The 115,343-nt window shown below is 55.9% G+C and carries 96 protein-coding genes and 1 pseudogene (2 of these 97 only partly in view); 55 read left to right on the top strand and 42 right to left on the bottom strand.

The features are described 5' to 3' along the window. Both ACIQYF_RS08235 and ACIQYF_RS08230 read left to right on the top strand, forming a co-directional pair. Positions 1-789: the 3' portion of an iron-containing alcohol dehydrogenase gene (locus ACIQYF_RS08235; RefSeq protein ID WP_402859301.1), read on the top strand. 366 nt of this gene lie to the left of the window's left edge; only the last 789 of its 1,155 coding nucleotides appear in the window; its start codon lies beyond the left edge, outside the window; its stop codon occupies positions 787-789. A 145-nt stretch (positions 790-934) separates the two neighbouring features. Beyond that, the gene (locus tag ACIQYF_RS08230) at positions 935-2,497 is read left to right on the top strand and encodes an amidase family protein (RefSeq protein ID WP_402859298.1); all 1,563 of its coding nucleotides are present in this window, start codon (positions 935-937) and stop codon (positions 2,495-2,497) included. Positions 2,498-2,589: 92 nt separating this feature from the next. Here the strand turns inward: ACIQYF_RS08230 and poxB are convergent, their stop codons facing one another. Next, a complete protein-coding gene (poxB, locus tag ACIQYF_RS08225) occupies positions 2,590-4,311 on the bottom strand; it encodes a ubiquinone-dependent pyruvate dehydrogenase (RefSeq protein WP_402859295.1) in 1,722 nt (573 codons plus the stop codon). Between the two features lie 596 nt (positions 4,312-4,907). Between poxB and ACIQYF_RS08220 the strand changes: the two genes are divergently transcribed. Together ACIQYF_RS08220 and ACIQYF_RS08215 are read left to right on the top strand one after the other, a co-directional pair. Next, entirely contained in the window at positions 4,908-6,287 is a 1,380-nt protein-coding gene (locus tag ACIQYF_RS08220) for a glutamine synthetase family protein (RefSeq protein ID WP_402859292.1), read from the top strand. A gap of 265 nt (positions 6,288-6,552) precedes the next feature. After that, positions 6,553-7,197 carry a class I SAM-dependent methyltransferase gene (locus ACIQYF_RS08215; RefSeq protein ID WP_402859289.1) on the top strand — a complete coding sequence of 215 codons (645 nt, stop codon included), beginning with the start codon at positions 6,553-6,555 and terminating at the stop codon, positions 7,195-7,197. On the opposite strand, the gene ampC is transcribed toward ACIQYF_RS08215, so the two are convergent. Next, positions 7,194-8,354, bottom strand: coding sequence for a class C beta-lactamase (ampC, locus tag ACIQYF_RS08210; RefSeq protein WP_402859286.1), 1,161 nt, complete (start codon positions 8,352-8,354; stop codon positions 7,194-7,196). The genes ACIQYF_RS08215 and ampC overlap by 4 nt on opposite strands. 281 nt (positions 8,355-8,635) lie before the next feature. Here ampC and rnd point away from each other — a divergent pair, with 281 nt between their 5' ends. The 3 genes from rnd (at position 8,636) to ACIQYF_RS08195 (ending at position 11,117) form a co-directional block, all read left to right on the top strand. Then, positions 8,636-9,769 (top strand): ribonuclease D, encoded by a 1,134-nt coding sequence (rnd, locus tag ACIQYF_RS08205; RefSeq protein ID WP_402859283.1) that lies wholly within the window; start codon positions 8,636-8,638, stop codon positions 9,767-9,769. After that, positions 9,766-10,059, top strand: coding sequence for a YcgL domain-containing protein (locus ACIQYF_RS08200; RefSeq protein WP_402859280.1), 294 nt, complete (start codon positions 9,766-9,768; stop codon positions 10,057-10,059). The genes rnd and ACIQYF_RS08200 overlap by 4 nt, the downstream gene beginning before the upstream one ends. Positions 10,060-10,184: 125 nt before the next feature. Further along, positions 10,185-11,117, top strand: a complete 933-nt coding sequence (locus tag ACIQYF_RS08195) for a D-2-hydroxyacid dehydrogenase (protein WP_402859277.1) — start codon at positions 10,185-10,187, stop codon at positions 11,115-11,117. 118 nt (positions 11,118-11,235) lie between these two features. Here ACIQYF_RS08195 and ACIQYF_RS08190 read toward each other — a convergent pair whose 3' ends face one another. After that, positions 11,236-11,829 (bottom strand): nitroreductase family protein, encoded by a 594-nt coding sequence (locus ACIQYF_RS08190; protein ID WP_402859274.1) that lies wholly within the window; start codon positions 11,827-11,829, stop codon positions 11,236-11,238. Positions 11,830-11,985: 156 nt separating this feature from the next. On the opposite strand from ACIQYF_RS08190, the gene ACIQYF_RS08185 reads away from it, so the two are divergent. The 9 genes and pseudogenes from ACIQYF_RS08185 (at position 11,986) to ACIQYF_RS08145 (ending at position 23,084) form a co-directional block, all read left to right on the top strand. Beyond that, a complete protein-coding gene (locus ACIQYF_RS08185; RefSeq protein WP_402859271.1) occupies positions 11,986-12,435 on the top strand; it encodes a YcgN family cysteine cluster protein in 450 nt (149 codons plus the stop codon). Positions 12,436-12,462: 27 nt separating this feature from the next. Beyond that, a complete protein-coding gene (locus tag ACIQYF_RS08180) occupies positions 12,463-13,695 on the top strand; it encodes a hypothetical protein (RefSeq protein WP_402859268.1) in 1,233 nt (410 codons plus the stop codon). 529 nt (positions 13,696-14,224) lie between these two features. Beyond that, a pseudogene (locus tag ACIQYF_RS08175) lies at positions 14,225-14,473 on the top strand (RHS repeat-associated core domain-containing protein); the annotation flags it as partial. A 662-nt stretch (positions 14,474-15,135) separates the two neighbouring features. Further along, a complete protein-coding gene (gene kdpF / locus ACIQYF_RS08170; protein WP_003446770.1) occupies positions 15,136-15,225 on the top strand; it encodes a K(+)-transporting ATPase subunit F in 90 nt (29 codons plus the stop codon). Positions 15,226-15,233: 8 nt separating this feature from the next. Then, on the top strand, positions 15,234-16,928 hold the full coding sequence (gene kdpA, locus ACIQYF_RS08165) for a potassium-transporting ATPase subunit KdpA (RefSeq protein WP_402859264.1): 1,695 nt from the start codon (positions 15,234-15,236) through the stop codon (positions 16,926-16,928). A gap of 10 nt (positions 16,929-16,938) precedes the next feature. After that, positions 16,939-19,011: a potassium-transporting ATPase subunit KdpB gene (kdpB, locus tag ACIQYF_RS08160; protein WP_402859261.1), complete on the top strand. Its 2,073-nt coding sequence runs from the start codon at positions 16,939-16,941 to the stop codon at positions 19,009-19,011. A gap of 21 nt (positions 19,012-19,032) precedes the next feature. Further along, complete coding sequence (gene kdpC / locus ACIQYF_RS08155) at positions 19,033-19,581, top strand: potassium-transporting ATPase subunit KdpC (RefSeq protein WP_402859258.1); 549 nt, start codon at positions 19,033-19,035, stop codon at positions 19,579-19,581. 110 nt (positions 19,582-19,691) lie between these two features. Next, positions 19,692-22,358 (top strand): ATP-binding protein, encoded by a 2,667-nt coding sequence (locus tag ACIQYF_RS08150; protein WP_402859255.1) that lies wholly within the window; start codon positions 19,692-19,694, stop codon positions 22,356-22,358. Between the two features lie 36 nt (positions 22,359-22,394). Next, entirely contained in the window at positions 22,395-23,084 is a 690-nt protein-coding gene (locus ACIQYF_RS08145) for a response regulator (RefSeq protein ID WP_402859252.1), read from the top strand. Positions 23,085-23,134: 50 nt separating this feature from the next. Here ACIQYF_RS08145 and ACIQYF_RS08140 read toward each other — a convergent pair whose 3' ends face one another. Next, positions 23,135-24,190 (bottom strand): patatin-like phospholipase family protein, encoded by a 1,056-nt coding sequence (locus ACIQYF_RS08140; protein ID WP_402859249.1) that lies wholly within the window; start codon positions 24,188-24,190, stop codon positions 23,135-23,137. 226 nt (positions 24,191-24,416) lie between these two features. Here ACIQYF_RS08140 and ACIQYF_RS08135 point away from each other — a divergent pair, with 226 nt between their 5' ends. The 3 genes from ACIQYF_RS08135 (at position 24,417) to ACIQYF_RS08125 (ending at position 26,515) form a co-directional block, all read left to right on the top strand. After that, complete coding sequence (locus tag ACIQYF_RS08135; RefSeq protein WP_402859246.1) at positions 24,417-24,695, top strand: hypothetical protein; 279 nt, start codon at positions 24,417-24,419, stop codon at positions 24,693-24,695. 25 nt (positions 24,696-24,720) lie between these two features. Further along, positions 24,721-25,488, top strand: coding sequence for a CHAD domain-containing protein (locus ACIQYF_RS08130; RefSeq protein WP_402859243.1), 768 nt, complete (start codon positions 24,721-24,723; stop codon positions 25,486-25,488). Between the two features lie 229 nt (positions 25,489-25,717). Continuing rightward, positions 25,718-26,515, top strand: a complete 798-nt coding sequence (locus ACIQYF_RS08125) for an acyl-CoA thioesterase (protein WP_402859240.1) — start codon at positions 25,718-25,720, stop codon at positions 26,513-26,515. On the opposite strand, the gene ACIQYF_RS08120 is transcribed toward ACIQYF_RS08125, so the two are convergent. The 3 genes from ACIQYF_RS08120 to ACIQYF_RS08110 all read right to left on the bottom strand — a co-directional run bounded on the left by ACIQYF_RS08120 (position 26,512) and on the right by ACIQYF_RS08110 (position 29,394). Beyond that, positions 26,512-26,778 carry a terminase gene (locus tag ACIQYF_RS08120; RefSeq protein WP_402859237.1) on the bottom strand — a complete coding sequence of 89 codons (267 nt, stop codon included), beginning with the start codon at positions 26,776-26,778 and terminating at the stop codon, positions 26,512-26,514. The genes ACIQYF_RS08125 and ACIQYF_RS08120 overlap by 4 nt on opposite strands. 100 nt (positions 26,779-26,878) lie before the next feature. Further along, entirely contained in the window at positions 26,879-28,360 is a 1,482-nt protein-coding gene (locus tag ACIQYF_RS08115) for a methyl-accepting chemotaxis protein (RefSeq protein WP_402859234.1), read from the bottom strand. Positions 28,361-28,584: 224 nt separating this feature from the next. Next, positions 28,585-29,394: a TatD family hydrolase gene (locus ACIQYF_RS08110; RefSeq protein ID WP_402859231.1), complete on the bottom strand. Its 810-nt coding sequence runs from the start codon at positions 29,392-29,394 to the stop codon at positions 28,585-28,587. Positions 29,395-29,631: 237 nt separating this feature from the next. Here ACIQYF_RS08110 and ACIQYF_RS08105 point away from each other — a divergent pair, with 237 nt between their 5' ends. Beyond that, entirely contained in the window at positions 29,632-31,050 is a 1,419-nt protein-coding gene (locus ACIQYF_RS08105; protein ID WP_402859228.1) for a transglycosylase SLT domain-containing protein, read from the top strand. A gap of 100 nt (positions 31,051-31,150) precedes the next feature. Beyond that, positions 31,151-31,585 carry a DoxX family protein gene (locus tag ACIQYF_RS08100; RefSeq protein WP_402859225.1) on the top strand — a complete coding sequence of 145 codons (435 nt, stop codon included), beginning with the start codon at positions 31,151-31,153 and terminating at the stop codon, positions 31,583-31,585. Between the two features lie 87 nt (positions 31,586-31,672). Here ACIQYF_RS08100 and ACIQYF_RS08095 read toward each other — a convergent pair whose 3' ends face one another. Further along, positions 31,673-33,349 carry an acid phosphatase gene (locus ACIQYF_RS08095; RefSeq protein ID WP_402859222.1) on the bottom strand — a complete coding sequence of 559 codons (1,677 nt, stop codon included), beginning with the start codon at positions 33,347-33,349 and terminating at the stop codon, positions 31,673-31,675. Positions 33,350-33,647: 298 nt separating this feature from the next. On the opposite strand from ACIQYF_RS08095, the gene ACIQYF_RS08090 reads away from it, so the two are divergent. Next, positions 33,648-33,956 carry a class I SAM-dependent methyltransferase gene (locus ACIQYF_RS08090; RefSeq protein WP_402859219.1) on the top strand — a complete coding sequence of 103 codons (309 nt, stop codon included), beginning with the start codon at positions 33,648-33,650 and terminating at the stop codon, positions 33,954-33,956. A 63-nt stretch (positions 33,957-34,019) separates the two neighbouring features. Here ACIQYF_RS08090 and greB read toward each other — a convergent pair whose 3' ends face one another. Genes greB through ACIQYF_RS08075 form a run of 3 tightly spaced genes read right to left on the bottom strand, consistent with a single transcriptional unit; the run spans position 34,020 to position 37,739 of the window. Next, positions 34,020-34,517, bottom strand: a complete 498-nt coding sequence (greB, locus tag ACIQYF_RS08085; protein WP_402859216.1) for a transcription elongation factor GreB — start codon at positions 34,515-34,517, stop codon at positions 34,020-34,022. Positions 34,518-34,551: 34 nt separating this feature from the next. Continuing rightward, on the bottom strand, positions 34,552-37,056 hold the full coding sequence (locus ACIQYF_RS08080; protein WP_402859214.1) for an ABC transporter permease: 2,505 nt from the start codon (positions 37,054-37,056) through the stop codon (positions 34,552-34,554). Beyond that, entirely contained in the window at positions 37,056-37,739 is a 684-nt protein-coding gene (locus tag ACIQYF_RS08075) for an ABC transporter ATP-binding protein (RefSeq protein ID WP_402859212.1), read from the bottom strand. Before ACIQYF_RS08075 ends, ACIQYF_RS08080 begins: the two co-directional genes overlap by 1 nt. A gap of 10 nt (positions 37,740-37,749) precedes the next feature. Here ACIQYF_RS08075 and ACIQYF_RS08070 point away from each other — a divergent pair, with 10 nt between their 5' ends. From ACIQYF_RS08070 to ACIQYF_RS08060, 3 genes are all read left to right on the top strand, one after another. Beyond that, on the top strand, positions 37,750-38,355 hold the full coding sequence (locus tag ACIQYF_RS08070; RefSeq protein ID WP_402859209.1) for an arylesterase: 606 nt from the start codon (positions 37,750-37,752) through the stop codon (positions 38,353-38,355). Positions 38,356-38,413: 58 nt separating this feature from the next. After that, a complete protein-coding gene (locus tag ACIQYF_RS08065; RefSeq protein WP_402859206.1) occupies positions 38,414-38,707 on the top strand; it encodes a hypothetical protein in 294 nt (97 codons plus the stop codon). A 108-nt stretch (positions 38,708-38,815) separates the two neighbouring features. After that, entirely contained in the window at positions 38,816-39,844 is a 1,029-nt protein-coding gene (locus ACIQYF_RS08060) for a L,D-transpeptidase family protein (protein WP_402859203.1), read from the top strand. Positions 39,845-39,976: 132 nt separating this feature from the next. On the opposite strand, the gene oprI is transcribed toward ACIQYF_RS08060, so the two are convergent. Then, the gene (gene oprI / locus ACIQYF_RS08055) at positions 39,977-40,228 is read right to left on the bottom strand and encodes an outer membrane lipoprotei OprI (RefSeq protein ID WP_003172710.1); all 252 of its coding nucleotides are present in this window, start codon (positions 40,226-40,228) and stop codon (positions 39,977-39,979) included. 558 nt (positions 40,229-40,786) lie between these two features. Here oprI and ACIQYF_RS08050 point away from each other — a divergent pair. Continuing rightward, on the top strand, positions 40,787-41,068 hold the full coding sequence (locus ACIQYF_RS08050; RefSeq protein WP_402859388.1) for a GNAT family N-acetyltransferase: 282 nt from the start codon (positions 40,787-40,789) through the stop codon (positions 41,066-41,068). 56 nt (positions 41,069-41,124) lie between these two features. Here the strand turns inward: ACIQYF_RS08050 and ACIQYF_RS08045 are convergent, their stop codons facing one another. Together ACIQYF_RS08045 and ACIQYF_RS08040 are read right to left on the bottom strand one after the other, a co-directional pair. Beyond that, positions 41,125-42,201 (bottom strand): 3-deoxy-7-phosphoheptulonate synthase, encoded by a 1,077-nt coding sequence (locus ACIQYF_RS08045; protein WP_402859200.1) that lies wholly within the window; start codon positions 42,199-42,201, stop codon positions 41,125-41,127. Between the two features lie 131 nt (positions 42,202-42,332). Further along, on the bottom strand, positions 42,333-42,779 hold the full coding sequence (locus ACIQYF_RS08040; RefSeq protein ID WP_402859197.1) for a PilZ domain-containing protein: 447 nt from the start codon (positions 42,777-42,779) through the stop codon (positions 42,333-42,335). Here ACIQYF_RS08040 and ACIQYF_RS08035 point away from each other — a divergent pair. From ACIQYF_RS08035 to ACIQYF_RS07980, 12 genes are all read left to right on the top strand, one after another. Continuing rightward, positions 42,778-43,164 carry a thioredoxin gene (locus tag ACIQYF_RS08035; protein ID WP_402859194.1) on the top strand — a complete coding sequence of 129 codons (387 nt, stop codon included), beginning with the start codon at positions 42,778-42,780 and terminating at the stop codon, positions 43,162-43,164. The two genes, ACIQYF_RS08040 and ACIQYF_RS08035, sit on opposite strands and share 2 nt — an antisense overlap. A 27-nt stretch (positions 43,165-43,191) precedes the next feature. Beyond that, positions 43,192-44,109, top strand: a complete 918-nt coding sequence (locus ACIQYF_RS08030) for a 5'-nucleotidase (RefSeq protein ID WP_402859191.1) — start codon at positions 43,192-43,194, stop codon at positions 44,107-44,109. Positions 44,110-44,203: 94 nt separating this feature from the next. After that, positions 44,204-44,704: a universal stress protein gene (locus ACIQYF_RS08025; RefSeq protein ID WP_402859188.1), complete on the top strand. Its 501-nt coding sequence runs from the start codon at positions 44,204-44,206 to the stop codon at positions 44,702-44,704. A gap of 114 nt (positions 44,705-44,818) precedes the next feature. Next, positions 44,819-45,793: an HTH-type transcriptional regulator CysB gene (gene cysB, locus ACIQYF_RS08020; protein WP_402859185.1), complete on the top strand. Its 975-nt coding sequence runs from the start codon at positions 44,819-44,821 to the stop codon at positions 45,791-45,793. A gap of 483 nt (positions 45,794-46,276) precedes the next feature. Beyond that, entirely contained in the window at positions 46,277-48,286 is a 2,010-nt protein-coding gene (locus tag ACIQYF_RS08015; protein WP_402859183.1) for a TonB-dependent receptor family protein, read from the top strand. Positions 48,287-48,336: 50 nt separating this feature from the next. Then, positions 48,337-50,031, top strand: coding sequence for an ABC transporter substrate-binding protein (locus ACIQYF_RS08010; RefSeq protein WP_402859180.1), 1,695 nt, complete (start codon positions 48,337-48,339; stop codon positions 50,029-50,031). Continuing rightward, on the top strand, positions 50,028-50,960 hold the full coding sequence (locus ACIQYF_RS08005) for an ABC transporter permease (RefSeq protein ID WP_402859177.1): 933 nt from the start codon (positions 50,028-50,030) through the stop codon (positions 50,958-50,960). The genes ACIQYF_RS08010 and ACIQYF_RS08005 overlap by 4 nt, the downstream gene beginning before the upstream one ends. A gap of 25 nt (positions 50,961-50,985) precedes the next feature. Further along, complete coding sequence (locus tag ACIQYF_RS08000; protein ID WP_402859174.1) at positions 50,986-52,227, top strand: acyl-CoA dehydrogenase; 1,242 nt, start codon at positions 50,986-50,988, stop codon at positions 52,225-52,227. Positions 52,228-52,313: 86 nt separating this feature from the next. Further along, the gene (locus tag ACIQYF_RS07995; protein ID WP_402859385.1) at positions 52,314-53,129 is read left to right on the top strand and encodes an ABC transporter permease; all 816 of its coding nucleotides are present in this window, start codon (positions 52,314-52,316) and stop codon (positions 53,127-53,129) included. Next, on the top strand, positions 53,126-54,778 hold the full coding sequence (locus ACIQYF_RS07990) for a dipeptide ABC transporter ATP-binding protein (protein ID WP_402859171.1): 1,653 nt from the start codon (positions 53,126-53,128) through the stop codon (positions 54,776-54,778). The genes ACIQYF_RS07995 and ACIQYF_RS07990 overlap by 4 nt, the downstream gene beginning before the upstream one ends. A gap of 26 nt (positions 54,779-54,804) precedes the next feature. After that, positions 54,805-54,990, top strand: coding sequence for a hypothetical protein (locus tag ACIQYF_RS07985; protein ID WP_402859168.1), 186 nt, complete (start codon positions 54,805-54,807; stop codon positions 54,988-54,990). 2 nt (positions 54,991-54,992) lie between these two features. Then, complete coding sequence (locus ACIQYF_RS07980) at positions 54,993-55,547, top strand: hypothetical protein (protein WP_402859165.1); 555 nt, start codon at positions 54,993-54,995, stop codon at positions 55,545-55,547. Positions 55,548-55,668: 121 nt separating this feature from the next. On the opposite strand, the gene ACIQYF_RS07975 is transcribed toward ACIQYF_RS07980, so the two are convergent. Together ACIQYF_RS07975 and ACIQYF_RS07970 are read right to left on the bottom strand one after the other, a co-directional pair. Beyond that, entirely contained in the window at positions 55,669-56,805 is a 1,137-nt protein-coding gene (locus ACIQYF_RS07975; RefSeq protein ID WP_402859162.1) for a catalase family protein, read from the bottom strand. A gap of 20 nt (positions 56,806-56,825) precedes the next feature. After that, a complete protein-coding gene (locus ACIQYF_RS07970; protein ID WP_402859159.1) occupies positions 56,826-58,640 on the bottom strand; it encodes a di-heme-cytochrome C peroxidase in 1,815 nt (604 codons plus the stop codon). Positions 58,641-58,886: 246 nt separating this feature from the next. On the opposite strand from ACIQYF_RS07970, the gene ACIQYF_RS07965 reads away from it, so the two are divergent. The 4 genes from ACIQYF_RS07965 (at position 58,887) to ACIQYF_RS07950 (ending at position 61,202) form a co-directional block, all read left to right on the top strand. After that, positions 58,887-59,606, top strand: a complete 720-nt coding sequence (locus ACIQYF_RS07965) for an FKBP-type peptidyl-prolyl cis-trans isomerase (protein ID WP_402859156.1) — start codon at positions 58,887-58,889, stop codon at positions 59,604-59,606. 415 nt (positions 59,607-60,021) lie between these two features. Continuing rightward, entirely contained in the window at positions 60,022-60,381 is a 360-nt protein-coding gene (locus tag ACIQYF_RS07960; RefSeq protein WP_402859153.1) for a multiprotein-bridging factor 1 family protein, read from the top strand. Continuing rightward, entirely contained in the window at positions 60,378-60,746 is a 369-nt protein-coding gene (locus ACIQYF_RS07955; protein WP_402859150.1) for a hypothetical protein, read from the top strand. Before ACIQYF_RS07960 ends, ACIQYF_RS07955 begins: the two co-directional genes overlap by 4 nt. Beyond that, on the top strand, positions 60,747-61,202 hold the full coding sequence (locus tag ACIQYF_RS07950; RefSeq protein ID WP_402859147.1) for a sel1 repeat family protein: 456 nt from the start codon (positions 60,747-60,749) through the stop codon (positions 61,200-61,202). Between the two features lie 124 nt (positions 61,203-61,326). On the opposite strand, the gene ACIQYF_RS07945 is transcribed toward ACIQYF_RS07950, so the two are convergent. Continuing rightward, positions 61,327-63,408, bottom strand: a complete 2,082-nt coding sequence (locus tag ACIQYF_RS07945) for a carboxy terminal-processing peptidase (protein WP_402859144.1) — start codon at positions 63,406-63,408, stop codon at positions 61,327-61,329. A 139-nt stretch (positions 63,409-63,547) separates the two neighbouring features. Here ACIQYF_RS07945 and ACIQYF_RS07940 point away from each other — a divergent pair, with 139 nt between their 5' ends. Further along, a complete protein-coding gene (locus ACIQYF_RS07940; protein ID WP_402859141.1) occupies positions 63,548-64,510 on the top strand; it encodes a zinc-binding dehydrogenase in 963 nt (320 codons plus the stop codon). A 95-nt stretch (positions 64,511-64,605) separates the two neighbouring features. On the opposite strand, the gene ACIQYF_RS07935 is transcribed toward ACIQYF_RS07940, so the two are convergent. The 6 genes from ACIQYF_RS07935 to ACIQYF_RS07910 all read right to left on the bottom strand — a co-directional run bounded on the left by ACIQYF_RS07935 (position 64,606) and on the right by ACIQYF_RS07910 (position 69,862). Then, complete coding sequence (locus ACIQYF_RS07935; RefSeq protein ID WP_402859138.1) at positions 64,606-65,259, bottom strand: HAD family hydrolase; 654 nt, start codon at positions 65,257-65,259, stop codon at positions 64,606-64,608. Between the two features lie 34 nt (positions 65,260-65,293). Next, positions 65,294-66,283 (bottom strand): ABC transporter ATP-binding protein, encoded by a 990-nt coding sequence (locus tag ACIQYF_RS07930; RefSeq protein ID WP_402859135.1) that lies wholly within the window; start codon positions 66,281-66,283, stop codon positions 65,294-65,296. Continuing rightward, on the bottom strand, positions 66,280-67,080 hold the full coding sequence (locus ACIQYF_RS07925; protein ID WP_402859132.1) for an ABC transporter permease: 801 nt from the start codon (positions 67,078-67,080) through the stop codon (positions 66,280-66,282). The genes ACIQYF_RS07930 and ACIQYF_RS07925 overlap by 4 nt, the downstream gene beginning before the upstream one ends. Continuing rightward, positions 67,067-67,903, bottom strand: a complete 837-nt coding sequence (locus tag ACIQYF_RS07920) for an ABC transporter permease (protein WP_402859129.1) — start codon at positions 67,901-67,903, stop codon at positions 67,067-67,069. Before ACIQYF_RS07920 ends, ACIQYF_RS07925 begins: the two co-directional genes overlap by 14 nt. Next, positions 67,900-68,715 carry an alkaline phosphatase family protein gene (locus ACIQYF_RS07915; protein WP_402859126.1) on the bottom strand — a complete coding sequence of 272 codons (816 nt, stop codon included), beginning with the start codon at positions 68,713-68,715 and terminating at the stop codon, positions 67,900-67,902. Before ACIQYF_RS07915 ends, ACIQYF_RS07920 begins: the two co-directional genes overlap by 4 nt. 79 nt (positions 68,716-68,794) lie before the next feature. Continuing rightward, positions 68,795-69,862, bottom strand: coding sequence for an ABC transporter substrate-binding protein (locus ACIQYF_RS07910; RefSeq protein WP_402859123.1), 1,068 nt, complete (start codon positions 69,860-69,862; stop codon positions 68,795-68,797). Between the two features lie 335 nt (positions 69,863-70,197). Between ACIQYF_RS07910 and ACIQYF_RS07905 the strand changes: the two genes are divergently transcribed. Further along, entirely contained in the window at positions 70,198-70,923 is a 726-nt protein-coding gene (locus ACIQYF_RS07905; protein WP_402859120.1) for a UTRA domain-containing protein, read from the top strand. 87 nt (positions 70,924-71,010) lie between these two features. Here ACIQYF_RS07905 and ACIQYF_RS07900 read toward each other — a convergent pair whose 3' ends face one another. From ACIQYF_RS07900 to minC, 7 genes are all read right to left on the bottom strand, one after another. Then, the gene (locus ACIQYF_RS07900) at positions 71,011-73,170 is read right to left on the bottom strand and encodes a mechanosensitive ion channel family protein (protein ID WP_402859117.1); all 2,160 of its coding nucleotides are present in this window, start codon (positions 73,168-73,170) and stop codon (positions 71,011-71,013) included. A gap of 309 nt (positions 73,171-73,479) precedes the next feature. Beyond that, positions 73,480-73,656 (bottom strand): hypothetical protein, encoded by a 177-nt coding sequence (locus ACIQYF_RS07895; protein WP_402859114.1) that lies wholly within the window; start codon positions 73,654-73,656, stop codon positions 73,480-73,482. 205 nt (positions 73,657-73,861) lie between these two features. Beyond that, positions 73,862-75,151 carry a M18 family aminopeptidase gene (locus tag ACIQYF_RS07890; protein WP_402859111.1) on the bottom strand — a complete coding sequence of 430 codons (1,290 nt, stop codon included), beginning with the start codon at positions 75,149-75,151 and terminating at the stop codon, positions 73,862-73,864. A gap of 156 nt (positions 75,152-75,307) precedes the next feature. After that, positions 75,308-75,943 carry a pseudouridine synthase gene (locus tag ACIQYF_RS07885; protein WP_402859108.1) on the bottom strand — a complete coding sequence of 212 codons (636 nt, stop codon included), beginning with the start codon at positions 75,941-75,943 and terminating at the stop codon, positions 75,308-75,310. Between the two features lie 90 nt (positions 75,944-76,033). Continuing rightward, on the bottom strand, positions 76,034-76,288 hold the full coding sequence (minE, locus tag ACIQYF_RS07880) for a cell division topological specificity factor MinE (protein WP_019410761.1): 255 nt from the start codon (positions 76,286-76,288) through the stop codon (positions 76,034-76,036). Between the two features lie 3 nt (positions 76,289-76,291). Further along, positions 76,292-77,104, bottom strand: a complete 813-nt coding sequence (gene minD / locus ACIQYF_RS07875; RefSeq protein WP_402859104.1) for a septum site-determining protein MinD — start codon at positions 77,102-77,104, stop codon at positions 76,292-76,294. Between the two features lie 200 nt (positions 77,105-77,304). Continuing rightward, positions 77,305-78,048 carry a septum site-determining protein MinC gene (minC, locus tag ACIQYF_RS07870; protein ID WP_402859101.1) on the bottom strand — a complete coding sequence of 248 codons (744 nt, stop codon included), beginning with the start codon at positions 78,046-78,048 and terminating at the stop codon, positions 77,305-77,307. A gap of 120 nt (positions 78,049-78,168) precedes the next feature. Here minC and ACIQYF_RS07865 point away from each other — a divergent pair, with 120 nt between their 5' ends. Together ACIQYF_RS07865 and ACIQYF_RS07860 are read left to right on the top strand one after the other, a co-directional pair. Then, entirely contained in the window at positions 78,169-79,101 is a 933-nt protein-coding gene (locus ACIQYF_RS07865) for a lipid A biosynthesis lauroyl acyltransferase (protein ID WP_402859099.1), read from the top strand. Between the two features lie 24 nt (positions 79,102-79,125). Further along, positions 79,126-80,277, top strand: a complete 1,152-nt coding sequence (locus tag ACIQYF_RS07860; RefSeq protein ID WP_402859096.1) for a patatin-like phospholipase family protein — start codon at positions 79,126-79,128, stop codon at positions 80,275-80,277. A 113-nt stretch (positions 80,278-80,390) separates the two neighbouring features. On the opposite strand, the gene ACIQYF_RS07855 is transcribed toward ACIQYF_RS07860, so the two are convergent. Next, a complete protein-coding gene (locus ACIQYF_RS07855) occupies positions 80,391-80,741 on the bottom strand; it encodes a DUF6124 family protein (RefSeq protein ID WP_402859093.1) in 351 nt (116 codons plus the stop codon). A gap of 534 nt (positions 80,742-81,275) precedes the next feature. Here ACIQYF_RS07855 and ACIQYF_RS07850 point away from each other — a divergent pair. The 3 genes from ACIQYF_RS07850 to ACIQYF_RS07840 all read left to right on the top strand — a co-directional run bounded on the left by ACIQYF_RS07850 (position 81,276) and on the right by ACIQYF_RS07840 (position 87,241). After that, positions 81,276-83,246 (top strand): hypothetical protein, encoded by a 1,971-nt coding sequence (locus ACIQYF_RS07850; RefSeq protein ID WP_402859090.1) that lies wholly within the window; start codon positions 81,276-81,278, stop codon positions 83,244-83,246. 175 nt (positions 83,247-83,421) lie between these two features. Beyond that, a complete protein-coding gene (locus ACIQYF_RS07845) occupies positions 83,422-85,632 on the top strand; it encodes an autotransporter outer membrane beta-barrel domain-containing protein (protein ID WP_402859087.1) in 2,211 nt (736 codons plus the stop codon). A gap of 118 nt (positions 85,633-85,750) precedes the next feature. After that, on the top strand, positions 85,751-87,241 hold the full coding sequence (locus ACIQYF_RS07840) for a hypothetical protein (protein WP_402859083.1): 1,491 nt from the start codon (positions 85,751-85,753) through the stop codon (positions 87,239-87,241). Positions 87,242-87,276: 35 nt separating this feature from the next. On the opposite strand, the gene ACIQYF_RS07835 is transcribed toward ACIQYF_RS07840, so the two are convergent. The 6 genes from ACIQYF_RS07835 to ACIQYF_RS07810 form a co-directional block, all read right to left on the bottom strand. Further along, positions 87,277-88,356, bottom strand: a complete 1,080-nt coding sequence (locus ACIQYF_RS07835) for a fimbrial protein (RefSeq protein WP_402859080.1) — start codon at positions 88,354-88,356, stop codon at positions 87,277-87,279. 58 nt (positions 88,357-88,414) lie between these two features. Continuing rightward, the gene (locus tag ACIQYF_RS07830; RefSeq protein ID WP_402859077.1) at positions 88,415-90,928 is read right to left on the bottom strand and encodes a fimbria/pilus outer membrane usher protein; all 2,514 of its coding nucleotides are present in this window, start codon (positions 90,926-90,928) and stop codon (positions 88,415-88,417) included. A gap of 40 nt (positions 90,929-90,968) precedes the next feature. Further along, positions 90,969-91,712 carry a molecular chaperone gene (locus ACIQYF_RS07825; protein WP_402859074.1) on the bottom strand — a complete coding sequence of 248 codons (744 nt, stop codon included), beginning with the start codon at positions 91,710-91,712 and terminating at the stop codon, positions 90,969-90,971. Positions 91,713-91,809: 97 nt separating this feature from the next. Beyond that, a complete protein-coding gene (locus tag ACIQYF_RS07820) occupies positions 91,810-92,358 on the bottom strand; it encodes a fimbrial protein (protein ID WP_402859071.1) in 549 nt (182 codons plus the stop codon). A 235-nt stretch (positions 92,359-92,593) separates the two neighbouring features. After that, the gene (locus tag ACIQYF_RS07815; protein ID WP_402859068.1) at positions 92,594-97,183 is read right to left on the bottom strand and encodes an RHS repeat-associated core domain-containing protein; all 4,590 of its coding nucleotides are present in this window, start codon (positions 97,181-97,183) and stop codon (positions 92,594-92,596) included. Positions 97,184-97,197: 14 nt separating this feature from the next. Then, positions 97,198-97,593 (bottom strand): hypothetical protein, encoded by a 396-nt coding sequence (locus ACIQYF_RS07810; protein WP_402859065.1) that lies wholly within the window; start codon positions 97,591-97,593, stop codon positions 97,198-97,200. 235 nt (positions 97,594-97,828) lie between these two features. Here ACIQYF_RS07810 and ACIQYF_RS07805 point away from each other — a divergent pair, with 235 nt between their 5' ends. The 5 genes from ACIQYF_RS07805 (at position 97,829) to ACIQYF_RS07785 (ending at position 109,969) form a co-directional block, all read left to right on the top strand. Continuing rightward, positions 97,829-99,616, top strand: coding sequence for a hypothetical protein (locus ACIQYF_RS07805; RefSeq protein ID WP_402859062.1), 1,788 nt, complete (start codon positions 97,829-97,831; stop codon positions 99,614-99,616). A gap of 52 nt (positions 99,617-99,668) precedes the next feature. After that, a complete protein-coding gene (locus ACIQYF_RS07800) occupies positions 99,669-102,074 on the top strand; it encodes a hypothetical protein (RefSeq protein ID WP_402859059.1) in 2,406 nt (801 codons plus the stop codon). A gap of 116 nt (positions 102,075-102,190) precedes the next feature. Continuing rightward, positions 102,191-105,073: a hypothetical protein gene (locus ACIQYF_RS07795; RefSeq protein WP_402859056.1), complete on the top strand. Its 2,883-nt coding sequence runs from the start codon at positions 102,191-102,193 to the stop codon at positions 105,071-105,073. Next, the gene (locus ACIQYF_RS07790; protein WP_402859053.1) at positions 105,070-106,200 is read left to right on the top strand and encodes a hypothetical protein; all 1,131 of its coding nucleotides are present in this window, start codon (positions 105,070-105,072) and stop codon (positions 106,198-106,200) included. The genes ACIQYF_RS07795 and ACIQYF_RS07790 overlap by 4 nt, the downstream gene beginning before the upstream one ends. A gap of 97 nt (positions 106,201-106,297) precedes the next feature. Continuing rightward, positions 106,298-109,969: a sugar-binding protein gene (locus tag ACIQYF_RS07785; RefSeq protein WP_402859050.1), complete on the top strand. Its 3,672-nt coding sequence runs from the start codon at positions 106,298-106,300 to the stop codon at positions 109,967-109,969. A gap of 164 nt (positions 109,970-110,133) precedes the next feature. On the opposite strand, the gene ACIQYF_RS07780 is transcribed toward ACIQYF_RS07785, so the two are convergent. From ACIQYF_RS07780 to ACIQYF_RS07765, 4 genes are all read right to left on the bottom strand, one after another. Beyond that, positions 110,134-110,781: a hypothetical protein gene (locus ACIQYF_RS07780; protein WP_402859047.1), complete on the bottom strand. Its 648-nt coding sequence runs from the start codon at positions 110,779-110,781 to the stop codon at positions 110,134-110,136. Positions 110,782-110,943: 162 nt separating this feature from the next. Continuing rightward, complete coding sequence (locus tag ACIQYF_RS07775; protein ID WP_402859044.1) at positions 110,944-111,639, bottom strand: response regulator; 696 nt, start codon at positions 111,637-111,639, stop codon at positions 110,944-110,946. Between the two features lie 205 nt (positions 111,640-111,844). Further along, positions 111,845-112,633, bottom strand: coding sequence for a VacJ family lipoprotein (locus ACIQYF_RS07770; RefSeq protein ID WP_402859041.1), 789 nt, complete (start codon positions 112,631-112,633; stop codon positions 111,845-111,847). Further along, positions 112,626-113,924: a serine/threonine protein kinase gene (locus ACIQYF_RS07765; RefSeq protein ID WP_402859038.1), complete on the bottom strand. Its 1,299-nt coding sequence runs from the start codon at positions 113,922-113,924 to the stop codon at positions 112,626-112,628. Before ACIQYF_RS07765 ends, ACIQYF_RS07770 begins: the two co-directional genes overlap by 8 nt. Positions 113,925-114,157: 233 nt before the next feature. Here ACIQYF_RS07765 and ACIQYF_RS07760 point away from each other — a divergent pair, with 233 nt between their 5' ends. Continuing rightward, on the top strand, positions 114,158-114,523 hold the full coding sequence (locus ACIQYF_RS07760; RefSeq protein WP_402859035.1) for a hypothetical protein: 366 nt from the start codon (positions 114,158-114,160) through the stop codon (positions 114,521-114,523). Positions 114,524-114,602: 79 nt separating this feature from the next. On the opposite strand, the gene ACIQYF_RS07755 is transcribed toward ACIQYF_RS07760, so the two are convergent. Beyond that, positions 114,603-115,343, bottom strand: partial view of a beta (1-6) glucans synthase gene (locus ACIQYF_RS07755; protein WP_402859032.1) — the end only. It continues 816 nt past the right edge of the window; only the last 741 of its 1,557 coding nucleotides appear in the window; the start codon falls outside the window, past its right edge; its stop codon occupies positions 114,603-114,605.

Here is a 115,343-nt window from a genome sequence, read left to right as displayed (position 1 = left end):
GATAAAGCCCTTGGGCAACGCGCGCCGCTGGTGCTGATGCCGACCACCTCGGGCACCGGCTCGGAAGTCACCTGGGTGTCGGTGATCACCGACCCGCAGAATAAAAAACAGGCGGTGTACTCGCCACAGCTGCTGCCGGATGTGGCTGTACTCGACCCGCAGCTGACCCTTGGCCTGCCGCCGAAGGTCACGGCTGCCACGGGGCTGGACGCCATGGTTCACGCCATTGAGGCGTACACCAGTCGTACGCGTAAAAACCCGATTTCAGATGGTTTGGCCTGCGCGGCACTGGCCTTGCTCGGCGCCAACTTGCGCAAGGTTTTGGCGGATGGCAAAGACCTCGAAGCCCGTACTGCCATGCTGCAAGGTTCGTTGATGGCGGGCATGGCATTCGTCAACGCCTCCGTAGCCGCGATTCACGCGCTGGCTTATCCGCTGGGGGCCCGTTTCCACATTCCTCACGGGCACGCCAACGCCTTGGTCATGGCCCCGGTGATTCGCTTCAACCTGCTCAACGCGCAGCGCCAATACGCCGAATTGGCCGCGCATTTGTTACCGGGTGAGCATTTCGAGGACGAGGCCAGCGCCGCCTTAGCCTTCGTGCAGGCCATTGAAAGCCTGGTGCGCGACAGCGGTCTGGAACTGAAGCTATCAGACTTGAAAGTGGATCAAGCATCACTCGCTGTCATGGCCTCAGATGTCGTGGTGGGGATTCGGCGCTTGATCGACAGCAACCCGCGCGACATGGACGAGCAACAAGTCGAGGCGATCTATCGGAGTGTTTTTTAAGTCCGCAGTGTCATGCTCAACGGCAGGATGTTGTGTTTTATCGACTTACAACTTTGCGAAGTCCATGGGCCGGCCGTTCGTTCTGCGTGCACTAGGCTTTGAGTATCACAGCCTTAATGTATCTCTATGGATGAGCGGCTAATTTATGGAATCGAATAAAAAACAGGCCTGGTTAACTATTGTGCTGGTATTTAACTGGGCTTTACTTGCATCTGGCGCAGTGTTGGCCCGTGCTAACAATCAAAGCGACCTCCACGCAGCCCTCATGCAACGGGCGGGGCTCGAATATAAAACGGTCAGCCAGCTGTCTGCTGATATGGCCAATAACACATTGACCTCGGTCGAGTTAGTGCAGTATCTGCTGCAACGCATAGACACCCTGGATAAGCAGGGGCCCACTATCAATGCCGTCGTTGAGCTCAATGGCGAGGCATTGGCCATTGCCGCCCAGCGAGATGAAGAACGATTGAAAGGGGCGTTGCGCGGCCCATTGCATGGGATTCCGGTGTTGCTCAAAGACAACATCAGCACCGACGACCCCCTGCAAACCTCGGCCGGCTCGCGGGCCCTGGTAGGCAGGCCAGTGGGGCAAGACGCTGACGTGGTGCGCAAGCTGCGCGAAGCCGGGGCCATCATTCTGGGTAAAGCTAACATGAGTGAATGGATGGGGTTTCGCGGCACCAACGTCCCTAATGGCTGGAGTGGTCGAGGCGGTCAAACCTTGAACCCGCATGTTTTGCAGGCCGACCCCTGTGGTTCCAGCTCTGGCTCTGCGGTGAGCGTGGCGGCGGGGTTGGTGCCTCTTTCGGTCGGTACCGAAACCAACGGCTCGATCAATTGCCCGGCGTTTGCCAGTGGCGTGGTGGGGATCAAGCCAAGCCGCGGGATAATCGATACGGCGGGTGTCGTGACGTTATCGGCCAAGCAGGACACTGTGGGCGCTATCGCGCGTAACGTCTCGGACGCCGCCGCATTGCTGGGCGTGATGCTGGATACGCCACAAGACTTCACCGCCGCTCTCGACCCGCGAGCGTTGCAACACAAGCGTATCGGTTACTCAGATCGTTTTGTACCAGGTTCCGCCGACTGGGAAAACAACCCGGACTTTGTGCAAGCACTCGCCGTTCTGCGAGAGGCGGGCGCAACGCTGGTGCCGCTTCCACACCCCCAAAGGCATTTTGATACTTACTTCGGATTTATGGCCATGGAGTTCAATCTTGCCGTAAACGCCTATCTTGCAAGTCGCGAAGATATTGCCGTGCGTGATCTGGCACAGTTGATTGAATTCAATGAACAACAGCCGGAACATAAATACTACAACCAGCAACTTATACAATTGGCGCAGGCAACGGGGTTTGAGCAACATCGCTATGACGAGTTATGGCGAACGATCTATACCTTCCATAAACAAGAGTTGGATCGCACGGTCAGCCGATATGCAGTCGATGCTGTTATCGATATTCCCGCTTCCATCGTTGCCAGTATTATTCCGATAGTGGGCTACCCCACTATTACGCTGCCTAACGGTATGGATACGAAGGGTTTGCCCACGGGTTTATATTTTTATGGCGCGCATGGCAGTGACAGCGAATTAATCGCCATGGCATACGCCTACGAGCAATTAAGGCCGATGCGCCAGAACCCGGCGTTCCTCAAGGCCCCCGAAGGAAATGGTTTCAATCTGCTGCGAAGCCCTTGGAGTACCTAACGCATGCCATCAGTTAACTGTAGGAGCGAGCTTGCTCGCGATCTTATGAGCGTTAGACGATCGCGAGCGAGCTCGTTGGCACAGCGTTACGGTTAGCGCAGCAGATTGACCTTGGCTAAATCAATCAACTCGCGGGCTCGGCCATCCATCACTGTTTTGAGCATAAACAGGCTAAAGCCCTTGGCTTGCTCAAAGGTCTTGGTGGGTGGCATCACCAGTTCCTGGCGGGCGCTGACCACGTCGACCAGCACCGGGCCGTCATGGCTAAAGGCTTCACGCAAGGCCGCTTCCAGCTCGGACGGGTGCTCGACGCGAATACCCTTGACCCCCATCGCTTCGGCCATCGCGGCAAAGTTTGGGTTGTTCAGGTCACAGCCAACATCGGGGAAGCCTGCAGCCTTCATTTCCATCTCGACAAAGCCCAGTGTGCCGTTGTTCAGCACAATGACTTTGACCGGCAACCCCACCTGATTCAGGGTCAAAAAATCGCCCATCATCATGGTGAAACCGCCGTCGCCAGACATTGAAATAACCTGGCGATACGGGAAAGTGGCTTGCGCGCCGATGGCTTGCAGCATGGCGTTGGCCATTGAGCCGTGGTTAAACGAGCCGATCAGGCGTCGCTGGCCGTTCATTTTCAGATAGCGCGCGGCCCACGCGGTGGGCGTGCCGACGTCACAGGTGAAAATAGCGTCTTCATCGGCCAGTTCGCTGACCAGACGGTTAAGGTACTGCGGGTGAATGATTGAGCTGTCAGGTCCGCTTTCTGCCAGAGCGTCGAGGTCTTCCCGAGCTTTTTTGTAATCCTTGAGGGCTGAATCCAGGTGGTCGCGTTCGGGGTTTTGCGCCAGCTTGGGCAGCACGGCCTGCAACGTCAGTTTCACATCACCGATGAGCCCTAACTCCAGGCCACAGCGATTGCCCAGTGCTTCAGAGCGCAGGTCGATTTGAGCAATGTGGCCATGCTCGGGGTAGAACTGGCGATACGGAAAGTTAGTGCCAAGCATCAGTAACGTGTCGCAGTTCTTCATGGCCAAATACCCCGACGCAAAGCCGATCAGCCCGGTCATGCCGACGTCATACGGGTTGTCGTACTCCACATGCTCCTTGCCCCGCAACGCATGCACGATGGGTGCATTCAGGCGCTCGGCCAGGGCCAGAATTTCGGTGTGGGCATCCGCGCACCCGGCGCCGCACAGCAGGGTGACTTTTTTACCGTCATTGAGAAAGGATGCCAGCTCATCAATGTCGCTGTCGCTTGGACGAATCAGCGGCTGGGTGGGCGTGAGCCAGTTTGGCACCTTGGCCTCGGTGGCTTGCAGCGCCACATCGCCGGGGATCACGACCACTGCCACACCGCGCTTGGCGATGGCGACACGCATGGCGCGTTCCAGGATCTGCGGCAATTGCTCGGGCCGCGACACCAGCTCTACGTAATGGCTGCACTCCTTGAACAGACTTTCGGGGTGCGTGGCCTGAAAGTAATCAATGCCGATTTCGCTGCCCGGGATATGCGCTGCCAAGGCCAGCACCGGCACACCGCTGCGATGGGCGTCGAACAGACCGTTGATCAAATGCAGGTTGCCGGGGCCGCAACTGCCGGCACACACCGCCAGTTCACCCGTTAAATGCGCCTCAGCGCCTGCGGCAAAAGCGGCGGCCTCTTCGTTGCGCATGTGAATCCACTTGATCTGCTCCTGGCGGCGCAGCGAGTCCGTGAAGCCGTTCAAGGAGTCGCCGACCACGCCATACACACGCTTGACGCCGGCTTGCTGCAACGTCTCGGTCATGAAATCAGCCACAGTTCTGGACATGGAAGACACCTCGAAAAATAAGAAAAAAGATGGCGTGGAATCAATGTGTTGCCTGTCGCAACCCGATGCCCAAGCAGAATAGTCACTGCATCCGACCTTGCCGTTTTTTAAAACGTTCGATGAAGATGTATTCATCTTGCATCGTCGATGCCATCAAGCCTTTGATCTGGATCTGGCCGAGCCGTATCAGGGGCGCGTGGAGGGTGTGTGGCGTCGGGCGTTCGAAATGTTTAGTCAGTTCATAACTAAAAGTCTGAAACGCTGTGTTGCATCTGAGCATCCAGTCGTGTGAGGCTAGGGGCTCAGTGTTGACCAAGGTCGAAGGTATGGGGTGTTTACGCGGTGAGATGCAACGACGCCATGTGTCGCAGACTCCCGTATTGCGTGGCGTGGGTTTAGGTCATTTTGCCCCGTTACATGCCAGCCGTTGCACACTCCCTTCCAAATTGGCCTTTTGGGCCTTGTTTCACTGCCGTCATGCCCGCCCGCCGGATACTCGAATTGCCCGTTAAATCTTGAATGCCTGCGCCCTTGAGGGGTAGCAGCCACATGGGGCGCCTGTGCGCCTGCCTGATACGCAATGACGAGTAATTCCCATGAGTGCCACGACCGCGTTTGCCCCCCTGCAAGAAGCCCTGGACTTTCTGGAGCTGAATCCCGATATCGAGATGTTTGAGCTGTTCATCATCGATAACAATGGCGTTCCACGGGGCAAGTTGCTGCACCGCGATGAGCTGATAGCGGTCTATGACAGTGGGCGGCCGCTGCCCAGCACGATTCTGGGTCTGAGCATCAATGGCGATGACATCGAAAACACCGGGCTGGTGTGGGACGTGGGCGACATCGACTGCCGGGCCTATCCCATCAGCGGTAGCTTGCAGCGCATGCCATGGCGCTTGATCCCGACAGCGGCGGTACAAGTCAGCATGCACCCGCAACAAGGCATGCCCGCCACGGTGGCCGATCCTCGGCACTTGCTGGCCAAGGTCATTGACGGCCTCAAGGCCGATGGCTACTACCCGGTGATGGCTGCTGAACTGGAGTTCTACTTGCTCGACCAGCAGCGTGACAGCAACGGTCGCCCTCAACCGGCGCGTGATGCCGATGGCCAGCGTCCCCGTGCGACGCAAGTCTATGGGCTGCGCGAACTTGAGCAAATCGAACCGTTTTTGGCTGATCTGTACAGCGCCTGCAAACTGCAAGGGATTCCGGCGCGCACGGCGATCTCCGAATACGCGCCGGGGCAGGTTGAGATCACCCTTGAACATCGTAGCGATGCCTTGCAAGCCATGGACGAAGCGGTGCGTTACAAGCGCTTGGTAAAAGGCGTGGCGCATAAACACGGGATGATCGCCTGTTTTATGGCCAAGCCCTTCGATGACTTGGCGGGCACCGGGATGCACATGCACGTGAGCCTGGCCGACAAGCAGGGCAATAACCTGTTCGCCAGCGAAGCGCCGCAAGGCACGCCGCTGCTTAAACAGGCGGTGGGTGGCATGCTCAGCACCCTGCTGGATTCATTACTGATGTTTTGCCCGAACGCCAACTCATACCGTCGTTTCCAGAGCAACAGTTACGCACCGCTGGCCGCGACATGGGGCGTCGACAACCGCACCGTCAGCTTGCGCGTGCCAGGTGGGCCAGCCTATTCGCGGCATATCGAACACCGGATTTGCGGGGCCGATGCCAACCCCTACCTGGCGGCTGCGGCGATTCTGGCGGGCATCCATCGCGGCATTCGTGAACAACGCGACCCGGGAGCACCGATCGAAGGCAACGGCTACGCCCAAGCCACAGAAATGCTGCCAACAGACTGGTTGACCACCTTACGCGCGCTGCAAGGCTCTGAATGGGCCAAAGAAGCCTTCGGACCTGAATTCCTGAAGGTCTACCTGGCCGTGAAAAATGGCGAGTACCGTCAATTCATGGGCGAAGTTGGCGAACAAGACTGGCGCTGGTACTTGCAGCAAGCGTGATAGTCACCTGTGGGAGCTGGCGCAGGCTGCGATCTTTTAACGCAAGCTCGCTACAGGGGCTGCGTTCGCTCTGTCGCTGTGGACGCCCCGTTGCCACGTCTGCCGGCGGGCATGCCGAGTAACGGATAGGCACCCAATCCAGACCGGATCATCTCCACCCGAGGTTTAAGCAATCTCATTGGTTTTCATACTTTTCTGACAATTTTTTCACTGGCAGCCCGTTAATCTTTGTGTCGAATATCATAAACACAAGAGTCAGCGGGCCATGTCGTTGCAGCCACCTTCCACCATTGAGCTAGAGTTCGCCGAACGCTACGACCGCGAACACGCACAGTCCTGTCGCGCAGCTCGGCCTCAAGGGCTCGCCCAGCGTTTGGCCCTGTGGCGTGAACAACGACTCGTGCGCCGAGCGCTTAAAGTCGCGGGTGAGCCGGGTTTGGTGCTGGATGTTGCCTGCGGCGCCGGACGCTTTTGGCCACTGCTGGCCGAGCACGCTAATCGGGTCATTCTGGCCGCTGACTCTTCGCAAGGCATGCTCGATCATGCCCAGACGCATCACCCGGCCAGCCTGCTGAAGCGGATCACGCTGTTTAAAAGCTCGGTGTTTTCCATCGAATTGTCCGAGAACGCCGTGGACAGCATCTTTTGCATGCAGCTGTTTCACCATGTCGGCGACAGCGAACATCGGCTAATGCTCTTGCGTGAGTTTTACCGAGTGAGCCGCGACAGTTTGATCATGTCGGTGTGCGTGGGGCGCCCCTCGCTCCAGCTCGGCAGCCCGCGGATCGTGATCAGCAAACAGGAGATAGAAGGGCAGTTCGCAGAGGCCGGTTTCAGCATTCTCAAGCACTACGACGTGCTGCCCGGCGGTGCGCAAGGCAGCATTTATGTGTTGCGCAAGGGCGCTTAATGCAGCGCTTTGAAAATCGTGTAAGCCAGTTCAATGCGAGCGCTGTTGGGGTAGTTCTTGTTGGCCATTATCACCACCGCCTGTTTTTTTGCGGGCACTAACGCGATATAGCTGCCAAAGCCCGAAGTTGATCCGGTTTTGTTGAGCCATACCGCTTGCCGGGGTGGCAACGCCGGGTTCAGGGCAACCGCCTTGTTGCTCTCGTAGGCCATGCGGTCAGCGTTACCTTCCAGCAGATGCTCCAGGGTGACCGGGTAGGGGTATTGCTCCCAGATCAGGTCTTGAGTCATGGGCCCAATCTGGAAGTAGCCTGTGTGAGTGAGGGTAATGGCCCGTTGCAGATCGGCTTCAACCTTGCCGAACCCCATGTTCAGTTGCGCAAAATCAAGCAGGTCGCGAGCGCTGGTTTTCACGCCATAGGCTTCGTCGGCCAAGACGCCGGGGTTGAGCCGCACGGCCTCATCCTGTTTGTTATAGCCCTGGGCATACAGCGGCCATTTGTTGTCCGGTACTTGCAGATAGCTGTTGTCCAGGCCCAGCGCCGGGAACAAGATTTTTTGCAGGGCGTCTGAAAACGTCTGCTTCATGCTGCTGGCCGTAATTACGCCCAGCATGCCGATGCTGGGGTTGGCATAGCTTCGTTGAGTGCCGGGCGCATAGGTCGGCTGCCAGCCGCTGAGGTAGACCTGCAATTGATCTTTGTTCTGCACGTCGTCAGGCACTTGCAACGGGAAGCCTCCCGCCGTGTGGGTGGCCAGCTGCAGGAGTGTGACCTGGCCAAATGCGCTGCCTTTGTACTGCGCCAGGTAGTCACTGACCGGGTCTGAGAATGACAGCAGGCCTTTGACCTGGGCATAGGCGGCTAACGTGGCAGTGAACAACTTACTGATCGAGCCTATTTCAAACAGCGTGTCGGGCGTGACACGGGTCTGTGTGGTTTTTGATGCGACACCGAAGCTGTAGAAGTGCTGCCGGCCGTTGTTGCTGATGCCAATTACCAGGCCGGGAATCGCGTACTGCTGCATCACAGTCTGAGCGGCTTGCTGCACGCGGGCTTCTTGATCGAAGGGCATGTTCTCAGCCTGAGCCGCGTGGGTAAATGTCCCCAGGGCCAGCACAGAGACTGCAACGGCGGACAGTTTTCGGGTAATGCTCATACGGGGCAGTCTCTATTCTTATAAAAGGGGTAAAACGTCTGATTACCTTGTCACGTCATAGTGGCTAACGATGTCTGTGCGGTCATTGCAGCGACCGCTATATAAGGTCCCGCAAGGCTCTCGGTCATGCCAGTCGGGATAATAGCGACAATAAATAGCGTCAGTGGTGAAGGTCATTGCTTGTAATTGCGTAGGCTTTTTCGTCGCCAAGATCGTGAGTCAGTGTCCGGAAACACCTGGCGCCGATATATACTGCGCGCCATTCTTCAAGGGAGAGCCGTGTGGCCATCGATATTCACTGGATTTGCGACAACGATAGCCTCGGCCAACATTGTGCCCAATGGCAGCACTTGCCATTCGTCGCCCTCGACACCGAATTTATGCGGGTCGATACCTTCTACCCGATTGCCGGCCTGATTCAAATTGGCGATGGCGAACGGGCGTACCTGATTGACCCCTTGACCATCGACAACTGGCAGCCGCTGGCCGCCCTGCTGGAAAACCCGGCAGTGGTCAAAGTGCTGCACGCGTGCAGTGAAGATCTGGAAGTCCTGTTGCGCCTGACTGGCAGTCTGCCAGCACCTCTGTTCGACACTCAACTGGCAGCGGCCTACCTGAACCTGGGTTTCTCCATGGGGTATTCGCGACTGGTCAAAGAGGTGCTCGACCTCGACTTGCCAAAAGGTGAAACCCGCTCCGACTGGTTGCAACGCCCGCTGTCCGAAACGCAGGTCAGTTACGCCGCCGAAGATGCTCAACATCTGGCGGAAGTCTATGTGCAACTGCGTCCGCGCCTGTCGGATGAAAAGTACAATTGGGTGCTTGAAGATGGCGCCGAGCTGGTGGCCAACCTGCGCCGCGAAGTTGACCCGTACGAGGTGTATCGCGAGGCCAAACTGGCCTGGAAACTGTCTCGTGGCCAACTCGCGGTATTGCGTGAAATCTGCGCCTGGCGTGAGCAGCAAGCCCGTGCTCGCGACCTGCCGCGCAATCGCGTCATTCGTGAACATGCGCTGTGGCCATTGGCCAAAACGCAGCCCGATAACCTGGTATCGCTGGCGCGTATCGAAGACATGCACCCACGTACCGTGCGTCAGGATGGCGAGTTTCTGCTCGATCTGATCAAGCGTGCGAGCAGCCTGGCGCCGGAACAATGGCCACCTGCCGTGCCTGAGCCGTTGCCGGTGGAGGCCGCCTTGTTGATTAAACGCCTGCGCGCCGTAGGCCAGGCCGAAGCCGAGCGTCTGAACATTGCGCCAGAGCTGATGCTGCGCAAGAAAACCCTGGAAGCCCTGCTCAAAAGCGGCTTCCCCGATGGCCCTTATCAATTACCCGATTCACTGCGCGGCTGGCGCCGTGAGTTGATGGGCCAGGCATTGCTCGATTGCCTGGCCGATGCTGGAGAACAGTCTTGAAACGTATTTGCTCGATCTATCGCAGCACCAAACGCAACGAAATGTACCTCTACGTGCTCAAGTCCGATGCATTGGAGCGTGTGCCAGAGACCCTGATGCTGGCATTTGGCAAGCCCATTCACGCGTTTGACCTGGTCCTGACCCCAGAGCGCAAGCTCAATCGGGAAGACATCGTCAAGGTTCTGGAAAACCTTGAGACCCAGGGCTACCACCTGCAAATGCCCCCCGCTGAAGACGAATACATCGAGCACTTGCCCGAAGAGCTGTTGCGTCGTAACGACCCGATGTAAAGGCAGTGCCAGGTGCCCGGCTCCGGGCGCCTGTCTCCATAGACTCCATTTGATTGACGGTGGCTGAACGCAGCGGGGCAAACCCGAGCGATGGGCACTGGCAGCGGTTTTAGAAGGTTACAAGCATGCGCGTCCTGATTGCCGAGCACGATTACGCTCTATACGCCCAACTCTTGCAGCAAGCAGCGCCGGAGCTGGAAGTGCACACCAGCGGCGACTCAGCGACATTGGCCGAATTGGCCTCTGACTGCCCCGTGTGGCTGGGCCAACCGGACCTGATGGCCACTCTGTTGCGCCAAGGGCATAAGCCGCAATGGCTGCAATCGACCTGGGCGGGTATCACCCCGCTATTGGCTGAAGGGCTGGGGCGTGAATACCGCTTGAGCCGTGCTGTCGGCATTTTTGGCCAAGTCATGGCCGAATACGTGCTGACCTACATGCTCGGTCATGAACGTGAAGTCATGGCGCGCCTGGTCAGCCAAGTCGAACGCAAATGGGACAACCGCACGGGCCAGAGTCTGGTCGGGCGCAAAGTCTTGATCGTCGGTGCAGGCGACATTGGCCAGACCGTGGCGCAGTTTCTGCAACCGTTCGGGGTTGAGTTGTACGCCATTGCCAGTGCTGCGCGCGAGCAAGCACCGTTCAAAGAAGTTGCGGTCTTGAGCGATCTGCCGCGTTTGGTCGCCCAGATGGATTACGTGATCAACTTGCTGCCCAACACCCCTGAAACCCACGACCTGTACGATGCCGAACTGTTTGCGCAGTTCAACCCCAACGGCGTCTTCATCAATGCCGGGCGTGGTGTGGCCGTGGTCGATGCTGACCTGGTTGAAGCCTTGCGTCAGGGCCATTTGGCAGGGGCGATCATTGACGTTTGCCGGCAAGAGCCGTTACCGGCCAAGCACCCGTTCTGGACTGCCTGGGGCCTGCTGCTGACTGGCCACAGCTCAGCGCCGACCTCGCCACCCATGATGGTGCAACTGTTTATCGACAACCTGCGGGCGTACCAGGCGGGCGAGCCTTTAAGGGGCGAAGTGGACTTCGAGCGCGGCTACTGACAGCCGTTTGGTTGTTAGCGCTCGATAACGGCGCCCAGCCAACGGTATGAGCAAGCTTGCTCACGATCTTTCAAACATCCAAAGATCGCAAGGCAAGCTCGCGCGCGGGGATTGACGCTTACAAACTAAAATCACCCTCCGCCACCAGCTTGCTTAAGGGCTCACGCTGGCTGGGCACTTCCTTGGCTTGCAGATAATCCACCAAACTTGCCTTGTCGCCCAGCTTGCCGATAGCAACCATCGCCTGAACCTGATAACCCTCAGGGATCTTCAGCTCTTGGCGTGCACGTTCGAAATCCAGGCCGCTCATGCCATGGGTGTGCCAGCCGCTCAAGTGAGCTTGCAATGCCAAGTGAGCCCAGGCAGCACCCGTGTCGAAAGCATGGGTGGGGGCCGGTTTTTCTTCAGTGCTGCCCGCAGCTGCGAACGTCGTCTTCGACACAATCACCACCAGCGCGGCAGCGTGCTTGGCCCAACCCTGGTTGAACTCAATCAGCAGGTTCAAGTAGCGATCGAATTCGGGTGTACCGCGCAGCGCGAACAGAAAGCGCCAAGGTTGCGCGTTGTAAGCCGACGGCGCCCAGCGAGCGGCTTCGAAAAAGCTCAGCAGGGTGGGTTTGTCGATGCTGGCGTCGGTAAAGGCGCGCGGCGACCAGCGTTGGGTGAACTGCTCATGAATCGCGTGTTCGGCAATGCGGTGGGAGGTTGGCATTCAAGTTTCCTGAGTTGATTTGACCAAGCGCAAAGCTACTGTCATGCCCTCAAGGTGACAAGTCCTGTTACACCGTCAGTCACAAGCGCTTGGCCCACGAGGACTTGGGCACTAGACTGGCGGCCTTTTCCACTCCCTGATGTTGATGTTCGAGCCATGGCCGCAATCGTTAAACCCTTCTGGATCCGCAAAACCCTCGATCAACTCGATCAAGAGGAATGGGAGTCGCTGTGCGACGGCTGTGGCCTGTGTTGCCTGCAAAAGCTCGAGGATGAAGACGATAACAGCGTCTACTACACGCGCATTGCCTGCAAATTGCTCGACCTCAAAACCTGTCAGTGCACCGACTACCCAAATCGGCGCGACAGCGTTCCGGACTGTGTTCAGTTGTCGCCCGGCAAGGCCGAAGCGTTCAAATGGCTGCCGCCCACCTGCGGTTACCGTCTGGTCAGCGAGCGCAAGGACTTGCCGCTCTGGCACCATTTGGTCTGCGGTGATCCGGAGGCGGTGCACCACGAACGAATTTCACAATCAGGGCGCATGCTGGCCGAAGGCAGCGTGCCAGAAGAAGACTGGGAAGATCATTTGATTTTCCGCGCTGGCTGAATGCCGGAGCGGTGGCAAGGAGTGTGTATGCCGCTGGGTTATAAATGGCCTCTGGGCGTGCTGCTATTAATCGTCAGCGGCTCGCTGTGGGCAGCCAAAAAGGTTGATCTGGATTACCACGTGCACCTGTTGCCGCAGAGCGATCAGGCGCAGGTGCGTGTCACGCTGGCTGAAGGTTCTGCGGTGCGCAGCCTGGATTTCGACCTGGGTGTTCCCGGCAATTTCAGCGATTTCAAGGCTGACGGGCATTGGCAATTGACCCCTGACCCCGAGCACAGTCGTGGCCTGTGGTACCCGGGGCCGGGCAAGGCCAGCCTCAGTTACCGCGTGCGTTTGAACCACCCGCTCAAAAATGGCAGCTACGACACCCTCATGACCCCGACGTGGGCCTTGTTTCGCGGTGAACAGTTGGTCCCGCCGGCGAGCCTCGATCAACAAGACGGTACCGAGTTGGTCTCGCGGCTTGAGTTCGAGTTGCCCAAGGGCTGGAACAGTGTTGAGACTGCGTGGCCGCGTATCGGCAAGAACCGCTTTCGTATCGACGACGCTTCACGGGTGTTTGACCGGCCTACGGGTTGGATGCTCGCGGGTTCGCTAGGTACCCGACGCACCACCTTGGGTGAAACCGAAGTGACCGTTTCGGCGCCAAAAGGGCAGGGCATGCACCGCATGGATGTCATCACTTTGCTGACGTTTGCGTGGCCGCAAGTGCAAGCTGTGTTCCCGCGCAACCCACCCAAAATATTGATCGTGGGAGCGGCCAGCCCGATGTGGAAAGGCAGTACGGCAGACCACAACTCGATTTATCTTTACAGCGGCCTGCCGCTGGTCAGCGAAAGTGGCAGTAGCCCGTTGTTGCGAGAAGTCGTGCAAGTGTTTGCCGGCATTAATGCTGAACCGGGCCATGATTGGATTGTTAAAGGTGTGAGTGAGTATTACGCCATCGAGTTGCTGCGCCGTGCCGGTGGCATGAGCGACGAGCGTTACCAGACCTTGCAGCACAGGCTTAACGCTTTGGGTAAAGGCGTCATCCATTTACGCGGCGCGCAAGTCAGCCCGGCGATGGTGGCACGTGCTGCCACCTTGCTGCAGGCGCTGGACCGCGAAATTCGCCTGCAAACCCACAACAAACGTTCGCTGGATGACGTGAGCCGGGCGTTGATGCGCTTGGACAAGGTCAATACCCAGTCGTTTATCCAGATCAGCGAAAGCGTATTGGATGGATCGTCTGAAGTGCTGGACAGCCCGTTGTTGCGCTGATTGCAGCGTTTACCTATCAGATTTGACAGGTACCCAGTCAGGCTTATGGGGTTGAGAATGACTCTTTGTTTGCAGGCAGAGTGCAGTCATGGCCATTTCTCCAGTTCGGTACACCTACGACCCATTGGACCGGCTGTTCAGCTCTGTGCTGGCCAGCGAGCCACCCTTGCAGCGCTTTTATCAAAGTCAGCGCCTGGCCACTGAAATTCAAGGCGATGGCACCCGTTGCGTGTTTCAGTGCGCGGATCAGTTGTTGGCGCAGCGCGATAACACGAGTTCGCACTTACTGATAACGGATTTACAGCGTTCAGTACTAGGGTCTGTTTCCGTTTCATTGCAAGCCGCGTCGCTGGGTCAAATTCAGCCAGGCAAGGCGCAGAGCGAAGGGAATGGTTGTTCCCTTCTCAAGCTCTGCAACACAGCCTGGCTAAATTTGACACGAGGCCCCTAGGGACGAAGGCCCACGTGGGCCTTCGTCGCGGCTGCAATGAAACGGGAACAGACCCTAGGGTCTGATCAAGAAACTCGTCAGGGCTACAGCCCCTATGGGCAGCGTTCGATTTTCAGTGGTCTTAGTACGTTGCTTGGCTTTAATGGCGAACGCCCAGACCCCGCGAGCGGGCATTATTTATTGGGCAACGGTTACAGGGCTTATAACCCTGTGCTGATGCGGTTTAACAGTCCGGACAGCTTGAGTCCTTTTGAGGGGGGCGGCATCAATGCGTATGCGTACTGCTCGGGGGATCCGCTGAATCGAGAGGACTCAACGGGCTATGTGTGGAAATATGTCCTCTCTGTGTTAATGCTGCCAACCGGTGGTAGTACATCACCCGTTTCTCGATCAAGTCAGTCGATTGCAAGCACGTTAATACCGGCAGTTTCAACCCCAGTAGCTTTAAACACCCAAGCGGGCCGTGCGATGCGCCCCCTACCTGACGGACTTGTGAGGGAAGGTTTGCCCATGGCTATTGTTCGTCCGGTTTCGCGGCCAGTTGCAGTTCCGGGGCCAGCTCCAGCTCCAGTTCCGCTGCCAGGCCGACATCCATTTCAACGGCAAGCCCACGTTCCACCGCGATCTCGAGGGCAACGCAGACAAGTGGCAACTGACGTCGCCCAGCAGTCGGGAGGTTCTGGTCGCTCAACACCTTCATCAAGCTCTAGAGATTCGACCCCACCGATCAGTCGTGAACCGAGCCCTTCGAATTTGCGTACGCACCCACAATTGCGTCGTACCGGGGTAATAGTCGACATTGAGCATCTGACGACGGGTGCGCGTTTGGTTCTGTCTATTCGGGATCCTAGCGCTGCACCCTGATTAAAAGGCCTGCTGCCTTTTTACACCTTCTTTACGCCCCCGCATCCCGCTCGATCTCGATCCTTTACGCGCACATTGCACACACTCTTCCTACACGCGGCACATGCCGCCTTGGGAGAGTTGTCATGGGCGTTCTGGATGGGGTGTCCCTGCTGCTAGCAGTAGGGCTGTTCGTTTATCTGCTGGTTGCGCTGTTGCGCGCCGATCGGAACTAGGAGCGGATATGCACAGTTATGACTATGCGCTGATTCTGGCCTTCTTCGCTCTGGTGTTATTGCCAGCACCGTGGCTGGGGCGCTTTTACTACAAGGTGATGGAAGGCCAGCGTACCTGGCTGACGCCCGTACTGGGCCCTGTCGAAAAGCTCTGTTATCGCGTCGCCGGGGTTGACCCGAGCAGTGAACAAAGCTGGCAGAAATACACATTGGCTTTGCTGGCCTTTAACCTCGCAGGCTTTGTGATGTTGTTTGCGATCCTGTTGTTTCAGCAGTATTTGCCGCTCAACCCACAACACTTGCCGGGGCAGGAATGGACCCTGGCCTTCAATACGGCCGTGAGTTTTGTCACCAACACCAACTGGCAGAACTACAGTGGTGAAGCCTCGCTCAGCTACTTCAGCCAAATGGCTGGCCTGACGGTGCAAAACTTCGTCAGTGCCGCGACCGGTCTGGCGGTATTGGTCGCGTTGTGCCGTGGGATCGGTCGTCGTTCGGCGCACACCCTGGGTAACTTCTGGGTCGACATGACCCGCGCCACGCTCTACGGCTTGCTGCCCCTGTGCCTGGTGCTGGCGCTGTTTCTGGTGTGGCAGGGCGTGCCACAAACCTTTGCTCATTACGTGAATGCGGTGACGATGCAAGGCGTGGATCAAGTGATCCCGCTGGGTCCGGCCGCGAGCCAGATTGCGATCAAGCAACTGGGCACCAACGGCGGCGGTTTCTTTGGCGTGAACTCGGCGCACCCGTTCGAGAACCCGAGCGCCTGGAGCAACCTGTTTGAGCTGTCGTCGATCATTCTGATCCCGGTAGCGCTGGTGTTTACCTTTGGCCATTACGTCAAAGACCTGCGCCAGAGCCGAGCCATCATCGCTTGTATGCTGGCGTTGTTCTTGATCGGTGGCGGCACCGCGCTGTACGCCGAGTACCAACCTAACCCGACGCTCAATAGCCCGCTGGTTCAACAAACCGCCCCGCAGGAAGGCAAGGAAGTTCGCTTTGGCACCACCGGGACTGTGTTGTGGGCCGAAACCACGACTGCGGCCTCCAACGGCTCCGTCAACGGCATGCACGACAGCCTCAACCCGATGAGCGGGATGGTCGCGCTGGTCAACATGATGGTGGGTGAAGTGATCTTCGGGGGGGTGGGCGCCGGGCTCTACGGCATGTTGCTTAACGTGCTGATTGCGGTGTTCCTTGCCGGTTTGATGATTGGCCGCACACCCGAATACCTCGGCAAAAAACTGCAAGCCAAAGAAGTCCAGCTGTTGGTGGTGACGTTGCTGGTGATGCCGGTGGGCGTTCTGGTGCTGGCTGCAATCGCCTCGGTGCTGCCGAGCGCGGTGGCCGCCGTGAGTAACCCAGGGCCCCATGGTTTCAGCCAAATCCTGTACGCCTTTACCTCGGCCAGTGCCAACAACGGTTCGGCGTTCGCCGGGCTCAGTGGCAACACGCCGTTCTATAACCTGATGCTAAGCCTTGGCATGTTGCTGGGACGCTTCGGTTACATCCTGCCGGTGCTGGCATTGGCGGGCAGTCTGGCGATGAAGAAAACCGCGCCGATTGGCCAGAACACCTTCCCGACCCACGGCCCGTTATTCGTGGCACTGCTGACCGTGACCATTTTGCTGGTGGGCGGCCTGAGCTTCTTGCCGACGCTGGCCCTTGGCCCAATCGCTGAACAACTGACTCTGGGCTTCTGAGGAGACGATCATGACGCTGCCTGCTCCTGTTTCAAAGTTGACACCGACGCCTGAAGCCAAGGCGCCCGAATCCCCGAAAACCGCCTTTGCCGACCTGTGGCGCCCAGCTGTGCTGCAAGCCTTCGTCAAGCTCGACCCGCGCCAGCTCAAGCGCTCACCCGTTATGCTGGTGGTCGAGCTGACAGCGATTTTCACCACCTTCCTGTGCTTTATGCCTGAACCTGCAGTGCCCATCGGGGTGGCCGTACAAATCGCCCTGTGGTTGTGGTTTACCGTGCTGTTCGCCAACTTTGCCGAAGCCCTGGCTGAGGGCCGGGGTAAAGCCCGCGCCGACAGCCTCAAGGCTGGCAGCGTGGGCTTGAGTGCCCGTCGACTTACAACCACGGGCGGTTATGAAATCGTCCCGGCCACCCGGCTGCGCAAAGGTGATGTGGTGCGCGTCGAAGCTGGGGAGATGATCCCCGGTGACGGCGAGGTGATCGAAGGCATTGCTGCGGTCAACGAAGCGGCGATTACCGGCGAGTCCGCGCCAGTGATTCGCGAGTCGGGCGGTGATCGCTCGGCGGTCACCGGCAATACGCGACTGGTGTCGGACTGGCTGGTGGTGCGAATCAGCGCCAACCCCGGCGAGTCGACACTGGACCGAATGATTGCGCTGGTCGAGGGCGCCAAACGGCAGAAAACCCCGAACGAAGTCGCGCTGGATATTCTGTTGATCGGCCTGACCCTGATCTTCCTGATCGTGGTCGTGACCCTGCAACCCTTTGCCTACTATGCCGGTGGCAGCCTGCCGATCGTATTTCTGGTTGCTCTGCTGGTCACGCTGATTCCGACCACCATCGGTGGGCTGCTGTCAGCCATTGGTATCGCGGGCATGGACCGCCTGGTGCGCCTCAACGTGATTGCCAAGTCGGGTCGTGCAGTTGAAGCGGCGGGTGATGTGCATGTGCTGATGCTCGACAAGACCGGCACCATCACGTTTGGTAACCGTCGCTGCACCGCGCTGTACGCTTCTGCGGGCGTGAGCGCCAAAGAGTTGGCCGAAGGCGCGTTGCTGGCTTCTCTGGCAGACGAAACGGCGGAGGGCAAGTCCATCGTTGAGTTTATTCGCGGTGCGTACACCTTGCCTGAACCCCCTGCGTCTGACTTCACCGCAGTGCCGTTTACGGCTGAAACACGCTTGTCGGGTATCGACCATAACGGTCGGATCTATCGCAAAGGCGCGGTGGATTCAGTGCTGGCGTTTGTCGGCCTTAAACGCACAGACGTGCTGCCCGCGCTGTCGCGTGAAATCGACAAAATCGCCCAAAGTGGCGGCACTCCGTTGCTGGTGTGTGCCCAAGGTCGACTGCTCGGCGCGATCCACCTCAAAGACGTCGTTAAACCAGGGATTCGCGAGCGTTTTGCCGAGTTGCGCAAGCTGGGGATTCGCACCGTGATGGTCACCGGCGACAACCCGCTGACCGCTGCCGCGATTGCCGCCGAAGCAGGCGTGGATGACGTGTTGGCCGAGGCCACTCCAGAGAAAAAACTGGCACGTATTCGCCATGAGCAAAACGATGGCCGTTTAGTCGCCATGTGTGGCGACGGGGCCAACGACGCCCCGGCGCTGGCGCAGGCAGACGTTGGCATGGCGATGAACGATGGTACTCAGGCGGCGCGTGAAGCGGCCAACATGGTCGACCTCGACAGCGACCCGACCAAGCTGTTGGACGTGGTGCAAATCGGTAAAGAACTGCTGGTGACTCGTGGCGCGCTGACGACTTTTTCCATCGCCAACGACGTGGCCAAGTATTTCGCCATCTTGCCCGCGCTGTTTGCCTCGGTCTACCCACAACTTGGGGTGCTCAACGTGATGCACCTCAACAGCCCGCAGAGCGCGATCTTGTCAGCCATCGTGTTCAACGCCCTGATCATCGTTGTGCTGATTCCGCTGGCCCTGCGCGGGGTCAGGGTGCAGGCGGCGAGTGCCGCGCACTTGCTGCGTCGCAACTTGCTGATCTATGGCGTGGGTGGGTTGGTGGTGCCATTTATCGGCATCAAACTGATCGACATGCTGCTCACCGCGTTGCACTTGGTTTAAGCGCTTTCGGAGGAATTAATCATGGCTTCTCTTTTACGTCCGGCCCTGAGCCTGATGCTGTTGATGACCGCCATCACTGGCGTGGTTTACCCGCTGGTCGTGACCGGTATCGCCCAAGTCGCGTTCCCGGCCCAAGCCAATGGCAGCCTGGTGCGTGACAGCGCAGGGCAGGTGTTGGGCTCGGCGCTGATCGCGCAAGACTTTACCGGCGACAACTGGTTCCACCCACGGCCTTCTGCGGGGGCGTTCGCCACGGTGGCCAGCTCGGCGAGCAACCTGGCGCCGAGCAACCCGGCCTTGGCCGCGCGGGTCAAAGAAAGCGCTGCGCAGCTTTCCGTGCCTGATCAAGGGCCGGTGCCCCTGGCATTGCTGACCACCTCGGGCAGCGGGCTGGACCCGCACTTGCCACCAGAGGCAATACGCTATCAACTGGCACGGGTTGCATCGGCGCGTAACGTGCCCGCAGAAACGCTTGAACAACTGGTGCAAAAGCACATTGAACAGCCGTTGGTAGGCCCGCCGGTGGTTAACGTGCTGTTATTGAATCAGGCGTTGGCGCAGCTTAAATAGATCCCCGGCGGGAGCTGCCGCAGGCTGCGATCTTTTGATTGTGTTTCAAGATCAAAAGATCGCGAGGCAAGCTCGCTCCTTCGGGGTTATGTATTCAATAGGTAGGTCCCATGACAAATTCCGGTCGCGCCGATGCGCTGTTAGCTGATTTGCCACGCGCAGGCCGTGGGCGGCTTAAAGTGTTCCTTGGCGCGGCCCCCGGTGTGGGCAAGACCTACGCCATGCTGCAAGCCGCCCACACCCAACTGCGCCAAGGGGTCGCGGTGTTGGCCGGGGTGGTCGAAACCCATGGTCGGGCCGAGACCGAGGCATTGCTCAATGGGTTGCCTCAGCAACCCATGCTGCGCTCGCAATACCGGGGTGTTGAGCTCGAAGAAATGGACCTCGATGGCCTGCTCGTGGCCAAACCGAAATTGGTGCTGGTCGATGAACTCGCCCACAGCAATGCCCCCGGCAGCCGCCATGCGAAACGCTGGCAAGACGTGCAAGAACTGCTCGCCGCCGGGATCGATGTCTACACCACTGTCAACGTCCAGCACCTCGAAAGCCTCAACGATCAAGTGCGCGGCATCACCGGGGTGCAGGTACGCGAAACCCTGCCTGACTGGATCGTGCAGGAAGCCTACGAACTGCTGCTGATCGACCTGCCGCCGCGCGAACTGCTGGAGCGGCTGCGCGAAGGCAAGGTCTACGTGCCCGAGCAGGCGCGAGCGGCGATTGATGCGTTTTTTAGCCAGACCAACCTCAATGCCCTGCGCGAACTGGCGATGCAGACCGCCGCTGTGTACGTCGATGATGAGCTCGACAAAGGCTATCGCCAACAAGGGCAGTCGGCGCCTGCGTTACGTGGCCGCTTGCTGGTGGGCATAGATGGCGACAGGCATGCCGAGCGCCTGGTGCGCCATGCCAGTCGCGTCGCGGAGCGCAGGCACTTGCCTTGGAGCTTGGTGCACGTCGATAACGGCAGCGCCCGTGACGAGCAATCGCGTTTACGCTTGCAAAACGCCCAGCAACTGGCTGAAAGGCTGGGCGGGGAAGTGGTGCTGTTGCGCGCGGGTGAGGTGGCCAAAACCCTGATCCAGCACGCCAGTGAGCGGCGTGCCAGCCTGCTGTTGGTGGGACAGTCACGGTTAACGTGGCGTCGACGTGTGTTCGGTGGCGGGCTGGCGGCGCGTTTGCTGCGCAATTCGCACGGCCTGGAAATCAACGTCCTCGACAACGAGCCATCGCCCGAACCCGCCGTGAGTCGTGGCAAACATGCGTTGGTGTGGTTTGACTATGGTCTGGCGCTCACGGCCACCGTGCTGGCCAGTGCTTTGGCCTGGGGGGTCGCCAGCGTGTTGGCGCTGCCCAATATCTCGCTGGTATTTTTGGCTGCGGTGTTGCTGGTCGCGGTGCGCAGTAGCCTGGGGCCTGCGCTGGCCTGCGCTGCGCTGTCATTTCTGGCTTACGACTTCCTGTTCATCCCCCCCAACTTCTCGTTCAGCATTCAGCGTGAAGAGGACGTGCTGACGCTGTTGTTCTTTTTGCTGATGGCTGCGCTCACCGGTAACCTGGCGGCCCGCCAGCGCCGGCAACTGCAAGCGTTGCGTGATACTCAGGAAGAAACCACACAGTTACTCGACCTGTCGCGCAAGCTCACGGCCGCGACGGATCGCCAGGCAGTGGTCAATGCGGCTGCACAACATTTGAGCGCCTGGAAGGAACTCAATGTGTGCCTGCTCAATCGTGATGGCGACGGCGGCTGGACTGTCGAAACCGGCGGTCCGCTGCACTTTAACGAATCGGAACGGGCCGCTGCGGATTGGGCCTGGAGCCATGATCAGCCGGCGGGCAAAGGTACCGGCACCTTGCCGATGGGCAATTGGTGGTGGTGGCCCTTAAGTGCTGAAGACGGGCCGCTGGCCTTGCTCGGCGTGTGCCCCAAAGAGGGTCAGCAACTGAGTGGCCAACGTCGACGTTTACTGATGGCGCTGAGCCAACCGCTGGCGCAGGCGCTGGCCCGCGCCCGCTTGGCGCAAGACCTGGAAGCCGCGCGCTTGCATGGCGAAACCGAACAATTGCGCAGCGCGTTGCTGGCGTCGGTGTCCCATGATTTGCGCACCCCGCTGACCACCATGCGCGGCAGCATCGACACCTTGCTGGCCTTGGGCGAGGCCATCGCGCTGGCGGATCGACGCGAATTGCTCGAAGGCACCCGCGATGAGGCTGAGCGTCTGGACCGCTACATTCAGAACTTGCTGGACATGACCCGGCTCGGCCACGGCGCATTGAAACTGGCCCGTGACTGGGTGTCACCCGCCGACATTGTGGGCAGCGCCTTGAACCGCTTACGCGCCGTGCTGGCGCCGTTGCAGGTGCGCGTCGATGTACCGGCGCAGTTACCTTTGCTCCACGTCCATGCTGCCCTGATCGAACAGGCGCTGATCAATGTGCTGGAAAACGCCGCGCGCTTCTCGCCGCCCCATGGTCAGTTGTTACTGAGCGCCGGGGCTGACGAAGGTGAGTTGTGGTTTGCCGTCAGCGATCAGGGGCCGGGTATTCCCGAAGAGGACCGGGCCAAGATTTTTGACATGTTCTACACCGCTGCCCGTGGTGATCGTGGGGGGCAGGGTACGGGCCTTGGCTTGGCGATTTGTCAGGGCATGGTCGGCGCGCATGGTGGCCGTATCACGGTGGGTCAAGGCATTGGCGGGCAGGGCACATGCATCACCTTGTATTTGCCGTTGCGCGATCAACCGGCCATGGATCAGGAAGAGGCGGAGCGTGAAGACTGATACTCTTTGGCCATATCCTTGCTGCGATGAACTGCCATGAGCCTGCCCGCGACCGTTTTAGTCATTGATGATGAGCCCCAGATTCGCAAGTTTCTGCGCATCAGCCTGGTGTCTCAAGGCTACAACGTGCTGGAAGCCGCGACAGGGGCTGAAGGCTTGAGCCAGGCGGCCTTGAACAAGCCGGACGTAGTGGTACTGGACCTGGGCTTGCCGGACATGGACGGCCAACAGGTCTTGCGCGAGTTTCGCGAGTGGTCCAGTGCGCCGGTGCTGGTGCTCTCGGTGCGCGCCAGTGAGGCGCAAAAAGTCCAGGCGCTGGACGGCGGGGCCAATGACTACGTGACCAAGCCATTTGGGATACAGGAGTTTTTGGCGCGCATCCGCGCCTTATTGCGTCAGGCCCCAACGGGTGAGGCCCAGCAAGCGGCGGTTGAGCTGGGCCCTTTAACCATCGATCTGGCGTTTCGCCGCGTGCTGCTCGACGGTCTGGAAGTGGCGCTGACCCGCAAGGAGTACGCGGTGCTGGCGCAACTGGCACGGCATCCGGGGCGGGTGATTACCCAGCAACAATTGCTCAAGGATATTTGGGGCCCGACCCACATCGAGAACAGTCACTACCTGCGCATTGTGGTCGGTCATCTGCGGCAAAAACTGGCAGACGACCCGACCAACCCTCGTTTTATCGTGACGGAGCCGGGTGTGGGGTATCGGTTGCTGGGTGGCTGATCGCTTCAGGCTCTGCGCCTTGCCTGGCTAAATTTGACCCAGCGATAGGACTACAAGCGGGCATGCTGATCGGCTTCATAGCGATCCAGCGTGTCCTTGGCAATTTCACGGCCTAAAGCGATGAGCTCCGGTGCTTTGTAAAACTCAAAAAAGCGGCACACCCGTTTGGGCACGTTGATCAGAATGTCGGGCGGATAGCCCGCAATCTTGTATTGCGCCAATGAGGTTTGCATCACCTCGAAGCTCTGGTTGATCAAGTCCAGTAACGACGCGGGGCCGACGTTGTCGACGATGACCGAGCCTGTGGCCGATTTGGGGGCACCTTCATTGGCGACTGCCGGTTGCCGGTTTTTTGGGTAGGCCGACTCAAGCCAAGGGTCTAATGGCTCCTCAACTGCCGGCTCGGCAAACGGTTTGAGCAGTTCCTGCTCCAGGTTGCGCAGGTGCTCCGCCTGTTTGGTGCGAAACGGGATGTGCGAGCCCAGCGAACTCATCAAGTTATCAAAACGCCCCTTAAACGCTGCCGGGCGCTGAATGACCGGCAATTGATAGTGGTTTTGCGTGGTTGAGTTCAAGTTCACGGCGACAATCAGGTCGCAATGGCTGGACACTACCGGGACGATGGGCAAAGGGTTGAGCAAACCGCCGTCCACCAGCATGCGGTTACCTTGCATCACGGGGGTGAACAGGCTGGGAATAGCGGCAGAGGCACGCATGGCTTGGTGCAGGCAGCCTTCCTGAAACCATATTTCCTGTTGGTGGGTCAAATCTGTGGCGACGGCTGTGTAGGGAATGCGCAGGTCTTCAATGTTGATTTCGCCCACGATATTACGGATCTGCCCGAAGACTTTTTCTCCCCGAATGGCCCCCAGCCGAAAACTCACGTCCACCAGACGCAAAACATCCAGGTAGTCGAGGCTTTGAATCCAGTCGCGGTACTGATCCAGTTTGCCCGCAGCGTAAACGCCCCCGACCACCGCTCCCATCGAACAACCGGCAATGCAGGCGATCTCGTAGCCGCGGCTTTCGAGTTCTTGTATCACGCCGATATGGGCATACCCTCGCGCGCCACCTGAGCCTAGTACCAATGCAATCCGCTTTTTCATGACAGGGCCCTTTGCCAGACAAGTGCTTACAATGCCTTTTTGTGAGGTCTAACGACAGCTCAAATGGTATCGGCCAGCTAGGCTGTAGAAGCGATCTGGCTCAGGGTGCCTTTTTGAGGATCGAAAATCGCGAGGTAATCTCGTGGGGGCCGTGTTTGGCATGACGGCACTTTTGGGCCTGTAGCCCGTCTTAGTTGGCTCTGAACATTAATTTGAGGGATGAACCATGAAAGCTTGGATCTGTGTGCCATTGATTGCAATTGCATTGGCCGGTTGCGCGGGGAAAACGGTTTATCGTGACAGTTGCGGTACCCAGCTGGATGCTGCGTGGCATGAGCTGGACCTGGCCAAGGCTGAAGGTTTTGCAGGCACGGTCAGCTATTCCAAGGCATTGTCCTTGCTGACTGCGGCAAAAACTCAGCAGCAATTCGAAGCGTTTGAGGGCTGTACCATCAAAGCCGAGAAAGCGCGTTTCTATATTCGTGAGTCCCGTGCCGGACGTTAAGCCGGTTTGACGGGGGAGGTAAAGGATGTCTGATTTGGTTGATCGGATCGTCGCCAATTGCCTGCGCCTGGAGGTCAGATTGCTGGCCTGCCAGGCGCGTTTGCAGGCTCAAACTGACCCAGAGGCGCTGCACGACCTGCGCACGACTGTGCGTCGCTTGCGCAGCTTGTTACGCCCGTTGCGGGGCTTGCCGGGTGTGGTTCAGCTCGAGATGTCCGCGTCTCAGGTCGGTGTGTTAACAACGCCAATGCGAGACCTTGAAGTGCTGGCCGCGCACCTTGAGCAACACGGTCACCCAACACTGGCCGCGCGACGTTTGAAACAGCTGGCAGGCAGTTACGAGCGGGTGGCAGACAGCACTGAGCTGTCGCAACTGCTGATGATCCTCGATGTGTTCCCGCGCTTTTTACGCGCCAGCGAGCGTGAAGGCTTGCTGCGTGGCGTGCGTGGGCGCATTGAAGCGGTGTTGGCCAAGCAGTGGAAGGCCTTGCACAAAGCATTGAATGATCCGGGGCATGATCGGCATGAAGTCCGCTTGTTGATCAAGCGTGTGCGTTATGGTGCCGAAGCTTATCCAGAGCTCGAACGCATCCCGGCAGGGCTGATGAATCGGCTCAAGGACGCGCAAAAGGCCTTGGGTGAATGGCATGACGCCTGGCAGTGGCTGTTGCAGGCAGAGCAGCAGCCGGACCTGCAACCGTGCGTCGAACAATGGCGTGCAACGCTCAAACGCGGTGAAAAACGTGCTGATCGGGCCTTGATCAAATTGAGCGCCGCGCGTTTTAGCGGTTAGAGACAGGTCGACTTCCAGATCGCCAGCACACCAGCCTGGCGTGGGCGCTGGGGCAGGCTGCGATCTGTTGATCTTGAAACGCAAACTATCGCAGTCCTCGTGCCTCGTCAGCGGCCCCGAGGTATTGCTGCCTGACTGCCCTTTCAGCAGATGATTTGGCGTAAATGAGCGCTGTGCAGCGTCAGACAGACCAGTAGTATCGCGTCATATTTTCTGCTTTGAGGTGTGTATGCAGTTTTCAGAATTGGTCGAGGCCGTGCGCAAAAATCCGTCAGACGTGACGATCACTGAAGATTGGGCGCAGGGGCGTGCCGGTTTTGGCGGGTTGATGGTGGCTTTGCAGTACGAAGCCATGCGTGCTCAAGTATCGGTCGAGCGTGTCTTGCGCTCGTTGGCGGTCACGTTTGTCGGCCCCGCCGAACCTGGCGTGCCGATCAGTTTTGAAGTGCAAGTGCTGCGTGAAGGCAAGGCCGTGAGCCAGGTGCTGGGGCGAGCGGTGCAAAAAGGCCAGGTGGTGACACTGGTCCAAGGCAGTTTTGGCGCGGCACGCGAGTCTTTGGTCAAGGTCGACAGTTTGCCTGCGCCGCAGATGAAAGCGCCGCAAGAATGCCCATTGTTGCCCTACATCAAAGGTGTTACGCCGGAGTTTATGCGCCATTTGTCCATGGGCTGGGCGGTAGGCGCGCTTCCGTTTACCGGGCGTGGCACGCGAGAAATGGGCGGTTGGGTGCGTTTTGACGGGGAAGTTGCAGAGCAGCCGCTGACCGAAACCCATCTGCTGGCGCTGGTTGATGCCTGGCCACCGGCCTTGCTGCCGCTTTTGAACAAGCCCACGGCGGGCAGCACGCTGACCTGGACGATCGAGTTTGTGCAACCGCTGCCTACGGCCAGCACCCTTGAATGGTGCAAATACCTGGCCGTCATTGAGCATGCCCGTGACGGCTACGGTCATGTGGCGGCCAATCTGTGGGCACCCAATGGCGAACTGATAGCGATCAGTCGCCAGACCGTCGCCATCTTCGGCTAAAAGGTCTTACTGTGCTGTGCAGCCTGAGCCTTGGCGTCTTGCTGACGGCTGTGGCGCTGTATCAGCATGCCGGCAAACAAGGCGACCAAACCAATCACGGCGCTCGATGCGTTGTTGCTGAATACGCCAGAGGCCAGCAGTAGAAAGGCCAGTACCATCATCGGTATGGCGATCAGATTCAGAGCCTGATGGCTGGCGCTGTGATTGCTCTGTGGGTTCGAGCGCCATTGCCAGGCGGGTAGGTTGGGATGACGTTTGCCCATGATCAATCTCCTTGTTTCAAGGGTTCAGTTGTGTCTGAACCGGATGAACAGAGGATAGGGCCGTGATGGGCGCACGGCGAATCGAGTCTGGCTATTGGCCTTATAGTTTTAACTGACCAATGGCGCGGTTCAGCGCTGCGGCCAGTGTGGCTAACTGGTTACTGGTGGTGGCCGAATCGACGGTTTGCTGCACGGTGTTTTCCGTCACATCGCGGATGCTGACCACGGCCCGGTTCATTTCTTCTGCTACCTGACTTTGCTGCTCGGCGGCCACCGCGATTTGCGTGTTGCTTTCGCGCATCTGCGCCACGGCATGAGTAATCTCGGCCAGGGCGGTGCCTGCTTCCTGCGCTTGTTGCACGCAATCGTCGGCCTTGAACGCGCTTTCCTGCATAAAGTCCACCGCATCGCGGGTGCCTGTTTGCAAGGCCGACACCATGGAGGTGATTTCGTCGGTGGAGGTTTGTACGCGTTTGGCCAAGTGCCGCACTTCGTCGGCGACGACCGCAAAGCCGCGGCCCATCTCGCCCGCCCGTGCGGCCTCGATGGCGGCGTTGAGTGCCAGCAAATTGGTCTGCTCGGCAATGCTGTGGATCACGTTGACCACGTTATTGATCTTCTGGCTGTCTTGCGCCAATTGCTGAATCATCTCGGCGGTTTTTTGTACCCCGTCCGACAGGCTGGCGATGGAGTGTTGCACGCGGCTGACCACTTGTTGCCCGCTGCCGGCCAGATTGTCGGCGGTTTGCGACAGATCGCGGGTGGCGCCTGCGTGTTGGGCGATGTGATAGACCGTGGCGGTCATCTCATTAATCGCGGTTGCGGCCTGATCGGTCTCGCTTTGCTGGCCGAGCATGCCATGCTGCACTTCATTCATGCTGCTGGCCAGGCGCGCTGCTCCGGCGTCAAGCTGCGCGGCGGTGTCGGCCACGGTGTTGACCACACGTTGATAACCCGCCTGCATGGCGTTGAAGGCGCCGGCCATCTGCCCGACTTCATCGGTGCAGGCCAGTGGAACGCGAGCTGACAAGTCCCCGGTTTTTTCGACATGTAACATGACGTCTTTAAGGGTATTGAGTTGGCTGAGCAAAAAGCGGATCAGCAATTGGGAGGCGCAGAGCATGGCCAGCATCAACACCAAAACGGCCATCGCATAATTGGGTAAGCGCTCCACGAACACCTGAGCCAGGCTCGGTGCATAAGCCAGTACGGCGACCTTTTGTCCATTCTCGCGGGTGATCACGGCGGCGCCTGACAACGGGTTTTGCCCAAACAGCGGCATGCGATTGATCGACACCCAACCGTTGGCGTCACTCAACTGCGGGAGTGGCTGATCGTTAAGCGTCGGGACGTTATCGGGCGCGATGTGCAGCAGATCACGGGCTTGAGGCCACGCCTGCCCAGCGGGCCAGACACTGAGTAAATGCGCTTGGGCCTCGGCACTCGCGTGCGCCGCATCACTGCGCGATTGCTGTTCGAGTTGCACGGCATACAGCACCAGCAGCAACGTCGTGACAAAGGCCACTGCATTCACGGCCCAGAATTTGTACTTAAGCGAGATGTTGCTAAGCCAGGCACCCATGGACGGTCTTCTCTGATTTTGCGGAAACAACATTGGCAAGGTGCCATCATTGTGCCGCTGCTCTGTGAAGACAGTGTTGATGTGGGTCAAGGTGGGTGGGTGAGCGAATCCTGTAGCCGCTGCCGGAGGCTGCGATGGGCAGCACAGCGGCCCTGTTTGTGGATAGACAGCCAAGGCCCTTCGGTCCTTATCGCAGTCTGCGGCAGCGGCTATAAGGTTTGGTTTTACGCGTTGAGTGTGGGCAATCCAAAGAATGCGCGAGCGCAGGCGCTGGTGTGGGCGGCGAGGTCTTGTTCGCTCTCTTCGCGGTGCACGGCCACTTCACGCAAGACTTCCGGCAGGTAGGCCGGTTCATTGCGGCCGTTTTTGGGCTTTGGTCGCAAGGTGCGCGGCAGCAGGTACGGTGCATCGCTTTCAAGCATTAATCGACCACGCGGGATGTCACGCACCAGCGGGTGCAGGTGGGTGCCGCGCCGCTCGTCACAAATCCAGCCGGTAATGCCGATATGCAGGTCCAGGTCCAAGTAGCTGAACAGTGCCCGCTTCTCGCCGGTGAAACAGTGCACGACCGCTGCTGGCAGGTGGTCGCGGTAGTTACGCAGGATTTCCAGCAGGCGCTGGCTGGCGTCGCGCTCATGCAGGAACACTGGCAACTGCAACTCCACGGCCATCGCCAGATGCTCCTCGAGCACTTTCTCTTGTTGGGCGCGGGGGGAGAAGTCGCGGTTGAAGTCCAACCCGCATTCGCCCACGGCCCTGACGTTGGATTCTTTGAGCAGGGCCATTAAACGCTGGGCGCTGTCGCCGTTCCAGTCGCTGGCCGAGTGCGGGTGAATGCCGGCGGTGGTGAACAGCCGATCCCCGTTTTCGTCCAGCTCGCGGCACAGGTGCAAGGCCTGTTCGCTGCCTTCAACGCTGGTGCCGGTGAGGACCAATTGTGCGACGCCAGCAGCATAAGCACGCTCTAAAACAGCGCGGTGTTTACCGTCAAAACTTGGATTGGTCAGGTTGACGCCGATATCGATGAGTTGCATGGTGCTACCTCAGGCCACAGGCCGCGAAGCATATCAGAGCTGTAGATTTATAAGAAAAACCAAGAACTACAGACGGTTATGGTTGTCTTTGAATGCCGCAATAACCCAATGCCCGTTTCTATTTCAGGGTGCATTGGCTGTATTGCGCTCTGTTTCCAGCGCTGGAATCCCCAACTGGGGCGACCGATTGTCGGGTAATCCGACGCGCGGCTGGACTGTATTCTTTGCGGAGAACGGATGACGAAACCTACGCTTTTGATTGCGCTGTGCCTGATGCTGTTGCCGATACCGGTGATGGCACGCCTGGCTGGACCTTTGCAGGTCGGGCAGCCAAGTCAGGCCCGCGATCTGGCGCAAATTCGCAGCAGTCAGGTTCTGCGGGTGCTGGTGAATCAAAGCCGCAACAGCTCTGGCGAAGTGCAGGGCGAAGACATCGGTGTTGAATATCACCGTCTGCGCGCCTTCGAGCGCTACCTCAATGCGCATGCCCGTGACGGGCAAGAAATCACCTTCAAAATTATCCCCAAGGCCAAAGACCAGATGCTCGGTGCGTTGATGCGCGGCGAGGGCGACTTAATGGCGCCGGGGGAGTTGCTGGACGTCAAACCCACTCATGCGGTAAGCCCGAGCGATCCTGTTATCGACCGGGTGCCCTTGCTGCTGGTCGGGGTTAAAGGCGAACACCGTTACACCCGATTCGAACAGCTGTCGGGCCGAACAGTGGCGCTGACCACTGGCAGTGCCGCGGGTGAGTCGATCAATCTGATCAACCAAAAGCTGGCGTTACGCAAGTTGCCCCCGGTAAAGGTGGAGTGGGTCGATCCGAGCCTGGCGGTGGAAGATGTGCTGGAAATGGTGCAGGCCGGGATTTTTCATCTGACGATTGTCGAAAAACCGATTGCCGAGCGCTGGGCCACGTTAATGCCCAAGTTGCGTTTTGATCGCCAGGTCCTGATCAGCGAACCGGCAGCGATGCGTTGGTTTGTGCGCCGCGATGCGTCCATGTTGCACGCCAGTATCGATAAGTTCTTGGCGGGTTATAAGGCACCGTCCAATCAGGATGTTGCGTTTGAGCGGGTGTACCGACGTTTGTATCGCGTGCATAACCCGCTGGCCAAAGCCGACAGGCAGAAGCTGGAAAAATTGCGCCCCGTGCTGCAAAAGCATGCCAGGCAGCAGGGTATGGACTGGCTGAATCTGGCAGCACTGGCGTTTAAGGAGTCGGCTCTGGATCCGGGCGCGCGGGGTTCGGGTGGCGCCACCGGGCTGCTGCAAATTACCCCTTCCGCCGCGCAGCGGGTGGGGGTCAATGACATTAAAAACGTCGACAACAATGTGCAGGCCGGCGCCAAGTACCTGGCCATGATTCGCCGCAAATTCTTCTCCAGCCCCAAACTTAACGAGCGTGAGCGTATGGCCTTTGTGCTGGCCGCTTACAACATGGGCCCTGAGCGGGTGCAGGCCATGCGGGCGGAGGCCAGGCGCCGGGGGTTGAACCCCAATCAATGGTTTTTTCAGGTGGAACGAATTGCCATGGAACAGGTGGGGATGAGTGGCGTCAGCTATGTTAATAGCGTGAATAAATACTATTTGGCCTTCGACCGTGAGCGGGACTCTTTGGAGCCTGCGGGGCAGACAGTGGCCTCTCGTAAATAATCGAATAATTCGATTCTTATGCTGGGTTTATTCGACTTTTAACATAATAAAAACTGATTAATATAGCGTCCAATTCCCCACTGATTCAAAGGACTGCACCATGAGCAAATTGATCCAGACCGTTCTTGGAACACGTGCCGGTTACGGCTTGACTGTATTGCGGATCTTCGTCGGCATCGTCTTTGCCGCTCACGGCTCGCAAAAGCTTTTTGGCTGGTTCGGTGGCGGTGGCCTGGCAGGCACTGCGCAATGGATGGAAAGCATTGGCCTGGCGCCCGGTACGCTGATGGCGCTGTTGTCGGGCGGCACTGAGTTCTTTGGCGGGCTGGCTTTGATTGTGGGGTTGCTGGCGCGACCAGCGGCATTGGGCTTGTCGTTTACATTGTTGGTGGCGATCTTCTCGGTGCACATCCATAACGGTTTGTTTATGGCCAACAACGGCTATGAATTCGCTTTGGCTTTGCTGGGGGGCACTGTGGCGGTGTTGTTCGAAGGCGCTGGCAAGTTGTCGATCGACCGTGCCATTGCCGATTAAACCGTAGCCTGTACGCACACAAATCCGCAGCCCCGATCAGGGCTGCGGATTTTTTATGCGTGTAGCGCAGGGCATAAGCGGCCTGTGTCAGAACGTCAGGGCGTTGGTGAGATCACCCATGGGCGCTTGTCCGCGCGTTTTCATTGCATCGTCACGCTGTTTTAGACCGTCGAGCACTTCCAGCTGATGCACACGGGTGATAAAGCGCAGGATCGAAGCGGTGTCATACACCGTGTGGTCAACCGTGCCTTTACGGGCGAAGGGCGACACCACCAGTGCAGGAATTCGCGTGCCGGGACCCCAACGATCGCCCTTGGGCGGCGCCACGTGGTCCCACCATCCGCCGTTTTCGTCCACGGTGAGTACCACGACCATGTTTTCCCATTGCGGGCTGTTGCGCAGCACTTTGAGTGTACGGTCCAGGTGTCGGTCGCCGCTGGCCACATCGGCATAGCCGGCGTGCAGGTTTAGGTTGCCCTGAGGCTTGTAGAAAGACACGGCAGGCAAGGTGCCGGCTTCGGCATCGGCCAGGAAGTGGTTGGTGGCGGCTTCGTCACCCAGGCCTGCGTCGCGTAAGCGCTTGCTGCGCTCAGCCGGGTTTTCCGGGCCTTGCTGGGTGAAGTAGTTGAACGGCTGGTGGTGGTACTGGAAGTTCGGGATTTTCGGAATGCCGCCCGAATCCTTGTACTGGTCCAGGGTGGCTTGCCAGGCACCCGCGTACCAGGCCCAGTCGATATTCTTTTTGCTCAGCTTGTCCCCGATGTGCTCGTGACTTTGTGGCACCAGCACGCTCGGCAGGTCGGGCTTGGAATAGTCCGGGCGCTCGGGGTCACGAATCCAGGTTGGCCAGTAGGGCGGAGCCATGGTGTTGACGGCAAAACCATCCGGCGTGAGGGCGCTGGGGCCGAACTGCGGTGCACCGGTCATGGCGCTGTCCGGGGTTTTGTCCAGCGGTTTTAGGCGCGTTCCGGTCGGGTCGTCGCCTTGCAACGTCGCTATCTGGGACTTGGCCACCGAGGTGGCGGCATTCGGGTAGAACGGCGCGGTGGCGCTGATCAAATACTGGTGGTTGAGGAACGAGCCGCCGAATGCGCCCTGAAAGAAGTTGTCGCACAGCACGAACTCGCGCGCCACGTCCCACAGGCGCAGCGAGTACTGCGACTGCGCGTAGTAGCCCATCGGTAAGCCCCCGGAGTCTGCCCAGGCCACGAACTGGTCGTTCTTGCCAGCGTTGATCTGCATCTGGTTTTGATAAAACACGTGCCATAGATCGCGGGTCACCAGACTTAGCGGCAGGTCCTCGTGGTTCGGGCCCTTGAGCGCGAACGGTGCGTTAGGCAGGTTTTCCTGAAACTGCACGCCCTGTTCGTAAGTCACCCCGTCAACAGTCTGCGGACCTATTTGCAAGATGCCGCCCCAGGCCGGTGGCAGGGTGTGCAACAGACTGCCATCGCGATCTCGCTGCTGGTAATCGGCGGGCGTGAGTGCGGACAAGGGTTTTTCTACACCCGGGAAATTGGCAAACAGGTTGTTGAAGCTGCGGTTCTCGGCATAGATCACCACGATGGTTTTCACCTTTTCGCGGAGTTTTTTGTCCAGCTCGGCGGGGGTCAGGGGCAGCACCTTGACCGGGCTGTCATGTTCACTGCTCCCGTAAGCGCTCAAGGTCGCGGCGCCTACGCCCAGCGCGGCAGCACCGGCGAGGAAGCGACGGCGGCTGGTATCGGCAGGAAGTAGGGTGCCCTTGTCTTTCTCGTCGCTCATGACGGGTTCCTGATCAAGTGTGACTAACGATTTTTGGAGGCAGGCTAACAAGGGATTGTGACGCAGGGGTTTCAGTGGTTTGAATTCGCCAACTGTCTATCGGGGAACATGATTCTTGACAGTTGTAACCGGCTTTATCTAGGATGTTTATTGCGCCGATTTAAACAGCTACTTGCGGGGCGCCAGAGGGTCGAGAGACCGTCTAAGAGGCTTGAGCAAGCCTCGAAATACCGCTAAAGCGCTGGTTCGGTGTTGCCTCTCACCTGCCACGCAGAACCTTGAGGCGGAGAACCGATACATGAGTCAGCCACGTCCCTTCGTACGTCTTGCGCCGATCACGGCCAATCAGACTTTTCGCAATCCACAAATCCTTCTGGGTGGTAAACATCAGCCAACGCTGCTGCGTTATCTGGATGGCTGGCCACGTCGCAAAGGTCGGGCTTCGGCGTTTCTGATTCAGTTTGTTGAAGAGGGTGACGGGCTGACGCGCTTTGCCGATGACAGTTTTGACTTGGCAGTGATTCAGTCTCCCGCCGCAGAACAGGCAGAACAGGTCATTCGCAATCTGATCCGTGTGTCGCGTCAGGGTCTGATTACCCTGCGTTAATCAGCGTATGCAGCCGGGGTATTCAGGGGCTTGCATACCTGGAAAAAACAGCGGCGCTGTTGATCAGGGGTAATCAATAGCGACTATATAAACCCACTGTTCCCCGGTGGGGGTTTGAACGCGGACTTCGGCATCCAGCGATTTGCCTATCAAGGCTCGGGCCAGAGGAGAGTCGATACTGATCAGGCCTTGTTTAAGGTCCAGTTCATCGGGGCCGACGATGCGGTAGCGCGATTGTTTGCCCTCTTCATCTTCAATCGTGACCCAGGCGCCGAAATACACCTTGTTCGGGTCGCTGGGTTTTTCGCTCACCACTTTCAGGCTTTCAAGGCGCTTGGTGAGAAAGCGCACACGGCTGTCGATCTCGCGCAGCATTTTCTTGCCGTAGGTGTATTCAGCGTTTTCCGAACGATCACCCTGAGCCGCAGCCTCACTGACCGACTGCGTGACTTGCGGTCTGCGCACATGCCACAGCTCATGCAGTTCGGCGCGCATCCGCGCTTCACCTTCGGGGGTGATCAGCGCGGTGCCGGCAGGGCGAGGAGGGCGGTAGCGACTCATGGGCAATCCGTTGGTAAAGAGGGGCGCGAGTCTATCAGCCCTCGCGCAGCACTGTCAGCGGGCTGGCATTCAGCGCCCGGCGGGTGCCAAAAACCCCTGCGCCGCCGACCATCACGGCGCCGAGCACAGGCAGCAGCAACAGCCACGGATGGGGATGCCAAGGCAGGTCAAAGGCATAGCGGTACAGCGCCAGACTCACCAGCTCTGCGCCCAGCGCGGCCAGCAAGCCGCTGGTGGCGCCCAGCAGTCCGAACTCGATACGGCGGGCCTTGGTCAGCAATTTGCGCTCAGCGCCGAGTGCTCGTAGCAGGGCACCTTGGCGAATGCGTTCATCCAGGGTGGACTGCAGGCCGGAAAATAGCACCGCCATCCCCGCCGCCAAGACGAACAACAGCACGTACTCAATGGCAATCGTGACTTGCGCCAGGATGCTGCGCAGCTGCTCGAGCAAGGCATCAATCGGCAGAATGGTCACTGCCGGGAAACTGCGTGACAGCTCGATGATTTCTTTGTCGTGACCCGGCGCCAGGTAAAAGCTGGTGAGGTAGGTGGTTGGCAAATCCTGCAAGGTACCGGGTTGGAAGATCATGAAGAAGTTGGGCTGAAAGTTGTCCCAGTTGATGCTGCGCAAACTGGTGACCTGGGCCTCACGGTTAACCCCGGCCACGGTAAACACCAAGTGATCGCCCAGTTTTAGCTTCAGGCTTTCGGCCACCTTGGCCTCAACCGACACGCCCGGGATTTCGCCGTTTGGCTGCGTCGTCCACCACTGGCCCGCCGTCAGTTCGTTACCCGCGGGCAGGTCGGCCGCCCAGGTCAGGCTGAGGTCGCGCTGCACGGCTTTGTCGCCGCTGGAGTCTTTGGTGACCAGTACTTGCACCGACTCGCCGTTGATACTGATCAAGCGTCCGGGAACCACGGGGTAGATGGGCGCTGCCTGCGCTTGAAGTTCATGCAGGCGCGCGCCGAAGGTGTCTTTGTCGGCGGGCAGGATGTTGAGTGCAAAGTAGTTGGGCGCGTCTTTAGGTAACTGGTTTTGCCACGTGTCGAGTAACTCACTGCGTAGCAAGGCAATGAGCGCCATGGACAACAGAATCAGGCCAAAGGCCAGAGCCTGGCCCGCAGCAGCCAAGGGCTGGCGCAGTAACTGCCCCAAACCCAGGCGCCAAGGCAATGAGGCCCCGGCCAAGCCGCGACGAAGCCCCTGCAAGCCGAGCAACAACAGGCTGCCAAGCACCAGCGCAGCAATAACGCCGCCACCGAGCAAGGCGAAGGTTAGCACCAGATCCAGGCTCATTCGCCACATGATCAGACCCAGGGCCAGCAGCGCGGCCCCGTAGACGCTCCAGGTGCTGGCAGGGATCGGCAAGATGTCACGGCGCAGCACCCGCAGCGGGGGGACGCGCCCCAGTGCGGCCAAGGGTGGCAAGGCAAAGCCTGCCAGTGCCACCAGCCCGGTGCCCATCCCGGCAATCGCCGGTATCAGGCCGCCGGGCGGTACGTCTGCGGGGAGCAAGTCGTGCAGCAAGGCGAACAGGCCGAGTTGCGCAAGCCAGCCGAGCAGAGCGCCAGCCAGACTGGCCAGCAGTCCGATCATGGCCAGTTGCAGGGCAAACAGCCACAGTGTTTCTCGACGCGACAAGCCCAGGCAGCGCAGCAGTGCGCTGGCGTCAAAACGGCGAATGGCGAAACGGCTTGCCGACAAGGCAACTGCAACGCCAGCGAGTAAGACCGCCACCAGGCTGGCCATATTCAGGTAACGCTCGCCCTTGCCCAGGGCGCCGCCAATCTGCTGGTTGCCATCGCGGCCGTCCAGCAGGCGCTGGTTGGCATCGAGGCCGGGTTTGATTGTTTGGCGATACGACTCAAGCGCAGGCGCTTCGCCGCGCCACAGTTCGCGAAAGCTGACCCGGCTGCCCGGTTGCACGATACCCGTGGCTTGAAGGTCGTCCAGATTGATCAGCACGCGCGGGGTCAGGCTGTAAAAGTTACCGGCGCGATCGGGTTCGTAGGTCAGAACACGGGTGATCTTGACGGTTTTTGAGCCGACATCAATCTCGTCACCCACCTTCAGGTCGAGTGCGGTCAGCAGCCTGGGTTCAACCCAGGCTTCTGCGGGCTTGGGTCCGCCGCCGGTTTGTTCTTGCCCAAAGGGTTGGGTAGCGCTTTTGAGTGCCCCGCGCAGTGGATAGGCGCTGTCGGCGGCTTTGATACTGGACAACTGAATGCCGTTGTCGGTGGCAATCACGCTGGAGAATTCGACGATCCGGGCATGTTGCAGGCCCAGTTCTTTGCCGACTTTGATTTGTTCTTCACGAGCCGGTGAACTGCCCTCCAGCACCAGGTCGGCGCCCAGGAATTCGGTCGCGCGCAACACCATCGCGCCATTAAGGCGGGCGCCGAAGTAGCCGATGGCGGTGCTGGCAGCCACTGCGACCAGCAGGGCGAAAAACAACACCCGTAACTCGCCTGCACGGGCATCGCGCAGCAGTTGGCGAAAGGCGAGATTGACCAGGCGCAGCAGTGGCAGGCGTGCCATCAAGGCTCCAGAGGGCCGACCAAGTGGCCAGCTTCAAGGCGGATCAGGCGTCGGCAGCGATGGGCCAGACGTTCGTCATGGGTCACCAGCACCAGCGTGGTGCCCCGTTCTTTGTTCAGTTCAAAGAGCAAGTCGGTGATGCGCTCACCGGTGTGGCTGTCGAGGTTGCCGGTGGGCTCGTCGGCAAACAGCACGTCCGGGGTGGCGGCAAATGCGCGGGCAATGGCGACGCGCTGTTGTTCGCCGCCGGACAGTTGGCGCGGCGAGTGGCCCAGGCGCTGGCCTAGGCCGACACGCTCCAACAGATGCCGCGCGTGTTCGCGGGCGTCTTTGCGGCCATCCAGCTCCATTGGCAGCATCACGTTTTCCAACGCGTTGAGGCTGTCGAGCAGTTGGAACGACTGGAAGACGAAGCCGACGTGTTCAGCGCGCACGCGAGCGCGTTGGTCTTCATCCAGTGTGCTGAGCGCGTGTCCGGCCAACATGACTTCGCCCTGGCTGGGCAGATCGAGCCCGGCCAGCAGGCCCAGCAGGGTGGATTTTCCGGAACCGGATGCCCCGACTATCGCCAGGCTGTCGCCTTTGTGCAGCTCAAGGCTTAAAGGGTGCAGGATGGTTAACTCGCCTTCCGCGCTGGGAACCACTTTGCTAAGGTTCTGCGCGGTGAGAATACTTTCGCCCATGGAGAATCCAATGCGTACGTGGTTTTTAAGTGCTGCTCTGGCCCTGATGTGTATAGCGCAGAATGCAGCGGCGGGAACAATTTTGATCGTCGGCGACAGCATTAGTGCGGCTTTGGGCCTCGATGCTCGCCTGGGGTGGGCGTCTTTGCTGCAACAGCGCTTGAAAGAGCAGGGTTATGACGACCAGGTGGTCAATGCTTCAATCAGTGGCGACACCAGCGCAGGCGGGCTTGCGCGCTTGCCAGCACTGCTTGCAGAGCATCAGCCGCAGGTGGTGATTGTTGAGCTGGGAGCCAATGACGGGCTGCGAGGCCAATCTATCACTCAATTGAAACAAAATCTTGCCGACATGGTGGATGCCTCGCAAAAAGCCGGTGCGAAGGTGCTGGTGTTGGGCATGCTGTTACCGCCCAATTATGGTGCGCGTTACACCCAGGCTTTTGCCAAGGTTTACCGCGATCTGGCGAGTGAGAAAAAGATCTCGCTGGTGCCGTTTTTCATGGAAGGCGTGGGCGGTCATCCGGAGTTTATCCAGGCGGACGGACTCCATCCGAAGGCGAATGCACAGGGCCGGTTACTGGATAATGTGTGGCCAACCCTAAAACCGCTGCTTTGATGCTTTTCTAGCGGCATGCTTTCGGCTAAGGTGGCGCCCCCCCGATTTGGAGCCCCTGATGTCGCGTCCTGCCTGGTCTTTACATGCTTATCAACTGATCGAGCCCGATGAACAGCTCGATTTGTTCGCCTGCCAGGAAGTACGGGTGCATTTGGTGACGCGCCAATTGGAGCTGGGTGGCACGATTGATCGCACGTTGTGTGGCTCGTTACTGCCTGCGCAGCCGCGTTGGTCAAATGTCACGCGCAAGGTTTTTCAGGACCATCGGCTGTGCCCGCTGTGCCGGGCGATCATCGAGTCGCAACGTCGTGGCACAGAGCCTATCTGGCCTGAGTTGCGCTTTGAACTATGATTCAATCTGTCTGAAACCTTAAGACGTACTACGACGCCTCCCGGCTTTTCAGGGCGGCGTGTACACTCCCTTTTTTATCCCCCGTTGATTCTGCGAAGGATGTCCCGGATGTTGTCGCGCCTACCTGCCGTCACCCGCTACCTGTCAGTTGCCGCACTGTGTGTTGCGGGCCCCGTTTATGCGCTTGAATTTGCGCTGCCGCCTCCAGGTGAAGACGTGGTCGGGCAGGTCCAGGTCATCAAGGGCAAGTACGAGGACTCCTTTTCTGACCTTGGCAACGAATATGAACTGGGTTATTCGGAAATGATTGCCGCCAACCCGGGGGTCGATGCCTGGTTGCCGGTCAAAAAGAATCTGGATGGATCGATCGTCGACACCGACATTGTGCTGCCGACCCAGTTCATCTTGCCGCCGGGCAAGCGCGAAGGCATTGTGATCAACTTGGCTGAGTACCGGTTGTACTACTTCCCCAAGGATCAGAACAAGGTTTACACCTTTCCGCTGGGTATTGGCCGGGAAGGTTGGGGTTCGCCGCTGGGCCAGACGCGGGTAACCGCCAAAACGCCTAACCCTACCTGGACGCCGCCTGCCTCGATCAAGGCCGAGCACGCCCTGAACGGTGATCCACTGCCTAATGTCGTGCCTGCAGGCCCTGATAACCCGCTAGGGCCCTTCAAGTTCACGCTTGGCATGCCGGGCTACCTGATTCATGGCTCGAACGCCAAGTTTGGTATCGGCACTGGCACCAGCCATGGCTGCTTCCGAATGTTGAACAAGAACGTGCTTGAAATGGCCAGGCTGGTGCCGGTAGGCACCCCCGTCAGAATCATTAACGAGCCTTACAAAATCGGTGTCAGTGGCGGCAAGGTCTTCCTTGAGGTGCACGAACCGCTGAATGTCAAAGATGGATCACTGCTTGCAAAAAGTGACAAGTCGCATTTGACTCCCGAAGACTTGCAAAACAAGTACGCGGCCTTTATCAATTTTCTGCTGAAGCATAAGGACTTGGAAAACAGCATCCAGATCGACAAGGACAAAGCGTTCCCTGTTGTCGGTGCTGAAACCGGGATACCCGAAGAGATTGGTATTGCCAATACCGCAGCGCCGGTGGGGCAGTCCCTGGACTACGTTCAGTAATAGCACTAAAGCATTGACCAGCCGCCACGGTTAACTCCCTGGCGGTTTTTTTGTGCCCTGCTTAGTTACGGGCGGGCATAAAAAAAGCCGACCCATGAATGGGTCGGCTTCGATAATAATCCCGAAGGACTATTACTTGCGGCTTGCTTTTTCAAGCATGCGCAGAGCACGTTCGTTAGCTTCATCAGCAGTCTGTTGTGCTTTTTGAGCAGCAGCCAGAGCTTCGTCAGCTTTGCGGTAGGCTTCGTCAGCACGAGCCTGGGAACGAGCTGCTGCATCTTCAGTTGCAGTCAGACGGGCTTCAGTTTCTTTAGATACGCTGCTGCAACCGGTAGCCAGAACTGCGGCCAATGCCAGAGCAGAGAATTTCAGAACGTTGTTCATCGTGTTCCCCTTCAAGGACTTTCTAATTGAAGCTGCTCCTTCAACATGAGGAAACAGCCGGCGTACATACTACCCATTACTTGTAGTAAGTAAACTGACCTAGCGCAAGAACCAAAAAAAATAATTGGCAATCAAAGCCAATAGGCTAGATTTAACAGATTGTGTCTGACAAATCAGCTGTTTTTTGGTAGCCGCCAGCGTGCGGTGTGCAAATATAAAGACAGCCCGAAGTGACTTCAAGAGGGCGCTTGCGTCTTAGCTTCAACCTTCCGCAAATGTTCTGGACGCATTCGCTGCATAGCCTGGGAAAATCCTTGATCGAGGGTTTTTCGTCCGCCTCTGCATGCGCGCCCTCACTGAGCATCAATTGCGAGAGCGACTACCCTAGGGTCTGTTCCCGTTTCATTGCAGCCACGTGGGCTTTCGTCCCTTCGGGTCGTGTGTCAAATTTAGCCAGCGACGCGGCTTGCAATGAAACGGGAACAGATCCTAGTAGTTCCCTCGGCGGAAAAACACCAGTAAGGTAGGGTCAAAGTCCAAGACCCGCGAGGAGTAATGATGAGCGAGGCGCTGTCCATCCACCATGACCAGGCAGGTCACCAGTTTGAGACCATAATCGACGGTCACCGGGCCTACCTGACCTACATGGATTTGGGTAAGCAGACTCTGGATATCTATCGCACGTTTGTACCCAACGCCCTTCGTGGCCGCGGTATTGCGGCGGCCTTGACTGAGCAGGCACTCGATTACGCCGAGAAAATGGGCTATGAGGTGATCCCCTCATGCTCCTATGTAGAGCGCTACATGGAGCGTCACAAGCGCGCCCAAGCCAAGACCTGAAACAACACTGCATAAAAACGCCGGGCTAGCCCGGCGTTTTTGTGTGCGCTGGAGAATCAGCCGCGAGAACGTTTTGGCAGTACGTCCTTGAGCTTGGCATGCATGCTGAGCAAGGTGCTCTCGGTGCTCGCCCAGTCGATGCAGGCATCGGTGATCGAGACGCCGTACTTCAAGTCTTCAAGGTTTTTGGGAATTGCCTGGCAACCCCAGTTCAGATGACTTTCAACCATCAGGCCAATAATCGACTGGTTACCTTCGAGGATCTGGTTGGCCACGTTCTCCATCACCAGCGGTTGCAGCGCCGGGTCTTTGTTGGAGTTGGCGTGGCTGCAGTCGACCATGATGTTCGGGGTGATTTTAGCCTTGGTCAGTGCCTGCTCGCAGAGGGCTACGCTGACCGAATCATAGTTCGGCTTACCGTTACCCCCGCGCAATACCACGTGCCCGTAAGCGTTGCCCTTGGTGGTGACGATGGACACGCCCCCTTCCTGGTTGATCCCCAGGAAGCGGTGTGGGCTCGAAACCGATTGCAAGGCGTTGATCGCCACGGTCAGGCCGCCATCCGTGCCGTTTTTAAAGCCCACGGCCGAGGACAGGCCGGAGGCCATTTCGCGGTGAGTCTGCGACTCGGTGGTGCGTGCGCCAATCGCCGACCAACTGATGAGGTCTTGCAGGTACTGCGGGGAAATCGGATCAAGGGCTTCTGTAGCGGTTGGCAGGCCCATTTCGGCCAGGTCCAGCAGCAATTTGCGGCCGATGTGCAGACCGTCTTCGATCTTGAACGAGTCGTCCAGGTACGGGTCGTTGATCAGGCCTTTCCAGCCCACGGTAGTCCGTGGCTTTTCGAAATAAACCCGCATGACCAGATACAGCGTGTCGCTGACTTGTGCCGCGAGCACCTTGAGACGCTCGGCGTACTCGTGGGCAGCCTTGAGGTCGTGGATCGAGCAAGGCCCGATGACAACGAACAGTCGATGGTCTTTGCCATCCAGGATGTTGCGAATGACCTCACGCCCCTTGGTCACGGTCTGCAGCGCTGTATCGCTGAGAGGAATCTCGCGCTTGAGCTGTTCAGGTGTGATCAGGGTTTCGTTGGAGGCAACGTTAAGGTCGTCGATCGGTAAATCAGCCATCGTGTTACTCGTCAGGTCACGGGTGCCGGCCGCCAGCGATCCCCGTGCGGCGGAGCACAGCTTGATTGAGCGCATCGGGGAGCCGAACCTTAACGCGTTAAGCGGTTATTCGACAATGGGCATACATCCCTTTAATCAAGCGCAGGTTGTGCCAATGCATGATCCAGGGTCGCTTGGGAGAATTCCACCGCGTGACGATTGATCCATTCCAGCGCCAAGGCTTCCATATTTTCGGGGAGTTGGTTTTGCTCATGCTGGAGGCGGTAATAGTGTTCGATCTGACACACCTGCTCGCCCATGCGTGCGCCAAACAGGGTTTGGTCATCAGTAAAGGCCACGCCAATCCGATAGCCCCCGGGCTGTTTCTTGCACCAGGCGATATAGCCGGGGTAGTGCGCTGTTTCACCCAGGCTTGGCATGTACATGTCGACTGCCGTGCCGCGTCGCCACCCTCTGTCACTATTGCATGCGACGCCTGCGAGGCTGATAGAGTGCAGCTTGTGGCGCGAAAGAGAAGCTTGTTTGCGGGGGGTTATCTCAACAGGGACATTATCTGGGTGAGGTAAAAAACAACCCATGTACGCACACTCCGAGTGCCAGCAATTTGATATTGTTTTGGTGAGTATAGTGACTGAAATGGAACTGACTGACTTTGATGCGGACCAGCGCCTGCTGACGTTGCCTGGCACCTCGCTGGTGGTGTTCACCAGTATCGGGTGTTCGAGCTGTCGAGTGGCACGCAAGATGTTGCCCGACATGCAGTTACCCATTGACCAGTTGTGCTGGATCGACGCGGGTAACAACGGTGGGCTGGTCGAGCGCTATGAGATCTTCCACCTTCCTGCACTGTTTGTCGTGCGTGACGGTGAGTTCTTCGGTGAGTTGAAGTCTCGGCTCAGCGAAGGCGAGCTGGCTCATCACATTCGTCTGGCCTTGCTGCTTGAGCCCGACGAGCTACCTTAAACCCTTCAACCACGTGGCGCAGATGACATGAGCAAAGGCTTAAAGGGCAAACTGGTACTGGCCATCTCGTCTCGGGCACTGTTCGACTTGAGCGTCAGCCACCAGGTTTATCTGACCCAAGGGATTGAGGCTTATCGCCAGTACCAGATCGAACATGAGGATGAAGTGCTTGAGCCAGGGGATGCCTTTGCGTTGGTCAAAAAGCTCCTCAGCTTCAATGCCAGCCTAGGGCGCGAGCGGGTAGAGGTGGTGCTGGTGTCACGCAACAGCGCAGACACCGGGCTGCGGGTGTTCAACTCGATCCAGCATCACGACCTGGGTATCTCCCGCGCGGCATTCTCTGGCGGGCGCAACCCTCACCCATACCTCAATGCATTTGGCTGCGACCTGTTTTTGTCGACCCATGCTGACGATGTTCGCAGTGCGCTGGATGCAGGGTTTGCAGCCGCGACGATTCTCTCTGGCGGCGCCCGACGCGCTGAAAACAATGAACTGCGCATCGCCTTTGACGGCGACGCAGTGCTGTTCTCAGACGAGTCAGAGCGTATCTATCAGTCGGGTGGCCTTGCGGCGTTCCAGTCGCTGGAGCGCAACTCAGCACGCAATCCGCTGCGCGGGGGGCCTTTCAAGGGCTTCCTGGAGGCCTTGAACCTGTTACAGCGCGAGTTCCCTGATGATGCCTGCCCGATCCGCACAGCGCTGGTCACTGCACGCTCGGCGCCCGCCCATGAGCGGGTCATTCGCACGTTGCGTGACTGGGACATCCGCCTTGATGAATCGCTGTTTCTCGGCGGACTGGATAAGTCGGCCTTTTTGGAAGCGTTTGCGGCTGATGTTTTTTTTGATGATCAGGCCGGCCATTGCGAGCGTGCACGACAGGTGGTGGCTACGGGCCATGTCCCGCACGGCATCAGTAATGAACGTGGCGATTTAATGTCCGAATAGACGGCGGGTGTAAGTCATCGAGTGGGTCGTCGAACTTTTCCTGGCGCTGCTAAGCTGAACTCATCTCGGCCAAATCAGGCTGCGAGGAGGTCGCATGATTCGCTCAATACTGTACGCCACTGACCTCGGTATTTATGCGCCGGTAGTGATGCAGCACGCTCTGGGACTGTCTCGCAGCTTCAGCGCAGACTTGCATGTGTTACACGTGGTAGAACCCATGGGGTTGTTTGCCGAGTCGGTACTGCAAAGCTATCTCGATGAGCACGCGCTCAATGAATTACAGCAGCAGGGCATGACCACGATGCTTTCCAACATCGAGCAACGCGTTCTGGACAGTCTTCGCGATGAGTTGTCCGAGGGGGAGCAGGAACTGGCCTTGATCCGTTCGGTCAAGGTTGTTCAGGGGGAGCCTTCACAGCTCATTCTTGAGCAGTCACTTAAGTTGTGCGTTGACTTGCTGATTATTGGCAGTCACGGCCAGCCTACGGGGGGCAATAGTCATTTGGGGCGCACAGCAGCGCGGGTTGTAGAGCAGGCCCAGATGCCGGTGTACCTGGTGCCGTTGCTGCAGCGTCGGCGTCGCACTGATGGGTGAAGGTGACGAACTGTTATAAACGATAAAAAAGTTCTAGATTTATTCTTCTGACCTTCCATATAGTTATATATCGCCGCCGATACCCATGGCGCCTATTTGCTTTGAGGGATGCATATGAAGCTTCAACAACTGCGCTACATCTGGGAAGTGGCGCACCACGACCTCAACGTTTCGGCTACCGCTCAAAGTCTGTACACCTCGCAGCCGGGTATCAGCAAACAGATCCGCTTGCTGGAAGACGAGTTAGGCGTGGAAGTGTTTGCTCGCAGCGGCAAGCATTTAACCCGTGTAACGCCAGCGGGTGAGCGCATCATCACCACCGCCGGCGAGATCTTGCGCAAGGTCGAGAGCATCAAGCAGATTGCTCAAGAGTTTTCCAACGAGAAAAAAGGCACCTTGTCGATTGCCACCACGCACACCCAGGCGCGTTATGCCTTGCCGCCGGTGATCAGCAACTTCATCAAGCAATACCCGGATGTGGCCTTGCACATGCATCAAGGCTCGCCCATGCAAATTGCTGAAATGGCCGCGGATGGTACGGTTGACTTCGCAATTGCCACCGAGGCGCTGGAGTTGTTCGGCGACCTGGTGATGATGCCGTGTTATCGCTGGAACCGCTGCGTGGTCGTGCCTCAGGGGCACCCGCTGACCAAACTGACAAAGTTGACTCTCGAAGCCCTGGCCGAATACCCGATCGTGACCTACGTCTTTGGTTTTACCGGTCGTTCCAAGCTCGACGAAGCTTTCAGCCATCGTGGCCTGACACCCAAAGTGGTGTTCACCGCAGCCGATGCTGACGTCATCAAAACCTACGTGCGCCTGGGGCTGGGTGTTGGCATCGTGGCCAAAATGGCAGTCGATACCAAGCTGGATAACGACCTGGTGGTACTGGATGCCAGCGAACTGTTCGAATCGAGTATTACCAAAATCGGTTTCCGCCGCGGTACTTTCCTGCGTGGATTCATGTGCGACTTTATTGAGAAGTTTGCCCCGCACCTGACTCGCGAAGTGATGGCCAAGGCGATTGCCTGCCATAACAAGCAGGAACTTGAAGATCTGTTTGATGGGGTTGAACTGCCGGTTCATTAATCCCAACGGTATCGAACCACTCTGTTGGAGCGAACTTGCCTCGCGATCTCTTGAAAGATCAAAAGCTCGCGCCAGGGTGGTGATTGCGCCCAAAGCCCCGCCCGGTTTCGACCGGGTGGGGTTTTTTTATGGGCCACACACTATCGCGACCCATCTGAATGAGCTGTTTCTTGATCAACACTTGTTCGCCAGTAGGTGCGTAATCCAACACTCGGCTTAACAACATTTGCGCATGAGCGCCCATAAACACGGCGCTTTGCCAGTTGGCACGTTCGCTGCAATAGCCCTTATATCGTGAGATTGACTATTCCAATAGAAACTCGCCTATTTTCTATTCAGGTGGGGAACAACAATTTGAAACGCGTGCATTTAGCAACCACTGCTGTTTTACGACACTCATCCTTATTCGCTGTCAGCAGCGCTTTATTAACGCTCGCACCTTTTGCGACGGCTGATGATGTCAGCCCAAATGGCGACAGGCGCTTGGGCACCGTCACGGTACAGGCAGCCAAACAAACCGAAGTCCAGGCTGCCAAAGCCAAGCTTGACGAAGTGGCTGGGGGGACCAGCCTTGTCACTCAGGCGCAAGTGGAAAAGGGCCGCTCCGCCACGCTGGAAGATACCCTGGCTTACCAGCCGGGCGTGTATGCCCAGGCGGCGGGTGGCAACGACGCCATCAAGATTTCCATTCGGGGCTCCGGCGCCAACACCTCGCCTGGCTATTTTCGTGAAGGCACCAAGTTTCTCTTCGATGGCCTCGCGCTAACGGGGGCGGGGGGGACTCCGTATGAACTGCTGGATACACAAGGGCTTAATTACACCGAAGTGTTACGCGGTGCCAACGCCTTTGAATATGGGGCCTTGTCGCTGGGGGGCGCAATCAACTTTGTGACCAATACCGGGCTTACGGCGCCAGGCAATCGCATTAAAGTTGAAGGCGGCAGTTTTGGCTGGCAGAAAGAGACGCTGAGCACCGGCGGTGTGGTGGGCGATGCCGATTATTACGTCAGCGTCGATAATTCCAAGCGCGACGGTTACCAGGACTTTACCTACACCAAGGCCAAGGGCATCGTCAGTAACTTCGGCTACCGCTTCAACCCCAAACTGCAAACCCGCGTCTACCTGCGTTACCGCGAGGAATATCACGAGAACTCGGGCGCCTTGACGCTGGCTCAACTGAAGAAAAACTCGTCCCAGACCAACGTCGCCACGCGCGATACACGCGGCGACTCGACCAAGCGCGGTTCGACCTGGGTCGGCAGCAAAACCACCTACACCTTTGATGACGACGCCACGCTCGAAGCCGGGGTGGTGTATCACGACTACCCGCAGATTCTCAGCAAAAAAAGTACCGTCAACCCTAACTACTGGGATTGGCGCGACATCAACTACTCGCTCAATTACAGCCGCAACGACCACCTGTTCGGCCTGTCGAGCACCAGCACGGTTGGCTGGAGCAGCACAGAGCATGTGCGTGCCGGGGTGCGCACCTACAAAGGCAGCAAAGACCTCGACATCTTGCAAAAGCAGGTCTCGTACGACGGCTCGTTCGACCATGTGTTCAGCGTTGGCAACGATCTGGGCCTGACCGACAGGTTGTACCTGGTCACCGGCGTTTCGGCGATCAACATCAAGCGCGATGTTGACGTCTCGTTCAGCGACCGGCCCAACACCAGCGGCCTGCCGAGCCATTACCGCTACGACGAATGGAAACTCGCGCCGCGGATTGGCCTGCGCTACTACATCGCCCCCGACGTTCAGCTGTTTGGTAACGTCAGCCGTTCCATCGATCCACCCAGCTCTTGGTCCATTTCGGGCTCCGGGGTCACCAGCAACTACGCCAAACCCCTGGTTCCGCAAGCGGCCAATACCGTCGAATTCGGCATCAAGGGCAAGTCGGGCATCTTTGACGGCAGCCTGGCGCTCTACAAATCGTGGGTCAAGAACGAGTTGCTCACCGTTGAAGTGCTCCCTGCCACCAGCACCTCGGCGGCTGTGACGTCCACCTCCAATGCCACGCCGACGATTCACCAAGGCATTGAAGCGGGCTTGAGCACCCGATTGTGGGAAGGTGCCAACGGCGACACATTGAACTGGCGCCAAGCCTACACCCTCAACGACTTCCACTACGAAAACGACCCGCTGTTCAAAAAGAACGAACTGCCAGGGTTGCCCAAGCATATTTACCAGGCCGAATTGCAGTACCAATTTGCCAGCGGTTTCTATGCCGGGGTCAACGTGCGCTCGGTATCGAGCACCGCGGTGGATTACGCCAACACCTTTTACGCTCCGTCCTACACCCTTTGGGGCGCACGGCTTGGTTTCGACGATCCGGGCAAAACCTGGCAGGTGTATCTGGACCTGAAAAACCTGACCGACAAGGACTATGTGACCGCCATTGCACCGTCTTACAACGCTCAGGGCAAAGACACGGCGTCACTGTATCCGGGTGATGGTTTCGGTGCCTTCACCGGCGTGACTTACAACTTCTAAGCCTGCGCAGCCAGCGTCGCGATGACACGCGGCGCTGACGGAGGAAGCACATGACCCTGATCACAAGGCTCGCCCGTCTGGCCGCAGTCGCCTGCGTCATGGTGCTGGGCGCCTGCAAGCCAACCAGCGACGCACCGCGTGCCAGCATTGCCAGCGCAGACAGCGCCAGCCACGCCGAAGACTACCGCGAAACGGGTCCCGGAAAACCGGGCGGAACGCTGCGTGTATCGACTTCGTCTGACTCTACAACGCTCGACGTGCATTCGATTTCCCATGGCAACACACAATGGCTGGGGCGCATTCTGTTCGACTGCCTGGTCTATCAGGACGAGAACGGCAATATCTCGCCGTGGCTGGCGAAGTCCTGGGACATTTCGCCCGATGGCAAGACATACACCTTCCATCTGCGCGACGACGTGACCTACAGCGATGGCGAGAAATTCAATGCCCGCGCCGTACAGCTCAACCTCGAACACATGCGCGACCCGGCCACCAAATCGCCCTTGGCTGCGGCGTACATCGCCCCCTATGTCGACGGGCGGATAGTTGATGAGTACACCTTCCAAGCACACCTGCGCGAACCGTACTCACCCTTTCTCGACGTGTTGGCGCAGTCTTATCTGAGCATGTTGTCGCCGCGTCAAATTGAGCAGGCCCCCACATCCATCGCCGAACGCCCCATCGGCACCGGGCCTTTTGTGCTCGAAAGCTACACCCGCGATCAAGGCTTGAATTTCGTCAAGCGCCAGGGCTACCACTGGGCGCCAGCCGTGATGCGGCATCAGGGCGAAGCCTACCTCGACCGCCTGGAAGTGAGCATCGTCCCCGAGGCAATGATTCGTTTCAACGCGCTGGAGTCGGACCAGTCCGACTTTACCGTCGATGCGCCCGCGCAAAATGCTCAAGCCATCCGACGTAACCCCGATCTGCACATGTATAGCCGCGTGCGCAAGGGCAATCCGTTTCGCAGCCTGACCTTTAACGTTGAAAAATTTCCGTTCGAGGACGTCGTGGTCCGCCGGGCCGTGGCCAAAGCCATTGATAGTGAAGGCTTGGCGTGGATCACTGGCTTTGGCGAGTACCAGCCCAAGACTGATCTGCTGGCATCCAACACCCGTTACTACGATCCGGCGTTCAAAGACGCGCTCCGTTATGACGTGGCACAGGCCAACCGCCTCTTAGACAGCGCCGGCTGGACCGGGCGCGACGCCCAAGGTTATCGCGTCAAAGAGGGCAAACGCCTGGCGGCTCGGGTGTTGACCTACGAAACCGGGGCTTACCCCAGCAGTGTGGCGGTGGCGATTCAGGCCGATTTGAAGAAGGTCGGCTTCGACCTGAGCATCGATCTGATCCCCCTGGCCCAACTCACTGAACAGCGTTACACCGGCAACTTCCAGGTATTGGGTGGCGGTTATTGGCACACCAACACAGCGGATGGGCTGTACATCCTCTATCACCGCCATTCAATCAATACGCCAACGTTTATCGGCCAGAACATCGGTGGCTTTCGTGATGAGCAACTGGATGCCGCGTTGACGGCGGCACGGCTTACCACCGACCCGGTCGAGTTGCAAAAGCTGTACAGCATCGCGCAACAGCGTCTGGTGGAAAACGTCCCGGCGGTGCCGCTGTACGAGAGTCATGTGCTGGTGGCCTTTCGCAATAAGGTTAAGGGGCTGATTTTCGACACTTCGCACAACACGCCGATATTCACCACCGTTTGGCTCGACCAGGAGGCTAAATGAATCACCTGCGCCTGATCTTTCGTCGGCTGTTGTCGGGGCTGGGTGTGCTCTGGGGCGCGGCCACTCTGACGTTTTTGGCCGTTAACTTGAGTGCTGGCGACCCGGCAATGGCCATTCTCGGCGGGCCGGGTGCCATGCCCAGTGCCGAGCTGATTGCCAAGGTACGCGCCGAGTACGGGCTGGACCAACCCTTGATCGTGCAATACGGCCAGTATTTGGGACGGTTGGCGCAAGGGGACTTGGGGGCCTCTTATAATTTGCGCAAACCAGTGGGGCAGGTAATCGCCAGCAAACTGGGCGCTACTGCGCAGTTGTCACTCAGCGCTGCGGCGTTGGCGGTACTGCTGGCCGTGGTGGTTGCGGTGCTCAGCGCCAACCGTGCGCCGTGGGTTCGCTCGCTGGTGTCGGGCACAGAGTTGGTGCTGTCTTCGGCGCCCTCATTTGTGATCGGCTTGATCCTGCTGTTGGTGTTTGCCTTCGGCTGGCACCTGTTGCCACCGTCGGGTTCAAACGGCTGGCGGGCCTTGATCCTGCCCAGCATTGCTCTGGCGCTGCCCGTCGCGGCGGTGTTGAGCCAAGTACTGCGCCAGTCCCTGGAAGACATCCTCGAACAGCCCTTTATCGCCATGGCCCGTGCCCGCGGCATGTCCGAAACCGGCGTACGCCTCAAACATGCCTTGCGCCATGCGCTGGTGCCTTTGGTGACCCTGTCCGGTTTTGTCTTCGCCAGCCTGCTGGGCGGGGCAGTGGTGATTGAATTGCTGTTTTCCCGCCAAGGCATCGGCCGCCTGATGCTCGATGCTGCGGTCTCCAAAGATGTGCCGTTGCTGTTGGGAATTACCCTGTTGGCAGCGACCATTTACGTGGCCGTGAACTTTCTCGTCGACCTGATCAATCACCTCGTGGACCCGCGCGCCAAAGCCGTGTGATGCCATCTTCTCGCAAGGACCTGCCATGACTGAGCAAAACTCTTACCGCGTGCTGCAGGCGCGGTTCCAACCCTTATTCGAACAGATTGGCGCGGGCGCCATCGAACGTGAACAGCAGCGTGAGCTGGCGTTCGAAGCCGTGAACCTGCTGCGTGATTCGGGATTCAGCGCGCTGCGCGTTCCGCAAGCACACGGTGGTGCTGGCATCAGCTTGCCCGTGTTATTTGGCCTGTTGATTGATCTGGCCGAAGCCGATTCGAACTTGCCACAGATCGTGCGGGCGCATTTCGGCTTTGTCGAAGGCCGCCTGGCCAGCCGCGACGCCGCCTCGCAGGATTACTGGTTCGCCAACGTGGTGGCCGGGCAATTGTGGGGCGCGGCCATGGCCGAACGCAGCGACAGCAGCACCAATTCGGTGTCCCTTGCGCCGGCACAAGACGGCTGGCTGCTCAATGGCGAAAAGTATTACTGCACTGGCACGATCTACGCAGATTGGGTGGCCGCCGTCGCCATGCACGACAAGGATTTCTTCAGTGTGGTGGTGGCCGTGGATGCGCCCGGTGTGACCCGGGTAGACGACTGGGATGGTTTTGGCCAGCGCCTGAGCGGCAGCGGTACCACCCGTTTTGAAAATGTCGCGGTGCCTGCTGAGCACGTGCTGCGCCGCTTCAAACCCGGCGAGTTGCGTGCCGAGTCGTATATCTCATCGTTCTACCAACTGTTCCACCTCGCGACCTTGGCCGGTATTGCCCGCGCCGTTTTGCGCGATGCGACTGAGTTTGTGCAAGGGCGCACCCGTGCCTTTGGCGTGCCGGGCCAATCCAGCCCTAAAGACGATCCGCTGGTGCAGCGTGTGATTGGCCGTCTGTCGAGTCTGGCCTACGCCAGCGAAACCCTGGTGTTGGCCACGGCGCACGTGCTGCAAAGCGTGCATCAGGCTGAACTGACCGGAACCGCACAGGAAGGCGACTACGTCGAAGCCGACATCCGTACTTTTCAGGCCCAGCAAGGGGTGCTTGAGCAGGTGCTTGAAGCCACCACGCTGCTGTTCGAAGTCGGCGGCGCCTCGGCCACCAGCCAGGCCCGGCGTCTTGACCGGCATTGGCGTAACGCCCGCACCCTGGCCTCGCACAACCCGGCCATCTACCGCGAGCGGGCGCTGGGCAATTACTACCTCAACGGCATCAGCCCCGGCGCTGCGTGGCGGGCACTGCACGAGCAAGACAGCGCACACGGCGCCACCCGCGACGAAGCCAGTGCAGTTTGAGCCACTCATCAGGAGCCGCAACCATGAGTCAGCCCATCCCTCAAAGCGCATCTGTAGGTCTGATCAACGTCGCTCGTCAGCGCAGTATGCCGCGCTGGGCTGTGCGTCCGGGCCTGCTGCTGGCCGGGTTGTTTGTGCTGCTGCTGGTGATCGCGGCCATCCAGCCAGCCTGGCTGGTGGCGGGCGACCCGTTCGAAGCGATCTCCCGTCAGGCGTATAGCCCACCCGGTAGCCAGTATTGGCTGGGCTCAGATGAAAACGGTCGCGACATCCTTACCCGGCTGGTGTACGCCGCGCGTCCCTCGCTGGTCTTGGGTGTGACAGCCACCGCCATTGGCCTGCTGTTTGGCACGGTGTTCGGGCTGGCTGCGGGGCTCGGGCCGCGCTGGCTGGACGGCGCGGTGATGCGCACCGTCGACGTGTTGCTGGCATTCCCCGACCTGCTGCTGGCGCTGGTGGTCATCACTTTCTTCGGTCAGGGGCCGCTCAACCTGATCATTGCCATCGGTGTCGCCAACGTTCCCCGTTATGCGCGACTGGTACGGGCACAAACCCTGGTGGTACGCGGCGCCGGATACGTTGAGGCGGCCACCACGCTGGGCCTGCCCCGGTATTCGGTGATCCTGCGGCATGTGCTGCCCAATGCAATCAAACCGATTCTGATCCTGGCCACCATCGGCATTGGCGGCAACATCGTCAACGGTGCCGCCTTGAGCTTTCTGGGCTTTGGTGCCGCGCCGCCTGCGCCGGAATGGGGGGCAATGCTTGCCATGGGGCGCAACTATCTGGCCAACGCCTGGTGGCTCGTGGCCTGGCCGGCGCTGGCAATTACATTGACCGTGGTTTCGATCAGCGTGATCGGCCGCGAACTGCTGCGTCGCAGCGAAGGTAAACGCACATGAGCACTGAACCTCTGATTGATGTGCAAGCGCTGCATGTTCGCTTTGGCAACCAAGTTGTCCCAACCCTCAAGGGCGTGAGTTTTCAGCTGTATCGCGGCGAATGCCTGGCGCTGGTGGGCGAATCTGGCTCGGGCAAGAGCGTGACTTCACGCACGCTGGCCGGGCTCACCGGTGTCGGGGCGCAGGTGCAGGCCAGCCGCTTGGCGTTTGCCGGGCAAGACGTGCGTCAGTTCGATGAGCGCACGTGGCGCAAGGTGCGCGGTGCGCAGATTGGTTTTGTGATGCAGGATGCGCTGGGTTCGCTCGACCCGTTGCGCCCGGTAGGCAAGGAAATTGCCGAGCCTCTGCACTTGCACACCGATCTGGATCGGGCGCAGCGCGAGGCTCGAGTCATCGAATTACTGCGTGCGGTGGGGGTGCCGGAGCCAGCGTTGCGCGCGCGGCAATTCCCTTACCAGCTGTCTGGCGGCTTGCGTCAGCGGGCGCTGATTGCCTCGGCCATTGCCTGCAACCCACGTTTGCTGATTGCCGACGAACCCACCACGGCGCTCGACACCACCGTGCAGGCGCAGGTGCTGGCCTTGCTTGAATCCCTGCGTGGCGAGAGCACCGCGATGTTGATCGTCAGCCATGACTTGGCCGTGGTGTCGCGGTTGGCCAATCGGGTGGCGGTGATGCAAAACGGGATTATCGTCGAGCAGGGCAGCGTCGACGCCGTGCTTCACGATCCGCAGCATCCCTATACCCAATACTTGCTGCGCGCGGGCAGGGCTGTGCACTTTCGCCGCGCCCAAGGTACGGCGCGCACGCCATTGGCCATCGTGCCGACGCAGGCTGAAGGCCCTCCATTGCTGCAGGTCAATGCGCTGAGCAAAGCTTTCAAGGGCCCGGATGGCAGGTTGCGCACAGTGGTTAATCAGGTGTCGCTGCAACTGCGACGTGGCAAAACCCTGGGCATTGTGGGCGAGTCCGGTTCGGGAAAAACCACCCTGACGCGCATGATCCTGGGTCTGGAAACCCCTGACAGCGGCGATATACAGATTAAGGGGCAGCCGTGGTTGAGCTTGTCTGGCGCAGAAAAACGCCAACTGCGGCGCAGCATTCAGGTGGTGTTTCAAGACCCGCTGAGTTCGTTTGATCCGCGCTACAACGTGCGCCGGGTGTTGAATGAAGCGCTGGAAGTGGCAGGCCATAAACGCAGGGAATGGGCCGTGCGTGCAGAGGAATTGCTGGCGTTGGTGCACCTGGATGCGGCATTGCTGGAGCGACGGCCTATCGAGTTGTCGGGCGGTCAGCGCCAGCGCATCGCCATTGCCCGAGCGCTGGCGGCGCAGCCACAGATTCTGGTCTGCGACGAACCGGTTTCGGCACTGGACGTGTCGGTGCAGGCGCAGATACTCGAACTGCTGGACGACCTTAAACAACGGCTTGGGTTGGCGTGCCTGTTCATCTCCCACGACCTTGGAGTGATCAACCATGTCAGCGACGAAGTGCTGGTGATGAAGGATGGTGTGGCGGTCGAAAGCGGCCGCGTGCGGGATGTGTTCGACCACCCGCAACATCCTTATACCCAAGCCTTGCTTGAAGCCATCCCGCATCTGGAGAGCGGGCGCCGTATGTCGTTCGACTTTTTGAAGTTGGCGATTTGAGCGTGGCTGTGCAGGGGAAGGGCCTCGTGACCATCGCCGAATCTTTGCCGCAGACTCGCCCGTTATCGCGTCGCGTGCCGATGATTATTGGCTGCGCGCTGTGCATGGAACTGATCGACTCAACGGTGGTGATGACCGCCTTGCCGCAAATGGCCAGCGACTTCGGCGCGCCCAGCATCCGCATTACCCCGGTGTCCGTGAGCGGGGTCTAGGCATGCGCGGATTGTTGCTCAGTGCACTCGCCATGGCGGCGCTGGTTTTTGGCTTCGAAGCCCTCGGGCCCGGCCTGCTGGCGCGACACTGGGTAGTATTGATGAACGGGGTCGGGGTGGTGTGTGGCGGTTTGTATCTGCGTCATTCGCAACGTTACGCCGAGCCGTTGCTTGATCTCAAACTGCTGCGCATCCCCAGCTATGGCATCAGCTTTTGGGGCTGTAATCTGCTGCGACTGGGCACATCGTCATTGCCTTTTCTGCTGGTGCTGATGTTTCAGCTGTGCTTTGGCCTGAGCCCTTTGCAGGCCGGTTTGCTCACCCTGGCCGGGGGCGCGGGGGCTTTTCTGATGAAACTGCTGGCGGTGCGCGTGGTGCGCCGATTCGGCATCCGTCGTACGCTCATCAGCAAGGCCGTACTCACCGGACTGACCCTGGCCGCCTGCGCCAGCTTCACCAGCACCACGCCCTACAGTGTGATCGTGCTGATGTGCCCGCAGCACTCAGCAGCCGCGCCAGCAGTGACGTCGCCTGGATGCTGGTGCTGTGCGGGTTAGCCTGCATGGGGTCGGCGCTGGTGCTCCGCCGCTTGGCCGAGGATGCCGGCAATGCGGTGTATGCGCCACGAACATGACACCGACCAGTGTGCGAGCGAGGCAGCTCGCCGCCTGCATGTGCTTATTGCTCGGCGTTGCGGCTGTGCCGGTATTGGCTTACCGAGTCGTACACAGCTTTGCGCAGGCGGTTGATGCCGCCAATCGGCCTGTGTTCTTCAATGCCATGCCATGGGCTGAATGAAAGGTTGTCACACGCCAGGTTCTGGCTTGGGGTGTCAAAGTCTTGTGGCGGTACGTTGATCCGCGCCACGGTTTGGAAGGGTGCATCTGATTCTTTCCATTCAATGCTGGTGTCTTCAATCGGCATAAAGCGATTGGCATTCTGGCGCTGGATCTGCAACACGAAACACGCCGGCACCCGGTCTGTGGATAACTGCTGGGTCAGTGCATTGCGCAAGAAATTCGGCAATTTCTGATTTTGCTCGGGCAGGGTGTACGCCGGGCAACTGTCCGGGTCGGGGGCCACCCGGAATTTTGCGTTGGTCGAGCCAAACCTGTAAGGCGATACCGAGAAGTAGGTGGTTTGCGTCGGGCTGGCCGGCGCAGGTGCCAAGGTTGCCAAAGCAATAAACAAGTGCCGGACTTGCCAACTGCCCGGATTCCACGAGGGAAAGAACGCCAGGACTTGTTTGCCGTCAGCCTGGGCGGCGATGTTCTGGCGGTACTCGGCGACATCGCTGACGAAGAAGTTGGGGTGGTTGAACATCACAAAATCCTGTTCGCCACGAGCTTGCTGGCTCGCAAGCAACTGCGTCCCCGGCACGTCCAGCAACTTGATCGCCATGCCGCGCGCATCGCGGATGCTGTCGAACTGCGGGTAGGCGTTGCCGTTGGACAGGCGCATCACCGCTTGCCAGGTTTTGCCGGGGCTGGCGAACACGCCTTGGCGCAAGGTCGGGTCGAGGTCATCCAGCACCTGCACCTGGGCCTTGACGCAGCCATGGGCCTTGGCGTGGGCGTCGCGCAGGTAGCGGGTGTTGTCACGGTGTTGGTCGACGATTTTGATCGCGGTCTGGATGATGTCCTGAGTCATCGCGGCTTCATCCGCCGGGATTTGTTCCTGAGCCGACACCGGGCCGCGCTGCTGCCAGGCATACCCGCCTGTTGCCAGCGCCCAGCCGAGCAGTCCCAGTACGATCAGGGCCAGCAGCAGTTTGCCCAGCCAGGTGCCGAGTCGAAGCCATAATGTGGTCAGCATGCAAACATCCTTTTAAACAATTATTCGGTGGGCAACTCTTGTTCGAGCGGGCCACCAAGAACTTTCAGGTACTCAAGCAGCGCCCAGCGTTCTTCGGGCTGCAACAGGCGCCCGATGACGCCATTGCCGCGGGGGCCGGCCCGAAATTCGTGGCCGCTGTTGTGGTTGCCGCTGATGCGTGTGTCGAGCACAAAACCGCCGTCAAAGGCTTCGGTGCGATAGCCCAGGTGGCGCGGATCGTATTCAAAGCTGCCGCGATAGAAGGTCTGGTCGCGTTCTGATTGCGGTGATAGCAGTTGATACAGCGTTGGCACTGAACCGTTGTGCAGATAGGGCGCGGTGGCCCAGATCCCGTCCAGAGGTCGCGCTTTGTAAGCACGCAACTCCATCACGCCAATCGGCAGGCCGTAGCCGTTGAGGCGCGCTTGTTCTTCAGGGCCGATATTGGCTTCTTTATAAGCATGCTTTTCGACAAAGGCGGTGACGTACGCCAGGCCTTTGGCCACCGACAGCTGGTGCATGTCCAGCGGCTGCTCATTTTTCGGGTACAGCTCCACGTTCATGCTGGCCAGCTCGACCGGGTCCCATTGCAGGGCGCTCAGGTCGTAACGGTTGTCGGCGATGTTATTGGCCGTGTTGGGATCGGTGCCGATCACCTCCACTGGCAGCATGTTGATGTGCTTGACCCTTCGCCCGTTTTCTTCAACTACCGCTGGCACATGGCAGGCGGCGCAGTTCTGGGCAAACAACGCGCGGCCTTTGGCAGCCAGCGGCCGATCAATCTGGCCGAACAGCGCTTGCGGCCAGACTGGCGGCTTGAGCTTTTGCAGGGTCTCTTCGATCAGGTTCAAGTCGCGGACCCGCACACTCGACGGGTAACGGTCGTCGCCTTGCAGAGGCTGGCCATGGCTGTCAAAGAAGTTCAGGGTGGCGCCCACGCCCAGGGCTTCGCCGATATTACGCGCCATGGGTTGTTTGGCCGAGCCGTTCCATTGCACCCAGTCGAACGTCCACATATCCCACAGATGCGGGTAGTCCACCGGGGCGTTGGCGACCCGATAGTTGTCGGGTGAAATCGCATCGCCAAAGCTGGCATTGGCAATTCGGCCGAAGGCGTCGGTGCGGCCCGGACCTTCCAGGGTGGGATACAGGCCGCGATGGGTGTCGTTCCAGGCCACCGCGAGGAAGGTGTCGAGCGAGGCCTTGAAGTCTTTGCGCAACTGTTGGTGCCGCGTTTCGTAGTGGTCGCCCAGCACGGTGCGGGCGAAACGCTCAAACTTCCATGGGTTGTAATACGTGGCCGCGAGGCTGGCGACCAGCGCCTGACCAAAGCTGCCGCCGCGCAGGGTCGGGACGCTTGAAGGCAGTACGTGTTGTGCCGGGCCGCCGTCAATACGCACGGCTTGCCCTTTAAAGCGCAGTTCGCCGGTGTGGCAGGCGGCACAGGTGATGTCGAGGTACTCAACCTCGCTGCCCGGGTTTTGATGGCGGGTGAAACCGACTGGCAAGTTGGCTGGGTTGGCAGCGCTGGGGTGCTGTTCAGGATCGACCAGAAAGCCGAAGCGCGCCAGGTACTCAGGCGTGGCAAACGGTTGCTTTGAAAAAGGCCGTTCAAGGGCACTGAACCAGTCGTAATGCAGGCCTTTCACTTGTGTGCCCTGGGGGGTGTAGTAATAGGTTTGGCGGTCAGCCTGGGTCCATTGATCCAGATAGTGCAATTGCTGCGGGGGCACGTAGGCGGGTAATTTTGGGTTGGCAATGAAATAAATAACGGTGCAAATCCCCAGTGCCAGGATCACGGCGAGCCCTGACAACACACGGTAAAACCAACGCACAGTAACGTTCCTTGTAAGAATTTTTACAGTCTTATGCCTCAGCTAACGTCTAGCATCAAGTGGCTAGCGGTTTGCTAGATAGATTGCTTGAAGTGTTAGCAAAAGTTGCGGTAATTATGAATTGTGATTAGGCCGTGAACTTATCCGCGATTTGCGCCTCTCATGCCGGTAGCCATTGGTTGCGGCCGCCTGATAAGCTCGCGGCTTTATTCGATTGCCCATTTGGCGCATGAACAAGGAAATAGCATGAAACAGCATCGGTTGGCGGCAGCTGTGGCTCTGGTAAGCCTGGTACTGGCGGGTTGCGATTCGCAGACCAGCGTAGAGCTGAAAACACCGGCACAAAAAGCCTCTTACGGCATTGGCCTGAACATGGGCAAAAGCTTGGCTCAAGAAGGCATGGATGATCTGGATTCCAAAGCCGTAGCCCTGGGCATCGAAGATGCCGTTGGCAAAAAAGATCAAAAGCTCAAGGATGACGAGCTGATTGAAGCGTTCGCCGCCCTGCAAAAGCGTGCTGAAGAACGTCTGGCCAAAATGAGCGACGAAGCGTCTGCCGCAGGCAAAAAATTCCTCGAAGAAAACGGCAAGAAAGCGGGCGTAGTCACCACCGCTTCTGGCCTGCAGTACGAAGTGATCAAAAAGGCCGATGGCCCTCAGCCTAAAGCCACCGATGTAGTGACTGTTCACTACGAAGGCAAGCTGATCGATGGCAAAGTGTTTGACAGCTCGGTAGAACGTGGCAGCCCGATTGATCTGCCGGTTAGCGGCGTGATTCCGGGTTGGGTTGAAGGTCTGCAACTGATGCACGTTGGCGAGAAGTACAAGCTGTACATCCCTAGCGAGCTGGCTTACGGCGCACAAAGCCCAAGCCCGGCGATCCCGGCCAACTCGGTGCTGGTATTCGACCTGGAACTGCTGGGCATCAAAGACCCTGCAAAAGCTGATCAAGACGCTGCCAAGTAAGTAGCCTTTTGTAAGTGCAACGCCCCGTCTCGACGGGGCGTTGTCGTTTCTGGGGTTTAAACGACCGGTTTAACCCCGGGCCTTGGCAGCGACAATTTGCCCCATCAGTCGTATCGACTAGTAGCTGTGGGCAAGCAAGTCAATGAATTTATGGGTTTTTTTATGTGTGTAAAAAATGCCCGATCTGAGCGCAGCCCTTGTGGGCTGTGGCTTACAGCGATGAAAATCAGCTCTGTTCACAAGGTTATCCACAATTTGTGTGGATAACATTTGCCGGTTTTCGGGCGGTTCGCAGCCGCTCAGCCGGTGCAACCGGGTAAAGATCAAAAACCCCAGAGACCTTGGCTGCTGTTAGGATTAAGCTTCTAAGGAAAGTTCCGACTCGATCTGCATTAAAGTCTGACGGGGTTTAGCAATGGATCTTCAAATTATCAAGCGTAATGGTGAGCCCGAATACGCGGTTCTCTCATGGGAAAGCTACCAGGCGCTCCTTAAGGCCGCAGGTTTAAATGCTCAGGCCGCTGTGCTTACGGCAACACCCACGCCTGAATCTGAGCGACAGCAGCCAGAGCCCGTACATGCATTGCCGGGCCTGGATCAATTGCGCGGCTTGCGCGAGGACAAGGGATTGGCCCTGGAGGTGTTGGCGCGAACGGTAGGCATCAGCCCTTCCTACCTTGCAATGATCGAAACCGGTGAGCGTCTGCCGGATCTTGCCATTCGCCGTAGCCTGGCTTGGGAGCTGGGTGTTGCGGGCTGGAGGGAAGCCTCATGAGCGTGCGCATCAGTCGTCAACACTGGGATGGGTTATTGGCTGAGCTTGACCAGGCGCGGCGACAACGCCACTTGGTCACGTATCGCGCGCTGCTGGAGCGTTTGCAGTTGCCCAGTCCGGCAATGCTGACCCTGACTTCTGCACTTGAGCACTTGGCGGCCATGGATGCCAAGGCTGAGCAGCCCATACGCAGTTCGCTGGTTATCAGTCAGGGGGCTAGCCGTTTGCCACGCACCGGCTTTTTTGAATGTGTGGAGCGCCTGGGACGTTTTTCCGGGCCGCCGGATGGTGTTGCAGCGGCATCGTGGCATGCCTCGGAAGTGGTTCGGGTGTTTGAATATGACTACGAACACGAGGAAGCGTAAGTGCTGTACCGGCTAAAGGCCCGTGTGAGCTATTGCGTGGCGCGCCAGTTGTTTCACCGAGCGTGGTGTGTGCGTCAGCCGCTTCTGTGGCGCTGGATGGAAGGGCAGTTTGCGCGGATGGCCAACCTGGGTGATACCCGTGCCCAGAGCTTCTATGGGCACATTCTGACCTTTCGCGGCCACGGTTTGGGTGCGCGTGAGGAGGGCGTGCGTTTGTTGCGTCTTGCGGCCTTGGGCGGTGATGGCAAGGCGGCGTATCAGATTGGCGCTTTCAGTTTGGCCGGTACGCCCGTTCGAGGGCCGGATGCCGCTGAAGCGGCCCGTTGGTGGGCAATAGCGACCAAAGCCGGGCACCCGCTGGCGTTGCTCAAACTGGTTGAGTTGTATCGACAGGGCGGGCCAGGGTTGCTGGCCGATCCCGCGCTGGCCAGGTATTACGAGTTCGGCGCTCAGTAGGGACAAAAAAGGGCGGGCCGCATTTTGCGGCCCGCCCTTTTTAACATCTGCCCGATGACACTGCCCGCGACCTTTAACCATCAAAGATCGCGAGCCCGCTCGCGCCTGCAGGAGAGGCGGTGTCTTACTTTTTGGCCACCTGTGGGTTGAGCTTGAGGTAGTCCAGCAGAATCCGCCCGGTTTCACTCAGGTAGGCGTCATCTTCCGGCTTGGTCTTTTCAGGCTCGACCGGCAGTGCGTCTTCGTCTTCTTTCTTCATTTCCTTGAGCGGTGCTTCGCCTTTGGCCTGGCGGCGGGCGTTTTCCATCACCAACTGCTTGGCATCGATGTCAGCGTGCTGTGCACGGCGCTCTGCCTCGTTGAGGCTGACGGTCTTCTCGGCCATCAGTTTGTCGGCCAGGGCCAACTTGTCGCGAATAAAGATGAACTCGGCATCTTTAGCCACACGGGCATCGTGCTCAGCCTTGAGTTGCGTCAGGAACGGCTTGAACGGGTCTGCCGCAGGTTTGATCGCAGGACGGATGGTGTCCCACGGCATGGCCTCTGGCAGCGCGCTTTCACCGATTTCCTTGGTGTCGATGATTGACGGGAAGGCGACGTCAGGCAGTACGCCCTGATGCTGGGTGCTCTGACCGGAAACCCGGTAGAACTTGGCCAGTGTCAGTTTCAGCTCGCCGTGGTTCAGTGGCTGGATGGTTTGCACCGTCCCTTTGCCGAACGTCTGGCCGCCGATAATCAGCGCACGGTGGTAGTCCTGCATGGCGCCTGCGAAAATCTCCGACGCTGACGCCGACAAACGGTTGACCAGCAACGCCATCGGGCCTTTGTAGAACGCGCCCGGGTTTTCGTCTTCCAGTACGTCGACTTTACCGTCAGCGTTACGCACCAGCACCGTTGGCCCCTTGTCGATAAACAGACTGGTCAGCTCGGTCGCTTCCTGCAACGAACCACCGCCGTTGTTGCGCAGGTCGATAATCACGCCATCGACTTTCTCTTTCTGCAACTCGGTCAGCAGTTTTTTAACGTCGCGGGTGGTGCTCTTGTAGTTCGGGTCCCCAGCGCGGAACGCTTTGAAGTCCAGGTAGAACGCCGGGATTTCAATCACGCCCAGTTTGTAGTCCTTGCCATCTTGCTTGAGGTTCAGGATCGATTTTTTCGCCGCCTGTTCTTCAAGCTTTACCGCTTCACGGGTGATGGACACAATTTTGCTGGTCTGGTCGTTAGGCGCGTTGCTCGCCGGAATGACTTCCAGGCGCACCACAGAGCCTTTAGGGCCACGAATCAGCTTGACCACTTCGTCCAGGCGCCAGCCGATCACGTCGACCATCTCTTTGTCGCCCTGGGCAACGCCGATGATCTTGTCCGCCGGAGCGACCTGTTTGGTTTTGTCGGCCGGGCCTGCGGGCACCAGACGCACAACCTTCACTTGGTCGTTATCGCTCTGCAACACGGCGCCAATGCCTTCCAGCGACAGGCTCATGTTGATGTCGAAGTTTTCCGCGTTATCTGGCGACAGATAGTTGGTGTGCGGATCGTATGACATGGCGAAGGTATTGATATACGCCTGGAAGATGTCTTCACTGCGGGTCTGGTCCAGGCGCGCCAATTGGTTCTTGTAGCGCTTGGTCAGCAGTTCCTGAATTTTCGAAGGCTCTTTGCCGGCGATTTTCAGGCGCAGGACTTCATCCTTGATGCGTTTGCGCCACAGGTCGTTGAGTTCGGCTTCTGTTTTGAGCCATGGCGCGTCCTTGCGATCGATCTGCAAGGTTTCCTTGGCCGTGAAGTCGAACGAATCAACGCCTTTGTTCAATTCGGCAAGTGCGAAGTCCAGACGCGCTTTGACGCGGTCCAGGTAGCGCTTGTAAATGGTAAAGCCGGGATTGAGATCGCCGCTCTTGAGGAAATCGTCAAACTGGAATTTCCATTTGTCGAATTCGGCGATATCACTGGCCAGAAAGTAACTGCGCGACGGATCGAGCAGCTTCAGGTAGCTGTCATAGATGATCGCGGAACGCGCGTCATCCAGTGGTGGCTTGCTGTAATGATGGCGTTTGAGCAGCTCAACGACGTTAAGACTGGCAATTACCTCATCACGATCTGGCTGAAGGTTATCCCAACTGTTAGCGGCGAACGTAGTGGCCGAGAACGGCAAAACGCCTAAGCCAATGAAGAGGGCAAGTGCGGTGCTAGGGAATAAATGCTTCATGCTGATTCGACGCGGGGGCAATTGATAACGCATATTAGGCCGTCTTTGAAGTCGCCGGTTCCGTGAAGGACCGGCCGCATAATGCAAGAAGCCCGGTGCAACAGCACCGGGCTCAGTCCAGACTCACTATGGAGGCACTGTGAAAGCATTGCAAGGCGTTGAAGGGCAAGTGACATGGGTTGAAGAGCCAAGCCCAAGCTGTGATGTAGGGCAAATTCGGATTCGTGTGGCGGCAGCAGGGCTTAATCGCGCCGATCTGCTGCAAAGTGCGGGCTTATATCCGCCACCGCCGGGCGCCAGCAAAATGCTGGGGCTGGAGTGTTCAGGCGTGATCAGTGAAGTCGGTCCGGGGTCTTCCTGGCAGGTCGGCGACCGGGTGTGCGCGCTGTTGGCGGGCGGTGGTATGGCTGAGGAGGTGGTGGTTGATGCGCGCCACGCGTTGCCGGTGCCTGAAGGTTTGTCGCTGATTGAAGCGGCGGCATTGCCTGAGGTGTACAGCACGGCATGGTTAAACCTGTTTCAACTGGCCGCGTTAAAGCCGGGCGAAAAAGTGTTGTTGCATGCCGGAGCAAGTGGTGTTGGTTCAGCGGCCATTCAGCTGTGCAAGGCGTTTGGCAGCCCCTGCTGGGTGACGGTGGGGTCGGCAGAGCGTTTGGCCTATTGCGAGGCGTTGGGCGCGCAGGGGGGAGCGGTCCGTGGCGAGGGGCTGGACAGCCTCACGGCGCTGGGGCCGTTTGACGTCGTGCTGGACCCGGTGGGCGCCAATTATGTGGAGTCCAATCTCAAGTTGCTGGCGCTGGACGGGCGCTGGGTGTTGATTGGTTTGATGGGCGGGCGCAAAGCCGAGCTGGACCTGGCGTTGGTGCTGGGCAAGCGAATCCAGCTGCTGGGTTCGACCTTGCGCAGCCGTGATGACCAGTTCAAGGCTGATTTGCTGAGTGATCTGGGGCAGCAGGTCTGGCCGTTGTTCACTGAGCGTCGCTTAAGCCCGCAGCTGGCCAAAACCTTCCCGATTGCACAGGCGCAGGCGGCGTTTGCCGAACTGGCGAGCAATCAGGTGTCGGGCAAGCTGGTGTTGGTGATCGACGCGAGTCTGGTGTAGGTCACTGGATCAGCAGTGTGGGAGCTGGCGCAGGCTGCGATCGTTTGATGTTCAGGATCAAAAGATCGCAGCCTGCGACAGCTCCCACGCCTGTTTTATTTCCAGTGATGAATCGGCCACCCGGCCTTTTCAGCGTGCTCACGTAACACCGGGTCCGGATTGACCGCGTGCGGGTGATCCACTTTGCGCAGTAACGGCAAGTCGTTGCGAGAGTCAGAGTAAAAACTTGCGCCTTCCAGGTTTTCTTCTTGTTCGTCCATCCATTCCAGCAGACGGGTGATTTTGCCTTCGCGGTAGGTCAGGGTGCCGACGGTTTTACCCGTGTAAAAGCCATGGGCCACGTCCAGTTCGATCCCCAGTACTTCATCAATGCCCAGACGCTCGGCAATCGGTTTGACCAAATGCATGCCCGACGCTGAAATAACCAGGATGCGATCGCCTGCCTTGCGGTGTGCTGCAATGGTTTTGGTTGCATCACTGAAAATGATCGGCTCGATGAAATCTTCAACCCACGGCCCGACCAAATGCTCGACTTCTTCCGGCGTGCGGCCCACCAAGGGTTCCAGGCTGAAGGCCATGTAGTCTTCCATCGCCAACCGGCCTTGGCTGTAGGCGTGCATCAGCTCGTTGTTGCGCGTCATGAATGACTCCGGGTCGACCCAGCCCAAGCGGCCCATTTGCTCGCTCCACAGGGTGGCGCAGTCGCCGTGAATCAAGGTCTCATCCAGATCAAAAATTGCCAGGGCCATCAGTACAACTCCCTCTTCATCGTGCTCAAAAGCATCACGCTACCTCACATAAGGTGCTGGTATCGATGGACAACGCCACGCGCTGGCCATCCGGGTACAGATCGGCGGGTGAGCGGTTAAGCACATCGACGACCAGTTCCACGCCACGTACTTCTACCCGATAGCGGATCACATTGCCCAGCAGACTATGGTTGCGGATCAGCGTATCTGGCTCGCCTTGCAGGCTCAAACCCAGGGTTTCCGGGCGAATCGCGATACGGCTGGTGACCGGGCGTTGCAACAGGCGGCTGGCCGTTTGGGCGTCCAGCAGGTTGTAGTTACCAATAAAACCGGCGGCGAATACGTCCACCGGCGAAGCGTAGAGGTTTTCGGCGTTACCGCTTTGTACGATGCGTCCCTTATTCATCAGGAAGATGCGATCACTCATGGTCAGTGCTTCTTCCTGGTCGTGGGTGACGAAAATCGTCGTCAACCCCAGTTCGCGCTGGATCTGTCTAATCTGTTCGCGCAAGTGTTTGCGGATTCGTGCGTCCAGTGCTGACAACGGTTCATCCAGCAGCAGCAAGCGTGGTCGCGTGACCAGCGAACGGGCCAGCGCTACGCGTTGGCATTGGCCACCGGAGAGCTGGTGCGGGTAACGCTTGGCAAAGTCATTGAGCTCCACCAGTTGCAGCACCTCGGCCACCCGCTTGTTGCTGTCGTCAGCCTTGACCTTTTGCATGCGCAGGCCGAAGGCCACGTTTTGCTCGACGGTCATGTTGGGGAACAGCGCGTAGCTCTGAAACACCATACCAATCCCGCGTTTTTGCGGGTTGAGCGGGACGATGTCCTGGCCATCGAGCAGAATTTTGCCTTCATCCACCAGCGTCAGCCCGGCGATGCAACGCAGCAATGTGGACTTGCCGCAGCCGGACGGGCCGAGCAGGGTTACGAACTCGCCCTTGCTGATGGTGAAGTTGATGTCGCTGAACACCGGGGTGGCGGAGTACGTTTTTTGCAGTTGTTCGACACTGACGAAGCTCATTGGCTTTTGTCCTTGTTCAGGAAGGTGGCAACCCAGGTCAGCACCAGTACAAAGAGGAAGTACGAGATCACCAGCGCACTGGTGAAATGGCCGCTGCTGTTACGCATGTTGTTGAGGAACACCTGCAAGGTTTCGTAGCGCGTGCCGACCAGAATGTTGGCGAATACGAACTCGCCAAACAGGAACGAGAACGACAGCAGCAATGCCACCAGCATGCCTTTGCGCAAGTTCGGCAACACCACCAGAAACGCTGCCTGCCAGGTGCTGGCACCGAGCAGTTGGGCGGCGTCCATCAGATCGTGCAGGTTGATGGCTTGCAGGTTGTTGGTGATGGCCCGGTACATGAACGGCAGGGCCACGGTGAAGTAGCAACCGATCAGAATCCATGGCGTGCCGACCATTGCCATTGGCCCCGAGCCGTACAGTTGCAGCAGGCCGACCGACGACACCACAGGCGGCACGGCAAACGGCAGCAGAATCAGGATGTTCATCAGTACGTCGAGTTTGGGGAAGTGGTAATGCACCACGAACAACAACGGCAAAATCAGCACCACTGATAGCACCAGCGCCCCGACGCAAATCAGCAACGAATGCCCGAATGCAGTCAAAAATCGCGGGTCGCTCCACAGTTGGGTGTACCACTTGAAGGTAAAGCCACTGGGTAAAACGGTTGCTGACCAACTGCTGGCAATCGAATACACAAAGGTGCCAAGCAGCGGCAACAGCAAAATGATGAACAGCAGGTAGACCACGCTGCGGTGGTAAACGCTGGCAGGTGCGGCTTCAGCGCGCGACATGGTAGCTCCTCTTTAACAGCCACTGATGCACCAGAGTCACCAGGGTCATCAAGCCCACCAGAATCACGGCCAGCGCACTGGCCATGTTCGGATCCAGGCTGATATCGCCTGACACCATCGCGGCGATACGGATCGGCAGAACGTTGAAGTTGCCGGTCGTCAGGGCGTACACCGTGGCGTAGGCGCCCAGTGCGTTGGCCAGCAGAATCACAAAGGTGCCGAGCAAGGCGGGGGTCAGTACCGGGACACCGATGTAGCGCCAGAACTGCCAGTTGTTGGCGCCCAGCAGTGAAGCCGACTCGCGCCAGTCTTCACGCAGGGCATCGAAGGCCGGGTAAAGCAGCAACACCCCCAGTGGGATCTGGAAATAGGTGTACAAAATGATCAGGCCGGTTTTCGAGTAGAGGTTGAAATCTTCGATGATCCCCGCCTGTTTGAGCATGATTGTGATGCTGCCGTTAAAGCCCAGCAGAATGATGAAGGCAAACGCCAGCGGCACCCCCGAGAAGTTGCTGGTCATGTTGGCGAAGGCGTTCACGAAATTGCGCAGACGCGAATCGACCTTGTGCAGTGAATAACTGCCGAGTATGGCAATCACAATGCCGAACAGGCTGGACCAGAAACTGATTTCCAGGCTGTGCTGGATCGCCTGTAAATAGAATTTGGATGCGAAAATCTTGTTGAAATTGTCCAGACCCCAGCCGGTTTCTTCCGATTGCAGGCTATGAATCATCACCCACACCAGTGGGGCGATCTGGAACACGATGAAAACGACGGCGAAAGGCACCAGGCACAACAAGCCCAGCCATTTACCTCGGGTCATGGTGCGGGCCTCAGTAATTGCTGGCACAACGGTTTGTCGTGGGCGACACCCAGCAACTGGCAAATCGTGCCGCACAGTTCGGTTTGTTTAGGGGTGGCATCGGGGTTGAGGCTGAACGCTTCGCCCAGCACAAACAGCGGTACTTCGCGTTCTTCGGGCAACAGGCCATTGTGCGAGCGGTCGTTGTTCATGCCGTGATCGGCGGTGACCAACACCTGGTAGCCCGCATCAAGCCAGCCTTGCAGATAGTCGGCCAGGATAATGTCGGCCGAGCGTGCGCTGTTGCGGTATTGCGGGGTATCGAGGCCGTGCTTGTGCCCGGCGTCGTCGATGTTCATCGGATGCACCACTAAAAAGTCCGGTGCATGGCGCATGCGCAGGCTTTCGGCATCGGCAAACACATGGGAATCGGGGTAGTGATCGTTCCAGTAAAAGTGCCCGTGCTGGATGGGCAGGTCGCCGTCATCGGTGTGGCGGTCGCGGGCGGCAACAAACGGCGAGCGGTTGTACAGTTCGCTGACCCAGTGATAGGCCGCGGCTGCGGTGCTCAAGCCCGCCTCGCGGGCGTAATGGAAAACGCTGCGTTGGTTGGACAGGCGCGACACATGGTTATGCACAATGCCGCTTTCAATCGGCGGTACACCCGTGAGGATGCACTCATAAAGAGGGCGCGACAGCGCCGGTAGTTCACAGGTGAGGGTGTACAGTGCTGCGCGTCCTGCGCCGACATACGCCTGCAAATGCCCCATGGCATGGCGGGCAACGTCGTAATTGAGCCCATCGAGTACCACCAAAATAACCTTGTGTTTCATGTACTGCGACTCCGCAAGCGAACGGTACGCCCACATCTGTAGCCGCTGGCGCAGCGTGCGTCAGCGGCTACAGGGTGGCTTAGTTCATGTTGATAATGACTTCTTCCTGCCATTTCTGAGGCAGGGCCTTGGAAGTCTTCTCCCACGCGTCGGCGTCTTTGATCGGGGTCACAACTTTGTACTGCTCGTTGGGCAGCAGCTTGGCCTGTACATCGGCTGGCAGTGTGAGGTGCTCGGCACGAATCGGGCGTGCGTTGCCACGTGCCAGGTTGGTTTGGCCCGCATCGCTGAAGATGTATTCGCGGGTCAACTTGGCGGCGTTCGGGTGCTTGGCGTATTTGTTGATGAGGGTGGTGTAGCCGGAGATGACGGAGCCATCGGACGGGATCAGCACAACGTAGTCATCCGGGTTGGCCATTTTTGCCTTGTAGCTCAGACCGTTGAAGTCCCAGACCACGCCCACTTCGATTTCGCCTTTTTCCATCGTTGCGATGGTTGGGTTGGCCAGCGACAAGCGGCCTTGTTTGGCAATGTCAGCAAACATCAGCAAGGCAGGTTGAATGTTCTTTTCATCCCCTCCATTGGCAATGGCTGCGGCCAGAACGCCGTTGGCTGCTTGAGCGGCCGTGCTGACATCACCGATCGAGACTTTGTATTTGCCGGATTTCAGATCGGACCATTTGGTCGGGACTTCAGAGCCGTGCAGCAGCTTTTTGTTGACGATAAACGCGATGGTTCCCGTGTAGGCAAGGGCCCAGTTGCCGTCTTTATCCTTGGCCCAGTCCGGGATTTGCTCCCACGTGGTGGGCTTGTAGGGTTGGGTAACACCCTTGCTCACTGCGATAGGGCCGAAGGCGGCACCCACGTCGCCGATGTCAGCGCTGGCGTTGTCTTTCTCGGCAGCAAACTTGGCCACTTCCTGGGCCGAGCTCATGTCAGTGTCGATGTGTTTGAGGCCATACAGCTTGTTCAGGTCTTCCCACGTGCCTTTCCAGTTAGCCCAGTCATCGGGCATGCCGACACTGTTGACAGCACCCTCAGCCTTGGCGGCTGTTTCGAGGGCTTTCAAATCGACATCGGCAGCCATGGCCGAGGTGCAAAGGGCGATGCTGGTGCCTAACAGTGATGCCAGGAAAAACTGTTTCATCCGAAGCTCCTTTGGCGTTATCAACGCTGTTTTTTTTGATTTTTTTGCAGTGGGTTGGTCTAGGTCAGCAATACCTGAGCCAATCTAAGCCGAGTCCATGACACTTTAATGTCGGCATTGGTTATGCAAGCCTTTTTACTGACCCGGCCACAGGCTTGGGCTAAGCGTAGACCATGGCCAAAGCCCCAGCGGGTGGGCAGTTGGTGGCAAAAACCAGTGTGGGTGTCATCGAACAGTCATGTGCACTGCCTAGGCTTGTGTCCTCAAGAGTTGAGTGTTTTGCAGGCCGAGCCTGCCCACATTTGGTGCTGGACTAGTCCAGATAGGTAACGTTGATGCGAGAAGGTGCACCCAAAGCGGTGACAGCCATTGGATTGGCGCTGCAAGAACAGATTGAACATGGCCTGTTGGCATGCGGCAGCCAGTTGCCTGCTGAGCGCAAACTCAGCGAACTGTTCTCGACGACCCGCATTACCGTTCGCGAAGCCTTGCTCCAGCTTGAAGCCCAAGGCCTGGTATACCGCGAGGAGCGTCGGGGGTGGTTTATTTCACCGCCGCGCCTGGCTTACAACCTGATGCAGCGCAGCCACTTCCATGCCATGGTCAGCGCCCAGGGGCGGGTGCCGACCACCGAGGTGATTTGCGCGCGTTTGCAGCCCGCTTCGGCCGCAGTCTGCGCGCGTCTGCAACTGCCGGCCTTTTCCAGCGTGATCCAGATCTGCCGAGCACGGCGCATTGATGGGCGTTTGGTGCTGTATGTCGAGCACTACCTGAACCCACAATACTTCCCGAACATTCTGCAGTTCGACCTCACCCAGTCGATCACGCAGCTGTATGCCCGGCACTACGACTTGCACTATGGGCGGGTGCGCTTTGAAATCGTCCCTACGGCGTTGCCTGCGCCAGCGGCGGCAACGCTTAAGGTGTCGACGGGCAGCCCCGGATTGAGGATTGAGCGGATCAACTACGATCAGCACGAACGCTTGATCGACTGTGACCTGGAGTATTGGCGACATGACGCGATTCATGTCGGGGTGGATGTGCCGCAGGGTGACGATTAAAAGATCGCAGCCTGCGCCAGCCCCACAGGAGATTTCAGTGCCACCTCTGTAGGCGCTGCCACAGGCTGCGATCTTTTGGGCTTTGGATTACGCCTTGTGCAACGCCCCGCTACCTGCCGTCACCACTTGCACGCTGAGGCGCGGCGTGGCCAGGTCCAGCCCGGCTTCGTCCAGATGGCGTTTGAGCGACAGGTTGAACGCCCGCGACACTTCCCACTGTTTGATGGGCGCGGTCTTGAAGCGTGCGCGCAAAATCGCGCTGCCCGACTCAAAACTTTCTACCCCCTGGATCTCCAGTGGCGACCAGATGTTGCGGCGTTGTAACGGGTCGGTGCGCATCTTCTGCCCCACATCACGCATCAATTTGATCGCGTCGTCGATTTCCATGTTGTAGGGGATCGCCACGCGGAAAATCGCGTAGCCGAACTCTCGGGAATAGTTTTTGATGCTTTTGATTTCGCTGAACGGAATCGTGTGCACGATGCCGTCAATGTCGCGCAGGCGCACAGTGCGAATTGTCAGGCCTTCAACCGTCCCCAAGTGCCCGCCGACATCCACGTAATCGTCGATGGCCAGCGAGTCTTCGATAATGATGAACAGGCCGGTGATCAAGTCAGCAACCAGTGACTGGGCACCGAAACCAATGGCCAGACCGATCACACCGGCACCGGCCAGCAGGGGCGTCACGTTCATGCCCATGTTCGCCAGGGCGACAATCAGCGCGATGATGAAAATGGTCGCAAACAGTACGTTGCGAATCAGCGGCATCATGGTTTGTGCGCGGGCGTTGGCCACGCCTTTGCGTGAACGGGTCAAGGCATGATGGATGGCGGTGTCGGCCAGAATCCAGAGCAGCCAGGCAAACAGCAAGGTGCCGGCCAGCCCAAACAGTTTGACGCTGATTTCATGCCCATCGCCTTCGGTAAAGGTGATCAGCGACAAGCCCCAGACCCGCAACCCGAGTTCGATGAATACGAGCCAGACCACCAGGTGCGCCAAGGTGTAGACAAAGCTCTTGAGTCGTTCGGAATACAGCGCGTGGCGCTTAGGGCCGCGTTGCGGTTTTTGTGAATGGCGGCGCACCAGCCCGTTGATCACCATGCACAACACGACCAACACTGCGCAGATCAGTGACTGACGTAAGGCGGTGCTGGTGTCGCCCGCCGAGAGGAAGGTGGCGAACAGTGAAATGCCCACCAGAATCAGCGCCGCGATGTACCAATAGGTGCCGAGAATATCGATGCTGTCGCTCAAGGCGCGGCGCGTGAGGCGGCGTGACAGTGGCTGGTTGCGGATCAGGTGCGCGATGGGGCGACGGAAGCGGATGATAAACAGCCCCGTCGACAACGCGGCCATCACATTGGCGAAGGTGGCAGCCGTGTGCGCCAGGTGTACGCCCAGGGTGGCGACCAGTCGCGGGTCGCTTAACGCTTCACCAAAGGCGGCGAAGCTGCCGATCCACCACAGGGGGCGAAACGCCTGATGCCGCAGAATATGCAGGGCCCGATGGCGATGCGGCCCGTCGAGCAACGAAAACAGAATGACACAGGTGGCTGAAAAGCACGTGCCGATCACCAATGCATAGGCCAGCACCATGGCGAGGTCTTTGCCCAGTGACGATGGCAAGGCGTAGCTCATGTACACCGTGATCACCAGGGCCACCAGCCAGGGCCCCAGTTTGCGCAAGGCAAAGCGCAGCATATCGACGGCTTTGGGGTGTTGCGGCAGTTCTTCACTGAGTCCAAAGCGCAGGCGCACACGGTGGCTGATCCAAATCAGCAGCGCGGCCAGAAGGCTCCAGACCATGATGATCAGCGCAAAGGCGAAAATGATGGGCACCCATTCATTGGCCGGGAGCATCAAGGCCACCAGCTCATCTTTGGCTTGTTCGATTTCGGTGGTCCAGCGCGAGGACGGGCTGTCGCTGCCGGAAAACTGTTTTTCGAGGTCGGCGAGGGTGCTGCCAATCAGGCCCAGTACACCGATTTCAGCTTCGGGCTGGGCTTTTTTGGTCGCGTCACGAAGCTTTTTAAGATCGGTCAGCAGCTTGCTGCGTTGCTGCTCGCTCTCCAGGTTTTTGATCACCTCGTCCAACGATTGGCCTAACGGCTCGCTCGGTTGCACCTGGGTTTTGTCTGAGCTGCCCAGCAGGCTGGTGATACCTGCGGCCTGGGCCGAAGTCAGAGACAGGAGGGTCAGCAAGCCAATCAGCAGGCAGTGGGGCAGGGCAAAGAGACGAAGAAACACTAGGCGATCAACCTCAAAAATTACGGATTGACCGAGTGTACGCTAGGGTCTGTTCCCGTTTCACTGCAAGTCGCGTCGCTGGGTCAAATTTAGCCACGCAAGGCGCAGAGCGAAGGCAATGGTTGTTCCCTTCCCAAGCTTTGCAACACAGCCTGGCTAAATTTGATACGCGACCCGAAGGGACGAAAGTCCACGTGGGCTTTCGTCGCGGCTGCAATGAAACGGGAACAGACCCTAGGCCTGGCGATCATTCATTTCTTGTTACTTATAAATAAGTGATCGCGCAGCAGCACAGTCAATCCGCACGGTTTATTCGTTTAGCTTGGCGAGAATTTTGAAAACGATGGTGCCGAAAATCAGCAACATCCCAAACCATATCGACAATACGCCAACTTTGCGCTCGCGAAAGTTGAAGCCAATAGTCAGCAGCAACATGCCGCAAACAATGGGGATCATCATGGAGTGGAACGCTTGCGTTTCGAACATGGTTATAGACCTGAGCAAATGAATGCCCCAAGTCTAGGTCGCTTTGCGCAGATGTGGGGTGATGTGTATCAAAAAGAGCTGTAACCGGCGCCCAGCGCATTTGTGGGAGCGAGCCTGCTCGCGATTCAAACGGCGCGGTGTGTCAAAAAAACCACACTGACAGTATCGCGAGCAAACCCGCTCCCACAGGTTTTGGTCAGTTCGCTTACGGCAGTTCGTGACTGGCGTAGAACGCGCTCAGTACCTTCACCAGGTGCGCCAGGTCATGGCTGCCAGCCAGTTCGCGAATCGAGTGCATGGCGAATGTCGGCAGGCCGATATCGACCGTGCGCACTCCCAGGTGGCTGGCGGTAATCGGGCCGATGGTGGAGCCACACCCCATGTCGCTGCGCACCACAAAGCTTTGCACCGGCACTTCGACCGCCATGCACAGATGACGGAAGAAGCCGGCGGTTTCGCTGTTGGTGGCGTAGCGCTGGTTGCTGTTGACCTTGATCACTGGCCCGGCATTGAGTTTGGGGCCGTGGTTGGCGTCGTGCTTGTCGGCGTAGTTTGGGTGTACGCCGTGCGCGTTGTCGGCCGAGACCAGCAGCGACTTTTGAATCGTGCGCACAAACTCGTCGCCCTCGGGCAACACACGTTGCAGGATCTGCTCCAGCATCGGGCCATCGGCACCGCAAGCCGAGCACGAGCCGACTTCTTCGTGGTCATTGGCGACCAGCAGGCAGGTTTCTTCGGTGTCGGCGTTGAGCAGCGCCTGCAGGCCCGCGTAGCACGACAGCAAGTTGTCGAGGCGCGCACCGGCAATGAAGTCGCCGTTGAGGCCGATGACGGCGGCACTTTGGGTGTCGTAGAAGCTCAGCTCATAGTCGAGTACCACGTCAGCGTTGAGCCCGTGCTCGCGTGCCAACTGGTCGGTGAGCAATGCACGAAAATCCACACGCTCATCGCCCGCGACCTGCGCCAGGATCGGCGGCAGTTCGTTCTGCGGATTAATCGCCCAGCCTTCATTGGCGCCACGGTTAAGGTGGATGGCCAGGTTGGGAATGGTCGCGATTGGCGCCCTGAAGTCGATCAGTTGGCTTTCAACCTTGCCGTCGCGGCGGAAGGTGACACGCCCGGCGAGTGACAGGTCGCGGTCAAACCAGGGGGCGAGCAGAGCGCCGCCGTAGACTTCCACGCCCAACTGCCAAAAGCCCTGGCGTTGCAATTCAGGTTGAGGCTTGACCCGCAGGCAGGGGCTGTCTGTATGAGCGCCGACCATGCGGATACCTGCGTGCAGAGGCGAATGACGGCCCAGCTTGAAGGCAACAATGGAGGAGTCATTGCGGGTGACGTAGTAGCGACCGTTGGCTTCGGTGTGCCAGGTTTCGCGTTCATCAAGACGCTGATAACCGGCGGCCTCCAGACGTTGAACAAGGCTGGCAGTGGCATGAAACGGGGTAGGGGAGGCCTTGAGAAAGTCGATCAGGCCTTGGTTCAGCTCTTCGCGCATAAGTTACTCCAGACAGCAAGGCCGCGAGTTTAGCGCATTGATCACAAAATTTGACCAGCAAAAACATGCAAACCCCTTGTAGGAGCGAGCTTGCTCGCGAGCTTTTAAGATCAAAAGATCGCGAGCAAGCTCGCTCCTACAGAAGGGCGTCAGTCTTTAGAACGGGGCGGGGCACTCGAAGCGCAGGCGTTCGCCAGTCTGCGGGTGGGTGAAGCTGAGCATGCTGGCGTGCAGGCATAAACGCGGGTAGGCCGCCAAAGCCTGCGGGTGCGCGTAAAGGCCATCGCCCAGCAATGGGTGGCCAATGGACAACATGTGTACGCGCAACTGGTGCGAACGCCCGGTAATCGGGGTCAGCTCAACCCGGCAGTAATCGGCGCAACGTTCCAGCACTTTCCAGAAGGTCAGCGCGTTTTTACCGAATTCGTGGTCGACGACGTGCCGAGGTTTGGTCGGCGGGTCGTAGCGCAGTGGCAAGTCGATGCTGCCGCTGTCCAGTTCCGGCTGGCCCCACGCGAGTGCGGTATAGGCCTTTTCGGTTTCACGGTCATGAAACTGACGCGACAGTTCGCGGTGCGTGTCCGCATCGCGGGCCAGTAGGATGATCCCCGAGGTTTCCCAATCCAGGCGGTGCACGATGCGCGCCTCGGGGTAGCCGTTTTCTTGCAGGCGGGTAATCAGGCAGTCTTTGTTGTCTTCGGCCCGGCCCGGCACTGACAGCAGTAAGGTCGGTTTGTTGACGACCAGAACGCCCGCGTCCTGATGGATGATGTGAATGTTCGACAACGGCATTAAAACAGCCTCTTAACAAACGCCAACGGCGGCCTGGAGATCCCCCTGTGCAGAGAGACCTCCAGGCCGCCGTGGTTTCAGCCGGATCGGTTAACGATCTGGCAAGGTGATGTTGAGTTCCAGAATCGAGCAGCTTCCCTCGTTTTCAAGGGCGATCTGGACTTGATCATCGCCGATGTTGACGTATTTGCGGATCACCTCAACCAGCTCTTTTTGCAGGGCTGGCAAGTAGTCCGGGGTGCTGCGTTGGCCGCGCTCGTGCGCCACGATGATCTGTAGACGCTCTTTCGCGACCGACGCGGTGGTTGGCGTTTTGCGGGTACGAAAGAAGTCAAAAATGTTCATTGTTTAGTTGCCTCCAAACAGGCGCTCGAAGAATCCCTTCTTCTGTACATCGAGGAACCGATGCTCCACGGTTTTGCCCAGCAAGCGATCAACTGCATCGCCGTAGGCCTGGCCAGCGTCACTCTGATCATCAAGGATCACCGGCACGCCTTGGTTGGAAGCCTTGAGTACCGCCTGGGATTCCGGGATCACTCCCAGCAGCGTTACCGCCAGGATTTCCTTGACGTCTTCAACGCCCAGCATTTCACCCTTGCTCACGCGATCCGGGTTATAGCGGGTCAGCAGCAAGTGTTCCTTGATCGGTTCTTCGCCCTTTTCTGCGCGGCGCGATTTGCTGGCCAGCAGGCCCAGCATGCGATCCGAGTCACGTACCGAAGACACTTCCGGGTTGGTCACAACAATCGCTTCATCCGCGAAGTACATGGCCAGGTGAGCACCGGTCTCGATACCGGCCGGGGAGTCGCAGACCACGTATTCAAAGGTCTCTTTAAGTTCCATCAGAACTTTTTCGACACCTTCTTTGGTCAGTGCATCCTTGTCGCGGGTCTGGCTGGCGGCCAGTACGTACAAGTTTTCAAGGCGCTTGTCTTTGATCAGGGCCTGTTGCAGGTTGGCTTCGCCATTGACCACGTTGACGAAGTCATACACCACACGACGCTCGCAGCCCATGATCAAGTCAAGGTTACGCAAGCCAACGTCGAAGTCGACGATGACTGTTTTGTGGCCGCGCAACGCGAGGCCAGTACCGATAGCGGCGCTGGTGGTGGTCTTACCCACACCACCCTTGCCGGATGTAACCACTAGAATCTTGGCCAAGGTGCTTCACCCCTAAGAAAAAAGGACTTTTTAGTCCCTGAATAACATCTCTAAATAAACGACAGCAGATGCACAGTTTTTGCGGTCATCTTCCAGCTTAGGCCTACACAGCCTAAACGCTGGCTGAAAAATGATTTCCTACAAGAATCAGCCTGTGTTCTCTATGTTTTGAGATGGTTGGAAAATGGCGAGAGTATCCGTTAAAGACGGGTGATGTTCAACATGTCACTTGACAGACTGATTTGGACCCCGGCGCCCCATAAAGGATCGCGTCGCAGGTCTTCAGACACTTTGTACTTGCCGGCAATGGACACCAGTTCGGCACTCAGTTGCTGGCAGAAAATCCGTGCCTTGGTATTCCCTTTGTGTCCGGCCAGTGCGCGGCCACGCATTGGCCCGTACACATGGATGTTGCCATCGGCCATAAGTTCCGCACCGGGGCTGACAGAAGAGATGACCACCAGGTCACTGCCTTCGGCATACACCATTTGGCCACCACGGACCGGGCTGGTGATGATCTTCGTCGGCCGAAGGGTTGGCTCAGGCGGTTTTTCCGGCTTTTGGGGCGCTGGCATCACTTCGACTGGCGGTTCAATCAGTCGCTCGCGGGCACCCGAAGGCGGCAGCACCGGCAAGTCGATGGCGATGGCCGCAGCGATGTCTTCGATTCGATTAGCGCGAATGGCCAGGGTGCGCAGGCCATGTTGGCGGCACACACGCATCAGCCCCGGCAAATCGATGGCGCCAGCCCCCGCAGGCAACTTGTCGAGCGCCAGCACCAACGGGGTATTACTGAAAAAATTAGGCGCTTGGGCCACCTTGGCTGCCAGTTGGCGGTCGAGGGCTTCAAGGTTGTTTCTGGCCAGTTCCAGCACCGTAATGGCGAGCATACTGCCCTTAAGCTGGAACACTGGGGCTTGGTCTTGCGATTCGGTTTGGCTCATGGTCGGTTAACGCGGCTTGTCACTTAAAGTGCAGAGACTTATAACGAGAACGCCCGCGAGCCGCAAGCCGGGTCTAACGATGTAGAATGCCCGGCCCCTAGTGTCTGTCCGGAATCATTCATGGATCGCCCGCAATTTCGTGCTGCTTTTATTCATCCGCGCTTTTGGCTGCTTTGGTTAGGGCTGGGCGTACTGTGGCTGGTGGTTCAGTTGCCTTATAAGTGGCAGTTGGGTATCGGTCGTTTGCTGGGCTCGCTGATGTACCGGGTGGCCGGTGATCGGCGGCGGATTGCGGCGCGTAATCTTGAGCTGTGTTTTCCTGAAAAAACCGCCGCCGAGCGCAACAGGCTGCTCAAGCAAAACTTCGCCTCAACCGGCATCGCCTTTTTCGAGATGGCCATGAGTTGGTGGTGGTCCAAGCCGCGTCTGGCCAAACTGGCCCACGTTGAAGGGCTTGAGCACCTTAAACAGGCACAGCGCGAAGGCAAGGGCGTTATTTTGATGGCGTTCCACTTCACCACCCTGGAAATTGGCGCGGCTTTGCTCGGCCAACAGCACACCATTGACGGCATGTACCGCGAGCACAAAAATCCGCTGTTCGACTTTATTCAGCGTCGCGGCCGCGAGCGGCACAACCTGGATTCGCTGGCGGTAGAACGCGATGACGTGCGCGGTATGCTCAAGTTGCTGCGTTCGGGGCGCGCAATCTGGTACGCACCCGATCAAGACTACGGCGCCAAGCAAAGCATTTTTGTGCCGTTGTTCGGCATTCAGGCGGCCACCGTCACCGCCACCAGCAAATTCGCCAGGCTGGGCAAAGCGCAGGTTGTGCCCTTTACTCAACAGAGACTGGCGGATGGCAGTGGTTACAAACTTGTGATTCATCCGCCGCTGGACGATTTCCCCGGAGAAAGCGATGAGGCGGACTGCCTGCGAATCAATCAATGGGTCGAACGGGCGATACGTGAATGCCCCGAGCAATACCTGTGGGCGCATCGCCGCTTCAAGACCCGCCCGCCAGGTGAGCCCAAGCTGTACGACAAGCGGCGGTGATACGACTTCACCCAAGGGCGCGCAATGAACACCGCAGAACCGGTCACTGGGCTGATTCTGTCTGGCGGCGGCGCCCGAGCCGCCTATCAGGTCGGGGTGTTGGCGGCGATTGCCCAATTGCTGCCTGCGGGGGCGCCTAATCCGTTCCCCGTGATCGTCGGCACCTCGGCCGGGGCGATCAATGCCGTCAGCCTCGCCAGCCGCGCCACTGACTTTGCCGGTGCGGTCGAACACTTGACGGCGTTCTGGCAGAGTTTCCAAAGCCAGCGGGTATTGCGCAGCGACTGGTTGGGAGTGATACGCCAGGCCAGCCGCTTCTTGGGTCACAGCCTCCTGGGGTTGGGCGCACATGTTCCTGTTGCACTGCTAAACAGCTCGCCCTTGCGCGATTTACTCACCGATAAAATCGACTTTGCCGGTATTGACCAAGCCATTGCGGCGCAGCAACTGCGAGCGGTGGCCGTGACCGCCTTTGGTTATTCATCGGCGCAAGCCGTGACCTTTTACCAAGGCACCGGCACCATTGATGGCTGGTTGCGTCATCGGCGGATCGGCTTGCCCACTGCCTTGAGCGTTGAGCACCTGCTGGCCAGCTCTGCCATCCCGCTGCTGTTTGCCCCGATCAAAATTGGCGAAGAATACTTCGGCGATGGTGCCGTGCGGCAATCGGCGCCGATCAGCCCGGCGCTGCACCTGGGCGCGAATCGGGTGCTGGTGGTCGGGGTCAGCGGCAACCCGCGCGGCCCGGCGCCGATCACTGACCAGCAGCGTCACTACAACGTGCAACAACCCACGTTGGCGCAAATTGGCGGGCACATGCTCAACAGCACCTTCATTGACAGCCTTGAAAGCGACCTTGAACTGCTGGAGCGCCTGAACCACTTCAGCCGCTTACTGCCCGGCCACCACGAGCGTTTGGGGTTGGCGCCGGTTGAAGTGCTGGTCATTGCGCCCAGCCAGCCCATTGATGAAATTGCCTCACGGCACCGCCATGAATTGCCTGCGGCCTTGCGCCTGTTTTTACGCGGGCCGGGCGCGACCAAAACCAGTGGCGCGGGGGTGTTGAGTTATTTGCTGTTCGAAGCGGGGTATTGCAGCGAGTTGATTGAACTGGGCCGCAAGGATGCACTGGCCCAGCGTGAGGCGCTGGTGGGCTTTTTAGGTATCGGCGTGTAGCGGTGGTAGACGCTGGCGAGGCCATGTCGTAACCCAAGATCAAACGATCGCGAGCAAGCTCGCTCACAGGAGGGTGTCTAAACGCGCCTGCTTGCACTCAGGCGCGTGCGGCGTCAGTGGGTTGTCAGGCCGTCCAGCGATTTGTCGACATAGGCTTTGGCCAACTCAACTAAATGCCCTACCGACAACACCAGGTCGCGCGCGGCGCCGTGCATGCCATTCCCCACCTCACTCGCCGAAGCGCCCGCGCAGCGCAACAAGTCTGACGCTTGGGCCAAAGCCGCTTCTAAATTGACACTGTCGGGGATGTCGTACGTGGCCGCAACCACGGGGCAAGCAGGCTTAGGGCCGTGCAGGTAGTAGTCGAGGGCGCGATCGGCGGCGGCACGGTCCAGCAACAGTGGGTCGCTCTGCGCAGCGTCGTGCAGGGGTGAAGCGGGCGGATCGGGGACAATCTTTTTCATGGTCAACTCCAGGTGCATTCAAAGGAGCTGCCACGGATCGCGACTAAACGAATGGGTGGCAGCCGTACGCAGGTTAGTCGACCGGTGCATCTGGAAAAACCGGCGCGCCCGAAGGCGCCCTGCGCACGGCCACCATAAAGCGGAGGCCGAAAAAAAGCGCCTCGCGAAAGGTGGCGCTTATGCGCCAGATGACTAACCGGGCGACTAAACCCGATCGCTGAATGTGCAGCGATGGGCCGAGACTAGCCCCCGAATGTCAGTGGCGCAAGCGCGCAGGATTTTCTCGGAAAATTCGTATGATTGAAAGCGATGCGTCGTACGAAATGGCTGATTTTAAGGGCCTTGGCGCAGAAGGCTGTATGTATAACTACCTATCAGATCTGACAGTTTCGCGACTGTTTAAATAAGCGCTAAATAAGTTTAACCGCAGTACGTTGAGGCAAACGCAATGCCCGCCGGACATCGGTCTGCTTTTTTAACTCAAGCGCCATGGACAACTCTTGGCGATACCCAGTGAACACGGAGAACGACAACATGGCGGGTTCAGATAAAAAAGATCAGACGTTTAGTGCTAATAAAGGCATATCGGGTGGGGGGACGCCGTTCGCAATTCAGAGTCCGGATGTGTCGCATATTGTGATGGACGCGACCACTGGGCTTATTTCGAAGGAAGTGCTTGAAAGAGGGGATCAAACCGTCACGATTACGACATGGGGAGGGGGAGTGCCACCAGAGACTTACACTGAGTATTTTAGGCTGGAATGGGCGCACGCGGGGAGTGACACTTGGACGCTCTTTCAAGAGCACACTTGGGTAGGGGGCGCCCCTTGGGTGCCGTTGGTTTTCACGATCCCCAGCACTTTTTTGCGGGATGAAAAGAATGAAGGGCCCTTCGATCTCCGATATCAACATATTAACTTTGAAGAAGATGCGGTTGACTCGGATAGAGTTCGCATCCTGATCGACAAGATACCGCCGAATGGTGCAAATCCACCGAAAAAGATGGATTTTGGGACCCTTACGTTGCCCATCACGGATGCAACGTTTGGAACTAATGACTTTCTGGATGTGACCATTCCTGCATGGACGGGCGATCAAGCCGACGTTCGAGTAGCGTTCGGTTGGATAAAGGGCGCACTGCCAACAGAGCCTGGCGATATAGATTTGATTGGTCCGCAGGACATTGCCCCCGGGGGGGGCACGGTGCGAATTCCCAAACAGCGCTTTATCGATGCTGGCGATGGTCTGTGCTGCGGTGGCTATGTGCTGATCGACAAGGCCGGTAACACCAACCTGTCTGACTATGAACTGATGTCCGTCGCGCTCGGGCCTTTGCCTGCTGTTTCAACCGATAAGCCCACGGTAGCGGACCCCTCAGGCGGTGAGTTGCTTCGTTCGGACATCGAAGGGGACAGCGTTGAAGTGACGGTGCCTTATGTGACCAATGGCAAAGCCACCGACGGTATTCTGGTTAAGTGGGATACGCAGGAAATGTTGCTGCCTACACCGGTGGGCAGTAACCCGCAGAGCGGGACAAAAATTGAAGTTCCGTGGACCACCCTCTGGGCGCAATACGGTTTAAGTACCATAGGCGCTAAGGACACACCCGTTTCTTATACGATCGTGCGGGGTGTGGAACGGTTTCCTTCAGATTCTGAAACGATTAAATGCAACTTTTCTGCCCCTGGGCCGGTAAACCCGGAACCAGAACCGGAAAACCCAGGCCTGCCAAAGGCCACTGTAGTGGGCGAATCCGATCAAGACGATGTACTGATCGAAGCTGACGAAAACAAGACCGTGAAAGTGAAGATCACGCTGGTTGCCCCAGTGGTTGACGGTGACATTTATCAAGTGGTCTGGAACGGAACGCTCATCGGGGCCCCTCGTCCCATTGACGTCGTTAACGAGCCGGTGGGGACGATTATCGAAATCGAACTTGATAATTGGGATGAGATTCGCAGCCAGGGCCCCAGCACCGAAATGCCGGTTTGGTATCAACTGACCAACGCGCTGCATGCAGAACCGCAGGTGCCTAAAGACCGGGCAGAGGTCGATATTAGCTTCCTGAAATTTCGTTTACCGCAGGCCCAACCTCAGCACCTCAATGCAAATGGTCGATTGAGTTGTGCCTCCTTGCGCTGGAATGAGGCAGGCACAGAATATGGCGTGGAGTTTTTGATTCCGCCGAGCGGGCAGTTGAAGGCAGGCGATGATGTGGCCGTCACCTGGAAGGCGTTTAAGAACTTTACGACTCCGGTCGAACAACCTGGAGCCACAAAAGAGTACACGTTTACTGATATCAGCCAAGAACAGGCGGACAACGGGATTGTCTGGCTCATTGAGCCTTACGCCACGCATGTACTGCCCGCGTGGGAAAAAAACAACCAGATTGGATTGGGGGAGGTGACTTACACCATTGTAGGGAAACCTGTGGACACCCCTGTCACCACCACGCCAGTTTCGTTGGCACAGGGTGAGGGGACCTGTGACATTCCAGATAAATAGCCTTTTGAGCACGCAAGCGTAATGGCCCTGCCGTCAAGAGACCGGGGCTATTCCCCGTTCTCGCTGAAAACGGTCTTCTTTCTTGCAATGTCTTTCAGAAATGCCCTACAGACTGCTTGGTGTTTGCTCTTTAGTCTTCGCGGCTTTTCTGTAAGCAGTCCCAAAGGGAACGTATATGTCTGTCAAAGTGTTGAAGTTGCATCCTTTGTTTCGTGCGCTGAGGTTGCTGTCTATTGCTCCCTTAATGTTCGTCGCTGAGGCGGGGTATGCGAGGGTTCTGAATCCGGGTGAGATTCTTTCTATTGACAGTACAACTGCCGCTGATAACTACGTGTTGAACGGTGACTCGACCTTGAATACCGAGGGGGCCGTGACCCGCGATATCAAGGTGAATAATTCAACCTTGAACCTCAATAACAGTACCGTGCAGGCCACGGGTGCTAATGGTGTATGGCTTCTAGGTGGCCGGGCAGATATTACCGGCAGTAACATTGCCAGTGATCGGACAGGTTTAGCGCTGAGTCGTGGTGGCGCTGATCTGGGCTCGGTTGCAACGGTGACTGACAGCATAATTAGCGGTGGTACGACCGGTGCAACGGTCAATGGCACCGGTGACTTGACGCTCGTGAGGACGACGGTGGCGGGTACGGGAAGCGATTCTCTTGGTTTGTCGCTCTTTTCCGGTAAGGTCACGGCCATAGGGGGTTCCATCACCGGCAATGGGGACGCAATTAAGATCGGTGGCGATCTTGTTGCTTCAAACGCCACACTGGTCCTGAACGGTACTACGGTTCATAGCAGCGGCGGTTCAGCCATTGTGGTCGATACCTTGGGGCTGGGGCCAACCACGGCCAATATTTCAGTGCTCAATGGTGCCCAACTGTCCGTCGCCCCCGACGGGTATTTAATGGACGTTCGAAAGGGCGCCGAAGGTAACTTGCGTGTTGGGGGCAGTAATACCCAGTTGGTAGGCGACATCATTGCGGACGGTACGAGTACCGCTAATGTGCTGCTCGAAGACTCTGCGACGCTGACCGGGCATCTGGAAAACGTGCAGAACTTGGGTGTCAACAGCAATGCCCGCTGGGTGATAGTGGGTAACGAGAGTGTTCAGAATCTCTCGCTTAATGACGGCGGTGTGCAGTTCGGTAAGCCGGGGGAGTTCTACACCTTGAAGGTAGAAAATCTGTCCGGCGCCGGTGGCACGTTCTACATGTACAACGACTTCACCCAAGGCTTGGTCAATACCTTAACAGTGACCGGCACCGCGACCGGCAACCATTCGATCAAGCTTGACAGTATGGGCACAGAACCTGTGGCTGCGGGCTCGACGCCAGTGGTGCATATTGCTTCAGGCGATGCCTCTTTTGCTTTGGTGGGCGGTGGCGTCAGCCTCGGGGCTTTCGATTACGATTTGACCCAGCATGCTGGTAATCAGCAAGACTGGTTTTTGGACACCAGCAGCAAGGTGATCAGCCCTGGCACACGGTCGGTACTGGCCTTGTTCAACACCGCGCCTACCGTGTGGTACGGCGAACTGAGCACGTTGCGTAGCCGCATGGGTGAGCTGCGCACGAACGCGGACAAAGCGGGTGGCTGGATGCGCGCCTACGGCAACAAGTTTGATGTGAGTGCCAGTTCTGGTGTGGCTTATCAGCAAGTGCAACAAGGCCTGTCGTTTGGTGCGGATGCGCCTTTGCCGGTGGGCGACGGTCAGTGGATAGTGGGCGTGTTGGGTGGTTACAGCAAGTCTGATCTGGACTTGAGCCGGGGTACCAGTGGCACTGTCAACAGTTACTACATGGGTGCCTACACCACTTGGCTGGACGAGCAGAGCGGTTATTACTTTGACGGCGTGCTCAAGTTCAACCGCTTCCAGAACTCATCCGATGTAGAGCTGACGGGGGGTGATAAAACCAAAGGCAAATACAACAACTATGGCACTGGTGCTTCTCTGGAGTTCGGCCGTCATATCAAGTTGGCCGATGATTACTTCGTTGAACCCTATGCGCAAGTGTCGGGTGTGGTGATTCAAGGTAAAGACTACGACCTGAACAATGGCTTGGCCGCTGAAGGCAGCCGCACGCATTCGTTACTGGCCAAAGCCGGTGCCACAGCGGGGAAAAACTTCAACCTCGGTGCGGGCAAAACACTGCAACCCTATGTGCGCGCTGCGTATGTGCATGAGTTTGCCAACAACAACAAAGTTGAAGTTAACGATTACACCTTTAATAACGACCTGTCTGGCTCCCGTGGGGAGTTGGGTGCCGGTGTGGCCATGACGCTGACCGACAAAGTCTCGCTGCACGCCGATTTCGATTACAGCAATGGCGACAAAATTGAACAGCCCTGGGGCGCCAATGTGGGCTTGCGCTACCTCTGGTAGTCCTTGATGTAAGGGTAGAAATGCCGGAGTTCACTCCGGCATTTTTGTTGTAGGCACAGGGTGTTATCCGGGGCCCTCTATGCCCGTAGTGGGTGAGTTTTCGTTACGGAGATATAAAATGCATTCTGAAAAATTAAGTCTATTATCACGCAATATGACAGCGCCCTGGACAAATCCCGCACCTCTCACCGATATAAAGTATGGTGAAATTAATTTGTTGCACCGTTCTGCCTGGAGTGATGTAAATAAGCCGCTGAGGGTCGAGTTTAAACCTTGGTATGACACTCCGCCGAGTGTTTCAGGACGCGAGCGCGTTGAGGTTTTTTTGGATGATAAAAAAAATATAATCGAAACAAGAGAGTGGGAGTTGCCCATGGATGAGAGCGATTATTATATTGAGATTGGCGCGAATAAATTACCGGAAGGCGAGCATAAGCTCGGTTTTGTCATGACTAATTTTGAAAATGTATCGGACACATCCGATTTATATACCATCACCATTGATAAAACTGAGCCCCTTCTAGCCACAAACAGCACCTTGATTTTTCCCCCTGAAGTAAGCCCCCCCTACAGCATCACAGCGGCCTATCTGGAAAATCCGCTCAACAACGATCAAGTGTTAGCCACCCTGCCGGCCTACACCGATAAAAAGGTGGGGGATGTTATTACCTGGTATTGGGGTTCATCTGATTCCGATGTTGAGGAGGTGGGTACACTTACGTTGGAGATAGATCATATTAATGGAGCGTTGCCGCAGTTAACGTTTACCGGAGACATGATCCGCGACAGCAGCGATGGCAAACGCTTTGCCTATTATCAAATCCAGGACCGTGCCGGTAACCCGAGCCTGGCGTCGGACCCTATTGAGCTGTTTGTGCAGGCCTCACCCATTCCCCGCGACTTTCCCCATCCAACAGTGCTTCAGGCCAGTGGCAATGGCTCTACAAGCTCGTTGGACCCTTTTAACGCCGATGAGGGCATTACTGTCGACATACCTGCCTCAGTGGTTTTATATGAAGGAGAAAAGATAAGGGTGTCATGGGGTGTGGAAGGTAAGGCCGGGTATTTCCTGGGCGAATTTTCAAGTATGCCCGAAGACAGAAAGTTAAGCGTCACGTCAGACTATATGCCTCAGCATATGGGCAAATCGATCGTTGTTACCTACCAGGTCAAGCCGGTTGTAGGTGATGTCATCACTTCAGGTGTATTGACTGTCAATATGACCATGATACCGCGTGAATCGATGCAGTATGGCTACTGTGAATTCCCGCAAGTAAGTATGTCAAACTTTCCGGCTGCCGGCCTGAAGGTAACACTGTTGATGCGTTGGTTTTTGATTCAGCCTGGGCAGTGGGTGAAGATTTATGGGAGAGGTGTTCCGGCCGCTCCAGGAGTTGCGGATATTACGTTGCCGATATTAAACGATTTTGAAGTCACTCAGAAGTGGATCGATGAAGGATCTATAACTGACTTGATTGTCAAGGCAGACTTGAGCCCATTTAAAATACCCAGCGAGCTTACAGTTATTACCAGTTTTAGTTTTGATGGTAAAGAAACCTGGATGACGGAAGAGGGCAGTCCGAGGTCAAAACTTCAGATCTTAACCTAATGATGGTTTTGAACGGCCCCTCTTGGGGCCGTCTTTTATTTGTAGGTAATGGTAAAGGCCAGTGCGCCTTTGGCTATACCAGGCTTTACCTCTGAGGTGGGCTCTGTTTGATACAGTCGCGCTTTAAAGTCCAGTACTACATTGCCTGGGCTGATCGCCACAACGGGGATTTCTTTTTCGAGTTCAAAAGGTGTTATTCCATCACGTGTCAGCACTTGTATGCCGACACCCCGCGCGTCGGAATCAGCGCTGAGGCTAAATAGGCCTTTTGCCGAGTCGATGGGAACTGAATCTTTAGCGCCATCGAGGCGTATATGAGCGGTGGCGATATTGTTGTTCTCCGGGTCCGCAATACAATTTTCCAGGGTAATGGAAAAAGGCACTGGGGTTGTGCCGGTATCAGGCCCTTTAAAATCAGCGATGTCCCATTCTTTAAGGTCGACTGGATCTGCACTTACCGCGGTAGCGGAGACACTGCATTGCGCTTGTATGACAGTGCCGCTTATACCAAAATCAAACCCTTTTCCGACCCCGGTCAGGCTCGACGTTGCCAAGGTTCCACCATCCAAAGGTTGCGGGCCTGGTGTAATGTCGCCAGTCTTGATCAATGTGACACGGGTAATCAGTCTGGTCAGGTTGAACACGACTGACATTCGTTGGTTGTGAATGGCTGTAAAAGGTATGACAGGCGGGCCCATCGGTGTAAATGCGTTAGTTGCACCTCCTGAAAAAGGAAAGCCCAGCTGTATATAAGCCCCTACGCCGCTGATATTGGTTTCAATGACCTTGCCATTGACATCCTCTCCGTTGACTGGCGGCAGCAAAACAGGCGAGATGGCTCTTACCGCATTAATACTGAAGTCCAGGGTAACACTGCCATCATTCGTGCATCTTAATTGGGCATTGTTTTCATCAGAGGCGGTCCCATACTTTTTAAATTCCCCAATAATGCTGCCGATCCCTGCGTCTCGAGGAATATAAACACTGCCCATGTCTTGTCGGTATAGCTGAGGGCCGGGGGGCCTGCCGGGCTCCCAAAAGCAGGTATTTGCCAAGCCGGTTTGCCAATAGCTGATTAGTCCAAGACTGATCAGCCCGATAATTAAACGTTTCATGTGTGCTCCGATCCGGTCAGCGTTACTTTCAAATAAACCGGTGCTTTGGCATTTGATGTCATTGGCACTGCAAGGTTTGCAGGTAATAGCCATCTGTCTGTTTCATTGTTGAAGGGTCAATGTTTAACAGGCAGCGCTGATGTGTTTCATCGCCCCAACTGACTTCCAGGTTTTTTGTGTCGGCGTCGCTGCTGAGCATAACCTGGCCAGCCTGGCCGACCATGCCAAGTTCGTTTCCGGCTGAATCACTTACACGTGCGCCAAAGGGCAGGGGCGTGCCATTGGCGGAATGGCTGGTAATGATCATGCGCTTGACCTTACGGGCGGCAAATGTCGCTTTTACCACTGCTCCTCTGCGGGGGATTAACTGGGTTGCCCCGTTTTCAATTTCAACTTCAGGCCCCAGATTATCTGTTTGCAGTTGTAGATCGTTCACGCGATAAGGCTGCAAATAGGGGACGATGGCAAAACCTCGCGAGTTGGTGCGCACACCGGTTGCGTTGACCACGCCGGCACCAGAAATACCCGGAACTTCTACCAGTCCGATGGTTTCACCCAGGTAAGGGCCAAGTTCCATACCGTCTGCATGCAAAAGCACGGCGCCGTTAGCGTTCATGCTCACATTACGGTAATCACGGCCCATGGTTAGCCCTGCACCCACGCTGGCGAATGGCGCCTGATAGCCCAGTGTCAACGTAGAAGCAGTTTGTTGAACGTTATCGTGGCTTACAGAAGCCCGATAACTTAACCGATTCTCATCAGTGCTACCGCCTACACTGGCTCGCTGGCTTAAACGTTCGCCGAATTTCTGAACGTCAAAGGTCGCCGAGGTGGAGTGTCCGAAGTCCAGGGGCATGGAAATACTTAAACCCACGATGCGGTTTGTGTCCATGTTGTTGCGCTGGTCGCTTAGCGCTTGAGAGGCGAACACGTTATAACTGACCCCTTTGTACTGGGTATTGAATTGAAGTTGAAACTGACGCTGTGTGTAGTTGCTGTACCAATAGTCCTGATGCGAAACAGTCAAGCTCATGGAGCTTTGTTTTCCCAGACTTTGTGAGACGGACGCTTCCAGTCGACTACGCCGGCTGCCATAGAAAGTAGTGTCCTGGTTGCGTTGGCGCAGGGCTTCTTCAAAGTCTCGATAGCCTTGGGTCGAATAGCGATAACCGGCAAACCGCAAGTTGGTCCGTGACGCAAACGATTTGCCATATTTGATGGCGTAACTCATGCCTTGCACACTGTGTATGTCGCCAGAGTCGATATCGGCATTGGAGTGAGTCACATCGAACGAAAAAGCGCCACCGGCCCCAAAATCTCTGGCCACGCCTAATGTGCCTGCCTGGTAGTGCTCACTGCCCAGTAAGCCGCCGTATAACGTTGAGTTCCATAGAGTGCCAAGCGCTAAGGTACCCTGCCATAACAGTGGATCCTCCAGATCGTAAGCGGCGTTGTATCGCGCCACAGTGGCGCTGTATCGCCATACTCCCTGCCGTAATAAATTGCCGATGCTGGCATAAGGTTGGGTATATCGATAGACCTGCCCGTCTTCTTCGGTCAGGACGATTTCGAGTTCTCCGCTACCTCCGGCTGTACTCAGGTCTTCAATCGCATAGGGGCCAGGGCTGACGTAAGTCGAATAAATGGGATAACCGTTTTGAAGCACCTCCAATTTGGCTCGGGTCTGGGCCACACCTCGAATGATCGGTGCGTACCCCTGCAATACGTCAGGTAACATCCCCATGTCCGAGTTGATGGTCAATCCTTTGATGGGCATGCTGCGAAATACATCGCCCGCCGTGAAGGTTTCCCCCAGGGTCAAACTGGCGTGTGTATTGGGTAGATCTCGCTGCAGGTAGGTAAAGGCTCTTGCCCACTCTCGTTGCCCCTCTTCGTTTGTGCGCAACGACTGGTTGCTGCGAAAACGCCACGATCCCACGTTCAAACCGCTGGTCACATTGATGTCCTGATTGGTACGTGTACCCATATAACGCCCAGTGCCTTGTTGGGCCGAAAGTTGATAGTTGATGAACGCTGCATTAATACCCGTTTGCCACAGATCGGAAGAGACGTAACCGATAACGTCTCGGCGCATGGCTATTTGAGGGATCGAAATGTCCAGGCGCATTGAGCTGGGTTCCATTTCACTGGTGGCGCCAGGGACCAGACTCGGCAAATCAATGCACTGTTCATTAGCGTTCTCTGCCGTGAAAGTCTGCATCCTGACGCCCATCTCTTGTAAGTCATTTGCGCTTAGGCATGGCGTCAGTTGTTGGCTGTCGCCGCCTAACGCGAAGGTCACTTCTCGTTGGGCAAAATAGTGCTGATTGATATATATCGAGACCGAATAGCGATCGGGTGGGAGCGTGTTGTTTCGTGCGAGTGACTTGAGGATCATGGCACTGGCGTCATTACCGTACGTGTTGTCCTGGCGCATAAACCCTGATTGAAATTCGAGGGATTGTGCTCTTACGGGCCGAAGTTCAAACATCGTGATGATCGCGATGGTGGCAGTCAACAGTGGAACGGCGCGCACGCCCTGAGGGAGCGCTCGTTCAAGAGTGCAAGTCATGAGCATGTTCCTTAGGATGGAGCACCAAGGGGCATGCCCTTTAACGTGCAGCCTGAATGGGAAGGGTCAAGGGCTGGGTGTAAGCGCCGTAGTCGTTGATGGCAGCGAACACCACTTGCATGCCTTCTTGGTATTTCAATCCTTCAAGTTCAAATGCCCGCTCGCTCAGAGGCGCTGCCATTTCTGGGTTTTTCACGAGGTGGTTTTTCCCGTTGGCAAGCACCTCAAGGCGAACGAATGAAACGTGAAAGGGCGTGGGGTTACGCACTATTAGTTGTGTAGTTCCGTCCACTTCTCGCATAAACCATTGCAAATCCTTGAGCTTGGCTACTGAGCTGCCTTCTAGCGTGTGTGGCCGATAAAACAGCTTAATACGAGTGCGTATTGCGATATTCAGCGCATTGCCAGACGTATGTTCTACCTGAGGTATTTCCTGGACATTGAAATAAAACAGCGATTCACGATCCGATGGCAGCGTGTTAGGCAGGGCGTTGATCTGAACCTGTTGATCTTTGCCAGGGTCAAGCCGAAACAGGGGGGGGGATGCAATCAAGGGCACCGCTGTGGTGGTGTCGTCAGCCTCGGTATTGACCCAGGCTTGTGCTGCGTAGGTTTTTTCACTGGGGTTGCGCACGATGATAGAAACGCTGCGTTTATCGCTTTCCACTACCACTCGTGTGCCGCTGACACTCAAGGCTGCTTGGCTTGTGAACGATTGGAATGAAAGTACAAACGCCGCCACGCTATAACTGAGCCTGCGCCGGGTTAGGGTCGAAACAAACATGAGGGAGTACCTTGGACCAGGGCACTGAGGCGCCCTGGTCTATTGCTTTTTAGTCAGTTCTGCCCCCTTGAAAGGGAGACTGTGCGCTTAAAAGTTGTTAGTTGATATTCACCACGAAGGCGATGTCGGCTGAAGCGGGGCCGGCTTTAACGACGGCAGCTGTTGAGCGATAGAACGCAGTAAATTGCATGTCCGTCGGGTCGGTTGAGCTCAGATTGTATTCAGCAGACGCTTCGCCATTTTTAACGGGAGTGTTCGTCTTGTCCTTGATGACGATCGCCACACCTTCTGCAGCGTCTTCGTCTGCGTTGCGTATTGCGTAATGATCGCCATCGGCCACGCCACTGAAGGTGACGGTGGCTGTATTGGTGTCGGGGTCAAGCGAGCAGCCGGCGCCAGGTTTTAGGCGGAGGCTGAAGGCTTTTCCACCACGGTCCTGGTCCACGGCCGTAAAACGGCTGGCGTCTACTTCGATCATTCTCACGAGGTTCCCGATAGAGCCATCACCGGGATTAACCACTTCAATTGGGCAAGTACTGCTGGTGATCTTGCCTTCAAAACTGATAGTACCGGTGGTTGCAAACGCGGATGTGCCAAACAGACTTAGGGCAAGGCCCATAGAAAGGTGAAGGGGTAAAGCACGCATATTTAAGAGCCTATTAAAGAAGATGTCCCTGATCTCGATACGCCGTGACGGTTTAGGGACTTAATGGAATAGCGCTATAAGCGCGTGTCTCGGCGGTGGGCAATGCTAGGGAGTCGGATGTTGCGCAGATATGAGAGAACTCTCAATTTCAGGAGTAGAAAAAGCGGGTAACAATCAGATGGCGGGGATTAAAACCCAATGCATTCATTGCGAATGCATTGGGCAGCGCTGAGTTTTACCAAGCAAAATTAGTCTTTTGGGTAGCGCCCGCTGTATTGCGAATCGTTTCGGGTATGTTTACTTCCGGCCATTTTGGTACTTCGGATACGGAAGGTGAAGGTGAAGGTGATCGACTCATCGGAGCGGAGGGAATGCTTGTTTGATGAGAAGTACTTACTGGGGGCGTGATATCAGGTAGAACTTGCTGGGTGGGATTAGAGGCAGCAGCGGAACCTGATGGCATAATAAGTTTGGGTCTGTTTATGGTAAACCTTCCGAATACAGGATTGCCCCCTCCCATGCCCATGCCCAGGGCGTCGTTCCTGTATCCATGTACAACCGAGCGCTCAACAGCACTAAACGAGCTTTCCGTGCTTGTTGTGCTTGACATGCTTGCCCAACTAGACGTGCTAGACATGCTAGACATGCTTGCTCTGCTAGACATGCTTGCCCTGCCTATAGCTAACGGGCTTACAGCTTCCTTAACCGCAGACTTACCCGCCGAGTGGGGCACTGGGGAGAAACCAATAATAGTATCCAGCATGCCCAAACCTTCGCTAAGTGCACCCCTGGTATGGGCGCCCCACACCCCGAACCCGGTAGCAACAACATCCACTGCTATCCCCACGTAAATGGCGGTTGCAGTACCGCCAGTAAGGACAGTAATTAATACGCCAATCCCAATCATGGCCGCAAGGACCAGCCCATCTGTCAAGTTGAAACCCTGAAGAGGCCTCGCCTTTATAAAAGCAGGGTTTGATTGATTGGAATCATAGTAGGAAAAATGCCCTGTAGGATCACGGAACTTAATAGGGTTTCCCAAGCAATAAACATAAGGGTTAATGCCACCAGCACTAAATGGACTTAACGAGTCCGGGCTATGAAAGCGCATCAGTGAAGGGTTATAGGCGCGGTAGCCTTTTCCCAGCAGGTACCACCCCGTATCCTGCTCACGCACCTCGCCGTTGAAAGCCAGCAAGCCGCTTAATGACCAGTCGCCACTATCGCCGTAAGCGTTGTAGACCGCAGATTTCACAACCTGGTCTTGGCTTTGTGCAATCACGGTTTTGTTGGCATCGCACATATACAGCAAGACCTGCTCCGGATCGTCTGACTGCTGGCCGAGGGCCTGATCGGCATCGCGGAAAAATTGGGTGTGTATTTCATCTTGCAAAGTCCCTACCAGCTCATAGGCTTCATACATTCGCAAGCGTTCGCTTTGCCCCTTGTGTGTTGAGGCGATCAGGTGGTTGTGCCCATCGTATCGATAACTGGAAATAAGGGTGCTGTCGTTATTAGCGTTCAGCAAGCGTCCTTGGCTGTCGTAGCACAAGCGATTACCGTATTCGTCATTCTGTTGGTGGCCGTCCTCATCATAGGTAAACACACACAACCCTCTGCCAGCAGCTACGTAGAGCGGATGGTCATGGCTGACGCTCAGAAGCTGACAGGGGTCATGGGTTTGATAGCTGAAGATCGCGTGGTCTGTTGTGTCGTCGTCGAAAGTAGTGAGTCGTTCAGTGATGTTGTCAAGCCCATCAAACAAGAAGACCTGCGAACGAATACCTTGACCATAATCGTCCTTGGGCAATGTTTCGCCTTCGCACAGGTGCTCAATTAAACGCCCACGAACATCATAATTAAAGCGTTCAGCGAGCAGGCTGCGGCCGCCATGTTCCAGATGACGTGTTTCGAGTAGTCCACCGATGCCCCAGGTTTGCGTGATAACCCGTGGTGGCTGATTATTGAGCGTTAACGTGCGTTTGGTTTCTAGATCATGTTGATCGTATTCGAGGGTCGTGACCAGTACATTATCAGCCTGTGTATCCTCAGTGGTGGTGTAACTCAAGCGCCCAAGTGCGTCGTAAACATATTCAGCCTTGAGCACCCCCTGCGACATTCGAAGCAGGCGTCCATCGGCGTAGTAGTCGTAAGTGGTGAGGGTGCTGACATTATCGATGACCGTTGTTCGGCTAAGTTGTCGACCCTGCAACGTGCTGGTGTAATAAGTCGCTAGTTTCGTACCGTTAGCATCTGTCCAGGTATCTTCGAGCAGTTGTTGTGCTCGATTATAGACGTAGTTGCGAACGCCTTCGGTTGTCGTCACCCGGGTTAAAAGAGCACTGCTCAGGTCGTACTCAAAAGAGGCCGTCTGCTCGTGGGCGATCGTTTTCATGGGCGACCTTGTTAAATTAAAGTCGTAGTCATAGCTAATGGGTTGTTTTTTAAGTGTTTCACGTTTAGACACTTGTGTTTGGCCCTCGTTATAACAGAGGGTCTGCACGCGAGTACCTACCGTAGAGGACGTTGTGCGTCCAAGGCCATCAAAGGTTTGTTCTCCACGGGTCGTCCTTATATTAGCGTCATGTATGACTTCAATCCGGGTTGGTAATGCCTCACTGGTGTGGGGCATGTAGGTCTGAAGCACACGAGTTCGATCCGGCAGTGTATTGCTGATTAATCTTGACCAAACGTCATAAGCATAGTGGCTGGCCTTGCCATATTCATCCACTTCTTTAATGCAATTGCCGGCGCCATCATAAAAAAATTCATGATAGCTGAGGACTGTATTGTCTGCGTCGCGCTTTTCAACTTTAAGGGGTTTGCCTGTCAATGAAAGGCGAGTTACATTTAACCCATATTGTACCGCCGAGAATTCTGGCGATTGGCGCCAGCGAGTCAAGGTGGGTTCAAATTGGTCTTCTGAGTTTTTCAAACCGATGGGGTCGTGGACTTCATAGTAGAGTATATTGTCTGGGTTTTTTGTGGCTTCAAGTTGATTCCAATGGTCGTAATAAAAATGGCTGGTGAGGGCTAATGAGTCCGTGTTGTCTAGCCAATCGAAGTGGGTCTCTTGTGCCAAATTACCATGATTGTTATATCGCGCTTCATACGTTATCCGATAATCCGGGTGCGTTGTATTTTCAGTGTCCATGAGTTCAAGCGAGATCATGCGGTCAAGGCCATCAAACTTCCTGCGCGACTTTAGCCCCATGGCGTCCGTGGTAATGATCTCTGTTATCAATCCCTGCGCCACGGCCAGATGGTATTCATAGGTTCGAGTTGCACAAGCGTTTGTATCAGGGGAGGTGGTCTCAGATATAAGCCGGCCCAACGTGTCGTAGGCGTAAAGGATCACCACGCCGTTGGGGTCTTTTTTAAGCAGGGGTTGGCCGGTAAAAAGAGATGAGTGCTCTTCGGTCATGCGTGAGTGGGCATCCAAACTACTCCCGAAAGTTTGGCGTGTGACTAATAAGGACGGCACATCATTAGCGGTCAGCAGTTCATAGTCAAAATCTATGAAGCTCGAAGATTCCTCCAATGTAAGCGTTTGGCGTTTGAGACGACCATGCGTGACGAGGTTATCTAGGGTGTTGTAATAAATGCGCTCAATGGATTGTAAAGGGACAAGCACTTCTTTTAATTGGCCGCTGGCTGATTTTTCAACAGTGACCTGTATGAGTTGTTCTGTGGTCAGTATATTGAAACCTGGAAACCCTGCCTGAATAGACGGCAAGGAACTATAGCGGAACCGGCATTGTAAGGTAGGTGCATCCCCAAACGATGAAGGGGCGGGGATCGTTGTTTTCGTTTTAAGTGAGCGTACAAAAAGCTCCGGGTCAGGCGGACAGTAAAAATCATCTGCGGGAGTCCCCTCCCCTGTGGGAGAGTAATACGTGCTGATGAAAGTCGTGCCGTCTGCAAAAACCTTGGAAATTTCGTTACCGTGAGTATCGAACTGAGTCGTGATGGTTTCGGTGCGAATTTTATTAGGGTTAGATGTTAAATACCAAGACTTCTTAACAATATGAGGGAGTTGGAAAAAGGCCGGTTGCTCCGAAAACAAAGCATGCTCATTATTCGACAAGTGGTAAGTGGTATCAACGGCTTGTATATGTCCATTTTGTTGTGTCTCTTCACGGGTGAGCAAGTGAAAGCGGTTATAGGTTCGCACGACCGAATTCACGGTAGCGTCACCCTCCATAAGCGATTGAATAGAGCCGTATTTATAGTCAACGACAACTTGATAAATATTGTCATACCCGGTGCCGGAGTTCCCCCAAACTAATCCCGGTGCCTGATACCCCAAAAAATTATGCTCGTTGTTTTGCAAAGGTAAGACGTAGGTGAATTTATAATTAATATCGTCTTGTCCTGCGCCCGGCTTAATCGTGTGATGAGTGACTCTGGGGATACGGAACTCATCCCCCGCCGGATGTGCATGGCCTGCATCCTCATACTTAATAAGTTCATGAGTACCGTTAGGCGTTAGAACTTCTGTGATACAGCGTAAACTACGATGGTTGGCGAAGGTGAAATGCCAGTAGGCATGGTCCTCTGTTGGCAGTGTGACCCTTGTTTCAAAGCTGCCTGGAATAGAGCGCCACTCAAAAGTAGATAGTGCACTACCATCGTGACTAAAACCTGAATATAGCGAGATCGTTAGCTCAGAACTGCCCAAACCGACAATCGATAAAAGTTCTGCACCTTGTGCATCCGTTACACGGTTGAGTGAGTAAATGATCAGGGACGCGTCAGCAATGGGTTCGTAATAAAATGTTAATTTATGGCCCTGCGTAGAATACAAATGTTCAGGTAAATACAACGAGCCATAGAGGCTTAGTCGTTCAGAAAGTCCGCTTTTATGCTCAATGCGATAAGCCCCCCCCCCCCCCCTTCAGAGTAGAAATTAAAAGTTCGCAGTTTTTGCTCTTTAAATTCTGCTTTGGCGTTATCCCAATTGCTGACTCTCAATGATTCTCCCGTGCTTAATGTCAATATCTCCGTTGCGGGGTTGTACTGTGACAGTTGCCAGGACCACCCAACACCGAAACCGTGGTTGAGGGTATTTAAGGGGTTAAAGTTTAACGTGAGAGGAATGGCCGGGCCGCATAAATTATTAGCGTTAATATCCGGAAATTTTACCGATGCCGTGTATTGTCCGGTGCGTGGATCCACCTGATGATTCATAAAGCTGAGAAAGTTAAAGGCATTTGAGTGTAGGTTGCTCGCCATGATAGTTACCTCTTGATTCGAATAAGTTGTTTTTTCTGTGGGGGGGTACAGGCAATACCCTGATCACGGTAGAGACGTTGTTATTTGCATATTCTAAGTGCGAGGTTACCAACAATCGCAGGTGTCAGTACCTAGTAGTTCTGCTAGTACCCACCTAAATTTTTAGGGTGTAAAAAGAGGTATCCAGGCTGTGCCAAGAGCCTCGTTCAATTATTTACTTTCAGGAAATCAGCCCATGCATGACCCACGTCCCATGCCGATCGTCGAAAATTTAAGCCCTGATGCTGTCCTTGATCTCGAGGTGTTGGGTGACTTGGAGCTTACGACATACGTACCAATAGGTGGTATCGACCCCGATAAGGATGAGGTTTCCATATACCCGAATTGGCGGGGTTGCGGGGCCTCAGGCGCGGTGTTCGATGACTGCAATTCGATGGTGCCGCTCGACAAGGATGAGCTTAAAGATCAAGGTATGCCGGTGACATTTGATAATTCACTGCTCAAAAGCCTTGATCAGGGTTGGGTGTTTTATTCCTATACACTTGAGATCAATGGGGCGCTTACTAAAGAGTCAGACCGTCGCTTTTTTTATGTCGGCAAGCGCCCTCAGCCGATTGCACTATTGCCAGTCGCGCAAGTGCGCGGGGCTCACAACTTACACATCGATGCTGCATCCATCGCTGATACCTATTTCACGGCGGTGGTATTACCCTACGAAAATATGACGGTAGGCGATGTGGTCACGTTTGTGTGGCAAGGCTATTCCTCCACCGGTACCGCTAGGCCCGTTAAATCAATGCCCCTCGAATTAGAAAAAGAGCAGGTGGGGCAGGCGCTTGAGTTCGACATTCTGAAAGCGGAATTAAGCTTCATTAAAGACGGTAAAGCCGAAACCAGTTATTTCATCACGTATGCTGATAATACAAAGCCGGTGACGTCGTCTCTGGTACAGACGTACAACATTAAAGCAACCACGGAACCGTTATTGCCGGCTATTGAAATTCCCGGTGTGGTTGGATATTTAGACCCCAGCCAGTATACAGAGGGCGTTAAACTCTCGATTCCTAATTACAGTTCGATACAAGCAGGTGATCACATTGTTATCTATGGTAGGGCTCCACGGGAGGGCAGTGCAAATATTGTAATACCCGTAGATGCCAGTATTGTGGGTCGAGGTAGTTTTTACGCGGTGTTGGAACACCAGTGGTTGGTTAATAACATCGGTTATGACGTGGTTTTGTCTTACCAGTTTTCTCGTTGGGGGGCCGCAAGCTCAAGTCAGCCATTGCAGGTCACTATCAGCAAAGAGCGTAAGTTAACAGAGCGTCCTCATGTTCCACGCGCCACCGCGGGGGAAGTTGGTGAAGGCGAGATGGCCGCAAACATTGCTGTTAATGGTATTGAGATCAAAGTGCCGGATGATGTTGAGTTGTTTCCGACTGATAGTATGCATGTGCGCCTCAATGAGCCAGGTGAACCGGGTTATTTCTTAGGGGAAAATAATCCCGGCGATCAGAGAACTTTTGTGGTGCCCATGCCAGCAGTAGCGCCGAACATCGGGAAACAGATAAAAGTTTATTATCATGTTACACCCGCAGGCACGAGCCTTCCTCTTGTGTCGCCTCATTACACGTTAACGGTGCTAGACCTCAACTCGGATGAGGTGGCGGCTCCCATTTGTACACGACCTGCGACGTCAGGAAATTTAAGCAAACAAGCTGTAATAACCGCAGGGGGCGCTCAGTTTACGCAACGACAATTTATGTATTTTCAAGAAGGGATGTGGGTGAAACTCTATGCAAGGGTGAAAGGTATTAAAACCTATTTTCGTGGAAGTGCCGACCAGGGTCAACAGGTTAGCAACGCAGAATTTACAGCCGGGTATCTTATTATAGATATAGATAAAGAATATATTCAAAATATTACTATCAATGGCAGGCTGGAGGTGGGCGCAGAGATAAGTTTTGATGGTGGGTTGGTATATAAATTGTTTAACGTTGTTTCGTTAACCATTGTTGCTTGAATAGAAATACCCAAAATGTAAGACCCTATTATTATTATGAATGAGGCACTCAATGAGCACTAAATCGAATTCAATGGAATCCATACTTAAAAGCATGGAAGGCCGTTCTGTGACAAATAAGTGGGATGCTATTTTGTTTTATAATCGTAGCATGTCAAACCATGTGCTGGAGCAAGAATACATAAAGTTATTTACAGAGGATAGGTGGTACGACCCGTTATCAACAGTGTTACAGACACCGGGGACAACCGAGAGCATAAGTCTCATAAAAGTCATTTTTTCGCAGCCGATGGTCTCTTTTGTGTCCCGTAATGAAGAGGATCCAGAAGACAAGCCGGTGCTGCAGCTGACATGGTTTATCAAGGGGGGGGACTACATTCTTTATGAGGGTAGAGATATTCGCGCTCAAGGTAGTTTTAACCCAATTACAGGGCCTACCTTAACCTGTCAATTGAGGGTTTCAGAAGGAAGTGTTAGCCAGGGCAAAGTTGTCTTGGATTTAAACTCCGCTTGGGATTGGAAATTTGGTTTTACACATAGTTCTTATTTGGATAGTGATTTTGGCTACCTCGTCAAGTTTCAGCTTTTAAATGCGATGTACCCAGATCAACAAGAAATTGTTTTAAGCGAAGTGGTCTCGTCAGGTGGCGTGGACTGGAACCCTACACAGTTTAAGGTTGAAGTAAAAATTCCCCAGACGGCACGCAAACTGGATCGCGACAGTTACGATGATGGTGCTATTAAGGTGTACGTAGGGCTCGATGGAAATGCGGAAGGTGGAACGCCGGCAGATGACACAAACATTTATATGATTCCTGATGACAAAGACTATACAGGCGCCATTGTCATCAGTAATAAAGCGATTATGGAGAAAGTCTTGGCCCCCGGATTTAAAGTAATGGGGGATGATGCCAATGGGGTGCCGACAATAACAGAAATCGATGAGGATACTGATCTTTATAAGCTGGACGGCACTGAAGGCAGCCTTTTAATCAACGGCGAGAACTTTGAAGAGGTCTCTGGTTTAACCGCTGCCTCAACGTCAATGCTCATCGGGAAGGTGGAAGATTCTGATATTAAAAAAGCAGAATTCACCATGGCAATGAAAGATGATCAAGTCAAAGTAGTATGGCAGGGCTACCAACCGCTCACATTGCAATATAATGCACGTGGTTACACCGGTGAACTGAATTGGCAAAAAACTATTGCAGGTGAATTTTATACTGTTTCAGATACAGAGGTTGCTTTAAAGCTGGAAGATATGAGTGGTGCCAAATCGCTTATGATTCCCGGTCCGGGCATGCCTGATGCGGTGCTTAAAAAATGGGAATATGTCACTAACGTCTATAATGAGCGTGTTGTAGCGCCGTCAATCAAACAGGGTCTTGAGCGGTTAAGCAGCGGTGTACCCAGCTTTAACACTTTCGCTTTGCAAAGTATTCTATTCAAAAATGGAAATGTACTGTCTCTTGAGACTGTTCGCGCCCCCGGTGACATGGTTGTATTTGGAAAATTTCGTCCAGCATTGACTTCCATTGAAATTGTCAATGCGATGCCTCATCTCGTGGTAGGTGAACAGTATGACTTTGAAGCGCAGACATCAGGGCAACAACAGTCGCTCACTTGGTCGGTTGCACCGTTAAGCGCCAGCAAGGAACATTTAGTTGCCGACATTGGCGAAATGGATCCCACGACTGGCCGCTATAAGGCGCCCGCAACAATCCCTGGTGAATTCCTTCAAGTTAAGGTGACGGTGTTAGATAAGGATTCAGGCGCTGAAAGTGTTGCGCTGGTGTCTATTTCAAAGGATTCAATCCAAATAGTTCCCCGTAAGTTCAAAGTCACTGATGGCGGTGGAACACTTCGCTTTAAAGCCTTAAGCCATAATAAATCTGAGATTACAAGAGAGATGCCAGAGAATTCAATCAGCACCTGTGAAAAAGACCCTAATGTTAGCGATCAATGGGTCTTTACAGCCGGTACATTGCCTTTTCTAGATCCGGCTCATCCGGAAAATGGAACAGTTTCTTATGTGCTTGAAGAAATAAAATTTAGTACTGAGCTTGATACTAAATCAGCGCTGGCTTTAGTCGTCTCGAAATCTCAGGCTTTGGTTTTGAACTATAAGGTAAGTGAAGATAAAAAAACGGCTGAATTAACAGCGTCAGCCATGGGAGTGGTAAAGCCCTGTCACTGGGTTAAGTTATATGGGCCGGGAACGCTGAGCGAGGACGGTCTTTATACCTTTGATTATGAGTCTGAAGAGGAGCAAAGTATCATCGTAAATGCGAGTCTCGTTGTAGATCCCATGTTTAGCTCCACTGATGTTTTTATATTTGATCATTTGGAACCTATGACTCAGCAGATCCGTGCAGGCAATGCGCCGGCTGCCGTGGTCTGTGACATTGAGGCAATGGAACGGCATAACCGAATTAATCGTAAGCTAAACATTAATTAATACGTATTGGAGTCATCCCTATGATCATTAACTCGCGTGACTCGTTGCTGGCCTCCATGACTGGCGAAAATAAGACTCGAGGGTGGGGGGCCATTACGGCTTTTAACAGGAGTCGTTTGAACCGTTTGCTGGAACAACAGTTTATTAGTGGGTACGGTAAAGCCCGATATTTCCCAAGGGTTTCAAAAAACTTTGAACTGACCAACTCACGAAAAGTGACCTTGGAAAATATAATATTAGGGCAGCCATTGGTTTCATTTGAATCTGCTTCTTTGGCTGACTCAAAAGCTACGGTTACCTTTGGTGTGGTTGGGGGCGCCTACAGTGAAGTTATGACCGTGCCAGGTGAGCCAGATGTTTTGTTGACGCGGTCTAAAATCAAGGAAACCCATGGCTTTACTATCACGGCGACCGTTGATTTGGCGGTGACGCGGGGTGATATCGATCGTGTCGGGCGTGTGACATTAGATCTTTTTGGTGCCGTAGATTTTAGCTGCAACTTTGGTTCTTTGACGAGCATTAGAACTGAAGTCAATAAATTGTTTAGTGCTTACTTTAAAGCCTTACCTGTTCATAAAAGGATTTTCCAGCTGGGCGTCTTGGATCTTTCCGGTTACAACGCGCTAACCCCCGTAAAATTTTATTTACGCACCCAACAAGCTCCTGGAGCAGACGTTATTGGCGCCGAAAATGAAGGGGATGGTGCCGTGTTGGTGTTTATCGATTTGGCAGGCAGCACGCCCGGGAAAGATTTTCCACCGGCAGGCGGTAGTTTCCCCTATTTCATCCCTGACGATAAGCTAAACGGCCAAGACCAATATTCTGCCGCGCTGGTACTCCACCACTCAATGCTGGCCGAGGCCAATGAAGATAATATGGCGTTATTGACGACCTTATTATTTCCTGGGCAAAACCACTTTAAACCCCTTTCAACCCATGATCCCTATGACCGGATTGTATTCGGTGATTTGGCCCCGAGTATCACGCTGTACAGTGTTGAACCCACTTTCTCGACAATCCAGGCGGGAGGCAAGCAAAGCTTCCTATTCACAGATGGCGATGGCAATACAGTCAACGCGACGTGGAAAGCGCGTAGCTTGAACAGTTTTGGCACCGTAGGTGCGGGTTCTATGGTGGGCAACGTTTACACGGCAGACCCTGTATCAAGCATTGGCCATGACACGTTACGGGTTGTTGTGACTGGCACCTATGAGAAGGACGGCAATAAATACGAAGCTTCAGCACTGTTGCTGGTTGCTTGCGAGGCTGTGTCTATTTCGCCCCTGGTCTCGGAGCGACAAGTGTTTGCCCAGGCTTCTGACTTCCTGCCCGGTGCTGCCAAATCCTCGACGCCTAAACACTGGATCAATGCCGAACCGATTCAATTTACTGCATCAGCCGCGGACACAGATGAGGTTGAGTGGACACTGCTGGGCGATGCTTATGGCGACATTGAGCCCACCGGTAAAGCGGCTGTATACACATTGCCAGATCCTTTAGAGATCGCAGGCAAGCCTCTGTTTGTTCAGCACGTTAGAGCCTATAACAAGACCACCCAGCAAGAGATGGTGACTTCGGTTCTTTTATCATCGTGGGTGCATACCGCGCATATTGAGCCCGCGTTTGTTGGAAACCTTGAACCCAATGCCGAGGTGCAACTCACTACAGATTGGAAACTACCGGGTACTGTGACTTGGTCAGTTATCAACGGTGACGGCACTGTTGATCAAGACGGTAAGTTTGTGGCTTCGAACTCTTCGGAGCCGCAAACAAATATTGTGCTCTACAATTATCTTTCAGACAGTGGAGAGGTGGGTGTTACGGGCTACAGCGTCATAGAAACCTCAGGGTATACACCGCAAAAATCCTGGGACACCGTTCGCATTACTCTAAAAGTTCAAGATGGACAAGATCCCACAGACAGCGAATTTGAAGGCAGGGCCTATGCAAACGGCTGGCAGCAGGTTCGTTTGCGAGCCACCCTGCAGACAGTGGGCGGAGAGTTATCCGCTGAAGAAAAAGACTCATTAGAGGTGATGGATTATGATTCCAAGCAACCGGTCGTGAATACCGATCAGTTTAATGAGTTTGGGATTCCCTACGGTTCAGACTTCGACTGGGGTTTTGCAAAACAGAGCAATAGCTTTACGATGTTCGGTGCAAGTAAAATTAATGATAATGAGCCGAATGCCCTTGATGACCAAGATCTATATGTTGTGGGTCGGCCGTTGACTGATGAAGAGGTAAAAACGCGTCTGTTCTTTGTGCGTTTCTTCGACAGCAATAATACGCCGCATAGTTCTCTAGTTGCGGATAACCCTGAGGAAGGTATAGTTTTCATTAAACCAATACCCCTTCCGACATTAAATGAAGCTTCGTATGTTTTCACCCACGAAAGAGCGCTGACAGAGGGGGATGTTGTCGTTGATCCATCTGCTGATAAAGATGAACCACCCTCTTATGATTATAATTACCGCACGATAGATTACTATACCGTTGCTTATCGGGAGGCGCAGTTTAAGTTTGTTAATTTTGAACGCACAGATACCACGCTTACTCTAAAAGATATCAATCGGTCAACGATTCAGTGGGAAAGTAACGTACTTGAAGAAACGATGTTTAGTTATACCGGCAGTGCATTCATTCCCCTGTCCGGCGCGGAACCTAAGTACTTGGAATTTGATCCGGATTTAGTCTCTATGAATCCGAAACTTACGTCTAAGCTAACTGCGCTAGCGATAGACACTGCTTATAGGCCGAGCGCAGGGGAGCTGTTGGTGAGCTTGCACCGTACGGATGATGTCGAGTACGTTCCACGTTCAAATCCGGTCAGAAAAAAACTTGATAAGGGCGTTAACTTCGAGTTTCAGGATGTTTATGGGAACTTTCATGGAATTACAATTTCCTTCCCTGACGCTTCAAATGAAAATAGTCGCAATCAGTTGATGCTCGGTACATTCCTGCGTGATCATGAGTCAGGCGAGGTGATCGAATCATGAAACCACTAATGAGTCCACTTCATTATTTGTGTTTTGCCGCCATTGTGACATTTGTTGTCCCGGTGTGGGCGAGTCAGGCACAGACTCAGCCTAAAGGGGCTGAAGACGAAAAACCTGGAGTTACTATCTATAATTCAGATTCGAACGGTGACCCCGAATATAAATGCAAAATTGAACTCTCTGGTAAAGTGATGAGTGTCGACCTGAGGCATAACGATTTCGGGTGCAATAATGATGATGCTTATTACGTCTCTCTGGAAAACATTCCTTCTGCCACTAACATATGGTTACTGTCTGAAAATGATTGTGATTTAGATAATGCTAAAGCTGACTGGATTTTTAAATTAACAACGCGCAAGAAAATCACATCGACAGATAACATGAGAATCAGCGGTTTAAAATTGTTTTTAGACGAGAAAAAAGAAAATCCCAATAAGGCCGTTATTGTTACGGCCGGTGTTGAACTCACCGGTGGGCAAATAGTGCTCAATGATATTGACGGAAGACTCTCTTGTGTGCGGATTGAATCCCCCACCCCTGATACTTCGAAACCATCGACGGTTGTTACTCAGCCTTCAACATTGGTTAAAGGAATAAATAAGACAGCTGCATCACCTGCACCACTACGCGGAGAATTACCTGTTATTAATTTTTATGGGAATCCTGCAACAGATGGTCAGTTTTTCTGCTCTATGCCTATAAAAGATTACGTTTATCATCTGGGCGTTTGGTTTGACGATAATGGAGACAGGCATGGTTCAGATGATGGAGGTACGGGTTGTCCGAATGATGATATTTATGCGATAGAACTCCAAAATGTGCCCTCGGCGACGAGGATTTGGCTGACTTCCGAGGCAGACTGTAATCTGGCACCGGTCGATTCTGATCGTCGCTGGTTATTCGAATTAAAAACAACGAAACAAAATGTAAGCACTCCAAAAGAGACCAATTTGAAATACCCCTTCTTACAACTCAATGACTTGGTCGGAATGAAGCCTGATAAGGTATTGCCTCCCCCCTTTGCCGGCGTGTTTTTTACAAAAAGAGACTATAAACAGGGGAAAGTTGGCGGAAAATTATCCTGTGTAGTGATCCGTGCACCGACCCAAGATACCTCAGCGCCATAAATTCCTTTGCTCGTTGGGACAGGTTTAATGGGTTATCACGTGCTCTTCTCTTGGGGGAGCACGTTTTTTAATATTATTTCATTTAAGGATATTCTAGATGGCCTCGTCTACTGCAGTGCATTCCAATGCCTTCAATTTTATGAGCTACTTGCAAGGCGGCGTAGATCCCCGGACAGGACAGTACAATGTTTCTATAAATTTACCGGAACTAAAAGCCAATAATCTTGCCGGGCCAGTAGTGCCTTTAATGTTGATGTTCAGTCCACTTAATTTACGTGACAGTGGTTTTGGTCAGGGGTGGAGCTTGCAACTCACCGAGTTTGATCTCGTCACTCAAGTGCTGTCGTTAAGTTCTGGCGAAACCTTCAGGGTCACGGGGAAAGGCCCGGATGGACAGTTGACGATGTCAGAAAAAAAGCTAGACACTTTTCATATTTATGATGAGGGTGACCAGTATCGAATCGTTTATAAGTCTGGGAACACTGAAATACTTAAAGTTTATGGATCTACAGCGCTGCCTGTCCGAATGTACTCTTTAGAAGGGCGCCAGGTACATCTGGACTATGTCCCCTATCTTGATGTCTATAGGCTGAGCACCTTAAAAGATGAGTCTGATACCACGCTACTTTCATTTGAGAGCGATGGCATCACTGTTTCGATGCAGGCTTATCCCTATTCCGGGGAGACAGGTGGAGCGTTGGCGGTTTATACGTTATTCCACGATAAATCAAAGAGCACGACTACCCTCAGGCTGCCGACTGAGGAAGGTGCCCGTTGGCTATTCACTTATACAGAGAAGTTGGGGTTTAACTGCATTTCCCGTGTTGAGACGCCGACCGGAGGCCTTGAAGTTATTGAGTATGGCGACGCTGGGCACAAGCATCCAGACACTGCAGCTCAAAATTTGCCACGTGCTACGCTGCATCGTGCAGACCCTGGGTCTGGTCAACCTATCGTTACCACCACTTATAGGTACGACCTACCCAAAGAAGCCACGCAGCATAATTTTCTAGGCTTTGGAGCGCCAGGTCTGATTTGGGATGCTAATGGCATTGATAACCTGTATCAGGTCATCAACTATGATTACAGTACCGTTGAGTGTTTGCTGAGTGGGGATGACGAGGTTCGCCGTATACAGCGAACATTTAATTCATTTCATTTATTAATAAATGAAGAAACCCATCAAAACGAAGCTATGAAGCGTGTCACGACCACTTACCATGCTCTAGCGGATACTGTTTTCGCCAGTCAGCCCCTGAATTTTCAACTACCAGCCAGCGTTGAGACAACATGGGAGCTGCAGGGTAAATCCCGTTCCGAAATAGAAAAAACCACGTATGACATCTATGGAAATCTGATTGAAAAGATTGGAGTTGACGGTATTACAGAGCGCAGTGTTTATTACACTGCTGAAGAACAAGATGGCTGCCCGAAAGATCCGGAGGGGTTTGTCCGGAGTGTAAAAACAACGACTGTCATTCCCGCCGCCGATGCTTTAGAAGGCGCGCAGCCACTGAAAACGGAGTATCGCTATGCATCGTTTCCAGCGTTGGATACTGCACGGGCTGATTGGTTGGCGGTTGAGAGCGAAGCGCTGTTGGAGGTTAATGGTGAGGCTGAAAAACTGCTGCACAAGCTGACGTACAGTTATAACGATGACGTCCAGCAACCACTGACCTATGGTCGTGTTAAACAGGAAGCGCTAGAGCGTCGCGGCATGGACGCAAGCCTGTATGAGTTCTTAACTGACTATGAATACACGTTGTCTCCTGCTCGCTACAGTCGCGCACCCGAGACCGTATTACAGACTGTAGAAAAAAGAACTAACTTCGATGGAACGACAAAAACGATAATCAGTGAAGCTTCCACGGTGCATGGGCAACCTCTGTTGGTACAAGATGATAATGATGTCAAAATTGCTTACATCTATGATGCCTTGCAGCGTGTCATCCAAGAGACTGTAGCCCCTGATAATACCCTCTATGTGGCCCATCGTTTCTATACATATGAACTTTCTACGCAATGGGGAGTCGCCGCCAAACAAATATCTACCAATGTCAAAGAAGTCAAGACAACTACCCTATTAGATGGTTTCAACCGGGTAGTGGGTGAGACGCGCCAAAATGCAGATGCTGTCAATCGGGCCCTGGCAGATGACTTTAGAGAAACATATCGTGCGGAATATGATGTGTTTGGCAACCTCATTGCTGAGACAGAAATCGATTGGCTTAATGACACTGAAGTACTGGAGTTAGAAACGGAATTTGTGTACGACGATTGGGGTCAGCAACGGACTGAGATTCGCCCTGATGGGGTTATGGTGCATGAGCAGACTGACCCGATTGGTTCTGCGGACTGGAAAGGGCCTATTGTAACGGCTTGGACTGAAGTGCCAGGCTCGGCGATCAAGTACATGTACAGTGTCAGTAAACTAAACGCGTTTGATAAGCCTGTTACGACTGAGCGCTGTGATGGGAGTGGCGAGCATGTTATCAGCGAACATGAGTATTTCTATGACGGTTTAGGCCGTACGGTGAAAGAAATAGATGGCTGCAAGCGCGAGACACGCTATGAATATGACGCATTTGGGCGCACGACTACCACAACGCTAGCGGATAAGACGAAGGTTATACGTGAGTACGCGGCACACAGTGCCGAGGACTTGCCTACATTAATCAGTGTTGGGGGCAAAGTCTTAGGGACACAATGTTTTGATGGGTTGGGGCGTATGACGTCAGCAACGACGGGAGGGAGGGAAAAGAAGTTTGATTATAAGGCAGGGGAACTACAGCCGTGGAAGGTCACCACACCGCGTAACCATGTCATTGAGTATCAGTATGCTCCGGAGTTGGGAGAGGAGCCTATTCAACGTAACATTATGGACACGCCCAACAGTGCCACCTATAACTACGATTCCAAAAACGCACGCTTGAAGGACTGTTCTGAACAGGGCCAGTCGCTTGAGCGGGACTATTTCTCGACGGGCGAAATCCGTTCTGAGAAGGTCTCTCAACCCGAAGGCGAACCGTTGACGATGTACTACGACTATACGTTTCGTGGGCGTATTCTTTCCTACAATGATGTCCTGGGGCAAACACAAACCTATGAGTATGATGACGTGGGCCGCCTGGAAAAAACGGCGCTGGGGAACATTACCTCCACATTTGAATATAATAATCTGGGGTTGATGGCTGCTATTACCACAGAAGACGGTCCGCTGAATAACCCTGGTAATCCAAAAGTGATAATAAAGCTGGAGTACGATGATCAGGGGCGCGAAATCAAAAGAATATTTGATCTTAATGGTGTTGAACAAACGCTTGTACAGGTCTATGACGAAGTGGATAACTTATCTTCCCGAACCTTGACAGAAGGCGATGTGACTATTAGAGAGGAACACTATGTCTATGATCAGCGTGCTCGATTAGTGTCTTATGAGTGTGCGGGTACTCAACCACCCGTTGATCATCATGGTAGGCCAATTCAAACACAGATGTTTACGTTTGATGCATTGGATAATATTGTTCTCGTAGACACTATTTACACGGATGGCGGGTACATCATGGCAGAATATGCCTTTGATAATGCTGACCCTGTTCAGTTGTCTTCTCTCACCTATACCTTTGATGATGGAAGAGAACCGCAAACCACTCGATTTACTTATGATGGAGAGGGAAATATGACCCGTGATGAGGTGGGCCGTGTTCTAGAGTATGACCCACTGAGCAGGTTGCTCAGTGTCAGTCTCGATTCTTCCAGTATTGTCTGATCGGTTTGGGCTTTATATAAAAAAATCGGTTTGAGCCTATAGCGTGGCTCAAACCGATTGTTGGAATAACCTGAGAGGTTAGTGCATGACGCCTCTCAGGTAACATTGATAAGCGCTGGTTGGCACAGACGTACAGCGTGGTACGTATCTATGTTTTCAGGCTGTTATTGGATGGCCCGAACATAACCGCAGGTATATTCGCTGGATGCGTTTTCATCGCATTTATCTTTATCATCATTGCTGTCGCACAAATGGCTACGCCCAATCATGACCTGCCCGGTCGGGCAAGCCACGTCATGGTCGCTTTCTTTGAATTTAAGCGTTGTCCCCGGAATTAATTTTGTAACAACATTGTTTATCAAAAATTTACTGCAACGATAATAGGTCTGTCCGTTTTCATCGTTGCGATGTCTAATGGCGGTCATGACTGTATTATCTGGGCAGATGTACGTATGGCCTTTGTCCCCTCCTTCTATGTTTACGTCGGACCAATTGCCGATATCGTCATCTATATTTCCATTATCTTCTTCTTTGGCTTTGTAGGGAACCATAGTGCCTGCCACCCCGTAGGGGGCGTAAGCGGCGCATTTTATAATGGGGTCTATGTTCTCATCACCATCGCGACTGCTACTAATCATGGCCTCATTTGCGTTGCATGCCCCGTCGTAGTTACCCTGCCATTGCTCCCCTGTAGTCGTTGATTGGGGGGAGGGTGCGGCCATGACATTTACGCTGACAGTCATGGCTATTGCGCTGGCTAAAAATAGGCGCGTAAGGGGAATGACTGCATTTCGAATCAAGGATTTAGGCATTTTCATTTCCTGCTTGGTTACGTTGCGTTAGCCGATTAACTATCGGTTTTATCACGTTACCTTTTACCCCCGGTAGAGGGTACTAGCAGTTCTGATAGGTATGGACCCTTGCTTATCTATCGACGTTGAACATTCATCGGTTTCTTGGGGCTATAGACGGCGCTATGGCGCAGATGCGTTGCTTGCTACTTCAGGGGGGACGGTATAAGCAGTTCCTATGAGATGCACGTTAGCAGCCAGTTCACTGAGACTTCGCAGCCCCAGCTTGCGCATGGCTGTGCATTTTTGACGGCTGATTGTTTTCTCACTTCGGTTGAGCCGTTTAGCTATTTCACGCCCTCCCAGGCCTTGTCCATATAAGCGCACGACTTCGAGTTCTTTGGCAGATAGGGCTCGATGAGCTATTTCGCCTCTTTTGGCAGTCGCCAGTGCTGCGCGGAAACTGGGACTCACATACCGTTCACCTTTAAGCACGCTGGTGACAGCATGATTAAGCTCGTTAAGAGAACGATGTTTATCAAGTGCTCCGCTTATTCCCAAATTCAGTAAATTGCGCAGCATAGGCTCGTTGTTGACCATGGTCATGACGATTATTTTTGTTTTTTCGAAATGCCTGCGAATATAGCTGATTAATGGCAGGCCATCCGGAATGCTCCCGTCAGGCATTGATAAGTCAGTAATAATCAGATCGCAAGTATCTTTTTTCAATAGTTGTAATAACGATCCGGTGCATGAGGCCTCGTTAATAATGCACTCATGAGCTTCAAATTGAGTGGTCAGTGCAATGCGTGTTCCTAGCAATACGACAGGATGGTCGTCGGCAATAATGATTTTTAAGGGGGGATGAGAAGAATGCATGAATTTAATCCTTCAGCAAGTCGCGAAAGGATTACGTTATCAAAGAAACGAATTTTTAATCTGTAGGCTTTGTCTTATAAATAGGTGTAATTGTCTGTGCCGAGTAATCTTTGTCGATTCCATTCGGTAAGATTTATTTCCAATGAATCATTCAAACTGGCTGAGCCGGGTACCGGGCGTCGTCTCAGCCACTTTTTTAATTCATTTATTCCCCGATTTGCAATTTTCTCGCTTCGGTATAGATATAGCGCAGCTTGTCATACTCAAACGGCGAATCGAATTGCCCATAACGGAAGCTGGTGTTGTAGCGTTTATCGATGGCTTGCAACACCCAGATTTCTGGATGACGGGTGCTTTCGTGAGGCACGTTGAGGAAGTTGATTTCCTGATTGGCGCCATAGTCGACCACCAGTCCTGTGGTGTCCCGCAGGTTTGACGGCCCCAGGATCGGCAGCATTAGGTACGGCCCGCCAGGCACGCCATAAAACCCCAGTGTTTGCCCGAAGTCTTCGCTCTGGCGCGCCAGGCCCATGGCAGTAGCTGGGTCCCACAGTCCGCCAATCCCCAGGGTTGTGTTCAACAGCAACCGCCCGGTGGTTTGCATTGAGCGCTGGCCCTTGAGTTGCAGCAAGCTGTTAAACAGGTTGGGCACATCGCCAAGGTTGTTGAAAAAGTTGCTCACACCGGTACGCAGAAAACTGGGCGTTACATAGCGATAGCCGTCCACCACGGGCAGAAACACCCACTGATCGAAGCGGTAGTTGAAGTGATAGATACGCCGATTGATCGATTCCAGCGGGTCGTAGACGTTTAGCGCGTTCATGGTTGCGCGTTCAAACTCACGCTGGTCAAGACCGGGGTTGAACTTCAGCAGTTTTAACGGCTGCGTAAAGCCGTCAACGTCGTGAGTGGGTTCGATATTGGCCTTGCTGTTGTCTGCCTGGGCATAGCCGGCGCTGAGTAAGGCGGCGAGAAGCAAAAGATGTTTAGCCACGGAAGAACTCCAGCATATCGTCGGCGTTGACGCGGTAGTTGAGGTTGCCGCAATGGCCACCATACGGGTAGACAGTCAGGCGGTTGCCGAAGGTTTTGCGCAGAAATCCAAGATCACCAGGGCCCAGGATGATGTCGTCGGCATTGTGCATGACGGCAATTTTTGGACTGTTCTTGAGATAGTCCTGCAGGGCATACAGGCTGACTTGGTCGATCAGTTGCAACAAGCTGCCACCGTCGGTACGGGCACGCCACATGGGAATTACTTGCTCGGTCAGGTAGCAATCGAAGTCGCACAGCAGCGAGCGCTTGAGAAACGGCGTCAGGCTGGTGCCTTCGGTAATCGGGTAGTTGGGCGGCGTGATCAGGCCTCGGCGGTTAATCAGGTCCGAGGTGAACACAATGTCGGCCGACGAGAAGCGGAACATGGTGCCAATGAGCATCGCCATCTGTTCGTTGGTCAGGCGCTCTTTGGAATTCTGCAGGTCGTAGACAAGCGCGGCATTGATGTCGACATACCCTTTTTGTTTGAAGTACTCGGTGAGCTTGTTGAGTACCAATTCGTAGAACGTAGTGCTGTTATTGATGCCTTTGACTTCGGTCTGCACCAGTTTGTCGAGGTTGCTGATAGAGGTGTAGAGGTTGACTGGCGGGTTGAGCATCAGCACTTTTTTAAAGTTGAAACTTTTGCGTGTTTCGTCGAGGTGGCTGACGAAGGCTGCATCCAGGGCGCCCAGGCTATAACCGGCAAGGTAATAGTCGGTCACCGGAACGTTGGCCTGTTGTGCGCGTACGGCTTGCATCACCCGGTACAGGTCTTCAGCGTCGTATTGGCTGATACCCGGCGTGGCAAAGCGTGAGGCCGCGCTCATAAAGTCATAACTGGTGGGTGAAGACAGTTGCACCACATGGTAGCCGGCTTGATAGAAGAGTTTTTTCAGGTATTCGTTGAGGCTGCTGTCGTACGGCGCGCCGGTGCCTGCAATCAGAAACATCAAGGGTGCAGGGTGGTCTTGCCTGGCCATCCGGTAAGTGAGCTTTTTAACCGCCCAGAAGTTGGCTGGCAGTGTGAATTCGCGCTCCGGTCGCAACTTCAAGGTGTAATCCGACTGATTGATGTCATCTTCACTCGGGAGCAGCGGGCGCATCTGCGGCGGAGTTGTGGCAATCGTCGCCTCAAACGGGTTTGTAAGGGGGTAACCATACGTTGCGGGGTCGACATCGACCGCCTGTGCGGACGCACTCAAAATAAGGCCGCAGAGCAAGGCCGCAAAGGGCAGAGAACGAAGCATGACGACTATCCCAAAAGAAGGTGCGGAGAAGTTTCGCAGGCTATGACCACAGGGCAGCAGTCGAAGTGCCATGATTGGGCACTAAATAAATCCCCAAGACTGTACCTGGCAGGCAAATAGCTGCCTGAAGATACACGCTGAATGACTTTAGTGAACAGTTATCTGTTTGCAAGGGTTGCATACCCACTAGGTGCGATTAAGCTGGGCGCCGCTTTTGTCTATTGGAGTTGTTTATGCGTCCTCGTTTGCCGTTGATCTTGCTGCTGATAACCTTGCCTGTTTGGCTGGCAGCCAGTTATGGCCTGCGTTACGGCTTGATGGAAGATCCACAATGGGTAGGGACGTGTGTTACCGAGGCTGCACGTTGGGAATGCCAGTTGCGTTCGAACCTGGGGTGGTTGATTCACTTCAGGGTCATGGGTTGGGCGGCGCTGGTCACGTCAGTCATCGCGTTTTTTGTGCGCGGACGTATGGGCAGTGGTCTGGCAGTGCTGGCCTTATTGTTCGGCTTTCCGGCATTGGCCTTGTACAACGCAAGCCTGGCGGTATTTGCGGTGGTGATTGCAGGCTTGCGTCTGGTTCGGGCTACGAAGGGTTAAAGGTTGGGGCTGGTTAGGCGCAACTCGCGATCTTTTAAACGATCAAAAGATCGCGAGGCACGCTCGCTGCTCGATAGGTTTATGTATGGGATGACGTACGCATGCTGCGCCACAGAGCGATAACCATCAATACGCACACCAGTGCCCAGCCCCAGGCTTGTTCATTGTTTAAACCTTCGCGGTACAGCTGCAGTGGGATACCCACGCCAATAATAAAGGCCAGCAGAGTGAATTCCCGGCGCGGCCCGCAAACCGGGCGCAGCAGGTAGACCAGTGCTGGCAAGATCAGCGCGGCACTTGGGAAGCTGCGATAGCGTGGTTCGAACACCAGGCTCAGCATCATGACCGCGCCGGCGAACCCCGCCGCTGCCAGCCACCATCCTCCACGGCGCTCCAGCAGGTTAAACAGCCGTCCACGCCAGCCCTCTGTTTGCCCCAGTGCCAATGCGCCGTGGGCGAGTACGATCAGATTAAGCGCTATCAAGGCACCGGCCCAGGTCCATTCCCCGGTGAAGCGGCTGGTCACCGAGGCCAATTCGGCCCATGCCACGATGCTGCACCCTGCTACGGCGCCCAGAGCGGGCAACATCAGGGCAGAGCGAGTGGTGCGTACGCGCCCGCCGATGATCAAGGTGCCAAGAAACAGGGCTACGCTCAACCCTAGCCAGGCGGGCCAGTGCGGCAGGTTGGTGACTGGGCCGGCAAGAATGCCTTTGTCTTGGCGGTCGGCATCGAACAGTCCCCAATAACCGCCAACCGCACCTTCACTGGCGCGTTTCCAGGGTTGGTCGAAGGCTTCGATCAGGTTGTACTTCCAGCC

It is taken from the genome of Pseudomonas sp. NPDC096917, assembly GCF_044762555.1.
In the GTDB taxonomy this organism is placed as follows: domain Bacteria; phylum Pseudomonadota; class Gammaproteobacteria; order Pseudomonadales; family Pseudomonadaceae; genus Aquipseudomonas.
This window is presented reverse-complemented; position numbering and strand designations above follow the sequence as displayed.

Excerpts from the sequence above, each read along its gene's own strand:
- ACIQYF_RS08230 (WP_402859298.1), top strand. The coding sequence starts at position 935 with ATGGAATCGAATAAAAAACAGGCCTGGTTAACTATTGTGCTGGTATTT.
- poxB (WP_402859295.1), bottom strand. The coding sequence starts at position 4,311 with ATGTCCAGAACTGTGGCTGATTTCATGACCGAGACGTTGCAGCAAGCC.
- ACIQYF_RS08220 (WP_402859292.1), top strand. The coding sequence starts at position 4,908 with ATGAGTGCCACGACCGCGTTTGCCCCCCTGCAAGAAGCCCTGGACTTT.
- ACIQYF_RS08215 (WP_402859289.1), top strand. The coding sequence starts at position 6,553 with ATGTCGTTGCAGCCACCTTCCACCATTGAGCTAGAGTTCGCCGAACGC.
- ampC (WP_402859286.1), bottom strand. The coding sequence starts at position 8,354 with ATGAGCATTACCCGAAAACTGTCCGCCGTTGCAGTCTCTGTGCTGGCC.
- ACIQYF_RS08195 (WP_402859277.1), top strand. The coding sequence starts at position 10,185 with ATGCGCGTCCTGATTGCCGAGCACGATTACGCTCTATACGCCCAACTC.
- ACIQYF_RS08190 (WP_402859274.1), bottom strand. The coding sequence starts at position 11,829 with ATGCCAACCTCCCACCGCATTGCCGAACACGCGATTCATGAGCAGTTC.
- ACIQYF_RS08185 (WP_402859271.1), top strand. The coding sequence starts at position 11,986 with ATGGCCGCAATCGTTAAACCCTTCTGGATCCGCAAAACCCTCGATCAA.
- ACIQYF_RS08180 (WP_402859268.1), top strand. The coding sequence starts at position 12,463 with ATGCCGCTGGGTTATAAATGGCCTCTGGGCGTGCTGCTATTAATCGTC.
- kdpF (WP_003446770.1), top strand. The coding sequence starts at position 15,136 with ATGGGCGTTCTGGATGGGGTGTCCCTGCTGCTAGCAGTAGGGCTGTTC.
- kdpA (WP_402859264.1), top strand. The coding sequence starts at position 15,234 with ATGCACAGTTATGACTATGCGCTGATTCTGGCCTTCTTCGCTCTGGTG.
- kdpB (WP_402859261.1), top strand. The coding sequence starts at position 16,939 with ATGACGCTGCCTGCTCCTGTTTCAAAGTTGACACCGACGCCTGAAGCC.
- kdpC (WP_402859258.1), top strand. The coding sequence starts at position 19,033 with ATGGCTTCTCTTTTACGTCCGGCCCTGAGCCTGATGCTGTTGATGACC.
- ACIQYF_RS08150 (WP_402859255.1), top strand. The coding sequence starts at position 19,692 with ATGACAAATTCCGGTCGCGCCGATGCGCTGTTAGCTGATTTGCCACGC.
- ACIQYF_RS08145 (WP_402859252.1), top strand. The coding sequence starts at position 22,395 with ATGAGCCTGCCCGCGACCGTTTTAGTCATTGATGATGAGCCCCAGATT.
- ACIQYF_RS08140 (WP_402859249.1), bottom strand. The coding sequence starts at position 24,190 with ATGAAAAAGCGGATTGCATTGGTACTAGGCTCAGGTGGCGCGCGAGGG.
- ACIQYF_RS08135 (WP_402859246.1), top strand. The coding sequence starts at position 24,417 with ATGAAAGCTTGGATCTGTGTGCCATTGATTGCAATTGCATTGGCCGGT.
- ACIQYF_RS08130 (WP_402859243.1), top strand. The coding sequence starts at position 24,721 with ATGTCTGATTTGGTTGATCGGATCGTCGCCAATTGCCTGCGCCTGGAG.
- ACIQYF_RS08125 (WP_402859240.1), top strand. The coding sequence starts at position 25,718 with ATGCAGTTTTCAGAATTGGTCGAGGCCGTGCGCAAAAATCCGTCAGAC.
- ACIQYF_RS08120 (WP_402859237.1), bottom strand. The coding sequence starts at position 26,778 with ATGGGCAAACGTCATCCCAACCTACCCGCCTGGCAATGGCGCTCGAAC.
- ACIQYF_RS08115 (WP_402859234.1), bottom strand. The coding sequence starts at position 28,360 with ATGGGTGCCTGGCTTAGCAACATCTCGCTTAAGTACAAATTCTGGGCC.
- ACIQYF_RS08110 (WP_402859231.1), bottom strand. The coding sequence starts at position 29,394 with ATGCAACTCATCGATATCGGCGTCAACCTGACCAATCCAAGTTTTGAC.
- ACIQYF_RS08105 (WP_402859228.1), top strand. The coding sequence starts at position 29,632 with ATGACGAAACCTACGCTTTTGATTGCGCTGTGCCTGATGCTGTTGCCG.
- ACIQYF_RS08100 (WP_402859225.1), top strand. The coding sequence starts at position 31,151 with ATGAGCAAATTGATCCAGACCGTTCTTGGAACACGTGCCGGTTACGGC.
- ACIQYF_RS08095 (WP_402859222.1), bottom strand. The coding sequence starts at position 33,349 with ATGAGCGACGAGAAAGACAAGGGCACCCTACTTCCTGCCGATACCAGC.
- ACIQYF_RS08090 (WP_402859219.1), top strand. The coding sequence starts at position 33,648 with ATGAGTCAGCCACGTCCCTTCGTACGTCTTGCGCCGATCACGGCCAAT.
- greB (WP_402859216.1), bottom strand. The coding sequence starts at position 34,517 with ATGAGTCGCTACCGCCCTCCTCGCCCTGCCGGCACCGCGCTGATCACC.
- ACIQYF_RS08080 (WP_402859214.1), bottom strand. The coding sequence starts at position 37,056 with ATGGCACGCCTGCCACTGCTGCGCCTGGTCAATCTCGCCTTTCGCCAA.
- ACIQYF_RS08075 (WP_402859212.1), bottom strand. The coding sequence starts at position 37,739 with ATGGGCGAAAGTATTCTCACCGCGCAGAACCTTAGCAAAGTGGTTCCC.
- ACIQYF_RS08070 (WP_402859209.1), top strand. The coding sequence starts at position 37,750 with ATGCGTACGTGGTTTTTAAGTGCTGCTCTGGCCCTGATGTGTATAGCG.
- ACIQYF_RS08065 (WP_402859206.1), top strand. The coding sequence starts at position 38,414 with ATGTCGCGTCCTGCCTGGTCTTTACATGCTTATCAACTGATCGAGCCC.
- ACIQYF_RS08060 (WP_402859203.1), top strand. The coding sequence starts at position 38,816 with ATGTTGTCGCGCCTACCTGCCGTCACCCGCTACCTGTCAGTTGCCGCA.
- oprI (WP_003172710.1), bottom strand. The coding sequence starts at position 40,228 with ATGAACAACGTTCTGAAATTCTCTGCTCTGGCATTGGCCGCAGTTCTG.
- ACIQYF_RS08050 (WP_402859388.1), top strand. The coding sequence starts at position 40,787 with ATGAGCGAGGCGCTGTCCATCCACCATGACCAGGCAGGTCACCAGTTT.
- ACIQYF_RS08045 (WP_402859200.1), bottom strand. The coding sequence starts at position 42,201 with ATGGCTGATTTACCGATCGACGACCTTAACGTTGCCTCCAACGAAACC.
- ACIQYF_RS08035 (WP_402859194.1), top strand. The coding sequence starts at position 42,778 with ATGTACGCACACTCCGAGTGCCAGCAATTTGATATTGTTTTGGTGAGT.
- ACIQYF_RS08040 (WP_402859197.1), bottom strand. The coding sequence starts at position 42,779 with ATGGGTTGTTTTTTACCTCACCCAGATAATGTCCCTGTTGAGATAACC.
- ACIQYF_RS08030 (WP_402859191.1), top strand. The coding sequence starts at position 43,192 with ATGAGCAAAGGCTTAAAGGGCAAACTGGTACTGGCCATCTCGTCTCGG.
- ACIQYF_RS08025 (WP_402859188.1), top strand. The coding sequence starts at position 44,204 with ATGATTCGCTCAATACTGTACGCCACTGACCTCGGTATTTATGCGCCG.
- cysB (WP_402859185.1), top strand. The coding sequence starts at position 44,819 with ATGAAGCTTCAACAACTGCGCTACATCTGGGAAGTGGCGCACCACGAC.
- ACIQYF_RS08010 (WP_402859180.1), top strand. The coding sequence starts at position 48,337 with ATGACCCTGATCACAAGGCTCGCCCGTCTGGCCGCAGTCGCCTGCGTC.
- ACIQYF_RS08005 (WP_402859177.1), top strand. The coding sequence starts at position 50,028 with ATGAATCACCTGCGCCTGATCTTTCGTCGGCTGTTGTCGGGGCTGGGT.
- ACIQYF_RS08000 (WP_402859174.1), top strand. The coding sequence starts at position 50,986 with ATGACTGAGCAAAACTCTTACCGCGTGCTGCAGGCGCGGTTCCAACCC.
- ACIQYF_RS07995 (WP_402859385.1), top strand. The coding sequence starts at position 52,314 with ATGCCGCGCTGGGCTGTGCGTCCGGGCCTGCTGCTGGCCGGGTTGTTT.
- ACIQYF_RS07990 (WP_402859171.1), top strand. The coding sequence starts at position 53,126 with ATGAGCACTGAACCTCTGATTGATGTGCAAGCGCTGCATGTTCGCTTT.
- ACIQYF_RS07980 (WP_402859165.1), top strand. The coding sequence starts at position 54,993 with ATGCGCGGATTGTTGCTCAGTGCACTCGCCATGGCGGCGCTGGTTTTT.
- ACIQYF_RS07975 (WP_402859162.1), bottom strand. The coding sequence starts at position 56,805 with ATGCTGACCACATTATGGCTTCGACTCGGCACCTGGCTGGGCAAACTG.
- ACIQYF_RS07965 (WP_402859156.1), top strand. The coding sequence starts at position 58,887 with ATGAAACAGCATCGGTTGGCGGCAGCTGTGGCTCTGGTAAGCCTGGTA.
- ACIQYF_RS07960 (WP_402859153.1), top strand. The coding sequence starts at position 60,022 with ATGGATCTTCAAATTATCAAGCGTAATGGTGAGCCCGAATACGCGGTT.
- ACIQYF_RS07955 (WP_402859150.1), top strand. The coding sequence starts at position 60,378 with ATGAGCGTGCGCATCAGTCGTCAACACTGGGATGGGTTATTGGCTGAG.
- ACIQYF_RS07945 (WP_402859144.1), bottom strand. The coding sequence starts at position 63,408 with ATGAAGCATTTATTCCCTAGCACCGCACTTGCCCTCTTCATTGGCTTA.
- ACIQYF_RS07935 (WP_402859138.1), bottom strand. The coding sequence starts at position 65,259 with ATGGCCCTGGCAATTTTTGATCTGGATGAGACCTTGATTCACGGCGAC.
- ACIQYF_RS07930 (WP_402859135.1), bottom strand. The coding sequence starts at position 66,283 with ATGAGCTTCGTCAGTGTCGAACAACTGCAAAAAACGTACTCCGCCACC.
- ACIQYF_RS07925 (WP_402859132.1), bottom strand. The coding sequence starts at position 67,080 with ATGTCGCGCGCTGAAGCCGCACCTGCCAGCGTTTACCACCGCAGCGTG.
- ACIQYF_RS07920 (WP_402859129.1), bottom strand. The coding sequence starts at position 67,903 with ATGACCCGAGGTAAATGGCTGGGCTTGTTGTGCCTGGTGCCTTTCGCC.
- ACIQYF_RS07915 (WP_402859126.1), bottom strand. The coding sequence starts at position 68,715 with ATGAAACACAAGGTTATTTTGGTGGTACTCGATGGGCTCAATTACGAC.
- ACIQYF_RS07910 (WP_402859123.1), bottom strand. The coding sequence starts at position 69,862 with ATGAAACAGTTTTTCCTGGCATCACTGTTAGGCACCAGCATCGCCCTT.
- ACIQYF_RS07905 (WP_402859120.1), top strand. The coding sequence starts at position 70,198 with ATGCGAGAAGGTGCACCCAAAGCGGTGACAGCCATTGGATTGGCGCTG.
- ACIQYF_RS07895 (WP_402859114.1), bottom strand. The coding sequence starts at position 73,656 with ATGTTCGAAACGCAAGCGTTCCACTCCATGATGATCCCCATTGTTTGC.
- ACIQYF_RS07890 (WP_402859111.1), bottom strand. The coding sequence starts at position 75,151 with ATGCGCGAAGAGCTGAACCAAGGCCTGATCGACTTTCTCAAGGCCTCC.
- ACIQYF_RS07885 (WP_402859108.1), bottom strand. The coding sequence starts at position 75,943 with ATGCCGTTGTCGAACATTCACATCATCCATCAGGACGCGGGCGTTCTG.
- minE (WP_019410761.1), bottom strand. The coding sequence starts at position 76,288 with ATGAACATTTTTGACTTCTTTCGTACCCGCAAAACGCCAACCACCGCG.
- minC (WP_402859101.1), bottom strand. The coding sequence starts at position 78,048 with ATGAGCCAAACCGAATCGCAAGACCAAGCCCCAGTGTTCCAGCTTAAG.
- ACIQYF_RS07865 (WP_402859099.1), top strand. The coding sequence starts at position 78,169 with ATGGATCGCCCGCAATTTCGTGCTGCTTTTATTCATCCGCGCTTTTGG.
- ACIQYF_RS07860 (WP_402859096.1), top strand. The coding sequence starts at position 79,126 with ATGAACACCGCAGAACCGGTCACTGGGCTGATTCTGTCTGGCGGCGGC.
- ACIQYF_RS07855 (WP_402859093.1), bottom strand. The coding sequence starts at position 80,741 with ATGAAAAAGATTGTCCCCGATCCGCCCGCTTCACCCCTGCACGACGCT.
- ACIQYF_RS07850 (WP_402859090.1), top strand. The coding sequence starts at position 81,276 with ATGGCGGGTTCAGATAAAAAAGATCAGACGTTTAGTGCTAATAAAGGC.
- ACIQYF_RS07845 (WP_402859087.1), top strand. The coding sequence starts at position 83,422 with ATGTCTGTCAAAGTGTTGAAGTTGCATCCTTTGTTTCGTGCGCTGAGG.
- ACIQYF_RS07840 (WP_402859083.1), top strand. The coding sequence starts at position 85,751 with ATGCATTCTGAAAAATTAAGTCTATTATCACGCAATATGACAGCGCCC.
- ACIQYF_RS07835 (WP_402859080.1), bottom strand. The coding sequence starts at position 88,356 with ATGAAACGTTTAATTATCGGGCTGATCAGTCTTGGACTAATCAGCTAT.
- ACIQYF_RS07830 (WP_402859077.1), bottom strand. The coding sequence starts at position 90,928 with ATGACTTGCACTCTTGAACGAGCGCTCCCTCAGGGCGTGCGCGCCGTT.
- ACIQYF_RS07825 (WP_402859074.1), bottom strand. The coding sequence starts at position 91,712 with ATGTTTGTTTCGACCCTAACCCGGCGCAGGCTCAGTTATAGCGTGGCG.
- ACIQYF_RS07820 (WP_402859071.1), bottom strand. The coding sequence starts at position 92,358 with ATGCGTGCTTTACCCCTTCACCTTTCTATGGGCCTTGCCCTAAGTCTG.
- ACIQYF_RS07810 (WP_402859065.1), bottom strand. The coding sequence starts at position 97,593 with ATGGCGAGCAACCTACACTCAAATGCCTTTAACTTTCTCAGCTTTATG.
- ACIQYF_RS07805 (WP_402859062.1), top strand. The coding sequence starts at position 97,829 with ATGCATGACCCACGTCCCATGCCGATCGTCGAAAATTTAAGCCCTGAT.
- ACIQYF_RS07800 (WP_402859059.1), top strand. The coding sequence starts at position 99,669 with ATGAGCACTAAATCGAATTCAATGGAATCCATACTTAAAAGCATGGAA.
- ACIQYF_RS07790 (WP_402859053.1), top strand. The coding sequence starts at position 105,070 with ATGAAACCACTAATGAGTCCACTTCATTATTTGTGTTTTGCCGCCATT.
- ACIQYF_RS07785 (WP_402859050.1), top strand. The coding sequence starts at position 106,298 with ATGGCCTCGTCTACTGCAGTGCATTCCAATGCCTTCAATTTTATGAGC.
- ACIQYF_RS07780 (WP_402859047.1), bottom strand. The coding sequence starts at position 110,781 with ATGCCTAAATCCTTGATTCGAAATGCAGTCATTCCCCTTACGCGCCTA.
- ACIQYF_RS07775 (WP_402859044.1), bottom strand. The coding sequence starts at position 111,639 with ATGCATTCTTCTCATCCCCCCTTAAAAATCATTATTGCCGACGACCAT.
- ACIQYF_RS07765 (WP_402859038.1), bottom strand. The coding sequence starts at position 113,924 with ATGCTTCGTTCTCTGCCCTTTGCGGCCTTGCTCTGCGGCCTTATTTTG.
- ACIQYF_RS07760 (WP_402859035.1), top strand. The coding sequence starts at position 114,158 with ATGCGTCCTCGTTTGCCGTTGATCTTGCTGCTGATAACCTTGCCTGTT.